116 protein-coding genes and 1 tRNA gene (2 of these 117 only partly in view) are annotated in these 111200 nt (G+C 65.4%); 68 read left to right on the top strand and 49 right to left on the bottom strand.

Features of this window, described 5'->3' with window-relative positions; all coding sequences use genetic code 11:
* The 27 genes from BDW41_RS05420 to gyrA all read left to right on the top strand — a co-directional run.
* Positions 1-200, top strand: the 3' end of a protein-coding gene (locus BDW41_RS05420; RefSeq protein WP_074550954.1) for an NADH-quinone oxidoreductase subunit B. Its footprint begins 358 nt before the window's first position; only the last 200 of its 558 coding nucleotides appear in the window; its start codon lies off the left edge, out of view; it ends in the stop codon at positions 198-200.
* A gap of 18 nt (positions 201-218) precedes the next feature.
* The gene (locus tag BDW41_RS05415; protein WP_074550958.1) at positions 219-947 is read left to right on the top strand and encodes an NADH-quinone oxidoreductase subunit C; all 729 of its coding nucleotides are present in this window, start codon (positions 219-221) and stop codon (positions 945-947) included.
* Between the two features lie 2 nt (positions 948-949).
* Entirely contained in the window at positions 950-2206 is a 1257-nt protein-coding gene (locus BDW41_RS05410; protein WP_074550960.1) for an NADH-quinone oxidoreductase subunit D, read from the top strand.
* Positions 2207-2224: 18 nt separating this feature from the next.
* A complete protein-coding gene (nuoE, locus tag BDW41_RS05405; protein WP_074550962.1) occupies positions 2225-2752 on the top strand; it encodes an NADH-quinone oxidoreductase subunit NuoE in 528 nt (175 codons plus the stop codon).
* Between the two features lie 12 nt (positions 2753-2764).
* The gene (gene nuoF / locus BDW41_RS05400; RefSeq protein ID WP_074550965.1) at positions 2765-4075 is read left to right on the top strand and encodes an NADH-quinone oxidoreductase subunit NuoF; all 1311 of its coding nucleotides are present in this window, start codon (positions 2765-2767) and stop codon (positions 4073-4075) included.
* On the top strand, positions 4072-6393 hold the full coding sequence (nuoG, locus tag BDW41_RS05395; protein WP_074550967.1) for an NADH-quinone oxidoreductase subunit NuoG: 2322 nt from the start codon (positions 4072-4074) through the stop codon (positions 6391-6393). Before nuoF ends, nuoG begins: the two co-directional genes overlap by 4 nt.
* A 4-nt stretch (positions 6394-6397) precedes the next feature.
* A complete protein-coding gene (gene nuoH, locus BDW41_RS05390) occupies positions 6398-7426 on the top strand; it encodes an NADH-quinone oxidoreductase subunit NuoH (RefSeq protein ID WP_074550968.1) in 1029 nt (342 codons plus the stop codon).
* An 8-nt stretch (positions 7427-7434) separates the two neighbouring features.
* Positions 7435-7926 carry an NADH-quinone oxidoreductase subunit NuoI gene (nuoI, locus tag BDW41_RS05385; RefSeq protein WP_074550970.1) on the top strand — a complete coding sequence of 164 codons (492 nt, stop codon included), beginning with the start codon at positions 7435-7437 and terminating at the stop codon, positions 7924-7926.
* Between the two features lie 12 nt (positions 7927-7938).
* Positions 7939-8598: an NADH-quinone oxidoreductase subunit J gene (locus BDW41_RS05380; protein ID WP_074550971.1), complete on the top strand. Its 660-nt coding sequence runs from the start codon at positions 7939-7941 to the stop codon at positions 8596-8598.
* Positions 8595-8900, top strand: a complete 306-nt coding sequence (gene nuoK / locus BDW41_RS05375) for an NADH-quinone oxidoreductase subunit NuoK (RefSeq protein ID WP_074550973.1) — start codon at positions 8595-8597, stop codon at positions 8898-8900. The genes BDW41_RS05380 and nuoK overlap by 4 nt, the downstream gene beginning before the upstream one ends.
* 4 nt (positions 8901-8904) lie before the next feature.
* Positions 8905-10995 (top strand): NADH-quinone oxidoreductase subunit L, encoded by a 2091-nt coding sequence (nuoL, locus tag BDW41_RS05370; protein ID WP_074550975.1) that lies wholly within the window; start codon positions 8905-8907, stop codon positions 10993-10995.
* 13 nt (positions 10996-11008) lie between these two features.
* Positions 11009-12517, top strand: coding sequence for an NADH-quinone oxidoreductase subunit M (locus BDW41_RS05365; RefSeq protein ID WP_074550977.1), 1509 nt, complete (start codon positions 11009-11011; stop codon positions 12515-12517).
* A gap of 12 nt (positions 12518-12529) precedes the next feature.
* Positions 12530-13969 (top strand): NADH-quinone oxidoreductase subunit NuoN, encoded by a 1440-nt coding sequence (gene nuoN / locus BDW41_RS05360; protein WP_074550979.1) that lies wholly within the window; start codon positions 12530-12532, stop codon positions 13967-13969.
* A 114-nt stretch (positions 13970-14083) separates the two neighbouring features.
* Positions 14084-14160: transfer RNA gene (locus BDW41_RS05355), tRNA-Met, on the top strand.
* Positions 14161-14378: 218 nt separating this feature from the next.
* The gene (gene rimP, locus BDW41_RS05350) at positions 14379-14894 is read left to right on the top strand and encodes a ribosome maturation factor RimP (protein ID WP_074550980.1); all 516 of its coding nucleotides are present in this window, start codon (positions 14379-14381) and stop codon (positions 14892-14894) included.
* 48 nt (positions 14895-14942) lie between these two features.
* Positions 14943-16448: a transcription termination factor NusA gene (gene nusA / locus BDW41_RS05345; protein WP_074550982.1), complete on the top strand. Its 1506-nt coding sequence runs from the start codon at positions 14943-14945 to the stop codon at positions 16446-16448.
* 127 nt (positions 16449-16575) lie between these two features.
* Positions 16576-19392, top strand: a complete 2817-nt coding sequence (infB, locus tag BDW41_RS05340; protein ID WP_074550984.1) for a translation initiation factor IF-2 — start codon at positions 16576-16578, stop codon at positions 19390-19392.
* A gap of 197 nt (positions 19393-19589) precedes the next feature.
* On the top strand, positions 19590-19985 hold the full coding sequence (rbfA, locus tag BDW41_RS05335; protein WP_074550986.1) for a 30S ribosome-binding factor RbfA: 396 nt from the start codon (positions 19590-19592) through the stop codon (positions 19983-19985).
* A 59-nt stretch (positions 19986-20044) separates the two neighbouring features.
* Positions 20045-21013 carry a tRNA pseudouridine(55) synthase TruB gene (gene truB, locus BDW41_RS05330; protein ID WP_074550988.1) on the top strand — a complete coding sequence of 323 codons (969 nt, stop codon included), beginning with the start codon at positions 20045-20047 and terminating at the stop codon, positions 21011-21013.
* Between the two features lie 138 nt (positions 21014-21151).
* The gene (gene rpsO, locus BDW41_RS05325) at positions 21152-21421 is read left to right on the top strand and encodes a 30S ribosomal protein S15 (protein WP_074550990.1); all 270 of its coding nucleotides are present in this window, start codon (positions 21152-21154) and stop codon (positions 21419-21421) included.
* Between the two features lie 83 nt (positions 21422-21504).
* Positions 21505-23610 carry a polyribonucleotide nucleotidyltransferase gene (pnp, locus tag BDW41_RS05320; protein WP_074550991.1) on the top strand — a complete coding sequence of 702 codons (2106 nt, stop codon included), beginning with the start codon at positions 21505-21507 and terminating at the stop codon, positions 23608-23610.
* A 181-nt stretch (positions 23611-23791) separates the two neighbouring features.
* Positions 23792-24856: a poly(R)-hydroxyalkanoic acid synthase subunit PhaE gene (locus tag BDW41_RS05315; protein ID WP_074550993.1), complete on the top strand. Its 1065-nt coding sequence runs from the start codon at positions 23792-23794 to the stop codon at positions 24854-24856.
* Positions 24857-24865: 9 nt separating this feature from the next.
* Positions 24866-25933 carry a class III poly(R)-hydroxyalkanoic acid synthase subunit PhaC gene (phaC, locus tag BDW41_RS05310; protein ID WP_074550995.1) on the top strand — a complete coding sequence of 356 codons (1068 nt, stop codon included), beginning with the start codon at positions 24866-24868 and terminating at the stop codon, positions 25931-25933.
* A gap of 23 nt (positions 25934-25956) precedes the next feature.
* Positions 25957-26142 (top strand): PspC domain-containing protein, encoded by a 186-nt coding sequence (locus BDW41_RS05305; RefSeq protein ID WP_074550997.1) that lies wholly within the window; start codon positions 25957-25959, stop codon positions 26140-26142.
* Positions 26143-26206: 64 nt separating this feature from the next.
* Positions 26207-27220 carry an S-methyl-5-thioribose-1-phosphate isomerase gene (gene mtnA, locus BDW41_RS05300; RefSeq protein WP_074550999.1) on the top strand — a complete coding sequence of 338 codons (1014 nt, stop codon included), beginning with the start codon at positions 26207-26209 and terminating at the stop codon, positions 27218-27220.
* Positions 27217-27627 (top strand): GtrA family protein, encoded by a 411-nt coding sequence (locus tag BDW41_RS05295; protein ID WP_074551001.1) that lies wholly within the window; start codon positions 27217-27219, stop codon positions 27625-27627. The genes mtnA and BDW41_RS05295 overlap by 4 nt, the downstream gene beginning before the upstream one ends.
* A gap of 140 nt (positions 27628-27767) precedes the next feature.
* The gene (gene gyrA / locus BDW41_RS05290) at positions 27768-30368 is read left to right on the top strand and encodes a DNA gyrase subunit A (protein WP_074551003.1); all 2601 of its coding nucleotides are present in this window, start codon (positions 27768-27770) and stop codon (positions 30366-30368) included.
* 58 nt (positions 30369-30426) lie between these two features.
* Here the strand turns inward: gyrA and BDW41_RS05285 are convergent, their stop codons facing one another.
* The 3 genes from BDW41_RS05285 to BDW41_RS05275 all read right to left on the bottom strand — a co-directional run bounded on the left by BDW41_RS05285 (position 30427) and on the right by BDW41_RS05275 (position 33484).
* Positions 30427-30807, bottom strand: a complete 381-nt coding sequence (locus tag BDW41_RS05285; protein WP_074551005.1) for a DUF427 domain-containing protein — start codon at positions 30805-30807, stop codon at positions 30427-30429.
* Positions 30808-30886: 79 nt separating this feature from the next.
* Positions 30887-32902, bottom strand: a complete 2016-nt coding sequence (locus tag BDW41_RS05280; RefSeq protein WP_083337746.1) for an amidohydrolase family protein — start codon at positions 32900-32902, stop codon at positions 30887-30889.
* A 99-nt stretch (positions 32903-33001) separates the two neighbouring features.
* The gene (locus BDW41_RS05275; protein WP_074551007.1) at positions 33002-33484 is read right to left on the bottom strand and encodes a peroxiredoxin; all 483 of its coding nucleotides are present in this window, start codon (positions 33482-33484) and stop codon (positions 33002-33004) included.
* A 223-nt stretch (positions 33485-33707) separates the two neighbouring features.
* Between BDW41_RS05275 and BDW41_RS05270 the strand changes: the two genes are divergently transcribed.
* Positions 33708-34616: a DnaJ C-terminal domain-containing protein gene (locus BDW41_RS05270; RefSeq protein ID WP_074551008.1), complete on the top strand. Its 909-nt coding sequence runs from the start codon at positions 33708-33710 to the stop codon at positions 34614-34616.
* Positions 34617-34685: 69 nt separating this feature from the next.
* Here BDW41_RS05270 and pilH read toward each other — a convergent pair whose 3' ends face one another.
* The 9 genes from pilH to BDW41_RS05225 all read right to left on the bottom strand — a co-directional run bounded on the left by pilH (position 34686) and on the right by BDW41_RS05225 (position 45510).
* The gene (gene pilH, locus BDW41_RS05265) at positions 34686-35051 is read right to left on the bottom strand and encodes a twitching motility response regulator PilH (protein WP_074551010.1); all 366 of its coding nucleotides are present in this window, start codon (positions 35049-35051) and stop codon (positions 34686-34688) included.
* 72 nt (positions 35052-35123) lie between these two features.
* A complete protein-coding gene (locus BDW41_RS05260; RefSeq protein ID WP_074551012.1) occupies positions 35124-36134 on the bottom strand; it encodes an oxidoreductase in 1011 nt (336 codons plus the stop codon).
* 35 nt (positions 36135-36169) lie between these two features.
* A complete protein-coding gene (locus BDW41_RS05255) occupies positions 36170-36760 on the bottom strand; it encodes a TIGR00730 family Rossman fold protein (protein WP_074551014.1) in 591 nt (196 codons plus the stop codon).
* A gap of 218 nt (positions 36761-36978) precedes the next feature.
* Positions 36979-38403, bottom strand: a complete 1425-nt coding sequence (gene lpdA / locus BDW41_RS05250; RefSeq protein ID WP_074551016.1) for a dihydrolipoyl dehydrogenase — start codon at positions 38401-38403, stop codon at positions 36979-36981.
* Positions 38404-38537: 134 nt separating this feature from the next.
* A complete protein-coding gene (odhB, locus tag BDW41_RS05245) occupies positions 38538-39743 on the bottom strand; it encodes a 2-oxoglutarate dehydrogenase complex dihydrolipoyllysine-residue succinyltransferase (RefSeq protein ID WP_074551018.1) in 1206 nt (401 codons plus the stop codon).
* A gap of 147 nt (positions 39744-39890) precedes the next feature.
* Entirely contained in the window at positions 39891-42737 is a 2847-nt protein-coding gene (locus tag BDW41_RS05240; RefSeq protein ID WP_074551020.1) for a 2-oxoglutarate dehydrogenase E1 component, read from the bottom strand.
* A 258-nt stretch (positions 42738-42995) separates the two neighbouring features.
* Positions 42996-43526 (bottom strand): hypothetical protein, encoded by a 531-nt coding sequence (locus BDW41_RS05235; RefSeq protein ID WP_233496775.1) that lies wholly within the window; start codon positions 43524-43526, stop codon positions 42996-42998.
* Entirely contained in the window at positions 43523-44716 is a 1194-nt protein-coding gene (locus BDW41_RS05230) for a cupin domain-containing protein (protein WP_074551022.1), read from the bottom strand. The genes BDW41_RS05235 and BDW41_RS05230 overlap by 4 nt, the downstream gene beginning before the upstream one ends.
* A 44-nt stretch (positions 44717-44760) precedes the next feature.
* The gene (locus BDW41_RS05225) at positions 44761-45510 is read right to left on the bottom strand and encodes a sulfite exporter TauE/SafE family protein (RefSeq protein ID WP_074551024.1); all 750 of its coding nucleotides are present in this window, start codon (positions 45508-45510) and stop codon (positions 44761-44763) included.
* A gap of 158 nt (positions 45511-45668) precedes the next feature.
* Between BDW41_RS05225 and BDW41_RS05220 the strand changes: the two genes are divergently transcribed.
* The 4 genes from BDW41_RS05220 (at position 45669) to BDW41_RS05205 (ending at position 51722) form a co-directional block, all read left to right on the top strand.
* Entirely contained in the window at positions 45669-47471 is a 1803-nt protein-coding gene (locus BDW41_RS05220; protein WP_074551026.1) for an assimilatory sulfite reductase (NADPH) flavoprotein subunit, read from the top strand.
* A gap of 1 nt (position 47472) precedes the next feature.
* Positions 47473-49167, top strand: coding sequence for an assimilatory sulfite reductase (NADPH) hemoprotein subunit (cysI, locus tag BDW41_RS05215; RefSeq protein WP_074551028.1), 1695 nt, complete (start codon positions 47473-47475; stop codon positions 49165-49167).
* On the top strand, positions 49164-49886 hold the full coding sequence (locus BDW41_RS05210; RefSeq protein ID WP_074551030.1) for a phosphoadenylyl-sulfate reductase: 723 nt from the start codon (positions 49164-49166) through the stop codon (positions 49884-49886). Before cysI ends, BDW41_RS05210 begins: the two co-directional genes overlap by 4 nt.
* A 69-nt stretch (positions 49887-49955) precedes the next feature.
* Positions 49956-51722: a bifunctional sulfate adenylyltransferase/adenylylsulfate kinase gene (locus BDW41_RS05205; protein ID WP_074551032.1), complete on the top strand. Its 1767-nt coding sequence runs from the start codon at positions 49956-49958 to the stop codon at positions 51720-51722.
* 472 nt (positions 51723-52194) lie between these two features.
* Here BDW41_RS05205 and BDW41_RS05200 read toward each other — a convergent pair whose 3' ends face one another.
* A complete protein-coding gene (locus BDW41_RS05200) occupies positions 52195-53214 on the bottom strand; it encodes a LysR substrate-binding domain-containing protein (protein ID WP_074551034.1) in 1020 nt (339 codons plus the stop codon).
* Positions 53215-53548: 334 nt separating this feature from the next.
* Here BDW41_RS05200 and cysG point away from each other — a divergent pair, with 334 nt between their 5' ends.
* Both cysG and cysK read left to right on the top strand, forming a co-directional pair.
* Positions 53549-54982 (top strand): siroheme synthase CysG, encoded by a 1434-nt coding sequence (cysG, locus tag BDW41_RS05195; RefSeq protein ID WP_074551036.1) that lies wholly within the window; start codon positions 53549-53551, stop codon positions 54980-54982.
* A 73-nt stretch (positions 54983-55055) separates the two neighbouring features.
* Positions 55056-55997, top strand: a complete 942-nt coding sequence (cysK, locus tag BDW41_RS05190; protein ID WP_074551038.1) for a cysteine synthase A — start codon at positions 55056-55058, stop codon at positions 55995-55997.
* Between the two features lie 217 nt (positions 55998-56214).
* On the opposite strand, the gene BDW41_RS05185 is transcribed toward cysK, so the two are convergent.
* The gene (locus BDW41_RS05185; protein ID WP_074551040.1) at positions 56215-56583 is read right to left on the bottom strand and encodes a helix-turn-helix domain-containing protein; all 369 of its coding nucleotides are present in this window, start codon (positions 56581-56583) and stop codon (positions 56215-56217) included.
* A gap of 160 nt (positions 56584-56743) precedes the next feature.
* Between BDW41_RS05185 and gstA the strand changes: the two genes are divergently transcribed.
* A complete protein-coding gene (gene gstA, locus BDW41_RS05180) occupies positions 56744-57358 on the top strand; it encodes a glutathione transferase GstA (RefSeq protein ID WP_074551042.1) in 615 nt (204 codons plus the stop codon).
* A gap of 190 nt (positions 57359-57548) precedes the next feature.
* Here the strand turns inward: gstA and purB are convergent, their stop codons facing one another.
* Positions 57549-58916: an adenylosuccinate lyase gene (purB, locus tag BDW41_RS05175; protein ID WP_074551044.1), complete on the bottom strand. Its 1368-nt coding sequence runs from the start codon at positions 58914-58916 to the stop codon at positions 57549-57551.
* Between the two features lie 365 nt (positions 58917-59281).
* Between purB and BDW41_RS05170 the strand changes: the two genes are divergently transcribed.
* Positions 59282-60679 (top strand): class II fumarate hydratase, encoded by a 1398-nt coding sequence (locus BDW41_RS05170; RefSeq protein WP_074551046.1) that lies wholly within the window; start codon positions 59282-59284, stop codon positions 60677-60679.
* Between the two features lie 39 nt (positions 60680-60718).
* On the opposite strand, the gene BDW41_RS05165 is transcribed toward BDW41_RS05170, so the two are convergent.
* The 6 genes from BDW41_RS05165 to BDW41_RS05140 form a co-directional block, all read right to left on the bottom strand.
* Positions 60719-61282 (bottom strand): DUF2884 family protein, encoded by a 564-nt coding sequence (locus tag BDW41_RS05165; protein WP_074551048.1) that lies wholly within the window; start codon positions 61280-61282, stop codon positions 60719-60721.
* Between the two features lie 216 nt (positions 61283-61498).
* Positions 61499-62209, bottom strand: coding sequence for a hypothetical protein (locus BDW41_RS05160; RefSeq protein ID WP_074551050.1), 711 nt, complete (start codon positions 62207-62209; stop codon positions 61499-61501).
* A gap of 32 nt (positions 62210-62241) precedes the next feature.
* Entirely contained in the window at positions 62242-63207 is a 966-nt protein-coding gene (locus BDW41_RS05155; RefSeq protein WP_074551052.1) for a hypothetical protein, read from the bottom strand.
* Entirely contained in the window at positions 63204-64061 is an 858-nt protein-coding gene (locus tag BDW41_RS05150; RefSeq protein WP_074551054.1) for an ABC transporter ATP-binding protein, read from the bottom strand. Before BDW41_RS05150 ends, BDW41_RS05155 begins: the two co-directional genes overlap by 4 nt.
* Positions 64058-64444 carry a GntR family transcriptional regulator gene (locus BDW41_RS05145; protein WP_074551056.1) on the bottom strand — a complete coding sequence of 129 codons (387 nt, stop codon included), beginning with the start codon at positions 64442-64444 and terminating at the stop codon, positions 64058-64060. Before BDW41_RS05145 ends, BDW41_RS05150 begins: the two co-directional genes overlap by 4 nt.
* A gap of 4 nt (positions 64445-64448) precedes the next feature.
* Positions 64449-64772: a hypothetical protein gene (locus tag BDW41_RS05140; RefSeq protein ID WP_074551058.1), complete on the bottom strand. Its 324-nt coding sequence runs from the start codon at positions 64770-64772 to the stop codon at positions 64449-64451.
* A gap of 286 nt (positions 64773-65058) precedes the next feature.
* Between BDW41_RS05140 and BDW41_RS05135 the strand changes: the two genes are divergently transcribed.
* The 10 genes from BDW41_RS05135 to BDW41_RS05090 all read left to right on the top strand — a co-directional run bounded on the left by BDW41_RS05135 (position 65059) and on the right by BDW41_RS05090 (position 80632).
* The gene (locus BDW41_RS05135; RefSeq protein ID WP_074551105.1) at positions 65059-65844 is read left to right on the top strand and encodes an SDR family oxidoreductase; all 786 of its coding nucleotides are present in this window, start codon (positions 65059-65061) and stop codon (positions 65842-65844) included.
* 414 nt (positions 65845-66258) lie between these two features.
* Entirely contained in the window at positions 66259-68529 is a 2271-nt protein-coding gene (gene bcsB / locus BDW41_RS05130) for a cellulose biosynthesis cyclic di-GMP-binding regulatory protein BcsB (protein ID WP_074551060.1), read from the top strand.
* 3 nt (positions 68530-68532) lie between these two features.
* On the top strand, positions 68533-69702 hold the full coding sequence (gene bcsZ / locus BDW41_RS05125) for a cellulose synthase complex periplasmic endoglucanase BcsZ (protein ID WP_074551062.1): 1170 nt from the start codon (positions 68533-68535) through the stop codon (positions 69700-69702).
* Positions 69684-73484 carry a cellulose synthase subunit BcsC-related outer membrane protein gene (locus BDW41_RS05120; RefSeq protein WP_074551064.1) on the top strand — a complete coding sequence of 1267 codons (3801 nt, stop codon included), beginning with the start codon at positions 69684-69686 and terminating at the stop codon, positions 73482-73484. Before bcsZ ends, BDW41_RS05120 begins: the two co-directional genes overlap by 19 nt.
* A 29-nt stretch (positions 73485-73513) precedes the next feature.
* Positions 73514-75274 carry a cellulose biosynthesis protein BcsE gene (gene bcsE, locus BDW41_RS05115; RefSeq protein WP_074551066.1) on the top strand — a complete coding sequence of 587 codons (1761 nt, stop codon included), beginning with the start codon at positions 73514-73516 and terminating at the stop codon, positions 75272-75274.
* A gap of 7 nt (positions 75275-75281) precedes the next feature.
* Positions 75282-75482 (top strand): hypothetical protein, encoded by a 201-nt coding sequence (locus BDW41_RS05110; protein WP_074551067.1) that lies wholly within the window; start codon positions 75282-75284, stop codon positions 75480-75482.
* Positions 75479-76276 carry a cellulose biosynthesis protein BcsQ gene (gene bcsQ / locus BDW41_RS05105; RefSeq protein WP_074551069.1) on the top strand — a complete coding sequence of 266 codons (798 nt, stop codon included), beginning with the start codon at positions 75479-75481 and terminating at the stop codon, positions 76274-76276. The genes BDW41_RS05110 and bcsQ overlap by 4 nt, the downstream gene beginning before the upstream one ends.
* A complete protein-coding gene (gene bcsA / locus BDW41_RS05100) occupies positions 76273-78840 on the top strand; it encodes a UDP-forming cellulose synthase catalytic subunit (protein WP_074551071.1) in 2568 nt (855 codons plus the stop codon). Before bcsQ ends, bcsA begins: the two co-directional genes overlap by 4 nt.
* Positions 78841-78851: 11 nt before the next feature.
* Positions 78852-80441, top strand: a complete 1590-nt coding sequence (gene bcsG, locus BDW41_RS05095; RefSeq protein WP_074551073.1) for a cellulose biosynthesis protein BcsG — start codon at positions 78852-78854, stop codon at positions 80439-80441.
* Entirely contained in the window at positions 80438-80632 is a 195-nt protein-coding gene (locus BDW41_RS05090; RefSeq protein ID WP_074551075.1) for a hypothetical protein, read from the top strand. Before bcsG ends, BDW41_RS05090 begins: the two co-directional genes overlap by 4 nt.
* Positions 80633-80636: 4 nt before the next feature.
* On the opposite strand, the gene BDW41_RS05085 is transcribed toward BDW41_RS05090, so the two are convergent.
* Positions 80637-82388, bottom strand: coding sequence for a GGDEF domain-containing protein (locus BDW41_RS05085; protein ID WP_074551077.1), 1752 nt, complete (start codon positions 82386-82388; stop codon positions 80637-80639).
* 359 nt (positions 82389-82747) lie between these two features.
* On the opposite strand from BDW41_RS05085, the gene BDW41_RS05080 reads away from it, so the two are divergent.
* Positions 82748-83044, top strand: coding sequence for a hypothetical protein (locus BDW41_RS05080; RefSeq protein WP_074551079.1), 297 nt, complete (start codon positions 82748-82750; stop codon positions 83042-83044).
* A gap of 9 nt (positions 83045-83053) precedes the next feature.
* Here the strand turns inward: BDW41_RS05080 and BDW41_RS05075 are convergent, their stop codons facing one another.
* Both BDW41_RS05075 and BDW41_RS05070 read right to left on the bottom strand, forming a co-directional pair.
* Positions 83054-83821 (bottom strand): hypothetical protein, encoded by a 768-nt coding sequence (locus BDW41_RS05075; RefSeq protein ID WP_074551081.1) that lies wholly within the window; start codon positions 83819-83821, stop codon positions 83054-83056.
* A gap of 139 nt (positions 83822-83960) precedes the next feature.
* Complete coding sequence (locus tag BDW41_RS05070; protein ID WP_074551082.1) at positions 83961-85526, bottom strand: ATP-binding protein; 1566 nt, start codon at positions 85524-85526, stop codon at positions 83961-83963.
* Positions 85527-86383: 857 nt separating this feature from the next.
* Here BDW41_RS05070 and BDW41_RS23350 point away from each other — a divergent pair.
* On the top strand, positions 86384-86560 hold the full coding sequence (locus BDW41_RS23350) for a hypothetical protein (protein ID WP_158536980.1): 177 nt from the start codon (positions 86384-86386) through the stop codon (positions 86558-86560).
* 147 nt (positions 86561-86707) lie between these two features.
* Here BDW41_RS23350 and BDW41_RS05065 read toward each other — a convergent pair whose 3' ends face one another.
* From BDW41_RS05065 to BDW41_RS05035, 6 genes are all read right to left on the bottom strand, one after another.
* Positions 86708-87100, bottom strand: a complete 393-nt coding sequence (locus BDW41_RS05065) for a hypothetical protein (protein WP_146217310.1) — start codon at positions 87098-87100, stop codon at positions 86708-86710.
* A 441-nt stretch (positions 87101-87541) separates the two neighbouring features.
* Entirely contained in the window at positions 87542-88105 is a 564-nt protein-coding gene (locus BDW41_RS05055) for a recombinase family protein (RefSeq protein ID WP_074546944.1), read from the bottom strand.
* A gap of 523 nt (positions 88106-88628) precedes the next feature.
* Positions 88629-88856 carry a hypothetical protein gene (locus BDW41_RS05050; protein ID WP_074546943.1) on the bottom strand — a complete coding sequence of 76 codons (228 nt, stop codon included), beginning with the start codon at positions 88854-88856 and terminating at the stop codon, positions 88629-88631.
* Positions 88853-90034 carry a DUF3596 domain-containing protein gene (locus tag BDW41_RS05045; protein WP_074546942.1) on the bottom strand — a complete coding sequence of 394 codons (1182 nt, stop codon included), beginning with the start codon at positions 90032-90034 and terminating at the stop codon, positions 88853-88855. Before BDW41_RS05045 ends, BDW41_RS05050 begins: the two co-directional genes overlap by 4 nt.
* A complete protein-coding gene (locus BDW41_RS05040) occupies positions 89986-90195 on the bottom strand; it encodes a hypothetical protein (RefSeq protein ID WP_074546941.1) in 210 nt (69 codons plus the stop codon). Before BDW41_RS05040 ends, BDW41_RS05045 begins: the two co-directional genes overlap by 49 nt.
* The gene (locus tag BDW41_RS05035) at positions 90192-90899 is read right to left on the bottom strand and encodes a hypothetical protein (protein WP_074546940.1); all 708 of its coding nucleotides are present in this window, start codon (positions 90897-90899) and stop codon (positions 90192-90194) included. Before BDW41_RS05035 ends, BDW41_RS05040 begins: the two co-directional genes overlap by 4 nt.
* Positions 90900-90942: 43 nt before the next feature.
* Between BDW41_RS05035 and BDW41_RS05030 the strand changes: the two genes are divergently transcribed.
* A complete protein-coding gene (locus BDW41_RS05030; RefSeq protein ID WP_074546939.1) occupies positions 90943-91134 on the top strand; it encodes a hypothetical protein in 192 nt (63 codons plus the stop codon).
* Between the two features lie 61 nt (positions 91135-91195).
* Complete coding sequence (locus BDW41_RS05025; RefSeq protein ID WP_074546938.1) at positions 91196-91435, top strand: hypothetical protein; 240 nt, start codon at positions 91196-91198, stop codon at positions 91433-91435.
* Between the two features lie 2 nt (positions 91436-91437).
* On the opposite strand, the gene BDW41_RS05020 is transcribed toward BDW41_RS05025, so the two are convergent.
* The 17 genes from BDW41_RS05020 to BDW41_RS22950 form a co-directional block, all read right to left on the bottom strand.
* On the bottom strand, positions 91438-92820 hold the full coding sequence (locus BDW41_RS05020) for a DNA cytosine methyltransferase (RefSeq protein ID WP_074546937.1): 1383 nt from the start codon (positions 92818-92820) through the stop codon (positions 91438-91440).
* Entirely contained in the window at positions 92813-93088 is a 276-nt protein-coding gene (locus tag BDW41_RS23345) for a hypothetical protein (protein WP_074546936.1), read from the bottom strand. Before BDW41_RS23345 ends, BDW41_RS05020 begins: the two co-directional genes overlap by 8 nt.
* Positions 93085-93621: a Lar family restriction alleviation protein gene (locus tag BDW41_RS05010; RefSeq protein WP_074546935.1), complete on the bottom strand. Its 537-nt coding sequence runs from the start codon at positions 93619-93621 to the stop codon at positions 93085-93087. Before BDW41_RS05010 ends, BDW41_RS23345 begins: the two co-directional genes overlap by 4 nt.
* The gene (locus tag BDW41_RS05005; protein WP_074546934.1) at positions 93618-93815 is read right to left on the bottom strand and encodes a hypothetical protein; all 198 of its coding nucleotides are present in this window, start codon (positions 93813-93815) and stop codon (positions 93618-93620) included. Before BDW41_RS05005 ends, BDW41_RS05010 begins: the two co-directional genes overlap by 4 nt.
* Positions 93808-94038, bottom strand: coding sequence for a hypothetical protein (locus BDW41_RS05000; protein ID WP_074546933.1), 231 nt, complete (start codon positions 94036-94038; stop codon positions 93808-93810). Before BDW41_RS05000 ends, BDW41_RS05005 begins: the two co-directional genes overlap by 8 nt.
* Positions 94038-94280: a hypothetical protein gene (locus BDW41_RS04995; protein ID WP_074546932.1), complete on the bottom strand. Its 243-nt coding sequence runs from the start codon at positions 94278-94280 to the stop codon at positions 94038-94040. The genes BDW41_RS05000 and BDW41_RS04995 overlap by 1 nt, the downstream gene beginning before the upstream one ends.
* On the bottom strand, positions 94277-94690 hold the full coding sequence (locus BDW41_RS04990; protein ID WP_074546931.1) for a hypothetical protein: 414 nt from the start codon (positions 94688-94690) through the stop codon (positions 94277-94279). Before BDW41_RS04990 ends, BDW41_RS04995 begins: the two co-directional genes overlap by 4 nt.
* Positions 94691-94858: 168 nt before the next feature.
* Positions 94859-95044 carry a hypothetical protein gene (locus BDW41_RS04985; RefSeq protein WP_074546930.1) on the bottom strand — a complete coding sequence of 62 codons (186 nt, stop codon included), beginning with the start codon at positions 95042-95044 and terminating at the stop codon, positions 94859-94861.
* Between the two features lie 173 nt (positions 95045-95217).
* Complete coding sequence (locus BDW41_RS04980; RefSeq protein ID WP_074546929.1) at positions 95218-96033, bottom strand: DUF2303 family protein; 816 nt, start codon at positions 96031-96033, stop codon at positions 95218-95220.
* A 6-nt stretch (positions 96034-96039) separates the two neighbouring features.
* Complete coding sequence (locus BDW41_RS04975) at positions 96040-96378, bottom strand: hypothetical protein (protein ID WP_074546928.1); 339 nt, start codon at positions 96376-96378, stop codon at positions 96040-96042.
* 58 nt (positions 96379-96436) lie between these two features.
* Entirely contained in the window at positions 96437-96706 is a 270-nt protein-coding gene (locus BDW41_RS04970) for a hypothetical protein (RefSeq protein WP_074546927.1), read from the bottom strand.
* Entirely contained in the window at positions 96706-97059 is a 354-nt protein-coding gene (locus tag BDW41_RS04965; protein WP_074546926.1) for a hypothetical protein, read from the bottom strand. Before BDW41_RS04965 ends, BDW41_RS04970 begins: the two co-directional genes overlap by 1 nt.
* The gene (locus BDW41_RS23340) at positions 97056-97232 is read right to left on the bottom strand and encodes a hypothetical protein (protein WP_158536979.1); all 177 of its coding nucleotides are present in this window, start codon (positions 97230-97232) and stop codon (positions 97056-97058) included. Before BDW41_RS23340 ends, BDW41_RS04965 begins: the two co-directional genes overlap by 4 nt.
* Positions 97229-97432: a hypothetical protein gene (locus BDW41_RS04960; protein ID WP_074546925.1), complete on the bottom strand. Its 204-nt coding sequence runs from the start codon at positions 97430-97432 to the stop codon at positions 97229-97231. Before BDW41_RS04960 ends, BDW41_RS23340 begins: the two co-directional genes overlap by 4 nt.
* A complete protein-coding gene (locus BDW41_RS04955) occupies positions 97429-97731 on the bottom strand; it encodes a hypothetical protein (protein ID WP_146217308.1) in 303 nt (100 codons plus the stop codon). The genes BDW41_RS04960 and BDW41_RS04955 overlap by 4 nt, the downstream gene beginning before the upstream one ends.
* The gene (locus BDW41_RS04950; RefSeq protein WP_074546923.1) at positions 97728-98060 is read right to left on the bottom strand and encodes a hypothetical protein; all 333 of its coding nucleotides are present in this window, start codon (positions 98058-98060) and stop codon (positions 97728-97730) included. Before BDW41_RS04950 ends, BDW41_RS04955 begins: the two co-directional genes overlap by 4 nt.
* Positions 98057-98251, bottom strand: coding sequence for a hypothetical protein (locus BDW41_RS22950; RefSeq protein WP_146217307.1), 195 nt, complete (start codon positions 98249-98251; stop codon positions 98057-98059). The genes BDW41_RS04950 and BDW41_RS22950 overlap by 4 nt, the downstream gene beginning before the upstream one ends.
* 195 nt (positions 98252-98446) lie before the next feature.
* Between BDW41_RS22950 and BDW41_RS04945 the strand changes: the two genes are divergently transcribed.
* Entirely contained in the window at positions 98447-98887 is a 441-nt protein-coding gene (locus BDW41_RS04945; RefSeq protein WP_110301531.1) for a hypothetical protein, read from the top strand.
* Between the two features lie 2 nt (positions 98888-98889).
* Here BDW41_RS04945 and BDW41_RS04940 read toward each other — a convergent pair whose 3' ends face one another.
* Positions 98890-100506 carry an MASE1 domain-containing protein gene (locus BDW41_RS04940; protein ID WP_074546922.1) on the bottom strand — a complete coding sequence of 539 codons (1617 nt, stop codon included), beginning with the start codon at positions 100504-100506 and terminating at the stop codon, positions 98890-98892.
* A gap of 38 nt (positions 100507-100544) precedes the next feature.
* Positions 100545-101231: a LexA family transcriptional regulator gene (locus tag BDW41_RS04935; RefSeq protein WP_074546921.1), complete on the bottom strand. Its 687-nt coding sequence runs from the start codon at positions 101229-101231 to the stop codon at positions 100545-100547.
* A gap of 86 nt (positions 101232-101317) precedes the next feature.
* On the opposite strand from BDW41_RS04935, the gene BDW41_RS04930 reads away from it, so the two are divergent.
* The 17 genes from BDW41_RS04930 to BDW41_RS04850 form a co-directional block, all read left to right on the top strand.
* Positions 101318-101527 carry a helix-turn-helix transcriptional regulator gene (locus tag BDW41_RS04930; protein ID WP_146217306.1) on the top strand — a complete coding sequence of 70 codons (210 nt, stop codon included), beginning with the start codon at positions 101318-101320 and terminating at the stop codon, positions 101525-101527.
* Positions 101528-101749: 222 nt separating this feature from the next.
* Positions 101750-102565 carry a helix-turn-helix domain-containing protein gene (locus BDW41_RS04920; protein ID WP_074546918.1) on the top strand — a complete coding sequence of 272 codons (816 nt, stop codon included), beginning with the start codon at positions 101750-101752 and terminating at the stop codon, positions 102563-102565.
* Complete coding sequence (locus BDW41_RS04915; RefSeq protein ID WP_074546917.1) at positions 102501-103331, top strand: ATP-binding protein; 831 nt, start codon at positions 102501-102503, stop codon at positions 103329-103331. The genes BDW41_RS04920 and BDW41_RS04915 overlap by 65 nt, the downstream gene beginning before the upstream one ends.
* Positions 103325-103825 carry a hypothetical protein gene (locus BDW41_RS04910; RefSeq protein WP_074546916.1) on the top strand — a complete coding sequence of 167 codons (501 nt, stop codon included), beginning with the start codon at positions 103325-103327 and terminating at the stop codon, positions 103823-103825. The genes BDW41_RS04915 and BDW41_RS04910 overlap by 7 nt, the downstream gene beginning before the upstream one ends.
* On the top strand, positions 103815-104066 hold the full coding sequence (locus BDW41_RS22945) for a hypothetical protein (RefSeq protein ID WP_146217305.1): 252 nt from the start codon (positions 103815-103817) through the stop codon (positions 104064-104066). The genes BDW41_RS04910 and BDW41_RS22945 overlap by 11 nt, the downstream gene beginning before the upstream one ends.
* The gene (locus tag BDW41_RS23335; RefSeq protein WP_074546915.1) at positions 104059-104526 is read left to right on the top strand and encodes a hypothetical protein; all 468 of its coding nucleotides are present in this window, start codon (positions 104059-104061) and stop codon (positions 104524-104526) included. The genes BDW41_RS22945 and BDW41_RS23335 overlap by 8 nt, the downstream gene beginning before the upstream one ends.
* Complete coding sequence (locus BDW41_RS23330; RefSeq protein ID WP_074546914.1) at positions 104523-104987, top strand: Ref family recombination enhancement nuclease; 465 nt, start codon at positions 104523-104525, stop codon at positions 104985-104987. The genes BDW41_RS23335 and BDW41_RS23330 overlap by 4 nt, the downstream gene beginning before the upstream one ends.
* Entirely contained in the window at positions 104972-105190 is a 219-nt protein-coding gene (locus BDW41_RS22940) for a hypothetical protein (RefSeq protein ID WP_146217304.1), read from the top strand. Before BDW41_RS23330 ends, BDW41_RS22940 begins: the two co-directional genes overlap by 16 nt.
* Positions 105174-105656, top strand: coding sequence for a hypothetical protein (locus tag BDW41_RS04895; protein ID WP_146217303.1), 483 nt, complete (start codon positions 105174-105176; stop codon positions 105654-105656). Before BDW41_RS22940 ends, BDW41_RS04895 begins: the two co-directional genes overlap by 17 nt.
* The gene (locus BDW41_RS04890) at positions 105653-105922 is read left to right on the top strand and encodes a hypothetical protein (RefSeq protein ID WP_074546911.1); all 270 of its coding nucleotides are present in this window, start codon (positions 105653-105655) and stop codon (positions 105920-105922) included. The genes BDW41_RS04895 and BDW41_RS04890 overlap by 4 nt, the downstream gene beginning before the upstream one ends.
* Positions 105923-106015: 93 nt before the next feature.
* Positions 106016-106489, top strand: a complete 474-nt coding sequence (locus tag BDW41_RS04885; protein ID WP_074546910.1) for a glucosaminidase domain-containing protein — start codon at positions 106016-106018, stop codon at positions 106487-106489.
* Entirely contained in the window at positions 106489-106695 is a 207-nt protein-coding gene (locus tag BDW41_RS04880) for a hypothetical protein (RefSeq protein WP_074546909.1), read from the top strand. Before BDW41_RS04885 ends, BDW41_RS04880 begins: the two co-directional genes overlap by 1 nt.
* Positions 106692-107225, top strand: coding sequence for a hypothetical protein (locus BDW41_RS04875; RefSeq protein ID WP_074546908.1), 534 nt, complete (start codon positions 106692-106694; stop codon positions 107223-107225). The genes BDW41_RS04880 and BDW41_RS04875 overlap by 4 nt, the downstream gene beginning before the upstream one ends.
* Before the next feature lie 445 nt (positions 107226-107670).
* Positions 107671-108156, top strand: a complete 486-nt coding sequence (locus BDW41_RS04865; protein ID WP_199535276.1) for a hypothetical protein — start codon at positions 107671-107673, stop codon at positions 108154-108156.
* A complete protein-coding gene (locus BDW41_RS04860) occupies positions 108098-109834 on the top strand; it encodes a terminase TerL endonuclease subunit (protein WP_074546905.1) in 1737 nt (578 codons plus the stop codon). The genes BDW41_RS04865 and BDW41_RS04860 overlap by 59 nt, the downstream gene beginning before the upstream one ends.
* A complete protein-coding gene (locus tag BDW41_RS04855; RefSeq protein WP_074546904.1) occupies positions 109831-110010 on the top strand; it encodes a hypothetical protein in 180 nt (59 codons plus the stop codon). Before BDW41_RS04860 ends, BDW41_RS04855 begins: the two co-directional genes overlap by 4 nt.
* Positions 110010-111200: the 5' portion of a phage portal protein gene (locus BDW41_RS04850; protein WP_074546903.1), read on the top strand. The gene runs 378 nt beyond the window's last position; 1191 of the gene's 1569 nt are visible here — the first part of the coding sequence; the start codon lies at positions 110010-110012; its stop codon lies off the right edge, out of view. The genes BDW41_RS04855 and BDW41_RS04850 overlap by 1 nt, the downstream gene beginning before the upstream one ends.

The following is a 111200-nucleotide window of genomic DNA, read 5'->3' as shown; positions in this document are numbered from 1 at the left end:
AGTGGGTGATCTCCATGGGTAGCTGCGCCAACGGCGGCGGCTACTACCACTACTCGTACTCGGTGGTGCGCGGTTGCGACCGCATCGTGCCGGTGGACATCTACGTGCCGGGCTGCCCGCCGACGGCCGAAGCGCTGATCCACGGCATCCTGCAGTTGCAGAAGAAGATCCGCCGCACCAACACCATCGCGCGTTCCTGAGAAAGGCGCAGCTGAGCCATGACTGATACCCCGATCAACTCGCTGGCCGAGCGTCTCGCCGCGCGATTCGGCGACACGCTGAAGATCAGCGCCGTCCGCAACGAAGTCACCGCCGAAGTGGCCGCCGCCGACCTGCTCGCGGTGGCCACCGCGCTGCGTGACGAAGCCCCGTTCCGTTTCGGCGTGCCCATCGACGTCTGCGGCGTCGACTACATGAGCTACGGCCAGACCGAGTGGGACACCGAAACCGTCTCCGGCACCGGCTTTTCGCGCGGCGTGGAAGGCGAGGCCGTGGGCCGCTTCGCGTGGTCCGACCGTCCGCGCGCCGATGCGCTGCCGAACCGTTTCGCCTCCGTCGTGCACCTGCTGTCGCTGGAGAACAACCAGCGCCTGCGCCTGCGCACCTTCTGCGAGGACGACACGCTGCCCGTGGTGCCGTCGCTCACCGGCATCTGGCCGGGCGTGAACTGGTTCGAGCGCGAGTCGTTCGACCTGTACGGCATCATTTACGAAGGCCACCCGGACCTGCGCCGCATCCTCACCGACTACGGCTTCGTGGGCCACCCGTTCCGCAAGGACTTCCCGCTGATCGGCAACGTCGAGGTTCGCTACGACCCCGAGCAGAAGCGCGTGGTGTACGAACCCGTGTCGATCGAACCGCGCGTGCTCGTGCCGCGCGTCATCCGTGACGACGCCGACCTGCTGCAGGCCAAGGCCGAGGCGGCCGACAACTGGCGGAACAATTAATCATGGCGCAAGAGATCCGCAACTACACCATGAACTTCGGCCCGCAGCATCCCGCTGCGCACGGCGTGCTGCGCCTGGTGCTGGAGATGGACGGCGAAACCGTCGTCCGCGCCGATCCGCACGTGGGCCTGCTCCACCGCGGCACGGAAAAGCTGGCCGAGTCCAAGCCGTTCAACCAGTCCATCGGCTACATGGATCGCCTCGACTACGTGTCGATGATGTGCAACGAGCACGCCTACGTGCGCGCCATCGAAACCCTGCTGGGTATCGAGGTGCCGGAGCGTGCGCAGTACATCCGCACCATGTTCGACGAGATCACCCGCATCCTGAACCACCTCATGTGGGTCGGTTCCAATGCGCTCGACCTGGGTGCGATGGCGGTGTTCCTGTACGCGTTCCGTGAGCGCGAGGAACTGATGGACGTCTACGAGGCGGTGTCGGGCGCGCGCATGCACGCCACCTACTACCGTCCGGGCGGCGTCTACCGCGACCTGCCGGACCACATGTCGCAGTACCGCGAGTCGCCCTGGCACAAGGGCAAGGACTTGAAGCGCCTCAACAGCTGGCGCGAAGGCTCCATGCTCGACTACCTGGAAGCGTTCACCAACGACTTCCCGACCAAGGTGGACGAGTACGAGGAACTGCTCACCAACAACCGCATCTGGAAGCAGCGTACCGTCGGCATCGGCGTCATTCCGCCGGAAAAGGCCCAGGCCTGGGGCATGACGGGCGTGATGCTGCGCGGCTCGGGCATTGCCTGGGATCTGCGCAAGAAGCAGCCGTACGCCAAGTACGCCGAGATGGATTTCGACATCCCGGTGGGCGTGGGCGGCGACTGCTACGACCGTTACCTGGTGCGCGTCGAGGAGATGCGCCAGTCCAACCGCATCATCAAGCAGTGCGTGCAGTGGCTGAAGGCCAACCCCGGCCCGGTCATCGTGCAGAACTACAAGGTCGCTCCGCCTCATCGTGAAAACATGAAGGAGGACATGGAAGCGCTGATCCACCACTTCAAGCTGTTCACCGAAGGCTACGGCGTGCCGGCAGGCGAGACGTATGCCGCGGTGGAAGCGCCGAAGGGCGAGTTCGGCTGCTACCTCGTGTCCGATGGCGCGAACAAGCCGTTCCGCGTGCACCTGCGCGCGCCGGGTTTTGCCCATCTGTCGTCGATGGACGCCATCGTGCGTGGCCACATGCTGGCCGACGTGGTGGCGATGATCGGTACCTATGACCTCGTGTTCGGCGAAGTCGATCGCTGAGCCCGGAGGAAAGCACACATGAAAGCCACCGGAAATTACGAGCAGGTCAAGAACGTCGACCCGCTCGTCCTACTCACCGAACACACTCGTCATCACATCGAGGAGTGGGTTGCCCGTTTTCCGCCGGACCGCAAGCGCTCGGCGCTGATCCAGTCGCTGTTCGCCGCGCAGGAGCAGAACCAGGGCTTCCTCACCGACGAACTGATCGTCGCGGTTGCCAAGTACCTCGAGCTGCCCGCCGTGTGGGCCTACGAGGTCGCCACCTTCTACTCGATGCTCGAGACCAAGCCGGTGGGCCGCAACAACGTCGCCATCTGTACCAACATCTCCTGCTGGCTCAACGGCGCGGAAGATCTGGTCAAGCACTGCGAGCAGAAGCTGGGCATCAAGCTTGGCGAAAGCACCGCCGATGGCCGCGTGTACCTCAAGCGCGAAGAAGAATGCATCGCCGCCTGCGCCAGCGCGCCGGCGATGACCGTCAATGGTCACTACCACGAGCGTCTGTCGATCCAGAAGATCGACGAGATCCTCGACGGTCTCAAGTAAGGGCAGGGCGACATGGCTTACGGACCCGCACCCAAAGAACATCAGGTCGTCTACACCACGCTGCATTTCGACAAGCCGTGGGCGATGGACAGCTACACCCAGGTCGGTGGTTATGAAGCGTGGAAGAAGATCCTCGCCGAGAAGCCCGACCCGAACGCGCTGATCGAAGAGATCAAGAAGTCGAACCTGCGCGGCCGCGGCGGCGCGGGCTTCCCGACCGGCCTGAAGTGGTCCTTCATGCCCAAGGGCGACATGCAGAAGTACATCCTCTGCAACTCCGACGAGTCGGAGCCGGGCACCTGCAAGGACCGCGACATCCTGCGCTTCAACCCGCATGCAGTGATCGAGGGCATGGCGATCGCGTGCTATTGCACGGGTTCCACCGTCGCCTACAACTACCTGCGTGGCGAGTTCCATCACGAGCCGTTCGAGCACTTCGAAGAGGCGCTGAAGGAAGCGTACGCTGCCGGCCTGCTGGGCAAGAACATCCAGGGCACCGGCATCAACGTCGACATCTATGGCGCGCTCGGCGCCGGCGCCTACATCTGCGGCGAGGAAACCGCGCTGATGGAATCGCTGGAAGGCAAGAAGGGCCAGCCGCGCTTCAAGCCGCCGTTCCCGGCCAACTTCGGCCTGTACGGCAAGCCCAGCACCATCAACAACACCGAAACCTACGCCTCGGTGCCGGCCATCCTGCGCAAAGGGGCGGACTGGTTCCTGGCGCAGAGCAAGACCAAGAACGGTGGCCCGAAGATCTTCTCGGTCTCCGGTTGCGTGCAGAAGGGCGGCAACTTCGAGGTGCCGCTGGGCACCACCTTCGACGAACTGCTGGAAATGGCCGGCGGCCTGCGTCCGGGCCGCACGCTGAAGGGTGCGATCCCGGGCGGCGTGTCCATGCCGGTGCTGCGCGCGGAGCAGCTCAAGGGCCTGCCGTTCGACTACGACACCCTGCGCGACCTCAAGACGGGCCTGGGCTCGGGCGCCATCGTGGTGCTCGACGACACCGTCTGCACGGTCCGCTTCACCCGCCGCATTTCGCAGTTCTTTCACAAGGAAAGCTGCGGCCAGTGCACGCCGTGCCGCGAAGGCACCGGCTGGATGCACCGCGTGCTGGACCGCATCGTTGCCGGCCAAGGCACGATGGACGACCTGCACCGCCTCAAGGCCATTGCCGGCCAGATCGAAGGCCACACCATCTGCGCGTTCGGCGAAGCCGCCGCGTGGCCGGTGCAGGGCTTCCTGCGCCAGTTCTGGGATGAATTCGAGTACTACATCGTCAATGGTCGCTCCATTGTCGACGACAAGCTTGGAGCCGCCGCATGAGTGCGCAGCCCGCTGCACCCAATCTTGACCTGGTGAACATCGAGGTCGATGGCAAGCCCACGCAGATCCGCAAGGGCGCCATGATCATCGAGGCGGCCGACGCCATCGGCATCGCCATCCCGCGTTTCTGCTATCACCGCAAGCTGCCCATCGCCGCCAACTGCCGCATGTGCCTGGTGGAAGTGGAAATGGGCGGTAAGCCCATGCCCAAGCCTCAGCCGGCCTGCGCCACCCCGGTGGCCGAAGGCATGAAGGTGAAGACCCGTACCGACGTCGCCTTGAAGTATCAGAAGGACGTCATGGAGTTCCTGCTGATCAACCACCCGCTGGATTGCCCGATCTGCGATCAGGGCGGCGAGTGCGAACTGCAGGACGTCGCGCTGGGCTATGGCCGCAGCGTGTCACGCTACACCGAGCGCAAGCGCACCATCGCGGACGAGAACCTCGGCCCGCTGGTCGCCACCGAGATGACGCGTTGCATCCAGTGCACGCGCTGCGTGCGCTTCACCAGCGAAATCGCTGGCACCTACGAGCTCGGCGGCATGAGCCGCGGCGACAACCTGCAGATCGGCACCTATATCGGCAAGACCATCGAGACGGAACTGTCGGGCAACATCATCGACGTCTGCCCGGTGGGCGCGCTGACCAACAAGCCGTTCCAGTTCCAGGCCCGCGCCTGGGAGCTGGTGGCCAAGGCGTCCGTCGCCTACCACGATGCGCTGGGCTCCAACCTGTGGCTGCATACGCGCCGCGGCGAGGTGCTGCGCACGGTGCCGCGCGACAACGAAACCATCAACGAGTGCTGGCTCTCGGACCGTGACCGCTACAGCCACCAGGGTCTGTACGCGGCCGACCGCGTGCACGCGCCCCAGGTCAAGCGCAACGGCCAGTGGGTCACCACCACGTGGGACGACGCCCTGGGCGCCGCCGCCGAAACGCTGAAGGCCGTGCCGGGCAGCGAACTGGGCGTGCTGGTGCATCCGGCCACCACCAATGAGGAAGGCGACCTGCTGGTCCGTCTTGCCCGCGGCCTCGGCAGCGCGCATGTCGACCATCGCGTGCGCCAGCTCGACTTTGCCGACAACGCCGTGGCCAAGCCGTTCGGCAAGCCGGTGGCGGAGCTGGACAAGGTCAAGGCCGCGCTGCTGGTCGGCTCCGACCTGCGCCACGAAATGCCGCTGGTCAACCACCGCATCCATCAGGCGGTGAAGAAGGGCGCCAAGGTCTACGCCGTCAATCCGGCGAGCTTCAACTTCAACTATCATCTGACCGGCGAAGCCATCGTGGCGCCGCAGGCGCTGGTCGATGCGCTGCTGGCGCTGGCCAAGGCCGCCGTCGAAGCGGGCGCCGCCGCTCCCGCCGCGCTGGCCGATGCGATCAACGGCGCGTCGACCGACCAGGGCGACAAGGACGCGATTGCCCAGCTCAAGAGCGGCAGCGCGGTGGTCATCCTCGGCGAAGCCGCCGTCACGCATCCGCAGGCTTCGTGGCTGCGCGCGGTCGCGCAGTTCATCGCGCAGGCAACGGGCGCTGGCTACAACGAACTGCCGGTGGGCGCGAATGCCGTGGGCCTGGGCCGTGTCGGCGTGCTGCCGGGCAACGGCGGCCTCGATGCGCAGGCCATGCTGGCCCAGCCGCGCAAGGGCTACGTGCTGTACGGCGTGGAGCCGCAGGACGTGGCCGACGGCGCGGCTTTCCTCAAGGCAACCAAGGGCGCCCAGAAGGTGGTCGCGTTCTCCGCCTACGCCAGCGATGCGCTGCGTGAGGTGGCCGACGTGATCCTGCCGATCGGCCTGCTGCCGGAAATCGACGGCACGCTGGTCAATGTCGACGGCCTGTCGCAGAGCGTAGCCGCCGGTGCGAAGGCGTCGGGCGACGCGCGTCCGGGCTGGAAGGTGCTGCGCGCGCTTGGCGGCATCCTGAAGGTGGCCGGCTTCGAGTTCGATGACCTGGCCGGCCTGCGCGAAGGCATCAGCGAGCGCGGCAGCCAGCCGCGTGCCGAGCTGGCCTCACGCCCGGCAGCGGGCGGCCTCAGCCGCCTCGCCACCTGGCCGATTTACCGCACCGATGCCGTGCTCCGCCGCGCCACCGCGCTCAGCAAGCACCCGCTCAACCGTGCGCCGGCCGTCCGCATCAACGCGGACGAAGCCAAGCGCCAGGGCCTGGGCGAGGGCGATGCCGTGCGTGTCGCCGACGCGGTGCTGCCGCTGGTGATCGACGTGACCGTGCCCGATGGCGCGGCATGGATCGAAGCCGCGCACGAAGACACTGTCACGCTGCCGCCGTATGGCGCAGCCCTCACCCTGAGCAAGGCGTAAGCACATGGGCGAACAGCTAATCAACCAGGTTCTCTGGCCCGTCCTGGGCATCCTGGCCATCGTCCTGCCGCTGGTGGTCACCGTGGCGCTGTACGTGTGGTGGGAGCGCAAGGTGCTCGGCTGGATGCACGTGCGCATGGGACCCAACAAGGTCGGTCCCTTCGGTCTTCTGCAGGCCTTCGCGGACGTCACCAAGCTGCTGCTGAAGGAAGTGATCCTGCCGACCAGCGCGAACAAGGCCCTGTATTACATGGCGCCCTTGATCGCCCTGATCCCGGCGCTGGCGGCCTGGGCGGTGATCCCGTTCAACGACAAGCTGGTGCTGGCCAACGTCAACGCGGGCCTGCTGTACCTGCTGGCGATGACCTCGCTGGGCGTGTACGGCATTATCCTCGCCGGCTGGGCCTCCAACTCGCGCTATGCGTTGCTGGGTGCCATGCGCTCCGCCGCGCAGGTGATCTCGTACGAACTGGCCATGGGCCTGTGCCTGGTCTGCGTGCTGGTGCTGGCCGGTTCGCTGAACCTCACCGACATCGTGCATGCCCAGGCCGGTTCGAAGGGCGTCTTCGAGTGGTTCATGTGGCCGTTGCTGCCGGTCTTCGTCATCTACTTCATCTCGGGCGTGGCCGAAACCAACCGCGCGCCGTTCGACGTGGCGGAAGGCGAGTCGGAAATCGTCGCCGGCTTCCACGTGGAATATTCGGGCTCGGCGTTCGCGCTGTTCTTCCTGGCCGAATACGCCAACATGATCCTGGTCAGCTTCCTGGCCTCGATCCTGTTCCTGGGCGGCTGGCTGTCGCCGTTCCCCGCCTCGTGGGGTTTCCTCGGCACGGACAGCGTGTTCTGGCTGTTCGCCAAGGTGTTCGTGTTTGCCTTCCTGTTCCTGTGGTTCCGCGCCAGCTTCCCGCGTTACCGCTATGACCAGATCATGCGTCTGGGCTGGAAGGTGTTCATTCCCATCACCATCGTCTGGGTCCTCGTCGCCGGCTGCATGAAGTATTTCGGCTGGGTCACCGTCGGCACGGGAGGCTGAAGAAAACCATGTCCCGCGTTACTCACTATTTCAAGAGCCTGCTGCTCATCGAGCTGTTCAAGGGCTTGGGCCTGACCATGCGATACATGTTCAGCCCGAAGTACACGATGCGCTACCCGATGGAGCACATCCCCAAGTCCAACCGCTTCCGCGGCCTGCATGCGCTGCGCCGCTACGCCAACGGCGAGGAGCGCTGCATCGCGTGCAAGCTGTGCGAGGCGGTGTGCCCGGCCCTGGCCATCACCATCGACTCGGCCCCGCGTGAAAGCGACGGCCAGCGCCGCACCACGCGCTACGACATCGACCTGTTCAAGTGCATCTTCTGCGGTTTCTGCGAGGAGAGCTGCCCGGTCGACTCGATCGTCGAGACGCACATCCACGAGTACCACTTCGAGCAGCGTGGCGAGAACGTGGTGACCAAGCCGCAGCTGCTCGCCATCGGCGATCGCTTCGAAGCCGAAATCGCGGCCAACCGCGCTCAAGACGCCGCGTATCGCTGAGGACGGGACATCATGATCGATCCGAATATGTTCCAACTCGTGTGTTTCTATGCCTTCGCGGCCGTCACCGTGGTGGCCGCGCTGGGCGTGATCACGCTGCGCAACTCGGTGCATGCCGTGCTCTCGCTGGTGCTGACCTTCTTCAGCACCGCCTGCATCTGGCTGCTGGCCGAGGCCGAGTTCCTCGCCATCGCCCTCATCGTGGTCTACGTGGGCGCGGTGATGGTGCTGTTCCTGTTCGTAGTGATGATGCTGGACATCAAGCAGGAGCAGGTGAGAGAAGGCTTCATCAAGTACCTGCCGGTCGGCATCATCGTGGCCCTGGTCATGCTGGGCGAAATGCTCGGCCTCATCGGCGTGCGCGCCATGCACGAGACGGTGATGGGCGCCAACCCGGCCACCTTGGATGGCGTGCCGGTGTCCAACACCGCATGGCTGGGCCAGGCGCTCTACACCCAGTTCCTGCTGCCGTTCGAAATCGCTGCGCTGATCCTCACGGTGGGCGTGGTCGCGGCAGTCGTGCTGACCCTGCGCCAGCGCAGCGGCGTGCGTCACCAGCAGGCTTCGCAGCAGGTCCGCGTCAATGCGCGTGACCGCGTACGCGTGGTGAAGATGGCGGCGGAAGTTCCCGTCGCGCCGCAGCCGGCACCGGGCAAGGAGACCACCCCATGATCACGCTTTCGCACTTCATCGTGCTCGGCGCGGTGCTGTTCTGCATCGCCCTGGCCAGTCTCTTCATCAACCGCAAGAACGTCATCGTGCTGTTGATGTCGATCGAGCTGATGCTGCTGGCGGTGAACATCAACTTCGTCGCGTTCTCGCGTTTCAACAACGACGTGGCGGGGCAGGTGTTCGTGTTCTTCATCCTTACCGTGGCCGCGGCGGAAACCGCCATCGGCCTGGCGATCCTGGTCCTGCTGTTCCGTAACCGCAGCACCATCAACGTCGCCGAAATCGACAGCATGAAGGGCTGACCCCGTGGAACTTTCTACCTCCATCCTGCTGACCATCGCCCTCGCGCCGCTCGTCGGATGCGTGCTGGCGGGTTTCTTTGGCCGCTTCATCGGCCGGGCCGGCGCCCACACCGCGACCATCCTTGGCGTGGCGGTGGCCTGCGGCCTGTCGTTCTACGTGCTGTACCAGATCACCGCGGGCGGTGCGCCGGTCTACAACCAGAACATCTACACCTGGTTCGACATCGGCCACTACAGCGCCCACGTCGGCTTCATGATCGATCGCCTGACCGCCATGATGATGGTGGTGGTGACCTTCGTGTCGCTGCTGGTGCACGTCTACACCATCGGCTACATGGCCGATGACCCGGGCTACCAGCGCTTCTTCAGCTACATCTCGCTGTTCACCTTCTCGATGTTGATGCTCGTGATGAGCAACAACTTCATGCAGCTGTTCTTCGGCTGGGAAGCGGTGGGCCTGGTGTCGTACCTGCTGATCGGCTTCTGGTACAAGCGCCCCACGGCGATCTTCGCCAACCTCAAGGCCTTCCTGGTCAACCGCGTGGGTGACTTCGGCTTCCTGCTGGGCATCGCCGGCGTGCTGTACTTCCTCAACACGCTGGACTACGCCACGGCCTTCGCCGCCGCGTCGACCCTGGTGGGCAAGACGCTGCAGATCACGCAGAACACGCATTGGGATGCCGCCACGGTCATCTGCATCTGCCTGTTCGTCGGCGCGATGGGCAAGTCCGCCCAGGTGCCGCTGCATGTGTGGCTGCCGGATTCGATGGAAGGCCCGACCCCGATCTCGGCGCTGATCCACGCTGCGACCATGGTGACCGCCGGCATCTTCATGGTGGCCCGCATGTCGCCGATCTTCGAACTGTCGGAGACCGCGCTCAGCTTCGTGATGATCATCGGCGCCACCGGCGCGCTGTTCACCGGCCTGATCGGCATCGTGCAGAACGACATCAAGCGCGTCGTCGCGTACTCCACGCTGTCGCAGCTGGGCTACATGACGGTAGCGCTGGGTGTGTCGGCCTATGCCGGCGCCGTGTTCCACCTGATGACCCACGCCTTCTTCAAGGCGCTGCTGTTCCTGGGCGCGGGCTCGGTGATCATCGCCATGCACCATGAGCAGGACATGCGCTACATGGGCGGCCTGCGCAAGTACATGCCGATCACCTGGATCACCATGTGGATCGGTTCGCTGGCGCTGTGCGGCGTGCCGTTCTTCGCGGGCTTCTATTCGAAGGACGCCATCATCGAAGCCGTGGGCGAGTCGCATCGCCTGGGCGCCAGCTACGCGTACTTCTGCGTGATGGCCGGCGCCTTCGTCACCGCGCTGTACACCTTCCGCCAGATGTACCTGACCTTCCACGGCAAGGAGCGCTTCGTGGTGGTGCACGATCATGGCCACGGTCATGGTCACGGTCACGACGATTACGCGCATGCCGGTCACGACGCGCACGACGAACATCATCACGTCTCGCACAAGGACGACCACGGCCATCACGAGCCGGGCATCATGCACGATACGCCGAAGGAGTCGCCGTGGGTGGTGACGCTGCCGCTGATCCTGCTGGCGATCCCGTCCATCATCGTGGGTGCGCTGGCGGTGAAGCCGATGCTGTTCGGCGAGTGGTTCGGTTCGGCCATCCACGTCAACGAAGCGAACAACGTGCTCGGCGAGCTGGGCAAAGAGTTCCACGACTGGGCGTCCGCCGGCCTGCATGGCTTCACGCAGCTGCCGTTCTTCCTGGTGCTGGCGGCGTTCGCCATCCAGACCTACATCTACCTGTTCAACCCGTCCGTGGCCGATCGCATCAAGAGTGCGCTGAAGCCGATCTACAACGTGCTCAACCACAAGTACTGGTTTGACGCGGTGTACTACATCGTCTTTGCCCGTGGCGGCATGGCGCTGGGTCGTGTCCTGTGGAAGGGCGGCGATGCGGCGGTGATCGACGGTGTGCTGATCAATGGTTCGGCGAGTCTGGTGGACCGCATCGCGGGTGGCGTGCGTCGCCTGCAGTCCGGTTACCTCTATCACTATGCCTTCGCGATGATTCTCGGCCTTATCCTGCTGCTCGGCGGGTATTGGCTGGTCGGGCAATAAGGGAACCTGCTCCATGTTCAATCATTTGCTCAGCCTGCTGATCTGGCTCCCCATCCTGGGCGCCATCCCCGTGCTGCTCGCCGGCTCCGGTCGTCCCAATGCGGCGCGCTGGATCTCGCTGCTGGTGGCCATCGCAACGTTCGTGGCCAGCCTTGGCCTGCTGTCGCAGTTCAACGCGGCCGACAGCGCCAAGCAACTGCTCGAGAACCACGTGTGGATCGCCTCGCTCGGGGTGAACTATAGCCTTGGCGTCGACGGCATCTCCGTCGCGCTGATCCTGCTCACCACCTTCGTCGGCATCCTGGTGATCGTCGGCGCCTGGGAGGTCATTCAGACCAATCCGCACCAGTACATGGCCGCCATGCTGGTGCTCGAGGGCCTGATGATCGGCGTGTTCTGCGCCACCGACGCGTTGCTGTTCTACGTGTTCTTCGAGGCCATGCTGATCCCGATGTTCATCCTCATCGGTGTCTGGGGTGGTCCGCGTCGCGTGTACGCCACGCTGAAGTTCTTCATCTACACGTTCTTCGGCTCCATCTTCATGCTGGTGGGCCTGATCTACCTGTACCTGCAGGCGCACACCTTCGACCTGGCGACGCTGGCGAGCCTGCCGCTGTCGATGAAGGAGCAGACCTGGCTGTTCTTCGCCTTCCTCATCGCCTTCGCGGTGAAGGTGCCGATGGTGCCGGTGCACACCTGGCTGCCGGACGCCCACGTGGAAGCGCCCACCGGCGGTTCGGTGGTGCTGGCCGCAGTGATGCTGAAGATCGGCGGCTACGGTTTCCTGCGTTTCTCGCTGCCCATCACGCCGGATGCTGCCGACGCGTATGCGTGGGTGGTGATCGGCCTCAGCCTGGTGGCGGTGGTCTACATCGGCTACATCGCGCTGGTGCAGGAGGACATGAAGAAGCTGGTGGCGTACTCGTCCGTCGCCCACATGGGCTTCGTGACCCTGGGCATCTTCATCGCCTTCATGCTGGTGCGCGGCACCAACAACCTGGATGCCGCGAAGCTGGGCATGCAGGGCGCGATGGTGCAGATGATTTCGCACGGCTTCGTGTCGGGCGCGATGTTCTCGTGCATCGGCGTGATGTACGACCGACTGCACACCCGCCAGATCAAGGATTACGGTGGCGTCATCAACGTAATGCCGTGGTTCGGCTTCTTCTACGTGCTGTTCGCCATGGCCAACAGTGGCCTGCCGGGTACCAGCGGTTTCGTGGGCGAGTTCCAGGTGATCCTGGCCAGCTTCCAGGCCAATCCGTGGATCGCGTTCTTCGCCGCCTTCACCCTGATCATCGGCGCGGCCTACACGCTGTACATGGTCAAGCGCGTGCTGTGGGGCGACATCACCAACCCGCACGTGGCGGAGATGAAGGACATCAATGGCCGCGAGTGGTTCGTTCTGGGTGCCTTCGCCGCGGCCGTGCTGGCCCTGGGCGTCTGGCCGCAGCCGCTGATCCACCTGATGGACGCTTCGGTGTCGCAGCTGGTCACGCAGCTTGGCAATCACAAGATCTAAGCAGGACCGATCATGCCGAATCTCAATGACATTCTGATCCTGTTGCCGGAGTTCTATCTGGTGGCGGCGGCGTGCTTGCTGCTGTTGCTGGATGCCTTCATGAAGCCCGAGCAGCGCCCGATGCTGCACTGGCTGTCCATCGCCGTGCTGCTGGTGGCCATCTACCTGGTGGTCGCCGGCCAGCCGAGCCAGCCCGTGACCGCCTTCAGCGGCATGTTCATCCGCGACGGGGTGTCGGAGATCCTCAAGGTCTTCGCGCTGCTGAGCACGGTGCTGGTGTTCGTCTACGCCAAGCCCTACCTGCAGGACCGCAAGCTGTTCGTGGGCGAGTTCTACACGCTGACCATCTTCGCGGTGATCGGCATCATGCTGCTGGTATCGGCCGGCAACCTGATCACGGTGTACCTGGGTCTGGAACTGCTGACGCTGTCGTCGTACGCGCTGGTCGCACTGAACCGTGATTCGCGTCTGTCCTCCGAAGCGGCCATCAAGTACTTCGTGCTCGGCGCGCTGGCCTCGGGCATGCTGCTGTACGGCATGTCGATGGTGTACGGCGCCACCCAGACGCTGGACCTGGCCCACCTGCACATGGCCGCCACCCACACGAACATGCCGCACCTGCTGGTGTTCGGCCTGATCTTCATGATCGTGGGCATTGGCTTCAAGCTGGGCGCCGCGCCGTTCCACATGTGGATTCCGGACGTGTACCAGGGCTCGCCGACGGCGGTGACCATCTTCATCGGCTCCGCGCCGAAGCTGGCCGCGTTCGGCATGGCCTATCGCCTGCTGGCCTCCGGCTTGGGCGACCTGGCCAACCACTGGCAGCTCATGCTGGCCTGCCTGGCCGTGCTGTCGCTGGCCATCGGCAACATCGTCGCCCTGGTGCAGAGCAACCTGAAGCGCCTGCTGGCCTATTCGACCATCTCGCACATGGGTTACCTGCTGGTGGGCCTGGTCAACGCCGGCCCCGAGGGTTACGCCGCCGCGCTGTTCTACGCCATCAGCTACGCGCTGACCGGCGCCGCCGCCTTCGGCATCATCCTGGCCCTGGCCCGTGCCGGTTTCGAGTGCGAAGAGATCGACGATCTCAAGGGCCTGAACCAGCGCTCGCCGTGGGCTGCGTTCCTGATGATGCTGGTGATGTTCTCGCTGGCCGGCGTGCCGCCGCTGTTCGGCTTCTTCGGCAAGCTGCTGGTGTTCCAGGCCGCGATCAACGCCGGCTTCCTGTGGCTGGCCATCGTGGGCGCCGTGTTCGCCATCATCGGCCTCTACTACTACCTGCGCGTGGTCAAGGTGATGTACTTCGACAAGCCGGTCGAGGGCGCCGAAGTGCATCTGCAGAAGGACGCCTCGGTGCGCCTGGTGCTGTCGTTGAACGTGCTGGCGCTGCTGGTGCTCGGCATCGTCTGGGGCCCGCTGTTCGGCTGGTGCCGGAGCGTTTTCGTCGGTTGAAAAAGCATCGTGACGACCTCATGTCGTCACGATGTCTTGTCAGTGAATGTGAAATTATTTTCGGGAAAAGGCTTGCAAGAATTCGGCCATCTCGCTAATATTTCCGGACTCTGATGCGGGGTGGAGCAGTCTGGCAGCTCGTCGGGCTCATAACCCGAAGGTCGTAGGTTCGAATCCTACCCCCGCTACCAGATCTTTCTTAGAACAAGAAAGCCTCCTCGTGAGGCTTTTTTGTTGGGCGCAAGGAAGCGTCGCACGTATGTCACAGGTGGCTTCGATGCTGCCGGTGGGGTGCCCCGGAAGAGTCTGGATGGGTCGGGACATCGGCGAGTGCGCTCTTTTCAAGAGCAGGGAATGGGCCGCTTGAGCCCATTTTTTGTTTCTGGCGACCGGTAACGATAGGCGAATCATGGATACGCAGGCATTGGCTCAACGCTTTACGGAAGTTCTGGCCGATCTGGGGCTGGAATGCATCGGCGTGGAGTTCACCCCGTCGCAGGGGCAGAGTACCCTGCGCGTCTACCTCGACACCGAGGGCCGCGAGGTCAATCTGGACGACTGCGAAGCGGCGAGTCGCGAACTGTCGGCCATGCTGGACGTGGAAGACCCGATTCCGGGGCACTACGTGCTGGAAGTTTCCTCGCCGGGCATCGACCGCCCGCTGTTCACCGCGGCGCAGTTCGCCAAGGTGACGGGCGGGGAAGTGAAGATTCTGCTGAAGGCGCCGCTGGAAGGGCGCCGTCGCCTGCGCGGCAAGGTGGTGTCGGTGAACGGCGAGCGGATTTCGCTGGAAGCCGAAGGCAAGACCTTCGAGTTCGACCACGACGCGGTGGAAAGCGCGCGCGTGGTGCCCGACTGGGTGGCGCTCGGTTACGTGCCGCAGCCCAAGCCGGGCAAGAAGCCGGGCAAGAAGGCCACGAAGTAAATCAATCGAAACCGATGGGACGCCGGTGGCGTCTACGGAGTTGCTGCAATGAGCAAAGAACTTTTGCTGGTGGTTGACGCGGTTGCCAACGAAAAGGGCGTGCCGCGCGAAGTGATTTTCCAGGCCATGGAAGCGGCGCTCGCGTCCGCGGCCAAGAAGCGCTATCCGGACGAAGATCCGGATATCCGCGTGGTCATCGACCGTCACAGCGGCGACTACGAGACCTTCCGCCGTTGGGAAATCATCGCCGATGACGGCGAGATGGAATCGCCGTTCCACCAGATCCGTCTGATGGATGCCGTCGACGAGCGCGAAGGCGCCGAGGTCGGCGAATACATCGAGACGCAGATCGAAAACGCCGAATTCGGCCGCATCGCCGCGCAGGCCGCCAAGCAGGTGATCGTGCAGCGCGTGCGCGAAGCCGAGCGCATGCAGGTGGTGGATGCCTTCCGCGAGCGCGTGGGCGAGCTGGTCACCGGCATCGTCAAGCGCGTCGAGCGCGGCAACGTCTACCTGGACCTGGGCAGCAACGCCGAGGCTTTCATCCCGCGCGACAAGACCATTCCGCGCGAGTCGGCCCGCGTTGGCGACCGCGTCCGCGGCTACCTCTACGAAGTGCGCTCGGAAGCCCGCGGCCCGCAGCTGTTCGTGTCGCGCGCCGCGCCGGAGTTCATGATCGAGCTGTTCAAGCTCGAAGTGCCGGAAGTCGGCCAGGGCCTGGTGGAGATCAAGGGCTGCGCCCGCGACCCGGGTGACCGCGCCAAGATCGCCGTGGTCGCGCACGATTCGCGCACCGATCCCATCGGCGCCTGCATCGGCATGCGCGGTTCGCGCGTGCAGGCCGTGTCCAACGAGCTCAACGGCGAGCGCGTGGACATCATCCTGTGGCACGAGAACCAGGCCCAATACGTCATCAACGCCATGGCGCCGGCGGAAGTGCAGTCCATCATCATGGACGAAGAGAAGCACTCCATGGACATCGCCGTGGCCGAGGACAAGCTGTCCCAGGCCATCGGCCGCGGCGGCCAGAACGTGCGCCTCGCCAGCAAGCTCACCGGCTGGCAGCTCAACGTAATGACGCAGGACCAGGTCGCCGCCAAGAGCGAGGCCGAGCAGGAGGCCGCCCGCCAGCTGTTCATGGACAAGCTGGAAGTGGACCAGGAGATCGCCAGCATCCTCGTGCAGGAAGGCTTCTCCAGCGTCGAGGAAATCGCCTATGTGCCCAGCGCCGAGCTGCTGGCCGTGGAAGGCTTCGACGAAGACATCGTCGAGGAGCTCCGCGCCCGCGCCCGCGACGCGCTGCTGACCGAGGCGCTGGCAGTGGAAGAGAGCATCGACGAGCACCAGCCGTCCGAAGAGCTCCTGCACCTGCCGGGGATGGACGAGGCGACGGCGTTCGCGCTGGCCTCGCGTGAAGTTGTCTCGGTGGACGATCTGGCCGACCTCGCGGTTGACGACCTGATCGACATCGAGGGTATGGACGAGGAGCGTGCCGCAGCGCTGATCATGGCTGCGCGAGCACCGATGATCGCGCGCCTGGAGAAGGGCGGCTAACCGCGGGCGGCCGCGCCCTGGATGGGCGCGCCGAGGAAGGCCGGAAGGCCTTCCGCCACGGATGGTGGTGGCCGTGCAGGCAAGGCCGCACGGACGATAAGCGCGGGAACGGCGGAGAAAGAACACGATGTCCGGTGAAACGATCAAACAACTTGCCCAGAGCATGAAGGTGCCCGTCGACAGGCTGCTGACGCAGCTGAGTCAGGCTGGCATGTCCTTTTCGGACCCTGAGCAGATCATCAGCAGTACCGAAAAGATGAAGCTGTTGGGCTTCCTGCGTCGCAGCCATGGCAAGGACGCACCGGCCGAGGGCGAAACCGCGTCCCCGCGCCAGATCACGCTCAAGCGCAGCACGCGCGGCGAGCTGAAGCTGTCCACACCGGGTGGCCGCGGCGCCGCGGGCGGCGCCAAGACGGTCAACGTCGAAGTGCGCACCAAGCGCACCTACGTCAAGCGCAGCGTCATCGCCGAAGAAGCCGGCAGCGACGTCGAGCGCGAAGAGGCCGTGCGCAAGCTGCAGGAGTCGCAGGCCCAGCGCGATCACGAGGAAAACGAGCGCCTGGAGGCCGATCGCCGCCGCCAGGAAGAAGCCCAGCAGCGCGCGGAAGAAGTCCAGCGCCAGCGCGAGGCCGAAGAAGAACAGCGTCGCCAGCAGGCCGAGGCTGAAGCTGCTGCGCACGCCAAGGAGCAGCAGGAGCGCCAGGCTGCCGCCGAGGCCGCCGCTGCCGCTCGCCAGGAGTCCGCTCCGGCTCCGGCCGCGCCGGTCGCCGCCGAGCCTGCGGAGAAGCCGGCACCGGCCGAACCCGCTCCGGTGCAGCGAATCGATCACAGCTCGCTCGGCATGATCGTGCCGCGCATCCATGAGCCGCGTCGCCGCGAGAAGAAGGTGGTGGTGGCCGCTCCGGCCCCGGCGCCCGCACCGGCGCCTGCCCCCGCTCCGGCGGCCGCCAGCGCGCCTGGCGCCAGCAACAAGACCCGCTATGCGCGTGAGCGCGAGGAAGGCCCCGGCGGCAAGCGTTTTGCCGCAGGCGAGCTGCACCTGAGCGATGCCGATCGCGCACGCCGTTCCAGCAACAACAAGCGCGGCGGCAAGCCGGGCCGGGGCGCAGGCCGCGACATGGGCCGCTCCAGCGCGCAGGCTGCCAGCGGTCCGCATGGCTTCACCCGTCCGACGGCCGCCGTCGTGCGCGAAGTCGTGGTGGGCGACAACAATGTGGTCGCCGATCTTGCCAACAAGATGGCGGTCAAGGGTTCGGAAGTGGTCAAGGCCCTCTTCAAGATGGGCGTGATGGCCACCATCAACCAGACCATCGACCATGACACCGCCGTGCTGGTGGTGGAAGAGCTCGGCCACAAGGCCGTGGCCGCGAGCGAGAACAACGCAGAAGCCGCGCTGGCTGCCCACACGCAGAACGCGGAGCTGGAAGGCGAGAAGAAGCCGCGTCCGCCGGTGGTCACCATCATGGGCCACGTCGACCACGGCAAGACCTCCACGCTGGACTACATCCGCCGCACCAAGGTCGCCTCGGGCGAAGCCGGCGGCATCACCCAGCACATCGGTGCGTACCACGTGGAAACGCCCAAGGGCGTCATCACGTTCCTGGACACTCCGGGCCACGCTGCATTCACGTCGATGCGCGCGCGCGGTGCGCAGTCCACCGACATCGTGGTGCTGGTGGTGGCCGCCGATGACGGCGTCATGCCGCAGACGGCCGAAGCCGTGCAGCATGCGCGCGCCGCCAAGGTGCCGCTGATCGTGGCGCTCAACAAGATGGACAAGTCGGACGCCAATCCCGACCACGTCAAGCAGGGCCTCGGCAACCTGGAAGTGATTCCGGAAGAGTGGGGCGGCGACACGCCGTTCGTGCCGATTTCCGCCAAGACCGGCATGGGCATCGACGACCTGCTCGACGCCATCCTGGTCCAGGCCGAAGTGATGGAGCTGACCGCGGTCGAAGACGGCCCGGCATCCGGCGTGGTGATCGAGTCCAGCCTGGACCGCGGTCGCGGTCCGGTGGCCACCGTGCTGGTGCAGCAGGGCACGCTCAAGCGCGGCGACTTCGTCGTCTGCGGTATCGAGTATGGCCGCATGCGCGCGCTGATCGACGAGAACGGCAAGACCGTGCAGGAGGCGGGTCCGTCGATTCCGGTGCAGGTGCTGGGTCTGTCCGGCGTGCCGGAATCCGGCGACGACTTCGTGGTCGTGGCCGACGAGCGCCTGGCCCGCGAAGTGGCGGCCGAGCGTCAGCTCAAGCGCCGCGAAACGCGCATGGTCAGCAAGGCCAACCGCCTCGAGGACATCATGGCCCAGATGGGTCAGGGTGCCGAGCAGCAGACGCTCAACATCCTGGTCAAGGCCGATGTGCAGGGTTCGGTGCAGGCGCTGCGCGAGTCGCTCAGCCAGATCGGCAACGAAAACGTGAAGGTCAACGTGATCGCGGCCGGCGTCGGTGGCATCACCGAGTCCGACGCCACCCTGGCCGCCGCCTCCAAGGCGCTGGTCATCGGCTTCAACGTTCGTGCCGATGCCTCGGCGCGCAAGGTGATCGATACCTCGGGCCTGGATGTTCGTTACTTCTCGATCATCTATGACGTGATCGACCAGGTGAAGCAGGCGGCTTCGGGCCTGCTGGGCAAGGAAGTGCGCGAAGAGATCATCGGCGTGGCGCAGGTCCGCGAAGTCTTCCGCAGCTCCAAGTTCGGCGCGGTGGCCGGTTGCATGGTCATCGAAGGCACGGTCAAGCGCAGCAAGCCGATCCGCGTGCTCCGCGACAACACTGTGGTGTTCCAGGGCGAACTGGAATCGCTGCGTCGCTTCAAGGACCTGGTCGACGAAGTGCGCAACGGCATGGAATGCGGTATCGCCGTGAAGCAGTACAACGACGTCAAGGTCGGCGACCAGATCGAGTGCTTCGAGCGTATCGAGGTGGCCCGCACGCTGTAATGGTGACCGGCCCGTGGATCGGGCCGTCACTCCAGCGGTGGTTTTATCGGCGGGCGGTGTGGATACCCACATCGCTCGCTTTGTTTTCGGGACCAGCCACGCCGGTCGGCTGGATTCTCATTGAAAAGTGCGTCCATGGATGGACGCTTTTTGACTCTCGCGTTCAGGGACGAACGCCGCATCCTGAGGAGAGCGTCATGCCTTCACGCGATTTCAAGCGTACCGACCGCGTCGGCGCCGAGCTGCGCCGCGAACTGGGCCTCTTGGTCCATGCCGCCGTGCGCGATCACGGCCTGCCGTCGGTGAGCGTGTCCGATGTGGAGGTGACCCGCGACCTGGACTGGGCCACGGTATGGGTGACGGCGCTGCAGCCGGAGCGCTCGGCCGAGGCCGTGAAGGCGCTCAAGGAGCTGGCGGTGGAGTTCCGCCGCGAACTGTCGCGCTCCATGCGCCTGCGCCGCGTGCCGGAGCTGCGCTTCAAGTACGATGACTCGGTCGACAAGGGCGAGCGCATCGAAACGCTGCTCCGCCAGGACAGCGCGCGTAGCCCTGCGCCATCCAGCGACGCGGATGAAGACGGCGCCGACGACTGAGGCGATCGCAAGGAGAAGGCCGCCGTTGCCCAGGCAGGGCAGCGGGCCTGCATGACCTCATGAGCAAGAAGAAAAGCCGTATCCGTTTTCGCGACCTGCACGGCATCGTATTGCTGGACAAGCCGCTGGGGCTGAGCTCCAACGCCGCCTTGCAGGTGGTTCGCAAAGGTATTTTCAGGGCGGAGAAGGGCGGCCACACCGGAGCGCTCGATCCGCTGGCCACCGGCTTGCTGCCGCTGTGTTTTGGCGAGGCGACCAAGCTGGCAGGCATGCTGCTGGGCTCCCGCAAGGCCTATCTGGCCGAATGCAGGCTGGGCGCCACCACCAGCACGGCCGACCTGGAAGGCGAGATCGTGCTGGAGCGCCCGGTGCCGGTGCTCTCCGATGCCGCCATCGAGGCCGCGCTCGCCAGGCTGCGCGGACGCATCACCCAGGTGCCTCCCGCCTATTCGGCCATCAAGCAGGATGGCGAGCCGCTTTACCTCAAGGCGCGGCGCGGAGAGGCGGTGGACGTGCCCGCGCGCGAGGTCGAGGTGTATCGGCTCGACCTGCTCTCCCGCACGGACGACCGCCTGACCCTGTACGTGGAGTGCGGCTCAGGCACCTACGTGCGCAGCCTGGCCGTGGACCTGGGCGAGGACCTGGGGTGCGGCGCCCATCTGACGGCCTTGCGCCGCCTGTGGGTGGAACCGTTCAGGGAGCCGGCCATGGTGACGGTCGAACAGCTGGAAGCCGCGGCGGCGCAGGGCGACGAGGCCCTGCTGGCGCTTTTGCTGCCCGTGTCGGCGGGCTTGGCCGGGCTGCCGGTGCTGCGGCTGGACGCGGCGCAGAGCCTGGCGGTCTCACAGGGCCAGCAGATTCCCATCGACCCCGCCCTGAACGGGCAGGTGGCCGTGTTCGCGGATGACGGCCGCCTGCAGATTCTGGGCGAGGCCGTCGGCGGGAAACTGCATATCGTGCGGGGGTTCAACCTGCCGCCGGCCACCACGGGGCCGAAAAATGGCCCCGAGCATGCCAGCGGACCATGACGGTCTTGTTGTCATACGGCTCTGGTCGCTACAATACGGAGCTTGTTCCAGACTTTTCATTCATCTAGGCGAAGCTTGCGCAACGTCATCGCGTGACGTTGCGCAAGCTTCGCACCCGTTTTTTTAGGAAGAGATCACATGTCCCTTACCGCAGAACAGACCGGCAAGATCATCGCTGACTTCGGCCGCGTGCCGAACGACACCGGTTCGCCGGAAGTCCAGGTCGCCCTGCTGTCCGCCCGCATCGACCACCTCACCGACCACTTCAAGTCGCACAAGCAGGATCACCATTCCCGTCGCGGCCTGCTGAAGCTGGTCAACCAGCGCAAGCGCCTGCTTGCCTACCTGAAGGATCGTGACCTGGCCCGTTACCAGGGCCTCATCGAGCGCCTCGGCCTCCGTCGCTAAGCATTGATGTTTGCGTTCATCCGTGAACGCGAAAGTCAAAAAGCGGCCATCCATGGCCGCACTTTCACATTCAGGAAAAGACAGTGGCGAAAGTAACCAAGTCATTCCAGTTCGGTAATCACGAAGTCACACTGGAGACGGGCGAAATCGCCCGCCAGGCTTCCGGTGCCGTCATGGTCAGCATGGGCGGCACGGTGGTGCTGGTCACCGTGGTGGCCGCTGCCAAGGCGAAGGAAGGTCAGGACTTCTTCCCGCTTACGGTCGACTATGTCGAGAAGTTCTACTCCGCCGGCCGCATCCCGGGCGGTTTCTTCAAGCGCGAAGGCCGCCCGACCGAGAAGGAGACGCTCACCTCGCGTCTGATCGATCGTCCGGTGCGTCCGCTGTTCCCGGAAGAGTTCAAGAACGAAGTGCAGGTCATCGCGCAGGTCGTCTCGCTGAACCCGGAAATCGACGGTGACATCCCGGCCATGCTGGGCGCCTCCGCCGCGCTGAGCCTCGCCGGCATCCCGTTCAAGGGCCCGATCGGCGCCGCCCGCGTCGGTTACGCCAACGGCAAGTACCTGCTCAACCCGACCGCCACCGAGCTGAAGACCTCGGAGCTGGACCTGGTCGTCGCCGGCACGGCCAACGCCGTGCTGATGGTGGAGTCCGAAGCCAAGCTGCTGTCCGAGGAAGTGATGCTCGGCGCCGTGGTGTTCGGCCACCAGCAGATGCAGACCGCCATCCGCGCCATCGCCGAGCTGGCCACCCAGGCCGCCCGTCCGTCCATGGCCTGGCAGGCGCCGGCCCGCAACGAGTCGCTCGTCGCCGCCCTGAAGGGCGCCGTGGGCGACCAGCTCGAGACCGCCTTCCAGGTGCGCGACAAGCTGCAGCGCCGTGACGCCATCGCCGCCATCAAGGCCGACGTGCTGGCCTCGCTGGCCGCCGACGCCGAAGCCAAGGGCTGGGACAAGGCCGAACTCGCGAAGGAATTCGCCGAGCTCGAGTACCGCACCATGCGCGACGGCGTGCTGAAGACCAAGGTCCGCATCGACGGCCGCAACCTGGACGACATCCGCCCGATCACCGTCCGCGTCGGCGTACTGCCGCGCACCCACGGTTCGGCGCTGTTCACCCGCGGCGAAACCCAGGCGCTGGTCGTGACCACGCTGGGCACCACCCGCGATGCGCAGATCATCGACGCGCCGGAAGGCGAGTCGAAGGACGCCTTCCTGTTCCACTACAACTTCCCGCCGTTCTCGGTGGGCGAGGCTGGCCGCTTCGGCGCGCCGAAGCGTCGCGAAATCGGCCATGGCCGTCTCGCCAAGCGCGGCGTGCAGGCCGTCAAGCCGACCATCGAAGAGTTCCCGTACGTGGTGCGCGTGGTCTCGGAAATCACCGAGTCCAACGGTTCCTCGTCGATGGCTTCGGTGTGCGGTTCGTCGCTCGCCATGATGGACGCCGGCATCCCGCTGAAGGCGCCGGTGGCCGGTATCGCCATGGGCCTGGTGAAGGAAGGCGACGACTTCGTCGTGCTGTCCGACATCCTGGGTGACGAAGACCACCTCGGCGACATGGACTTCAAGGTGGCCGGTAGCGCCGATGGCATCTCCGCGCTGCAGATGGACATCAAGATCGACGGCATCACCGAAGAGATCATGAAGGTGGCGCTGGAACAGGCCAAGCGTGGCCGCCTGCACATCCTCGGCGAAATGGCCAAGGTGATCAGCACCGCGCGCACCGAGATGAGCGAGTACGCCCCGCGCCTGCTCACCATCAAGATCCACCCGGACAAGATCCGCGAAGTGATCGGCAAGGGCGGCGCCACCATCCGCTCGATCACCGAAGAGACCGGCACCACCATCGACATCAGCGACGACGGCACGGTCGTGATCGCCTCGGTCAACCGCCTGGCGGCTGACGAAGCGAAGAAGCGCATCGAGCAGATCGTCTCCGACGTCGAGCCGGGCCGCATCTACGAGGGCAAGGTCGCCAAGCTGATGGACTTCGGCGCGTTCGTGACCATCATGCCGGGCAAGGACGGCCTGGTGCACGTCTCGCAGATTTCCAGCGAGCGCGTGGAGAAGGTCTCCGACAAGCTGAAGGAAGGCGACATCGTCAAGGTCAAGGTGCTGGAAGTGGACAAGCAGGGCCGTATCCGCCTGTCCATGAAGGCCGTGGCCGAGGACGAAGGCGCCAGCGCCTGAGTCGTCTAACCGCGACGTACTGACAAAAGCCCGGCGAAAGCTGGGCTTTTGTTTTTGCGCATGAGCGGCAGCTGATGCTGCGTTGCAATACGACGCTTTGTTCGTGGCGGACTAATACGCTTTTTGCGTCTCCCGCAAGATGCTTTTGCTACGATGCCCGGAGTATGAAGAGGACGCGGGCATGGCTGAGCAGGCGAATGATTTTCTGAAGGAATACCAGGCGATGGCGCAGCAATCATGGGATGCCTGGACCCGTTACCTGCAACAGCATGGCACCGCGTCGGGCCCCTTCGGGGGCAGCGCCTCTTCGTTCGGTTCGTCGGCCACCGGCGATGACCTGATGGCGCGCAGCATGGCGGCCCTCAAGGGCTACAGCGAGTGGCTGCAGGGCGCCGCGAGCAGCGGCCTGGGACAGGGGCCGGCCGACTGGCAGCAGTCGCTGCAGAACCTGTTCTCCTCGCTGGGCGGACAGCCTTTCGCCCAGGCCTTCGCGAGCATCGACAGCGAGGCCGCAAAAAGTTTCGGGCAGCTGTGGCAGTCCTGGTTCCAGGCCTATGCGACGGGTGCGCCGGGCGCGAAGTTCGATGTCGAGCACTTCGCCGCCTTCGGTTACACGCGGGAACGCCAGCGCCTGCAGCAGGCGCTCGCCGCCGCCATGCAGAGCTATACGGAGTGGGCCGGCAAATACCAGTCGCTCATCCAGCGCGCCAACACCGAGGGCTTCGAGCGCTTGCAGGCCAAGCTCGCCGAGCTGACTGACTCGTCCAGGCAGATCGAATCGCTGAAGGCGCTTTACGACCTGTGGGTGGATGCGGCGGAAGAGGCCTACGGGCAAATCGCCCTGTCGGAAGAATTCCGCCACGCCTACGGCGAAATGGTGAATGCCCAGGGCCGTGTGCGCCAGTTGCAACAGCAGCAGTTGGACGCGCTGTGCCGGGACATGGGCCTGCCCACGCGCAGCGAAGTCACCGCGCTGGGCAAGCGCGTGCACGAACTGCGTCGCGAGGTGCGTGAGCAGGGCGGCGCGCAGGACAACGATGAAGTCGCCGCCTTGCGCGCGGAAGTGGCGGCGCTCAAGCGCCAGCTCGCCGGCAAGCCGGAGACGGCCAAACCCGTCGAAAAGAAGCCGCCCGCCCGGGGCGGCAAGCGCGCGGCCGGCGAGGCCATCGACATCGGTCGCACCAAGAAGGCGGCCTCCGCGGTCGCCGCACGCAAGTCCGTCGCGCGCGGCGTCAAGCGCAAGTAAGGAGTTCTCATGTATCCACCGCTTCGTCTCGATCCCGCCGCGCTGATGGGCGAGATCTCCGCTTTCCAGCGCAAGCTGACGGCGGGCATGGACAACCTCAAGCACCAGCTCGAACCGGAGTATGCGAATACGCCGCGCGAGCTGGTGTATCGCGAGGACAAGCTCTCGGTCTGGCGCATGAAGGGGCAGGGCAAGCCGACGGCGAAAACGCCGACGCTGATCGTCTATGCACTAGTCAACACCGTGTGGATGACGGACCTGCAGGAAGACCGCTCCATGGTGCGCAACCTGCTCGAGCAGGGCGAGGACATCTTTCTGCTCGACTGGGGTTATCCCGACGCCGCCGATCGCTGGCTCACGCTGGACGATTACATCAACGGTTACCTCGACCGTTGCGTGGATGCCGTGCGCAAGGCGGCCGGCGTCGATGCGGTGAACCTGCTGGGCATCTGCCAGGGCGGCACGTTCTCGCTCTGCTATACGGCCACCCATGGCGAGAAGGTCAGGAACCTCATCACCATGGTGACGCCGGTGGATTTCCAGACGCCGGACAACATGCTGTCGAGCTGGTCGCAGCAGATGAATGTCGACCTGTTCGTCGACACCATGGGCAATATTCCCGCCGAGCTGCTCAACTGGGTCTACCTCACGCTCAAGCCGGTTCGCCTGAACCAGCAGAAGTACGTGGGCCTGGTCGATATCCTCGACAACCCGAAGGAACTGCAGAACTTCCTGCGCATGGAGCGCTGGATCTTCGACTCGCCCGACCAGGCGGGCGAAGCCTTCCGCGAGTTCATCAAGGAGTTCTACCAGCAGAACAAGCTGATCAAGGGCGAGCTGATCATCGGCGGCAAGCCGGTGGACCTGGGCATGATCACGCACCCGGTGCTGAACATCTTCGCCGAGCAGGATCACCTGGTTCCGCCCGATGCGTCGCGCGCGCTGGGGCGCCATGTCGGCACCACCGATTACACGCAGCTGGCCTTCAAGGGCGGGCACATCGGCATCTACGTGTCGAGCCGCGCCCAGCGCGAAGTGCCGCCGGCTATCCATCAGTGGCTCAGTACGAGAGACTGAGCCACCCACAGCAGGGCAGGGACATGGAAAAACGTCTGCATCGGTCGCTCACGGACAGGAAGATCGCCGGCGTCTGCGGCGGTGTCGCCGAATACCTTGGATGGGATCCCACCCTGGTGCGCCTGCTGTGGGTCATCCTTACCCTGCTGGGCGGTTCGGGCGTGCTGATCTACATCGTGCTGTGGATCGTGATGCCCGAAGGCGCCTGACCTTTCCGGCGCGCGTGGCTTCACGCCGCCGATTCCGTTTTCAACGCATACCAAAGTTGTTCCTATGGATTACGACCGTTACGACCGCATCCGTGCCGTACAGTGGCAGGGCGACCACCTCCGCCTGCTCGACCAGCGCCTGCTGCCGCAGGAAGAGCGCTGGATCGACTGCGCCAACGCCGCGCAGGTGACGCAGGCCATCAAGGATCTCGCCGTCCGCGGCGCGCCGGCCATCGGCATCGCCGCCGCCTGGGGCGTGGTGCTGGCCGCGAAGCAGGGCGAGGCGCTGGAACCGGCACTGGCCATGCTGCGCGCCGCGCGTCCTACGGCGGTCAACCTGATGTGGGCGCTGGACCGCATGAAGGCGCGTATCGCCGCCGGCGCCGACGCCGCGGCGCTCGAGCGCGAAGCGCAGGCGATCCAGGACGAGGACCTTGCCGCCAATCGCCATATGGGCGAATTGGGCGCCTCGCTCATCGCCCCACATTCGGGCGTGCTGACCCACTGCAACACCGGCTCGCTGGCGACGTCCGGCTTCGGCACGGCGCTGGGCGTGATTCGCGCGGGCGTGGCCGGCGGCCGCATCGAGCGCGTGTATGCCGGCGAGACGCGTCCGTGGCAGCAGGGTGCGCGCCTGACCATGTGGGAGCTGGTGCGCGACGGCATTCCCGCCAAGCTCATCGCCGACTCGGCCGCCTCGCACCTCATGCGTTCGGGCGAGGTGCAGTGGGTGATCGTCGGTGCGGATCGCATCGCGGCCAACGGCGACACTGCCAACAAGATCGGCACCTATCAGCTCGCCATCGCGGCGCGCCACCACGGCGTGAAGTTCATGGTGGTGGCGCCGTCGTCCACCGTCGACATGGCGACGGCCTCGGGCGCGGACATCGAGATCGAGCTGCGCGATGCGGCCGAACTGTTGGCCGTGGCCGGCCGCCGTACCGTGGTGGAAGGCGCGGAAGCGTGGAATCCCGTGTTCGACGTGACGCCGGCCGAGCTGATCGACGCCATCGTCACCGAGCGCGGCATCATCGAGCATCCGACCACGCAGGCCATGCAAGCCCTGTTTGGTTCATGAAGCTTTCGAAGCAATTCTTTCTTTTCATGATCGGTGGCGTCATCGGCTTCGTGGTCGATGCCGGCATTGCGCAGGCGCTGGTCACCTGGGGCGGCTGGAGTGCGTACTACTCGCGCCTCCTTTCCATTCCGGTGGCCGCCACCGCCACGTGGCTGTGGAACCGCCGGCAGACCTTCGCCAGCCATGAAAGTGGGCGCAGCCTGTTCTCCGAATGGCTGCACTGGATGGCGCTGATGGGCGTGGGCGCCCTGGTCAACTACGGCACCTACGCCGTGCTGTTGATGGTGTTTCCGCTGCTGCATCGCTGGCCGGCCATCGCCACCGCCGGGGGTTCTCTCGTCGCCGCGGTGTTCAATTTTTCGACAGCCCGCCTGATGCTTTTCAAGGGCGCCAAAACGTCCGCATAACCCATTGATTGATATGGTGAAAATACTGTGAATCCCACGCTGGACGTGGTACACTTCACAGGTTGTCTCCAGGCTGCCCGCGCCTACGTTCCAGGGGGAGCGCGCAGGGGCCGTTTTTCTTAGATCAGGGAAGCCGATTGATGGCAGAACTCGCCAAAGAAGTCATTCGCGTCAACATCGAAGACGAGATGCGCCAGAGCTACCTCGATTACGCCATGAGCGTGATCGTGGGACGCGCCCTTCCGGATGTCCGCGATGGCTTGAAGCCCGTGCATCGCCGCGTTCTGTTCGCCATGAACGAACTGGGCAATGCATGGAACAAGCCCTACAAGAAATCGGCCCGCGTGGTCGGTGACGTCATCGGTAAATACCACCCGCACGGCGATTCCTCGGTCTATGACGCCATCGTGCGCATGGCCCAGCCGTTCTCGCTGCGTTACATGCTGGTCGATGGCCAGGGCAACTTCGGTTCGGTCGACGGCGACAACGCCGCGGCCATGCGTTACACCGAGGTGCGCATGTCGCGCCTCACGCACGAGCTGCTGGCCGACATCGACAAGGAAACCGTCGACTTCGGCCCCAACTACGACGAAAGCGAACACGAGCCGCTGGTGCTGCCGACCCGCGTGCCGGCCCTGCTGATCAACGGCTCGGCGGGCATCGCGGTGGGCATGGCGACCAACGTGCCGCCGCACAACCTCAACGAGGTCATCGCCGCGACCATCGCGCTGATCGACGATCCCTCGCTGTCGATCGACGACCTGATGCGCCACATCCCCGGTCCGGATTTCCCGACCGCGGGCATCATCAACGGTTCGTCCGGCATCATCGAGGCGTATCGCACGGGCCGCGGCCGCATCCTGGTGCGCGCGCGCACCGAGATCGAAACCGAGTCCAACGGCCGCGAGACGATCATCGTCCACGAGCTGCCGTACCAGGTGAACAAGGCTCGCCTGATCGAGAAGATCGCCGAGCTGGTCAAGGAAAAGAAGCTCGAGGGCATCAGCGAGCTGCGCGACGAGTCCGACAAGGACGGCATGCGCATGGTCATCGAGATCCGTCGCGACGCGATGGCCGACGTGGTGCTCAACAACCTGTTCCAGCAGACCCAGCTGCAGGTGACCTTCGGCATCAACATGGTCGCCCTGCTGGACGGCCAGCCGCGCCTGTTGAACCTCAAGGAAATCCTCGAGGCCTTCATCCGTCACCGCCGCGAAGTGGTGACGCGCCGTACCATCTTCGAACTGCGCAAGGCACGCGCCCGCGCGCACATCCTGGAGGGCCTCACGGTCGCGCTCGCCAACATCGACGAGATGATCGAGCTGATCCGCACCTCGGCCTCGCCGCAGGAAGCGCGCGAGCGCATGCTGGCGCGCAAGTGGCAGCCGGGCATGGTGTCCGCGCTGCTGGAAGCGACCGGTGCCGAAGCCTCGCGTCCGGAAGACATGGATCCGCGCGACGGCCTCAAGGCCGACGGCTACCAGCTCTCCGAGGTGCAGGCGCAGGAAATCCTCGCGATGCGCCTGCATCGCCTCACCGGCCTGGAGCAGGAGAAGCTGTCGGAGGAGTACCGCCAGGTGCTCGACACCATCCGCGGCCTGATCCAGATCCTGGAAGATCCCGCGCGCCTGCTCTCCGTGATCCGTGGCGAGCTGGAGGCGGTAAAGGAAGAATTCGGCGACGAGCGTCGCACCGAAATCCAGCACTCGCAGGAAGACCTCAACGTCCTCGACCTGATCGCGCCGGAAGACGTGGTGGTCACGCTGTCGCACACCGGTTACGTGAAGCGCCAGCCGGCCAGCACGTATCGCGCGCAACGCCGCGGCGGCAAGGGCCGCTCGGCTTCGGCGTTGAAGGACGAGGATTTCGTCGAGCAGCTGTGGGTGGTGAACACGCACGACACGCTGCTCACTTTCACCAGCACCGGCCGCGTGTACTGGCTCAACGTGTACCAGATGCCGGAGTCGGGCCCCAACTCGCGCGGCAAGCCGATGGTCAACCTGTTGCCGCTGGGCGAGGGCGAGAAGGTGCAGGCGGTGCTGCCGGTGCGCGAGTACACCGAAGACAAGTTCGTGTTCTTCGCCACCAAGCAGGGCACGGTGAAGAAGACGCCGCTGACCGAATTCGCCTTCCAATTGCAGAAGGGCAAGATCGCCATCAACCTCGACGAGGGCGATGCACTGGTCAACGTGGCGCTGACCGATGGCAACAGCGACGTGCTGCTGTTCGCCTCCAACGGCAAGACGGTGCGCTTCGACGAATCCGAAGTCCGCTCGATGGGCCGTACCGCCACCGGCGTGCGCGGCATGAAGCTCGCCGACGATGCGGAAGTGGTCTCGCTGATCGTGGCGGCCGAGGGCGACATCCTCACCGCGACGGAGCGTGGCTATGGCAAGCGCACCCAGCTTGACGAGTTCCCGAAGAAGGGGCGCGGCACGCAGGGCGTCATCGGCATCCAGTGTTCCGAGCGTAATGGTGCGCTGGTCGCCGCGACGCAGGTCACCGAAGCCCACGAGATGATGCTCATCTCCGACCAGGGCACGCTGGTGCGCACGCGCGTGGCGGAAGTTTCGCAGCTGGGCCGCAACACGCAGGGTGTGACGCTGATCCGCCTGCCGGCCGACGAGAAGCTGGTGAGCGTGGTGCGCCTGGATGCCGAAGCCGAGAACGGCGAAGGCGAGGGCGAAGGTGAAGAGGGGCCGATCGATGCGGCGCCGGAAACACCCGCCGACGGCGAGTGATCACCTGCCTGTAGTACGAGGAAGCCCGGCTCACGCCGGGCTTCTTTTTTGCCCCGCGTCAGCCGGGCGTGACCTCGATGGCGTCGACGCGCGTGGCGTAGAAGGCGAGATGATCCTTGATGCCGGCGACGGCCTCGTACGGATGCTCATACGTCCATACCGCATTCGTGCCGCGCTCGCCCAATGAGGGGATGCTGTAGTACGAGCAGTCACCCTTGTACGGACAATACGTATGGTGCTCCGTGCGTTCGAGCCGTGACATGTCCACGTCCTCGCGCGGTATGTAGTGCACGACTGGGTAGGACGCCTCCTGCAGGTTCAGTGCCGCGCGCGTGTCGGCGAGAATGCTTCCCGCTGCGCGAACGACGATGCGGTCGGTACTTGGCGTCACCGTGATGGGGTGATCTGGCCCGGGTATCCGTTGTTCCCTTGCGTTCATGGCGATGGTTTCCGTTGATGTGTGCACTGCCGTGGACGCTACGCCATGCCGTGGCAAGGAACAGTGCAGGGAGCGCCCCTCATGGCGTGAAACCCACGGATTCCCACAGCGGCGCAGGCTCATAGACGGCGCCGCCGGCGATGGTCCTGACGACCTTGCGGGTGTTGCGGATATCGGCGAGTGGATCGCCGTCGAGCAGCACCATGTCGGCGCGCTTGCCCACGACGATGGTGCCCAGTTCCCTGTCCATCCCCATGAAGCGCGCCGGCACGCTGGTCGCGGCCTGCAGCGCTTCCATCGGCGTGAAACCGGCCTGCACGTAGATCTCCAGCTCACGGTGCAGGGAATGGCCGGGAATGGCCTGGTCAGTGCCCGCCACGATCGCCAGGCCCTGCCGATGCAGCTCGCGCAGCACAGCGAACATGTCCTTGTAGTACTCGCTGCTGCGCGCGGCGCGCGCGGGGGGAACACCGGGACTATCCAGCGCTGTCGCCAGCGACGGCGGCAGATGCGTCACGCCGGGCTCGATGCTGGACAACGGCGTTGTATCGGGATGCATCCAGATTTCGTACAGCGCGATGGTGTCGTCAAACACCGTGTGGTGCTGCTTGTAGAGCGCAAACTCACGGCTCGCCTTGGCGTCATGCAGGTCCAGCGGCGGCAGCGGCTTGTCGGGTTGCACGTCCATGAAGCCGCGCGTGACGAAGTCGATGTGGTTGATGCTGTCGTAACCTGCTTCGACGACCTGCGGCGCCGTCATGCCGAAGGGCACGTGGCCGGTCACCGTCATGCCCAGCCGGTGGGCTTCGGCGGTGATCACGGGCACCAGTTCGGGCTTCATGCTGCTGTAGATCTTGATCTGCCGCGCGCCGACTTGTTTGTAGCGCCGCACGACGGCGACGGCTTCGGCCGGCGTGTCCGCCGTGACGGCGCCCAGCGTCTTCGCGCCCGTACCGTCCACCAGGCCGGCGATGAGAATGCGCGGGCCGATGCCGTGCCCCTGATCCAGCGCATCGCGCACCGAGGTGATGAAGTCGAACTCGTTGCCGCAGTCGCGCACCGTGGTGACGCCCGAGGCGAGATACACGGGGCCCCATTCCACCTGCTCGTAGTGGGCATGCATGTCCCACAGCCCGGGAATAAGGTACTTGCCGGAACCGTCGAGCACGCTGTAGCCCGACAGCGTGAGGGGCGCCTCCTTCTGGTCGGGCAGGATGCGCGTGATGATGCCGTTTTCCACGAACACCGTGGCGTCTCGCCGGGGCGCGGCGCCCGTGCCATCGATCAGGGTGACATGCGTGATCGCCAGCCGTTTCGCGGCCGGCTGGCGCGCCTTGGCGCCCAGGCGCGCGAGCGAGGCCAGGCTGTCGTTGGCGGCGCGCTGGATGAACGCGCCGAGAGCCGCTTCGTACGATTGGCGGACGGCTTCGAAGTGATCCTCTTCCGCATCGCGCGTGACCAGCGCGACGAGCTTGCCTTCATCGTCCATCCACAGCGTTTCCGTGCCCCAGGCCAGGCCGCTCACTTCGTAGCCATGCACCATCGTGGCGTGGCCCGAGACATTGAGCTTGAGATCGGTCGTCGGTGCGATACGGATGGGTTCGCCGGGCGGCGCGTCGATGCGCGCGGGCTTGCCCTTGGCCATCCAGTAGCGCATCAGCATCTGCTGCATGGCGACCGGCGAATAGCCGTCCATCAGAAAGGTGTGGTCGTTCGCCGCGAAGCGCTGCTGCTCCTTGCCGCGCGCAAGCTGCACTTGTTGCTGCGTGGCGTCGAGAGTGAACGCGTCGTGCAGCTCGGCAAAGCGGGCGGATTTTCCCTCCACCTTCAACGACAACGGATGGGCCTCGTCCTTGGCCTGGTAGACCGTCTTCAACGGCACGGCGGTGCCGCGGTCGGTGAACTGGAAGTCCGAGGTGAGCGTCAGCTGGCCGGCGTCGCGATGGATCGTGTAGCGCTCCTCGCCAATCGCGCGCGCGAACTTGTGCAGGACGAACACGCCTTGCTCGTCGGCTGGCGCAGCCTGCGCGTGAACGGCCTGAACCAGGAGCAGGCAGGCGAGAAGGCCAAGACGTCGGTAAGTCGCGGGTTGCATCAAGAACTCCACAGCATGGACAGCGGCTGGAGCATGACAACGTGCAGCGAACGAATGACGCGGGATGATGCGCCTCCACGCATCATCCCGTCAGTGCCATCAGCTGGGGATCTGTTCCAGCATGGCTTCGGCGGTCGACACGCGGAACTCGCCTGGCGCTTCGACGTGCAATTGCTTCACCACGCCATTGTCGGCGTACAGGGCGAAGCGCCTGGCGCGCAGGCCCATGCCGTAGCTGCTGCCGTCCAGTTCCAGCCCCAGGGCCCTGGTGAAGTTGCCGTTGCCGTCGGCCAGCATCAGCAGTTCGGGCGGCACGTTCTGCGAGGCGGCCCAGGCCTGCATGACGTAGGCGTCGTTCACCGCCAGGCACATCACGTCCACGCCACGCTCGCGGAACTGGGCGAACTGCTGCACATAGCCCGGCAGATGCCGGTTGGAACAGGTGGGGGTGAAGGCGCCGGGCACCGCGAACAGCACGACCTTCCGCCCGGCAAACAGCGGCCCGGTCCGGACCTGTTCGATGCCGTTGCCGACGGCGCGGATGTCGACATCGGGCAGGGTGTCGCCGACCTTAATGCTCATGGAAGTCGTGCCTGTGTGCTGGGGAATGAAGCATGCTAGCGCCGGCGGGGGCGTGTTGTCGCCTTGAATCACGCGGTTTTCGCACCCATCTGGCTGACCATAGAGAGGGTGGCAGGGCACTGCCACGCATTACCCATGAGTCGGGCGAACTTTGCCGGCTGGCTGGCGGGGCATCATGATGTCCGCCGTGCCTGAGCGGGGCGGGGATTGCCGGGGAGCGGTTGTGGAATTCAAAGACTATTACGACATTCTTGGCGTCAAGCCGGAGGCCAGCGAAGCGGAGATCAAATCCGCCTACCGCAAGCTGGCCAAGAAATACCATCCGGACCGCAACAAAGAGGCGGGCGCGGAAGAGAAATTCAAGGCGATCAACGAAGCCAACGAAGTGCTTCGCGACGCCGAAAAGCGCCGGGCCTACGATGAGCTCCGCGCCGGCGGCTACCGCGGCGGCGAGCAGTTCCGGCCACCGCCGGGCTGGGGCCAGAGCCATGGCTTCGATTTCGGCGGCGATGGCGGCGGCGATTTCAGCGACTTCTTCGAAAGCCTGTTCGGACGCGGCGCCGCGCCGGGCCACGGCCATCGCGGCGCACCCCGCGCACGCCGTGGCGGCGACGTGCATGCGCACGTGCAGATCGACCTGCAGACGGCGTTCGATGGCGGCAAGACCCGCCTGGCGCTGCAGGACGGCAGCGGCGGCGAGCGCGTGCTGGAGGTAAAGATTCCGGCAGGCATCCAGCCGGGGCAGGTGATCCGTCTGGCCGGGCAGGGCCACGCCGGTTCGGGCGGTGCGCCCAACGGCGACCTGCTGCTGGAGGTGGGCATCCGCGACGATGCGCGTTTCCGCCTGGACGGCCGCAATGTGCTGCACGTGCTGCCCATCGCGCCGTGGGAAGCCGCCCTGGGAGCCACCGTGCCGGTGCCCACGCTGGCAGGCACGGTGGACCTGCGCATTCCGGCGGGCTCGCAGTCCGGCCGCAAGCTGCGCTTGAAGGGGCGCGGGTTGCCGGGGGCGCATCCGGGCGATCAGCTGGTGGAGCTGTCCATCCGCGCGCCGCTGGCGGATACGGATGCCCAGAAGAAGGCATACGAAGCCCTGCGCGAGCAGTTCGCCGATTACGACCCCCGTCGTTGAGCGCATCCATCCGTGCAACGAAAAACGGCGCCGAAGGGCGCCGTTTTTTGTCGGGAAGCGGCCGTGCCCTCAGGCCGGCAGCAATTCCTTCAGCGTGGTGACCAGTTCCTCTTCGCGGATCGGCTTGGTGACGTAGGCCCTCGCACCCTGGCGCAGGCCCCACACCTTGTCGGTTTCCTGGTCCTTGGTGGTCACCAGCACCACCGGGATGTGCTGTGTGTCCGGATCCTTGCTGATGGTGCGGGTGGCCTGGAAGCCGTTGAGGTTCGGCATGACCACGTCCATCAGGATCAGGTCGGGGCGTTCGCGCCTCGCCGCTTCGACACCGGCAGCGCCATCCTCGGCCGTCAGCGCCTCATGCCCGAGCTTTTCGACGATGCGCTTGATGCCCAACAGCTGCGACGGCGAATCGTCGACGATCAGGATGCGTGCCATAAGGTGGAGTTCCCCTTGTTGTTTCGTTGGATTCTATGACGCTGCCGCGATGCTTCCAAGTTGAGCGAACGCTCAGCTTGCGCCGTCCACGCGTACCAAGGTACGGCCAAACGATTCACCCGCCAACATCCGCGAAAACACATCGGGCAGTTGCTCCAGGGTGACTTCGCGCGTGGCGATGCGCTCAAGATGTTGCGGCTTCCAGTCGCCGGAGAGACGCTCCCACACCCGGTCGCGGATGTCCCTGGCGGTGCCGGCGGAGGCGATGCCCAGCAGGCTGGCGCCGCGGATGATGAAGGGCATCACCGTGGTTTCCAGCTGGATGCCGCCCGCATTGCCGCAAATGGCGACGTTGCCATAGGGGGCGATCAGCGGCAGCAGGCCGGCGAGCATGCTGCCGCCGACGTTGTCCAGCGCGCCGCCGAAGCGGGCGGAATCCATCGGCTTGCCGCTGAAGGCGAGCTGGTGGCGATCGATGCATTCGGCCGCGCCGAGGTCGCGCAGGAAGTCGAAATGCGATGCCTTGCCGCTGATGGCGTGTACGGCGTAGCCGGCGCGCGTGAAGATGTCGATGGCCAGCATGCCCACGCCACCGGTGGCGCCGGTGACGGCAATCGGGCCCAGGGCTGGCGTCTGGCGATTGTCTTCCATGCGCAGCAGCGCCAGCGCGGCCGTAAAGCCGGCCGTACCGATGATCATGCTCTCGCGCAGGCTCAGCCCCTTGGGCAGGCGGATGGTCCATGCCGAAGGCAGGCGGACGTACTGGCCATAGCCGCCGTCGCGCGTCTCGGACAGCCCGCTACCCGTGCACAGCACGGCATCGCCTTCCTTGAAGGCCGGATCGGTGGAGGCCACCACGGTGCCGGCCACATCGATGCCGCCGTTGAGCGGGTACTGGCGAAGGATCTTGCCCTTGCCGGTGCCGGCCAGGGCGTCCTTGTAGTTGACGGACGAATAGGCGACCTGCACCAGCACTTCGCCGGGGCTCAACGCGTCCGCGCCGATGGTTTCCAGGCTACCGCGATAACCGGCGGCATCGTTGTGGATGCGGAAAGCGCGAAAGGCGCTGGAGGAACTGCTCATGGCCCATCCTTTCTCGTGGTGCGCGAAACGGTGACTCAGGCTTCGACGCTGCTGCGGTCGATCCATTTGGGCACGTGAACGCCCTGGTACTGCTCCATCCAGTCGAACAGCTGCTGCATGTCCTGACCGAACCATACACTGTCGCGTTGCTCGGGGCGCACGAAGCGTTCGGCCACCATGTGATCCATCATCGCGCGCAACTGCGCGTAATAGCCGCGCACATCGAGGAAGCCGCAGGGATAGCGGTGCAGGCCCAGCTGCGCCCAGGTGAGCATCTCGAACATTTCGTCCATCGTGCCGAAGCCGCCCGGCAAGGCCACGAAGGCATCCGACAGTTCGAACATGCGCGTCTTGCGCTGATGCATGGTTTCCACCACCACCAGCTCGGTCAGGCCGGCATGGGCCACTTCAAGATCCACCAGCTGGCGCGGAATCACGCCGATGACCTTGCCGCCGGCCGCGAGCACGGCGTCGGCCACCGTGCCCATCAGGCCGACCTTGCCGCCGCCATACACCAGCGCGATGCCACGGCGTGCCATTTCCGTGCCGAAGGCGCGGGCCTGTTCAACATATTCGGGATGACTGCCGCTGCTGGAGCCGCAGTAGACGCAAAGGGCGGTAGGCATGGGAGAGCGAGGAAATAGGGAAGAGGAGTGAGAAGTGAGAGTAGAGCGGGAGGCCCCGTATTGTCGGGGAACCGTTAGGCGTTTCTACAACAAACAGGCCCGCTCATGTTGCCATGAGCGGGCCTGTCCGAAGCCGGCGAGCGGGGAGGAGCTTCACTGAAACGGGAACGCCACGCGGCCGCTCTCGCTTCTCGCTCCTCTCCACTCACTCCTGGCTCTTAATTGCCCTTGTGGATGGCGCGCTTGTCCACCGACAGGGCGGCCTCGTGCACGGCTTCCGACAGCGTCGGGTGCGCGTGGACGATGCGGGCCAGGTCTTCGGAGGAGCCCTTGAACTCCATCGCGACCACGCACTCGGCGATCAGCTCGGACACGCCCGGGCCGACCATGTGCACGCCCAGGATGCGGTCGGTTTCCGCATGGGCGAGCATCTTCACCTGGCCGATGGCTTCGTTCATGGCCACGGCGCGGCCGATGGCGGCGAACGGGAAGGTGCCCACCTTGTAGGGGATGCCTTCTTCCTTGAGCTGCTTCTCGGTCTTGCCCGCCCAGGCGATTTCCGGCTCGGTGTAGATCACCCACGGCACGGTGTCGAGGTTGATGTGGCCCGCCTTGCCGGCGATCCACTCGGCCACGGCCACGCCTTCCTCGGAACCCTTGTGCGCCAGCATCGGGCCGCGCACGGCGTCGCCGATGGCCCACACGCCGTTCACGCCGGTGTGGTTGTGTTCGTCCACCACGATGCGGCCGCGCTCGTCCAGCTTCACGCCGGTGTCGTCGGCCAGCAGGCCGTCGGTGTAGGCGCGGCGGCCCACGGCGACGAGCAGCTTGTCGACCACCAGGTCATGGGCGCCGTCCTTGTCCTCGTAGGTCAGGGCGACTTCGTTGCCCTTCACCTCGGCCTTGGTCAGCTTGGCGCCGAGCTTGATGTTCAGGCCCAGCTTGGCGAATTCCTTGGCGGCGATCTTGGCGATGTCCGCGTCGGCCACGCTGAGGAAATCCGGCAGCGCTTCGAGCACGGTCACGTCCGAGCCCAGGCGCTTCCACACGCTGCCCAGTTCCAGGCCGATCACGCCGGCGCCGATCACGCCCAGGCGCTTGGGCACTTCGGTGAAGTCCAGCGCGCCGGCGTTGTCGACGATGAACTTGTTGTCGAACTTGGCGAACGGCAGCTCGATCGGCACCGAGCCCGAGGCGAGGATCACGTTGGTGGCGCTGATGGTCTGCTTGGAGCCGTCGTTGCCGGTGATCTCCACTTCATTGTTCTTGAGCAGCTTGCCCTTGCCGAAGAACGGCGTGACCTTGTTGGCCTTGAACAGCTGGCCGATGCCGCCGGTGAACTGCTTGACGATCTTGTCCTTGCGGCCGATGAAGGTGCCGAGGTCGACCTTGGCGCCTTCCACCGTGATGCCGTGCACCGGCAGGTTGTGCGCGATGTTGTAGTACTGCTTGGACGAATCCAGCAGCGCCTTGGACGGGATGCAACCCACGTTGAGGCAGGTGCCGCCAAGCGCCTGCTTGCCGTCCTTGCCGACGAAGGCGTCGACGCAGGCGGTCTTCAGGCCCAGCTGCGCGGCGCGGATCGCGGCCACATAGCCGGCGGGGCCGGCGCCGATGACGATGACGTCGAATTTTTCGCTCATGGTTGTTCCTTGCTATGCGACGCGCCAGGGGAGTGCGTCGCAGGTAAAGCGGGAGATGTGTGCGGCGAGCGTGGATTCAATGCCACGGCTCGCCGCCAGAGCTTCGTTACCTATTTGGTATTTGAGCGGGGCGCTCAAATACCGAGCAACATGCGCTGCGGATTCTCCAGCTGGTTCTTGATGTCGACCAGGAACAGCACCGCGTCCTTGCCGTCGATGATGCGGTGGTCGTAGGACAGCGCCAGGTACATCATCGGCGCGGCGATCACCTGGCCGTTCTCCACGATGGCGCGCTCCTTGATGGCGTGCATGCCCAGAATGGCGCTCTGCGGCGGATTCACGATCGGGGTCGACAGCAGCGAGCCGAAGGTGCCGCCGTTGGTGATGGTGAAGGTGCCGCCCTGCAGGTCGTCCAGGCCCAGCTTGCCGTCACGCGCCTTCTTGGCGTAGTCGACGATGCCGCGCTCGACGTCGGCGAAGCTCAGGTCCTGCACGTCGCGCAGCACCGGCGTCACCAGGCCCTTGTCGGTGGACACGGCGATGGAGATGTCCTGGTAGCCGTGATAGATGATGTCGTTGCCGTCCACCGAGGCGTTGACGATCGGGTGGCGCTTCAGCGCTTCGGCGGCGGCCTTCACGAAGAAGCTCATGAAGCCCAGCTTCACGCCGTTGGCCTTCTCGAACGACTCGCCCAGCGCCTTGCGCATCTTCACCACTTCGGCCAGGTTCACTTCGTTGAACGAGGTGAGCATGGCGATGGAGTTCTTCGACTGCATCAGGCGCTCGGCGATGCGGGCGCGCATGCGGGTCATCGGCACGCGCTCTTCCGGACGCGAACCCGGCGTCGGCTTGACGGCCGGCGCAGCGGCGGCCGGGGCGGCGCCACCCTTGCCGTAGTTGACCAGGTCTTCCTTGGTCACGCGGCCATCGCGGCCGGTGCCGGCCACCTTGGAGGCGTCGATGTTCTGCTCGGTAGCCACGCGCAGGCCGGCCGGCGACAGGTCGGCATTGCCTGCCTTGGCGGCAGCCGGAGCGGCCGGGGCGGCTGCGGCCGGAGCCGGGGCGGCAGCGGCGGGAGCGGCCGCCGGGGCGGAGGCGACGGCGCCTTCCTCGATCACCGCGATGACCTGCTGGCTGGTCACGGTGTCGCCGGACTGGAACTTGATTTCCTTCAGCACGCCGTCCACCGGGGAGGGCACTTCGAGCACGACCTTGTCGGTTTCGAGGTCGACCAGGTTTTCGTCGCGCTTGACCGCTTCACCGGCCTTCTTGTGCCAGGTGGCGATGGTGGCGTCGGAAACGGATTCGGGCAGGACGGGAACTTTGACTTCGATGGACATGGAGTTTCCTTGAGTTAGTGCGCTCATCCTTGAACGCTAAGATCAAAAAGCGGCTATCCCTAGCCGCACTTCTCAAAATTCGGTGCGTTCATCCCTGAGCGCTAAAGTCAAAAAGCGGCCATCCATGGCCGCACTATTCAATGAAATTTACTCGGCCGAGTGATCGGTGCCGATCGGTGCGACCAGGGCCTGCTCGACCAGCGCCGCCTGTTCCGCGACGTGGGTGTTCAGGTGACCAGCCGCCGGTGCCGGCGAACGCGCGCGGCCGGCGTACGACAGGCTCTGCTTGCTGCCGATGCAAGCCTGCAGGTGGTGGCGGATCTGGAACCACGCGCCCTGGTTCATCGGCTCTTCCTGGCACCAGATCACTTCCTTGGCGGAAGGATACTTTTCCAGTTCGGCCGTGACCTGCGGACGCGGGAACGGATAGAGCTGCTCCACGCGCACGATGGCGATGTCGTTGATACCGCGCTTCTCGGCTTCTTCCAGCAGGTCGTAGTAGACCTTGCCCGAGCACAGCACCACGCGCTTGACCTTCTTGGCGGCCAGGTCGCGATGCTCCGGAATCACCAGCTGGAAGCTGCCGGTGGCCAGCTCGTCCAACGTGGAGACGGCCAGCTTGTGACGCAGCAGCGACTTGGGCGTCATCACCACCAGCGGCTTGCGCGTTGGGCGCACCATCTGGCGGCGGATCATGTGGAACGCCTGGGCCGGCGTGGTGGGCACGCAGACCTGCATGTTGTCCAGCGCGCACAGCTGCAGGAAGCGCTCCAGGCGGGCGGAGGAGTGCTCCGGGCCCTGGCCTTCGTAACCGTGGGGCAGGAACAGCGCCAGGCCGCACAGGCGGTTCCACTTGGCCTCGCCCGAGCTGATGAACTGGTCGATCACCACCTGCGCGCCGTTGGCGAAGTCGCCGAACTGGCCTTCCCAGATGTGCAGGGTGTAGGGGTCGGTGGTGGCGTGGCCGTATTCGAACGCCATGACCGCTTCTTCGCTGAGCAGCGAGTCGATCACTTCCACATCGGCGCCGGCGCGCACGTCGGCCAGCGGCATGTAGGTGTAGCCGGTCTTCTGGTCATGCAGCACGGCATGGCGATGGAAGAACGTGCCGCGGCCCACGTCCTGGCCGACCAGGCGCAGGTTGTAGTTCTCGTCGATGAGCGAGGCGTAGGCCAGGTTTTCGGCGAAGCCCCAGTCGCCCGGCAGTTCGCCTGCGGCCATCTTGGCGCGGTCTTCGTAGATCTTGGCCACGCGCGACTGCAGCGTCATGTCCTTGGGCACCACCAGGATCTGGTTGGCCAGTTCGACCAGGCGCTGCTTGGAGTAGCCCGTGTGGGTGTCGTTGGTCAGCTTGCCGCCGATGAACTTGTCCCAGTCGACCTCGATGTCCTTGATGAGCGCTGTGGTCAGCTCGGTCATCGGCTCGCCTGCTTCCAGGCGGCTGCGGTACTCGTCGAACATCTTCTGCGCGTCGCCGTCGGCGATCACGCCCTGCTTGACCAGCTCCTGCGCGTACAGGTCGCGGGTGGTCGGGCGCTTGCGGATGATCTGGTACATCACCGGCTGCGTGGCCGAAGGTTCATCAGCCTCGTTGTGGCCGTGGCGGCGGTAGCACACCAGGTCGATCACCACGTCCTTGCGGAACTGCTTGCGGAAGTCGTAGGCGAGGCGGGTGGCCTGGATCACCGCTTCCGGGTCATCGCCGTTCACGTGGAACACCGGCGCGTTGACCATCTTGGCCAGGTCGGTGCAGTACAGCGTGGAGCGGGTGTCCTGCGGGTTGGAGGTGGTGAAGCCCACCTGGTTGTTCACCACGATGTGCAGGCTGCCGCCGATCTTGAAGCCGCGGGCCTGGGACATGTTGAACAGTTCCATGTTCACGCCCTGGCCGGCCAGCGCCGAGTCGCCGTGCACGATCACGGCCATCGACTGCTTGCGCTCGGTGTCGCGGCGGCGGATCTGGCGCGAGTGCACCGAACCGGCCACCACCGGGTTGACGATTTCCAGGTGCGAGGGGTTGAACGCCAGCGCCACGTGGGTGCCGCCGTTCGGCGTCTTGACGTCGGCGGAGAAGCCCATGTGGTACTTCACGTCGCCCGAGTGGGCCGGGTCATCCGGGTGGTCCCACTTGCCCTCGAACTCGTTGAACAGGGTGCGCGGCGGCTTGCCCAGGATGTTGACCAGCATGTTGAGGCGGCCGCGGTGGGCCATGCCGATCACCACTTCCTTGATGCCGTTGTCGCCCGCGGCGCGGACCACGTCGTCCACCATCGGGATCAGGCTGTCGCCGCCTTCCAGCGAGAAGCGCTTCTGGCCGACGTACTTGGTGTGCAGGTAGCGCTCCAGGCCCTCGGCGGCGGTGAGCTCGGCGAGGACGCGCTTCTTGCCCGCGGCGTCGAGGCCGGCGCTGCCGTTGGCCTGTTCCAGGCGGGTGTAGATCCAGTTGCGCTGCTCATGGTTGCTGATGTGCATGAACTCGACGCCGAGGGTGTTGGTGTACACCTTCTTCAGTCGAGCCAGCAGGTCGCGCAGCTTCATGCGCTGGCCGCCACCGGCGAAGTTGCCGCAGTCGAACTCGGTATCCAGGTCGGCGTCGGACAGGCCGTGGAACGAGGGTTCCAGGTCCGGAGCCGGCAGCTTCTCGGCCAGGCCGAGCGGGTCGAGGTTCGAGGCCAGGTGGCCGCGCGAACGGTAGGCGGTAAGGATGCGCAGCACGCCGGCCTGCTTGCGGGCGTGGGCGTCGTCGACCGGGCCCGCGGCGGCGGCTGCACCGTTGCGGCGCTGCTTTTGCGCGGCCTCTATACGCGCAATGGCCGCAGAGTGGGGCACGTCCCCCGACTCGCGGCCTTTGAAAGTCTCGAAATATTTGCTCCAGGTGGCGTCGACTGACGAAGGATCCGCCAACCACGATTCATAGAGCTGTTCAACGTAATCGGCGTTGCCGCCGGCGAGTTGGGAGGATTCGAAAAACTCGCGGATCAGATTAGTGCTCACGTCACCACCGGTGAGGAAGGGAGGCTTGCAGCGCTCCGGCCGGGGTTGGCCGGATGGCTGGGAAAAATCCCGTTAATTATAGCCTTGGGCTGCTGCGACGCGGCAACCCAGAAGACGCATTTCAGATGGGGTCGGCGGACGATATTTCGAGTTTTCGGGTACCGACCATCGTCGTAGGGCGTGGATTTCCACGTTGAAACAGCAGGGTTCGCGCGGGCCCGTCGTCGCTGTAGCAGGCCGACGGCCGTTCAGCTGCGGCTAGAGATCGAGCGGCTGCCACGCGGTGGCTCGGGCGCTGCGTTCCCACACTTCGTTGAAGTGCTGCAGCAGGGGCGCCTGCGCGGCGCGGTCGGCCGGCGAGGCGCGGCCGGTCGCGCGGCGGGCATCGGGCTGGAACAGGTAGCCGCCCTGGTCGGTGAGCAGGTAGGCCGAGGCATAGGCCAGGTCCAGTTCCTCCTGGGGCATGCGCACCAGCACCGTGCTGGGCAGGCGCTGGGCCAGGGCCACCAGGCGGTGGCCCTCGCGCAAGGCGTCGGCGGGCGCATGCAGGATCAGGCGGATCTCCGCGCCACGGCCCGAGGTGGCCAGGCGCCGGAGCTCGGCCAGTTCGGCCGGGCTGCCATAGACATCGTCGGACAGCGCGGGCTGGTAGATGGCGATGCGTCGGCGGGCTTCCGTCAGCAGTTGAAGCCTTGCGGCGGACAGTTCGACGCGGTCACCGGCGGGCAGGGACGGGCGCGCCGGCTCGTGGCCGGCATCCGTCATATCTGCGCCGGCGCCCTCGCTCATCGGCGGCGCGGCTTGTGGGCAACCAGGTGGCCGTCGTTGACCAGGGCGAGCAGCACGGCCAGCTCGGCGTCCTCGACCGATGTGCCCGGGACCAGCTCGCTCGAGGCCGACAGCCGCTCGGCCAGCTCCGCGCTGGCCGGATAGGCGTGGCCGTTGACGAACAGGGTGGCGCCCCGCTTGCCGCGACCCCAGGCCATGCGTGCCCAGGGATGGCGCAGCAGGTGGGCGCCGCCGTCCAGTTGCTTGCGCAGCGCCGCCTCGGTGAGTTCCTTCTCCGGCGGCACGGGCGCCTGCGCGTTGCGGTAGCGGGTGATGAAGCGGCCGAACCAGTCGGTGAGCGTGGCGTCGTCCAGCGCCGCCGCAAAGGGAAGCGCCTGGCGCAGGCGGGCCAGCGCGGCACGGTCGATTTCGCCGGCGGCCTTGGCCGGGGTGAGGTCCGGATCCGTGTAGCGCAGCTCATCGGGCAGGCGCTCGGCGAGGTAGTCGGCCAGGTCGCCGGTCAGCTCCGCCTGGGAAGGCGCGCGCATGCCCACCGAAATGGTCAGGCAGGGGCCGCCGAAGGCAATGCCGTCATGCGGCACGCCGGGTGGCAGGTAGAGCATGTCGCCGGGTTCGAGCATCCACTCGTGGTCGGGCTCGAACACCTTCAGCTGCTTGAGTTCGACGTCCGGGCGGAAATCCTTCGGCGCGTCGGGGTTGGTGTCGATGGCCCAGTGGCGCTGGCCCAGGCCCTGCAGCAGGAACACGTCGTACTGGTCCACGTGCGGGCCCACGCCGCCGCCCGGTTCGGCGTACGAAATCATGATGTCGTCCAGGCGCCAGCTGGGCAGGAAGCGGAAGTCCTCCAGCAGGGCGGCCACGTCCGTGTCCCACTTGTCCACGTCCTGCACCAGCAGGGTCCAGTTCCTGTCGGGCGTGCTGGCGAAATCCTTCTCGGTGAGCGGCCCGCTCTTCACCTTCCAGCGGTCGCGGGCCTCGTCGTGGACGATCAGGCGCGACAGCGCCGTTTCTTCCATGGCCAGGCCGGCCAGGTCGTTCGGCTCGATGGGCGAGACGAAATCCGGGAAGGCCTGGCGGATCAGCAGCGGACGCTTCTGCCAGTAATCGCGCAGGAACTGGGCGGGGCTCATGCCCAGCGGCTGCCTGGCGCTGCCGCGGACTTCGATGGGGAGGGCGGATGCTTTGGTCATCGCGACATTCTAAGCGAAGGCGATGACGGCCCTGTTGACCGCTGTCAGTGCGTGAGAAAGCTGTGCGCGATGTTGTTGACGCCGATGGCCAGCACGGCCAGGGCGGCCAGAACGGTCGCCGCCCGCGGCGGCATCCGGCGCGCCAGCACCGCACTGAGCGGAGCGGCCAGCACGCCGCCCACGATCAAGCCGGCCACGGAGGCGCCGTGCGGTATGCCCACATGCACGAAGAAACTGATGCTGGCCACCGCGCTCACCACGCACTTGGCCAGGTGCACCGTGCCGATGACCATGCGGGGACGCACCCCGCGCCCGACCAGCGTCGTCACCGTCAACGCGCTCCAGCCGCCACCGGCCACGGCGTCGGCGAAGCCGGCGACCAGGCCAAGGGGCCGGCTGATGGACGGGGTGTCGTCATGCAGATGCTGGCGGCGCAGCGGGCGGAACAGCAGGAACAGGCCCATGCCGATCAAATAGGGTGTGAGCGCCAGCTTCATCCAGACCGCCGGCACATGGCTCACCACGTAGGCGCCGATCGTGGCGCCGATGGCGCCCGGGATCACCAGCGCCCAGAACAGGCGCTTGAGCACATTGCCCGCCATCACGTGGCTCACGCCGGAGGCGCCGCAGGTCAGCGTTTCGGCGTAGTGCACGCTGGCGCTGGCCATGGCGGGCGGTAGGCCCAAAGCGAGCAGCAGGGCCGCCGAGGTCACGCCATAGGCCATGCCCAGCGCACCGTCGACGAGCTGGGCCAGCGCGCCGATGGCGGCCGAGACAAGGAAATCCGTGGGCATGAACCTGAACGTGGCGAAGTCCGGGCCAGTGTACGTGGCGACCGGCCTCCATGGGAAATAAGCCCCCGGACATAACGTTATGCCAACACTTCCTTTCACATGACAAACAGTGATGACTACTTTGGCCATTCAGAAGTCTGGACGTCCAAAGGTGGACAGTGAACGCGGTCGTCGCAACGCAAACCGGGCTGGCCTCCCTCGATGGCGACAAGCTGTCCGCACTGGAACGACTGGCGGCCGGGCTCGGCCCCGCCGAGCTCTACTGGATCGCCGCATGGAGCGCGGCGCGCGCCGAACAGGTGCAGCGCGGCGTGGGGCCCGTGCCCGTCGCCAAGCCGGGTAGCGACAGGCTCACCATTCTCTACGGCAGCCAGACCGGGCAGGCCAAGCGCCTGGCGACGCAGCTGAGCGCGCGCGCCGAAGCGGCGGGACTCGCCGTGCGGCTGGTGCGGGCCGACAGCTATCCCCAGCGCGACCTTGCCAAGGAAACGCATCTCGTCGTGGTGATAAGCACCCAGGGCGACGCCGAGCCGCCGGACGAAGCGCGTGGGCTGGTCGAGTTCATCCTCGGCAAGCGCGCGCCGAAGCTGCCCGGCCTGCAGTACGCCGTGCTGGGGTTGGGCGATTCGAGCTATCCGCAGTTCTGCGCCATTGGCCGGCAGCTCGATGCGCGTTTCGCGGAACTGGGTGCATCGCGCTTCGCGCCGCTGGGCGAAGCGGACGTGGATATCGATGCCGTCGCCACGCCATGGAGCGAACGCACGCTGGAAACGGCCCGGCAGGTGCTGGGCGCGACGCCGCCCGCACCGCGCGTCGCCAACTTGCAGCCGGTGCCGTCGCGCGTGCGCCACACTCGCGAGCACCCATATGCCGCCGCCGTGCTCGACAACCAGGCCATCGTGGCCCGCGATGCGGGGCGCGACGTTCGCCATGTCGAACTGTCGCTGGAAGGTTCGGGCCTGAGTTACGAACCCGGCGACGCCATCGGCATCTGGCCGGAAAACCCGCCCGCGCTGGTCGACCAGTGGCTGGACCTGCTCAAGCTCGACGCCGACCAACCCGTCCATCATGGCGGCAGGGAACTGCCTCTCCGCCGCTGGCTGTCGCACGAACGCGAACTCACACGCCTGAGCCGTCCGCTGATCGCCGCGGTGGCTGACGCCAGTGGCGACGAGAAACTGGCCGGCCTGCTGCGGCCCGACCGCTCGGCCAGCCTTGCCGCGTTGCTGGCGGACGATCAACCGATCGACCTGTGGCGTCGCCATCCCGCCGAATGGTCGGCCGACGAACTGGTGGCCGCGCTGCGTCCGCAGACGCCGCGCCTGTATTCGATCGCCTCCAGCCAGAAAGCCGTCGGCGACGAAGTGCACCTCACGGTTGCGGTGGTGGATTACCAAGCTTACGGCGAGCGCCACTGGGGCGCCGCGTCCTCGTTCATCGCGGCAGCGGGTGACGATCGGCGCGTGCCGGTATTCATCGAGGAGAACGAGCGCTTCCGCCTGCCGAAAGACAGCGCCCGCGACGTCATCATGATCGGCCCCGGCACCGGCGTGGCGCCGTTTCGCGCCTTCGTGCAGGAGCGCCGCGAAACCGGCGCAAGTGGACGCAACTGGCTGTTCTTCGGCAACCGCCATTTCACCCGCGATTTCCTCTATCAGATCGAATGGCAGGCGGCGCTGCGCGACGGCTCGCTCGACCGGCTGGACCTGGCTTTCTCGCGAGATGGCGACGCCAAGGTCTACGTGCAGCAGCGCATCCGCGAACAAGGCCGCGAGCTGTACGCGTGGTTGCAGGAGGGCGCGCATCTCTATGTATGCGGCGACGCCAACCACATGGCCAAGGACGTGCACGCCGCGCTGATCGACGTGGCGGTGACGCACGGCGGCCAGTCACAAGAACAGGCCAGGGAATGGCTGTCCGACCTTCTGCAGCAGGGCCGCTACGCCCGCGATGTGTACTGACATGACGCCACCGCTTTCCGATTTCGAACGCATCAAGGACGCCAGCCGTCAGCTGCGTGGCACCATCGCCGAAGGCCTGCGCGATCCGGTGACCAACGCCATCAGCGACGACGACAACAAGCTGCTCAAGTTCCACGGCAGCTACCAGCAGGACGACCGCGACCTGCGCGAAGAGCGTCGCAAGCAGAAACTGGAGCCGGCGTACTCCTTCATGTTGCGCGCGCGCCTGCCCTCCGGCGTGGTGACGCCCACGCAATGGCTGGTGTTCGATCGTCTCGCCCGCGAGCACGCCAACGGCACGCTGCGCATCACCACGCGGCAGACGTTCCAGTGGCACGGCATCATCAAGCAGCGCCTCAAGCCCACCATCGCCGCCATCCACGACGCACTGGCGACCACCATCGCCGCCTGCGGCGACGTGGTACGCAACGTGGTGAGCACGCCCAATCCGGTGGAGTCTTCCGCGCATGAGTTGGCCTACGCGTGGGCTACCCGTTTGTCGGAAGAGCTGTCGCCGCGCACGCGGGCCTATCACGAGATCTGGCTGGACGGCGAGCCGCTGGTCGGCGAGCCAAAAGACGAAGAGCCGCTGTACGGCCGCACCTATCTGCCGCGCAAGTTCAAGATCGGCCTGGCGATTCCACCGCTCAACGACATCGACGTGTTCGCGCAGGACTTGGGCCTGATCGCCATCATCGAGCGGGGCGAACTGCAAGGCTTCAACGTGGCCATCGGCGGCGGCATGGGCGCGACGCACGGTGACCCCAGTACCTATCCACGGCTGGCCAGCGTGATCGGCTTCGTGGCGCCCGAACGCCTGCTGGCCGTGGCAGAAACCATCGTGGCCGTGCAACGCGACTGGGGCAACCGCAGCGAACGCAAGCATGCACGCCTGAAGTACACGCTCGATCATCGCGGCCTGGATGCCTTCAAGGCCGAACTGGAACAGCGGCTCGGTTTTGCACTGGAGCCCGAACGCGCATTCCATTTCGATCACAACGGCGACCGCTACGGCTGGACCGAAGGCAGCGACGGCCGCTGGCATCTCACCCTGCAGATCGAATCCGGCCGCCTTGCCGACGTGGGCGAGCGGCGCTGGCTCAGCGGGCTGCGCGAGCTGGCGAAGGTGCACGACGGCGATTTCCGTCTGACCTGCAACCAGAACGTGATCATCGCGAACGTGGCCGCCGAGCAGCGCGCCCGCATCGACGCCATCGTGGCGGCGCATGGACTCGACGGCTATCGCACCGACAGCGGCATCCGCCGTCACGCCGTCGCCTGCGTGGCGCTGCCGACCTGCGGGCTCGCCATGGCGGAAAGCGAGCGCTACTTGCCTGCCTTGCTGCCCAGGCTGGAAACCTTGCTGGACGCGCATGGCTTGCGCGATGCGCCGATCCTGCTGCGTCTCTCCGGCTGCCCCAACGGCTGCTCGCGTCCCTATCTGGCGGAAATCGCGCTGGTGGGCCGTGGCCCAGGCCGCTACGACCTGCGCCTGGGCGCGGACTTCCGCGGTCAACGGCTCAACCAGGTATATCGGGAAAACGTGGACGAGCCTGCGATCATCGAGGCGCTCTCGCCCTTGTTCGCGCGCTATGCGGCAGAACGGGAAGAAGGCGAAGGGTTCGGCGATTTCCTGGTGCGCGTCGGCGTCGTCAGTGTGAACACAAGAAGGATTGCAGCGGAGGTCGTGGCATGAACCAGGCGCTGCTCGAGGATGCGCAGCATGACGCCCGGGCGCTGGACGAACTCAATGACTGGCTGGGCACGCTGGAGGCCGAGCAACGGGTGCTCTGGACACTGGCCCATGCGCCCGGGACCCATGTGCTTTCGTCCAGCTTCGGCGCACAGGCCGCGGTATCGCTGCACCTGTTGACGCGCCAGCGGCCCGATCTGCCCGTGGTGCTGATCGATACCGGCTACCTGTTTCCCGAGACCTATCGCTTCATCGACGAGTTGCGGCAGCGCCTGTCGCTGAACCTGAAAGTGTTCAGCGCCGCCGAAAGTCCCGCCTGGCTGGAAGCAAGGGAAGGGCGCCTGTGGGAGCGTGGCGTGGCGGGCATCGACCGCTACAACCAGCTGCGCAAGGTGGAGCCCATGCAGCGCGCGTTGCGGGAACTTGGCGCCGGCTCATGGTTTGCCGGTCTGCGTCGCAGCCAGGCGCGCACGCGCGCCACCATTCCGTTCGCGGAGCGCCGCGATGGGCGCTGGAAATTCCACCCCATCGCCGACTGGAACGACCGCGACGTGGGCATGTATCTGCGCAAGTACGGGCTGCCGTACCACCCGCTGTGGGACCAGGGCTACATCTCCATCGGCGATGTGCACACCACGCACCGCTGGGAGCCCGGCACGGATGTCGACGCCACCCGTTTCTTCGGCCTGAAGCGCGAATGCGGACTTCACGGCCTGGTTTGACCGAACACCACAAGAACCGATCCGGCGCATGACGCCGGTTGCCGCCCCGACCGAACAAAGACCCACACCATGAGCCAGAGCGCGCTTGCCCAATCCGACGTTGCCGCCTTCCACGAAGAAACACCTGCGCTGATCCCGCCGCATGGCGGTGTGCTGAAAGAGTTGTACCTGCCGGCCGAAGAAGCGGCCGCGCTCAAGCAGCGCAGCGCCGGCCTGCCGGGCGTGGACCTGGATACGCGGCAACTGTGCGACCTGGAGTTGCTGCTCAACGGCGCGTTCTCGCCGCTGGAGGGCTTCCTCACCCAGCGCGACTACGAGCGCGTGGTGGAGGACTATCGCCTGGCCGACGGCACGCTGTGGCCCATCCCCATCACGCTGGACGTGAGCGAGGCGTTCGCCGAACGGCTTGCACCAGGCAGCGAAGTGGCCTTGCGCGACAGCCAGGGCGTACCGCTGGCCGTGCTGGAAGTGCAGGACATCTACCGTCCGGATCGCACGCATGAAGCGCTGAAGGTATTCGGCACTACCGACTGCGCGCATCCGGGCGTGGCGGAACTGTTGGAGCGCTATCGCCCCGTCAATCTCGGCGGCCGCGTGCGCGGCATCCAGGCACCCTCGCACTACGACTTCGCCGCGTTGCGCGACACGCCGCGCAGCCTGCGCGAGTGGTTCCAGGCGCACGGCTGGCATCGCATCGTCGCGTTCCAGACACGCAACCCGATGCATCGCGCACACCGCGAGCTGACCCTGCGTGCGGCGCAACAGGTCGGTGCGAAGCTGCTGGTGCAGCCGTCGGTGGGACGCACCAAGCCCGGCGACATCGACCACTACACGCGCGTGCGCTGCTACCAGGCCTTGCTGCCGCAGTATCCGGCGAACAGCGCCCACCTTTCGCTGCTGCCGCTCGCCATGCGCATGGGCGGTCCGCGCGAGGCGCTGTGGCACGCGATCATCCGCAAGAACTACGGCGCCAGCCATTTCATCGTGGGCCGTGACCACGCCGGCCCGGGCAACGACTCCAACGGCAAGCCGTTCTACGGTCCTTTTGATGCGCAGCATCTGCTGGAACAGCATCAGGATGAACTGGGCATCCGCATCGTGCCGTTCCCGGCCATGGTCTACGTCGCCAACCGCGATACCTACCTGCCGTCCAACGAAGTGCTGCCGGATGACGAAGTACGCGACATCTCGGGCACGCAGCTGCGTCGGCATCTGCACGAAGGCAGCGAGATCCCGGCGTGGTTCTCGTTCCCCGAGGTGGTGAAGATCCTGCGCGAACGCCACCCGGCCCAGGCGAACCGCGGCTTCGCGCTGTTCTTCACCGGCTTGTCCGGCGCCGGCAAATCGACCATTGCGCAGGCAGTGGTGGCCCAGTTGCTGGAGCGCACCAGCCGCGCCGTGACCGTGCTGGACGGTGACGAAGTGCGCAAGCACCTGTCGCGCGGGCTCGGCTTTTCCCGCGAGGACCGCAGCGCCAACGTGACGCGCATCGGCTACGTCGCCAGCGAGATCGTGCGACACGGCGGCATTGCCGTATGCGCACCGATCGCACCCTATGCGGATGCGCGCGCCGAGGCGCGGGCCCTGGTCGAGGCGCACGGCGATTTCATCGAGATCCATGTGGCGACTTCGCTGGAGGTATGCGAGGCCAGGGACCGCAAGGGGCTTTATGCGCAGGCGCGTGCCGGCGCGATCGCGCACTTCACCGGGATCAGTGATCCGTATGAGGAGCCGGTACGGCCCGAGTTGCGGATCGATGGGAATGCCGCGGATCCGCTGGTGCTGGCGGCGGATATCGTTTCGCTGCTGGAGCAACGGGGGTTGCTTCAGGGGTGAGTGGGGAGGCGCGGCTGCGGACAGCATGGAACGCTGACCGGAGTGGTGCTTGGTTGCCTGATGTTTTTGAAAGCGGCCGGAGGGCCGCTTTTCTTTGTCTTGGCGCGGGTTGGGGCAGGGACCATTCTTGCCCCACCGCATCAATAGAACCGTCATCCCGGCGTAGGCCGGGATCCAGTGACTTTGCATTCGGTTGTCGCCAAGAAGCGATTGGCACTTTCGAACGCTTCCGCACCCGCGCTGCTCATGTGTACCACGCAGTGGCCAATTACGTCGCGACAACCGAGCGCAAAGTCACTGGATTCCTGCCTTCGCAGGAATGACGGCTAAAGAATGAAGCGGTGAGGCGAGCATCCACCCCTCGTCATCCCAATGCGCCGACCCTCTCCTTGCTCCTCAAAGCTACAGCCATCCATGGGTGCTCCCGAGTGACACGAAGGGCTAAGGGAGACAATCCAAAAGCTAACGAACGCTACTGCGCCTCCACCACCGGCTCCGCCACCTTCAGCGGCACCTGCCGCTCGCGCCAGTGCGGCACGCCCGGCCACTGCGACGTTCCCGTACCACCGGACGTCAACGCGCGACTCACCGCACGTCGCTCCAGATGCGGCGCAAACACACCGATGAAGTCCAGCGCGTATTCGCGCAGCACGCTTTCCCGGCGCAGCACGATCCAGGTGGTGCAGGCGGCGAACAGGTTGTCGGCGCCCAGTTCTCGCAGGTCGGTGTCGTGCTGGGGCTGGTAGGCCATCTCGGCCAGCACGCCAATGCCCAGGCCTTCGCGCACGTAGGTCTTGATCAGGTCGGCGTCGCTGGCGGTCATCACGATCTGCGGGTCGAGGCCGGCGCTCTGGAACGCGCGGATCAACGACGACTCCGGCTTCAGCGAGGAGTCGTAGCTGATCAGCGGATGCGCGGCGAGCTGTTCCAGCGTGGGCGGCTGTTTCTGGCGCGCGAGCGGGTGATTCTTCGGCACCACCACGGTGCGGTTCCAGCGATAGGCGGGCAGGGCGATGCCGTTCGGCGGCGGCGCCCCGGCCGCAGTGCTGACGATGGCCAGGTCCACCTGGCCGCCGTCGAGCAGCGACATCACGTCCGAATCGCTGACCGGCTGCAGGTGAACGCTCACCTGCGGATAGCTGCGGCTCAGCGCCGCCACGGCGGACGGCAGCGCGAAGCGCGCCTGCGTGTGGGTGGTGGCGATGCGCAGCGTGCCGCGCGATTCGTTGCGCAGGTTGGCGGCGATGGAGCGGATGTTGGCCGCTTCGGCCAGGATGATGCGCGCGCGCTCCAGCACGTGCGTGCCTGCATGCGTGATCGCGTGCAGGCTGCGTCCCTTGCGGTGGAACAGCTGGAAGCCGAGTTCGTCCTCGAGCTGGCGCAGCAGTTTGCTCAGGCCCGGCTGGGTGGCATGCACCCGTTCGGCGGCCAGGGTGATGTTCAGGCCGGCATCAGCGATGGCGACGAGATAGCGAAGTTGCGTCAGCGTCATGGTTCGGGTTCCACAGGCAATCGAGGGATGGGTGGCTCGGAGTCGCGCTGCGGATACATCGCGCAGGCCTGCACGCCGGCGCCTTGCTTTTGCAGGCGTTGGGGGCGGTGCGCGGCAGGTGGCGATGGAAGTCCATGGAATACCGTAACGGCGGTGAATCAATTAGACGTCTATACAGCTGTTGTTGCGATGCGTCAACCGTTGGCGGGGCCGGCCGGCGCGGGTGGCTTATAACGACCCGGCATATCGGGCCGCCCAGAAATCATTTGTGCAGGCGCCTTTGCCTGCCTAGCGTGGAAGGTCAACCGCACCATCTCACGGAGCCCGAGGCTGGATGAAGCTCTACCCGCTGTTCGCCGATCTCTCCGGCCGCCAGGTACTGGTGGTGGGCGGCGGCGTGGTCGGGGAGCGCAAAGCCGCTTCGTTGCTGGAAGCCGGCGCGCGGGTCGCGGTGGGGGCGCCCGACCTCACCCCCGCGCTGCTCGGCTGGGCGGGTGAGGGGCGCGTGCAATGGTTGCGCGGCACGTTCGACGAGGCGTGGCTGGATGGCGCTTGGCTGGTCATGGCCGCCACGGCGGATGCCGCCTTGCATCAGCGCATCGCCGCACTGGCGCAAGCGCGGCGCCTTTTCGTCAACGTCGTGGATGACGCGGAGCAATCGAGTTTTCACGTGCCCGCCGTGATCGATCGTGACCCCGTCACCATCGCCATTTCCAGCGGCGGCCATGCGCCCATGCTCGCGCGGCTGCTGCGCGAACGCCTGGAAGTGCTGATCGATCCGGTGGTGGGTTCCCTCGCCACCTTGCTGGCGCGGATGCGCCAGCGCATTCGCGCGCAGGTGCCCGATCTTGCCTTGCGTCGTCGCTTCTACGAGCGCCTGTTGAACGGTCCGGTGCAGAGCCTGTTGCGCCGCGGGCAGTGGGCATTGGCGGAGGCCTCGACCGAGCGCTTGCTCGATGCCACGGAAGCAAAGGCCACCGGCTCGGTGGTGCTCGTGGGCGCCGGCCCGGGTGATCCTGGCTTGCTTACCTTGCGCGGCCTGCGTGCGTTGAACGAGGCGGATGTGATCCTGCACGACCGCCTGGTGAGCGTGGAGGTGCTGGCGCTGGCGCGCCGCGATGCCGAGCGCATCGAGGTGGCCAAGCAGGCGGGCAACCATCACACCACGCAGGCCCAGATCCACGCGCTGATGCTGCAACATGCCGCCGCCGGGCGGCGGGTAGTGCGCCTGAAGGGTGGTGATCCCTTCGTGTTCGGCCGTGGTGGCGAGGAGCTGGAATTCCTGCGCAGCCATGGCATTCCCTTTGAGGTCGTGCCCGGCATCACCGCCGCGCTGGCCTGCGCGGCCTATGCCGGCGTACCGCTGACGCATCGCGAGCATGCGCAATCGGTGCGGCTGGTGACCGCGCATTGCCGCAACTCCATCGACACGCTGGATTGGCAGGCGCTGGCGCAGGAGCGGCAGACGCTGGCGGTCTACATGGGAACAGGCGAGCTGCCGGTGATCCAGCAGCAACTGCTAGCACATGGCCGCGCCGCCGGCACGCCGTTCGCGCTGGTCGAGAACGGCTCCCGCCCGGAGCAGCGGGTGGTGACCGGCACGCTGGCCGATATGGTCGAACAGGCCACCTTGCACGATGTGCGGTCGCCGGCGCTACTGATCATCGGTGAGGTGGCCAGCCTGGCCTCGACGCTGTCATGGTTCGGCAGCCGTCCCGTTGGCATGCTTGCTGTTGCCCCGCCGGTGTCGAAGGCGGTCGCGGCTTGACGCTACCTTGCCCCCGGCGGGCGCACCATCGCTTTCCTTAGTCTCTATCCACGCCGAGTTCCGGAGCCTTTCCATGATCTACGACAGCATTCTCGACACCATCGGCAACACGCCCATCGTGCGCATCCATCGCCTGGCGCCGAAGCACGTGACGCTGTATGCCAAGGTGGAGGCGTTCAATCCGGCCGGCTCGGTCAAGGACCGCCTGGCGTACGCCATCATCATCGACGCCGAGCAGCGCGGCGTGCTCAAGCCCGGCCAGACCGTGGTGGAGGCCACCTCGGGCAACACCGGCGTGGCGCTGGCGGCGGTGTGTGCGGCGCGCGGCTATCCCTTCGTGGCGGTGATGACGGAAACCTTTTCTATCGAGCGCCGCAAGCTGATGCGCGCCTACGGTGCCAAGGTGGTGCTGACGCCCGCGGCCGAACGCGGCAGCGGCATGGTGCGCAAGGCGAAGGAACTGGCCGAGAAGCACGGCGGGTTCCTCGCCAGCCAGTTCGAGAACCCCGCCAACCCCGCCTATCACCGCAATACGACGGCGCCGGAAATCCTGCGCGATTTCGCCGGCAAGCGCCTCGATTACTTCGTCACCGGCTGGGGCACGGGCGGCACGCTCACCGGCGTGGGCGAGGTGCTGAAAGTGGCGCGCCCGGAAGTGAAGATCATCGCCAGCGAACCGGCTGGCGCGGCGCTGCTGTCCGGCAAGGAATGGCAGCCGCACAAGATCCAGGGCTGGACGCCGGACTTCGTGCCCGCCGTGCTCAATCGCGGCGTGGCGGATGAAATCCTGCCCATCGACGACGTGGTGGCGCGCGATACCTCGCGGGAGCTGGCGCAGAAGGAAGGCATCTTCGTCGGCATTTCGGCGGGCGCCACGCTGGCGGCCGCGCTGCAGGTGGCGAAGGACGCGCCGCAGGGTTCCGTGCTGCTGGCGATGCTGCCGGATACGGGCGAGCGTTATCTGTCGACGTTCCTGTTCGAGGGCGTCAATGAAGGGTCCGACGAGGTGGAGTGACGCCTCGGTTGTCTTCTCCCTCTCCCCGGAGGGGCACGCGGGGAGCAGCCATGGATGGCTGCGGCTTTGAGGAGCGAGGAGAGGGTTGGGGTGAGCCCCGAGGGGTAAAGGTTGGGTGCTCGCCTTATCGTTCAATCAAGGCATCGTCCCAGTGCACGCCGGGGCATCGTTTTGCCAATGGCCGGTTCTTGAGCAAGTGCAGCCCTCGCGCATCCACTCACCGCCCACTGCTGCGCCGACTCGCCTCCCACTCCTCCAGCAACTTCCTCCCCACGCCCGCCAACGCATCAATCGCCGGCAACAACTCGCGCCCCAGCGGCGTCAGCGAGTATTCGGCCGAGGGCGGCGAGGTATCGAGCACGCGGCGCGTCACCAGCCCGCGCGATTCCAGCTCGCGCAGCCGCGCACTCAGCACGCGTGCCGAAATGCGCGGTATGTCGTGGCGCAGTTCGCCGAAGCGGCGCGGCTCGCCGCTCAGTTGCCAGATCACGTTGGGCGCCCAGGCGCCGCGCAGCAAGCCGAGTACTTCGCTGAGCGGGCAGCCGGGCAGCGGGGCGACTTTGCTTTTGCGCAGGGGCAGGCCCATGGCGGCGATCCTGTGATGCGATTCCGGTATCCCGGCGGTTACCGCATTTTAGGGGTTACGTGCGGTTAGGTGGTATCCAGCAGTAACCATGGTGGCCTATCATCGGTGCCCTGCGCGAGCCCGGGTCGCGCCGACCCCGTCCCTCATGGAGAGAACCATCATGAAGCTCTATTACGCCGCGGGTGCCTGCTCGCTGTCGCCGCACATCGTCGCCCTGGAAGCGGGCATTCCGGTGGAACTGGAGAAGGTCGACACCAAGGCCAAGCGCACCGCCGATGGCGAGGACTACTGGCAGATCAACCCCAAGGGCTACGTGCCGGCGCTGAAGCTGGACAACGGCGAACTGCTGACGGAAGGCCCCACCATCGTGCAGTACCTGGCCGATCTGAAGCCCGAAAGCGGGCTCGCCCCCGCCAACGGCACCACGGCGCGCTATCGCCTGCAGGAGGTGCTGGGCTACATCAACTCCGAGCTGCACAAGACCTACTCGCCGCTGTTCAGGGCGGAAACGCCGGATACGGTGCGCGAAGAGCGCAAGGCCTATCTGCACAAGCGCTATGCCTTGCTCGACCAGCACCTGGCCAAGCACGAGTGGCTGGTCGGCGAGCACTTCACGGCCGCGGATGCCTACCTCTTCACCGTCACCAACTGGGCGCAGCACGTGAACTTCGACCTGTCGGATCTCCCGGCGATCCAGGCATTCCAGGCGCGCGTGGCGGCGCGGCCGAGCGTGCAGGCGGCGCTGAAGGCGGAAGGGCTGTTGAAGGCGGCGTGATCCACGCACACCGTTGAACGACGAGCCCGGTCATCAGGCCGGGTTTCGTCTATCAGCAACAGAGCATCGCCTGGTACTGCGTGTTCGGCACATCGTTCCTGCATTGCCTTTCGACAGCAGCCAGGCAGCCTTTGATGACTTCGCCGGTGCCGGTGACGCCATCGTCGTCCTGCTTGTTACACCGAGAGGCTCAGATGTCCTTGGCCAGCGGTTCGGCGAGGCCGATGTAACCGCCCGGCGTCAGCTCGAGCAGGCGCTGCTTGGCATCGGCCGGCAGATCCAGGCCGGTGATGAAGGCGCGCATGGAATCCTTGGTGATGCCCTGGCCGCGCGTGAGCGCCTTGAGCTGCTCGTACGGCTCCGGCAGGCCGTAGCGGCGCATCACCGTCTGCACGGCTTCGGCCAGCACTTCCCAGCTGTGGTCCAGGTCGTCGGCGAGGCGGTCGGCGTTCACCGTGAGCTTGCCCAGGCCCTTCTTCAGCGATTCCAGCGCCACCAGGGTGTGACCGAACGCCGTGCCCAGCGCGCGCAGCACGGTGGAGTCGGTCAGGTCGCGCTGCCAGCGGCTGATCGGCAGCTTCTCGGCGAAGTGGCCGAGCAGGGCGTTGGCGAGGCCGAAATTGCCTTCGGCGTTTTCGAAATCGATCGGGTTGACCTTGTGCGGCATGGTCGAGGAGCCGACTTCGCCGGCCTTCAGCGCCTGCTTGAAGTAGCCCAGCGAGATGTAGCCCCAGATGTCGCGCGCCAGGTCGATCAGGATGATATTGGCACGACGCACGACGTCGCAGTACTCGGCCACGCCGTCATGCGGCTCGATCTGCGTGGTGTACGGGTTGTAGTCCAGCCCCAGGCTTTCCACGAAGCGCTGGGAGAAACCGCGCCAGTCCAGTTCCGGATAGGTGATGGCATGCGCGTTGTAGTTGCCCACTGCGCCATTGATCTTGCCCGGGATTTCCACCGCGGCCAGCTGCTTGCGCTGGCGCTCCAGGCGCGCCACCACGTTGGCCAGTTCCTTGCCCAGCGTGCTGGGCGACGCGGTCTGGCCGTGCGTGCGCGAAAGCATCGGCAGGCCGGCGTTGGTGTGGGCGAGCTCGCGCAACTTGGCGATGATGCCGTCGAAGGCCGGCAGCAGCACCTGGTCGCGCGCGTCGCGCAGCATAAGCGCGTAGGAGAGGTTGTTGATGTCTTCGCTGGTGCAGGCGAAATGCACGAATTCCTTCGCCTGCGCGAGGGACGCGTCGTTGCCGATGCGTTCCTTGATGAAGTACTCCACCGCTTTCACGTCGTGATTGGTGGTGGCCTCGATGGTCTTGATGCGCGCACCGTCGTCCACGCTGAAGTCCGCCGAGATGCCCTTGAGCTTCGCCACCTGGTCGGCGCTGAACGCCGGCAGCTCGACGATGCCCTTGTCCGCGGCCAGCGCCAGCAGCCATTCGATTTCCACGTGCACGCGGCGGTGCATGAGTCCGAACTCGCTGAAGATCGGGCGCAGCGTTTCGACCTTGCTGGCGTAACGGCCGTCCAGCGGCGACAGGGCGGTCAGGGCATGGGAGGACATGGAGGGGCGTTCCGGAGACGGGAAAGGGGGGATTTTACAACAGGGGCGGGGAGGGCGGATTTGTGGGTGGTTGGCGGCGCTGAGGGCTCTTGCTCCCTCTCCCCTTTGGGGAGAGGGCTGGGGTGAGGGGCGGGTGCTCGCCTCACGGTTTCATTGATGCTGTTATCTCTTTGATTGCTCTCCCGGCGTCGGTCGACGACACAAGCGGTGAGGCTAGATTGGCCCCTCACCCCAACCCTCTCCCCAGCGGGGAGAGGGAGCAAAGGGCAAAGCGGAGAGGGAGTAATGGCGCATCGCCCCCTTGGCGGCGCACTAACGCGCCCCGACCTAGTATCCCGACATCCCACTCGAGGAATCGCAAGGACATGAGCCCGTTCCGCATCGAACACGACAGCATGGGTGAACTCAAAGTGCCGTCCAAAGCCCTCTATGGCGCCCAGACGCAGCGCGCCGTCGACAACTTCCCCATCTCGGGCATGCATATGCCGCGCGACTTCATCCGCGCGCTGGGCCTGATCAAGGCGGCCGCGGCGGATGCCAATGTCCTGCTGGGGCATTTGAAGAAGAACCAGGCGCACGCGATCCGCAAGGCGGCGTTGGCAGTGGCCGAGGGCGAGTACGACGACCAGTTCCCCATCGACGTGTTCCAGACCGGTTCGGGCACCAGCACCAACATGAATGCCAACGAGGTGATCGCCCACTTGGCCAGCCGTGGCGGCGGCAAGGTGCACCCGAACGATCACGTCAATTATGGACAGAGTTCCAACGACGTGATCCCCACGGCCATCCACGTCAGCGCCACGCTCACTGCCAGCGAGCAGCTGCTGCCGGCGCTCAAGCATCTGAAACGAGCCATCGAGCGCCGGGCGCGGGAGCTGCGCAACGTGCCCAAGACCGGCCGCACGCATCTGATGGATGCGATGCCGGTCACTTTCGGCCAGGAGCTTTCCGGCTGGGCCGCGCAGATCGGTTCCGCCATCGAGCGCATCGAGGACAGCCTGAAGCGCATGCGCCGCCTGCCCTTGGGCGGCACGGCGGTGGGCACCGGCATCAATGCCGATCCCAAGTTTGGCGCGGCGGTGGCGCGTGAACTGAAGAAGCTGACGGGCGTGCGTTTCGACTCGGCGGAGAACTTTTTCGAAGGCATGGCCGGGCAGGACGCGGCGGTGGAACTGTCAGGCCAGCTCAAGGCGCTTGCCGTGGCCTTGATGAAGATCGCCAACGACCTGCGCTGGATGAACTCCGGGCCGCTCGCCGGCCTGGGCGAGATCGAACTGCCGGCCTTGCAGCCGGGCTCGTCGATCATGCCGGGCAAGGTCAATCCGGTGATTCCCGAGGCCACTGCCATGGTCGCCGCGCAGGTGATCGGCAACGATGCCGCCATCACCATCGCCGGCCAGTCCGGCAATTTCCAGCTCAACGTGATGCTGCCGTTGATCGCGCACAACCTGCTGCAGTCGATCGGCATCCTGTCCAATGTCAGCGTGTTGCTGGCGGACAAGGCCATCGCCGGATTCAAGGTGAACACGGCGCGCGTCAAGGAGGCGCTGGACAAGAACCCGATCCTGGTCACCGCGCTGAACCCGGTGATCGGCTACGAGAAGGGCGCGGCGACGGCCAAGCAGGCCTACAAGGAGAAGCGCCCGATCATGGACGTGGCGCTGGAAACCACCGGCCTGTCGAAGAGCGAGCTGCAGAAGCTGCTCGATCCGATGACGCTGACGCGCGGCGGCATTCACGGCGGGGGCGGTGGCGGCGGTTGAGCCGCCTCTTCGCGCCCTGCGGCGGGCGTGGCTGCGCCGTCAGTGCTTGCCGCTGCTGCGGCACTTGTCGATGCCTTGCTGGGTCACCGCCTGGCCGTAGGGCTTGAAGGCGTCCAGCTGGACGGCCAGTTCGTCCTGCGCGGATTTCATCTCGGCCAGGTCGTCGCAGATCTTCGCGGCGGCCTGTTGCACGTCCTGCGCGGCGGCATCCATCTTCTGGCGGCTTTCCTCGGTGCTCTCGGCGCCGGTCATCTTGCCCGCCGCCATGCTGAGCGCCTTGGTCGCCGTGTCCGCGCCGGCCTTGCCGGTGGCGACGGCGTCGTCGTGCATCTTCCTGCCGGCGGCGCTGTAGCGCTGCAGCAGCGCGCGTTGCGCATCGTTCACGGTGACGTTCTGGCCGTCGATGGCGAACTGTCCCTGCGGATCCACCGTGGCGTTGGGCACGCCGGGCGCCCGGACGGTGATGACGCCGTCATGCATCGAGATGCGGTGGTTGATGATGTCGGTGTTGCCGCCAAAGACCTGAAGATCGTCGCCCGACCCGCTGCACGCGGCGGTCAACGTGGCCAAGGCAAGTACGCAGGGGATGTAGCGGAAAGACATGGCGGTGGTCCTGGGCGGTAGGGGCGCGGCGGAAGCGGCTTCGCCGGTGACGCTCCGATTGTAGCCACGCCCGAGCGTGTCCCGCCTGTTCCTATGGTCATGGCAAAGCCGCTTGGCAAGCCTGTCCGCCCGCCTTCCGCTTCCATGCGGAGAGACGGGCGGCCGGCTTGTTTTCGCGACTACAGCAAGCGTCCCTGCATCGCCCGGTGGATCGGATCAGTTCGAGAACACCGCGACGCCGGGCTTGCCGTTCTCGTCCTTGCTCCTGGCGCAGTCATCAACGTCCTTCTGCGTCATCGTCGCGTAGGGCTGGAACGCGGGCATGCCGGCGGCCAGCTTCTGCTGCGAGGCGAGCAGGGCGGGCATGCGCTTGCACAGCTGCATGGCCGCCGCCTCGATCTTGTCGGTCTGCGGCTTGATGCTGGCTTCGATGTCCTTGTCGCTCTTGCCGGTGAGCGCGCCGACAATCGCCGTCCTGGCCATGTCGACGCCCATGTCGGCGCTGCTCGCGCCGATGTCCATGCCGGCCTCGGCGATGCCGACGATCTGCTGGCGGTAATCCAGCAGCAGGGCGTGCTGCTCGGGCGTAGCCTCGACCGTCTTGCCAGCCACCACGAAGTCGCCCTGCGGCGTGATCACCGCCTTCGGGCGACTGTCGTTCTCATCGTGCACGGGCTTGCTGGCGCGGTTGTAGGTGACGCCCCGCACATCGATGTCCTGGGTCAGCAGCTCCTGCTTGGCCTGGGCGATGCCCTTCTGGATTTGCGCGCCGATGACCGACGGCGAGGTCTGCTTCTGCACTTCCTTGGCCGCCTGCGTCAGGTCGCTGCTGGCGTGGTTGTCCTGGTCCGACTGGTTGCTGCATGCGGTCAGCGGCAGCAGCAGGGTCAGTGCCAGGATGCTGGCGGTGATGGCGTTGGTCTTCATGGCGTATCTCCCCTTATGAATGCGTCGGCGCATCAGCTGTCGTCGCGGACCCGGCGTAGCCACACGGCGCCAGCGACCAGCACGGTGCCGCCCAGTACGCCGATCCACAGGCTGGGCGAGGCGAGCAGGTGGTAGGCGTTGCCGATCAGCTGCGAGCTGTCGGCCAGCCTGCCGCCGTTGGTCATCGCGTCGAAGTGCAGGTCCGGCTCGCCCCAGTACAGGAAGGAGTTGGGGAACACGCTGCCCAGCAGTCGCGCCAGCACACGGGACCAGCCGGCGGCGAAGTGCGTGCTGAACAGTCCGACCACGCTGAACCACCACACCAGCACGTTGGCGATCGCCGGGATCAGGATGGCCCACAGGAAGGGCTTGGATCGCGCCCAGGCCGAGCACAGCAACAGCCAGCCGATGGAAGGCAGCGCCCACAATGCCGACAGCGGGATCAGGCTCACCGCGGTGACGGTCATGCGCAGCAGATGCGTCTGCATCAGCACTTGCCACGGGTTGACGCCATGGATGGCCATCGCGATCAGCAGGATCACCAGCTGCACCAGCGCGGTGAGCAGCCCCACCACCAGCGCGATGACAGGCGCGATGACGCCGGCGGACACCACTTTGGACAGCACCGTGCTGGCATTGGACAGCGGCAGGGATTTCCAGAACAGCACGCTGCGGTCGCGGCGGTCGTCGTACAGGGCGCCAAGGCAGTAGAACAGCACCACGAAGCCGCACACGATCAACACCAGCATCACGGAGAAGGCGATGAACCCGTCGAGCACCTCGCCCACGTGCTGCGAGTGCCCGGCCGCGGCCTGGGCGAACATGTCGCCCATCTCGTTGCCGTCCATCGAAAACCCGTGGCGGGCCATGCCGAGCGCCCAGACCAGCCCGATCAGGAAGAACAGCAGGTAGATGCCGCCGGTGATCACCGGCGCCCACAGGAAGCCGCCGCGGTGTTCCCAGAATTCGCGCTTGAGCAGCCAGTAGAAGGTTTTCATGCGTAGGTTCCCTTCATGGTGGCGACGAACAGGTCGCTGACGGTCGGACGGCGCACTTCGCCCATGCTTTCCAGCGTGGCGCGGTCGGCGCCGTCGAACAGGAAGATGCTCTTGCCGAACACCTGCCGCTCATCCAGCGGCTTCATGCTGCGCGCGGCGGCGGCCTTGTCGGCGCTCACCATCACCTCGGCGAATCGTTCGCCCACGGTATCCATGTCGGTGTCCAGCACGATCTTGCCGTCGCGGATGAACATCAGGTCGGTAAGGATGTGCTCGATCTCCTCCACCTGGTGCGTGGTGACGATGATCGTCTTGTTCTCGTCGAAGTAATCCTCCAGCAGGCTCTGGTAGAACTGCTTGCGATAGAGGATGTCCAGGCCCAGCGTGGGCTCGTCCAGCACCAGCAGGCGCGCGTCGATGGCCATGACCAGGGCCAGGTGCAGTTGCACGATCATGCCCTTGGACATCTGCTTCACGCGCTGGTTGGGCGTGAGCTTGGTGCGGGCCAGGAAGGCCTCGCACTTGGCGCGGTTGAAGCGCGGATGCACGTTGGCCACGAAATCGATGGCCTCGCGCACCCGGATCCAGCGCGGCAGCACCGCCACGTCGGCGATGAAGCACACCTGTTCCATCAGCTTGTCGCGCTGGCTGCGCGGGTCCAGGCCCAGCACGTTCAGCTCGCCCTTGAAATCCGTGAGGCCCAGGATGGCCTTCAGCGCGGTGGTCTTGCCGGCGCCGTTGGGGCCGATCAGGCCCACGATGCGGCCGGACTCGATGCGGAAGCTCACGTCGTTCAGCGCCAGCGCATTCTTGTAGGCCTTGGTCAGGCCGTTGGCCCTCACCACCGCATTCATGATTGGCTCCCTTCCGGGCCGGCCGGGCTGTCCGGCGCCTCGCGCAACAGGGTCTTCAGGTCCAACCCGAGGCGCTGCAGCCTGGCGTAGAGCGCGGGCCATTCTTCGCGAAGGAAGCGCTCGCGCTCGGACTTGAGCAGTGCCTCCCTGGCTCCATCGATGACGAACATGCCCAACCCCCTCCTTTTTTCCACCAGTTGATCATCGACCAGTTCCTGGTACGCCTTGGATACGGTGAGCGGATTGATCTGGAAATCCGCAGCAACCTGGCGCACTGACGGCAGCGGGTCGCCCTCGTTCAAGGCGCCGTCCAGAATCATCGCCACCACGCGCTCGCGGAGCTGGCGATAAATCGGGACGCTGTCGTTCCAGGTAATGGTCATACGGTTATTCCTTGCTGATGCGGCCGAACTTGTTGCTGCCAAACGAATAGTAGGGCATGGCCAGCTCGCTCCCGAGCACCGCCTTGGACGCGGCGACCGGCGACAGCAGCGGCGAGACGGTCACGGTGGACATGCCTGCGTCGGCCAGCAGGGCGGCGGCGCGCATGTCTTCAGCCGTGGGGCGGACCTCCACCGGAGCCAGGTCGATGACCTTGACGCCGTTGATCTCGCTGACCGGGAGACTCTTGACGTTGGAGTGGATGGCGGCCAAACCGACCGTAGTGAACAGGGCGGCGGCGGTCAGTGCTAGCAGGTTATTCGCTTTCATGGCGGGTCTCCTTTAGTGACCTCGTGGACCGGTGTTGTAGTGAACTATAACACCATAATCGAAGCCGTCAATGGGTAAGCTCGAAATTCGCAACATGACTGATGGCCTATAAGGCTGAACGAGATCCGGGACAGGCCTGGGCCCGGAAAGCGGCGCCTATGGTCGGCACAAGGGCAGGGCGCGGGCAGGGCCGCCCATCAGCCATCGCGGGTGACAGGCATCACCTCACGCCGGCTCGCCGGTGCGCGTGATTCAATGGCGCATCGATGCGCAGAAGGACGTTTCCATGGACACAGGACTGGCCGGGCATGTCGTGGTCGTCACCGGAGCCAGCAAGGGCATCGGCCTGGCCTGTGCGATGGCCTTCGCGCGCGAAGACGCCAGGGTGGTCGGCGTGTCGCGCAACCTGGCGCATCTGCACGCCGCGCAGCATGACCTTGAGCGCGAAGGCTTGCGCATGGACGTTGCCGCGGCCGACCTGCGCGAAAGCGTGGCCGCGCAGATGGTGGCCGAATACATCGAGAACGAATTCGGGCCCATCGACGTGCTGGTGAACTGCGCCGGCGCCGCGCGTCGCACGCCGGTGGCCGAGCTGCACGCGGATGCATTGCACGACACCATGCAGGCGAAGTACTTCACCTATATGCACATGATCGATCCGGTGATCCGGCGCATGGCCGCGCGCGGCAAGGGCAGCATCGTCAACGTGGTCGGGCAGGGCGGACGACAGGCCAACCCGCTGCATATCGGCGGCGGTGCGGCGAACGCCGCGCTGATGCTCGCCTCGGTGGGCTACGCCAATGCGTATGCAGCCAGGGGCGTGCGGGTGAACGTGATCAATCCCGGCATCACGCGCACCGGACGCGTGCAGGAAGGGCTGGACGCCGCCTCGCGGGCGAGCGGCCGTTCCACCGACGAACTGCTGGCCGAGCAGTTGGCGGACATTCCCCTGGGGCGCATGGCCGAGCCGCACGAGATCGCGAATGTGGCCGTGTTCCTCGCTTCGCCACTGGCCAGTTATGTCACGGGCGCGGTCATTCCCATGGATGGCGGCAAGGCCAGCGTGATCTGAGTCCATCGCGCGGACGTCGCAGTTCTTTGCGCCGCGCGTGCGCGCCAGTCTTTGCCGGAAATGCATAGGACTGCGCTATTCACGTTCCTTTTATGCCGATTTCTTTAATCGTTTCCCGCGAGCGACGACGTTTGTTGCGCTGACATCCGAAGCGCCCTTGCGTGCGTTTCATGCACAGCCATCAACTTCGCCATGCCTCCGTCGATGCACGATGTGTCGGCAAGGACGCGGGGAGAGTCTTCGTTAGAAGGGGTGCGAACGTGGAGGTGCCGCCGTGGCGCGTGATGCGACAGCGTTGCGCCAGCGGTTTCCGCGGATCGTGCGGCTTGGATGGGCAAAGGTTGGGAACGCACACAGGTTTGCCTCGCAGGCCGGCCCGGAGATGGCGTTCCGACGCGACCCAAGGATCATGCCATGCGGCCATTACGCCACGTTCGATGGGGTTTACTGCTGGTGGGATGCTGGGTGGCGTGCGTCGCGCATGCGCTGGCTGCCGCCGAGGTCGCACGCCAGCCTGCCTCCGCGGCATCGACGGCGCCGCCGCAGGAATCCGCCGCGCCCACCTTGCCGGCCGGCGTGGCACGCGAGCTGACGCTCAAGCAGATGGGCGTTTACGGCCCCATCAAGTTGCGTGGACAGGATCCGAACGGCACCTTGAACGTCGCGGTGCGCAACGACGAAGTGGTGACCGGCGCGAAGCTGCACCTGGTCTATACCTATTCGCCGTCGCTGATCTATGCGCTGTCGCACCTGAAGGTGTTCCTCAACGGTGAAGTGATCGCCACGCTGCCGATGGACAAGGAAGCGGCTGGGCAGACCGTTACGCGCGACGTCGATCTGGATCCGCACCTGTTCACCGACTTCAACCGCATCGGCGTGCAGATGATCGCGCACTACACGCTCGACCATTGCGAAGACCCGTACCACTCCTCGCTGTGGACCGACATCAGCCCCGACACCTCGCTGACCCTGACCACCTCGCACATCGGCCTGCCCAACAGCCTGGCGCTGCTGCCCGCGCCGTTCTTCGACCGCCGCGACAACCGCACGCTGGTGGTGCCCTTCGTGCTGCCCGCGCATGCCGACCTGCCCACCTTGCGCGCGGCGGGCGTGGTGTCGTCCTGGTTCGGTGCGCTGGCCGGCTGGCGCGGCGCACGTTTCCCGGTGGTGCAGACGCCGCCACCCAATGCGCACGCCATCGCCTTCGCGCTGCCCAACGCCATGCCCGATGGCGTGAAGCTCGATGAGATCAAGGGGCCCACCGTCATCGTCATGGCCAACCCCGCCAGCCCGCCGGAATCCGGCCGCAAGCTGCTGGTGCTGGCGGGACGCGATGCGAAGGAGCTGCAGGAAGCGGCCAACGCGCTGGTGCTTGGGCAGGTGGGCATGTCGGGCGACCAGGCCATCGTGAAGTCGGTGGATCTGGGGCCGGAGCGCCGCCCGTACGACGCGCCCAACTGGGCGCCGGTGGATCGGCCCGTCACGTTCAAGGAACTGGTGACCGATCCCGCGCAGCTGGAAGCGAGCGGCTTCAATCCGCCGCCGATCCGCGTGGACATGCGCCTGCCGCCCGACCTGTTCGCCTGGGCGCGCCACAGCGTTCCGCTCAACGTGCGCTACCGCTATACCGCGCCTTCCAACTACAACGACTCGGTACTCAACATCGGCGTGAACGACCAGCTGCTGCGTTCGGTGCGGCTGCGTCCGGCGGACCCGTCCGGCGTCGAGCGCCAGTTCAACGTGCCTCTGCTGTCCGGATCGGAAGCGCGCGGTGCGGAAGAAATCCGCGTGCCCGTGCTGCGCATCGGCGCCACCAACCAGTTCCAGTTCCAGTTCCACATGGATTCGCAGAAGACCGGCCTGTGCGCTGCCGCGGCAACGGACAGCACACGCGCGGCGGTCGATCCGGATTCCAGCGTCGACTTCAGCCAGTTCGTGCATTACACGGCCATGCCTAACCTGGCGTTCTTCGCGACCAGCGGTTTTCCGTTCACGCGCATGGCGGACCTTGCCGACACCGCCGTGGTGATGCCCGATACGCCCGACGCGCACGAAACCGAAACCATGCTTGCCATGCTCGGCCAGTTGGGACGCTGGAGCGGCCTGCCGGCCCTGCGCGTGTCGCTGGTGCCCGCCAGCGCGGTGGACGCCATGCACAATCGCGACCTGCTCGTCATCGGCACCGGCACCGCCGGCGAGTTGATGGCGAAGTGGGGCAAGGGCCTGCCCATGCTGATCGAGCGCAGCGAAAACGACCTCGCCCTGCGCGAGCCGAGCGATCGCGGCCGGGTCAGCGGCGCGACGGGGCGTGCCGCGCTGAGCGTCAACGGACCCACCGCGGCCTTCGTGGCGTTCCAGTCGCCGTACACCAAGGGCAGGAGCGTGGTGGCCTTGGCCGCCAATGCGTCCGATCGCCTGGGCGACCTGCTCGACGTGCTCGGCGACGACGCCAAGGTCGGCGAGGTACGCGGCGATCTCACCGTGGTGCGGCAGAAGATCGTCGTGGGCCTTACCGTGGGCAACACCTATTACGTGGGCCACCTGCCGTGGTACGCGTGGCTGTGGGTGCATATCTCCAGGTATCCGGCGTTGATGGCCATCGCCGGCATTCTTGCGGGCCTGTTCGTGGCCTTGACGGTGTTCTGGGCGCTCGGCCGGCTTGCCGCGCATCGACTCGAAAGGTGAGCCATGCGACGCATCGGTATGCCACTGTTGCACGCGCTGCTGCTCGCCGCCGCGATGTTCGCCTCCGGTAGCGCGATGGCGGCGTCGTGCGCGTGGCCCGACTGGGAGCATTTCAAGCAGAACACCGTGAGCGCGGATGGCCGCGTGATCGATGCGAGCACGCCGGAGCAGGCCACCGTGTCCGAAGGACAGTCGTATGCGCTGTTCTTCGCCCTCATCGCCAATGACCGCGCGACCTTCGACCGCCTGCTCAACTGGACGCAGAACAACCTGGCGCAAGGCGACCTGACCAAACACCTGCCGGCGTGGCAGTGGGGCCGTCACGAAACGAAGGCGGGCGACAAGGCGACCTGGGGCGTGCTCGACAGCAACGCCGCATCGGATGCGGACATCTGGATCGCCTACACGCTGCTCGAAGCGGGCCGCCTGTGGCACGAGCGCAGCTACACGGCGCTGGGCACCGTGCTTGCGCGCACCATCGTGGCGCAGGAAACCGCAGTAGTGCCGGGCCTTGGCCGCACCGTGCTGCCCGGCCCGATGGGCTTTCATCCGCACGACGACGTGTGGCGGCTCAACCCCAGCTACGTGCCGCCGCAGGTGATGCGGCGCATGGCGTCCGCGCTGCCGGAACAACCCGAATGGAAGGCCATGCTGGACAGCTCCGCCCGGCTGGTCACCGACACCGCGCCACACGGCTATTCGCCGGACTGGGTGCTCTACCAGCGCGGCAAGGGCTTTGGCCCCGACCCGGCCACCAAGGCGGAGAGCGCGTACAACGCCATTCGCGTCTATCTGTGGGTAGGCATGCTCGCCACGGATGCGCCGGCGCGTTCGTCCATGCTGGACGTGTTCAAGCCGCTGGCCGATTACGTCGCCGCGCACGGCGCGCCACCGGAACGCGTGGACACCCAGAGCGGCGCGGTGATCGGTAGCAACCAGGGCAACGCGGGTTTCTCGACGGCGGTGGCGCCGTATCTCGACGCGCTGGGGCGCCACGATCTGGCGCAGGCACAGGTGCAGCGCGCGCGCACGCTCGCCGGACAATCTCCCCTGGGTTACTACAGCCAGGTGCTGACGTTGTTCGGCCTTGGCTATCTGGATGGCCTGTATCGCTTCGATGCGGACGGTGCCGTCGTTCCCGCGTGGATGTCGACGTGTCCCGCGCGGCACTGAGCGGTCTCTTCGCACCCGCCATCGTGCTGCTGATGGCCGGCGGCATGGTGCCCGCCGTCGTTGTCGCGCAGGCGGGTAGCAGCGCGCCTAGTCCGCAGATGAAGCAATTGCTCGATTCGGCGCGCGTGTGGCTGGCCAAGAATCGCCCCGACATGGCGCGCGGCATCGTGGAGAAAGCCCTGCTGGCCGATCCCTCGCAGCCCGATGCGCTGGGTTTGATGGGGCAGATCGAGCTGGTGTCGAACCGTCCCACCGAGGCGGGCAAGATCCTGGAGCAGTTGCAGCAGCGCTATCCCGATCATCCCGCCACTCTGGCGCTGGCGGACCAGTACCGGCTCGCCACGCGCGACAAGACGGCGCTGGCCGAGGCGCGCCTGGATGCGCGCACCGGCAAGGCCGACGAAGCGTGGCGCAAGATGCAGGCGCTGTTTCCGCGAGGCGCGCCCGGCGGTGCCTACGCCGCGGATTACTACCGCGCGATGGCTTCCGCGGGCCAACGCGACCGCGCCTTGAACGAACTGCGCGAGCGCGTGCGCCAGAACCCCGACGATCTTGGCCTCGCGCTGGTTCTGGCCGACATGCTCACCGACCGCGGAAATACGCGCCTGGAAGGCCTGGACATCATCTATCGCATCTACCAGCGGCCGGATGCCAACAGACCGCAAGCGCTGGAGCTGTGGCGGCGCGCGCTCAACAGCGCGGGCGCCGACGATCCGGCGTACTACGTGTGGTATCAGCGCTACCTCAAGGAAGCGCCCGACGACGCCAGCGCCAAGGCCGCGCTCGCCGCGCTGGCGAAGAAGGGCGGCGCCAGCTACGTGCCGCCGCCCAAGGGCGCGGCGGCGAGCGCATCGTCGCCTTCCGGTTCATCGTCGGCGCCATCGCCTACCGCGCGGCAGGGCGCCGCGCTGGGCGAGCAAGGCCTGGCGAAGCTGCGCGAGGGCCATCACGACGAGGCGTATGCGCTGTTCGCGCGCGCGCTGAAACTCGATCCCGACAACGCCGGCAAATGGCGCAGCCTGATGGCAACAGCCAGATTCTGGGGCACGCTGGCGAAGGCACGCGCAGCCAATGACCAGGGGCAGCCGCAGCAAGGCGAAGCACTGGCGCGCGACGCGCTGCGCCAGCAGCCGAATCAGGCCGACGCCAGGAAAGTGCTGGCCGCCTCGCTGATGGCGCAGAGCAAGTGGCCGGAAGCCGAGGCCATCCTGCGTCCCATGGTTCAGGCGAAGCCACCGGACATCGACGCGCTGGAGATGCTCGCCAAGCTGTTGATCGCCACGCATCGCACCGACGAGCTGACGCCGTTGATCGCGCAGGCCGAGCAGCAAACCAAGGGCTCCGGCGATGCCTTGGTGAAACTGCGCGCGCAACTGCTGTCCATCGAAGCGGACCAGCTGATCGCGGAAGGCAAGAGCGGCGCGGCGGTGCTTCGGCTGGAAGACGCGGTGATCCTCACGCCGCAGGACGCCTGGTTGCGCTACACGCTGGCGCGCCAGTATCGCGGCCTGGGCCTGCCCAAGCTCGGGCGCGCAGTGATGCAGGACGGCCTGCGCGATTCGGCCTCGCCGGACATGCGCTACGCCACCGCGCTCTATCTCAACTCGCTGGACGACATCGACGCGGCCAGCAGCGTGCTGGCGCAGGTGTCGGAAAGCCAGCGCACGCAGGGCATGCGCGAACTCGCAGCCAACCTCAAGGCGCAGCGCGACCTGCGCGAAGCGCAACAACTGCTGGCGCAGGGGCGTCGGCAGGAAGCCGGTGCGCTGCTGGATCGCATCGCGCTCGACGTGCGCGACGATCCGCAGATGCTGGCCAGCGTGGGGCGCGAATGGATCGCGCTGGGCGAGCCCGACAAGGGCCTGAAGCGGGTGCGCGACTGGCTCGATGCGCATCCGGACGATCCGGCCATGGGCGTGCGCCTGCGTTACGGCGAGCTGCTGGCCTCGGCGAATCGCGACGATGAACTGCCCAGTTGGATCGCCGACGCGCGCGCGCGTCCCGGTGTCACGGCCGAACAGCAGGCGCAGTTCGACGATCAGCGGCTGCGCCTGTCGCTGCGCACCGCCGGGCGTCAGATCGATGCCGGCGATCTGGCCGGCGCCGAACGCACGCTGGATGCGGTGCCCGCGTCGGGAAAAAAGGACAAACGCTGGCTGCTGGCGCAAGCGGACCTGCGCGAGGCGCAACGTGACTATCGCGGCGCCGAGGCATCGGCGCGCGAAGTGCTGGTCGATCATCCCGGCGATGCGGATGCGCGGCTCACCATCGCGCGGATGGAAGAGCGCATGGGGCATCGCCAGGCCGCGCAGGACATCATCGATCAGGTCTTGGCCGATACCCCGCCCGACGACGTGGATACGCGCCTGGCCATCGCGCGTCGCTACACCGCCATCGGCCGCAATACGCAAGCGCGGGATGTGGTCGATCCGTTGCGTCAGCAGTATCCGGACCGTTCCGACGTCACCCTGCAGGCCGGTCGCGTGGCGCAATCGCAGGGGCATTACAACGATGCCGCGCAGCTCTACCGCAGCGCGCTGACGCAGGAGCAGGGCGAGGGCGAAACGCCAAGTCCCGTCGATGGCCTTACCTCGGCGCAGCGCGCCTTGCAGGGCTTGGACGATCGTCGGCAGGGACAGGTGGCCACGGCGGTGATCCAGTCCAACGAATCGGGCAGCAGCGGCATGTCGCGGCTGGACGCCACGGAAATACCGGTCTACCTGCGCATTCCGGACGGCTATGTCGGGCACTATTTTTTCCACGCCGACACCGTGCTGCTTGACGCGGGCACCTTGCCGGCCGACCGCTTCGACCCGGCCTACAAGTTCGGCAAGATCGCCGCGCTAGGCAACGATGGCCTGCGGCCGGTGGATCAGACCGACAAGGGCGTGGCGCTGGCGGCAGGCTACGAGTTCAACGGCGCGAGCAATGCGTGGCGTGCCGACATCGGCGCCTCGCCGGTGGGCTTCACGGTCAGCAACGTGCTCGGCGGCTTCCTCTACCGGCACGACTTCTACGATTCATCGTTGTCCGTGGACTCATCGCGCCGTCCCATTACCAGCAGCCTGGTGTCCTACGCGGGCGCGCGCGATCCGGCGACTGGCGAAAGCTGGGGCGGCGTGGTGCGCAGCGGCGTCACCGTGCGCGGCGCGAAGGACGTGGGAATCACCACGCTGTTCGCCTCGCTGGGTTATGGCGTGCTCACCGGCGAGAACACCCGCACCAACCGCGAGTTCAAGGTGCGCACCGGCATCGACTGGCCGGTGTACGTCGGCACCGACCAGCGCTTTTCCAGCGGCCTGGTGCTCAACTACTGGCATTACGCGAACAACCAGCACTTCTACACCTTCGGCAACGGCGGCTACTACAGCCCGGGCAAGTACGTGTCGGTGTCCATTCCGCTGGACTGGACCGGCCGCTACCGGCGCTGGTCGTGGGAACTGGAAGCGTCCTTGGGCAACTCCTGGACACGCGAGGACGAGGCGCCGTACTTCCCCACGCGTGCCGACCTGCAGGCGCAGGCGATGGCGCGCATGGCGGCGGCGGACCTGGGCTCGCCGTATTTCGGCACCGGCACCGGCGGCGGCTTCAGCTACACCGTCGCCGCCGCGCTGGAATACCGGCTCACCTCGCACTGGGTCATCGGCACGCGCTTCAAGCTCGACCGTTCACGCGATTACGCGCCCAACCTTGGCACGATCTACCTGCGCTACTTCTTCGACCAGCAGCGGCTGCCGGTGCCATTCCCACCCAATCCGGTCAAACCGTACTCCGCGTACTGACCGGTGAACCGAACCCTGGGACGAGAGCCGTGACGAACCTTCCTCCAGCCGCCTCCGACGCCAGCGACCGCAGCTCGCCGCGCGCGCGCCTGCGCCTGAACCAGTCACTGGCCATCGAAGGCCTGCCGCCGTCTCTGTCCGCGCTGGCGACGGGATGCGTGTACGCGGTGTACGCCAGTCGTTCGCCGGCACGCGACGCGCTGTTCTGGAGAACCGCGGCCACCGCCTTGCTCACTCCGGTAACGGTGCTCTCCACGCGCACGGCCGACGACATCGCGCAGGCCTTGCGCCAGCACGGCACGGACATCGACCAGCCGGGCGCGGTGCACCCCAAGTCCAACGTCTGCTCGCTGCGCCTGCCGCCGAACCGCGATGGCTGCGACGTGCTGATGGAATCGCTGCAGGCGCTGTCCGCCCAATGTGCGGCGCCGTCCAGCCCGATCCTGATCGAGGGCGTGGCGGCGTGCTTCGCCTGGCAGGATCGCGCCGCGCTGATCCGCCAGGGCGCGGCGCTGGCCGGCTGGTGCGCGCAGACGCGCCACACGGTGTTGCTGGTCATGCTGCCGCCGCTGGTAGAGCAGAGCGGCGATTTCCGGCCGCTGACCGATTTCCAGATCCAGTTCGCCGGCGCCGCGCAGCTGGTGCACGTGCAGGGCGAGTTCCGCTGGGAGGTGGCTTTCTGGCGGGACAATCGCGGCGCCTTGTCGGCGACGGAATCCATTCCGCTGCGCTTCTCCGGCAGCGGCCATCGCCTGGTGGCGGTGATGGATGCCGACCGCGAGCGCGGCGAAGGCATCGGCATGCTCGCGCCCGACGAGGCCGTGGTGATGGTGTCGCACGATGCGGTGGCGCGCGAGCGCGTGGTGCCCAAGGCGTGGCAGGTGCTGGCGGACAACGAGGCGCTGGTGTCGGCGGCAAGCCGTGCGGTGGCCGCCACGGTGATCCTGCACTACGGCATCGACGTCAGCCTGGCGACGCTGGCCAAGCAGGTGAACTTCCTGCGCCGGCAGTGCGGCAAGGCACTGAAGATCCTTATTCGCGAGGACAACGTCAGCATTCGCTACGAACTGCTCATGCTCACCCTGGGCGCCAACGCGATCATTCCGCGCAGCATGCCTTTGGCGCAGGTGGAGATCGCGGTCGATGGCGTGCAGGGGCAGCTGTTCTCGCGTCCCGTGCCGGACGACTACCGCGCGGCGCTGTCCGCGGCGATGCGCGATTCCACCACCGGTTACGTGCCCGCGCATCGCTTCATCGCGCTGGTGCGCGAGGCGATCGAGCGCAGCCGTCCGATCCGTTTGCCGAATGTCTTGCTGCGCCTGCCGCTGGAACACGACGTGGCGGCCATCGATGCGCTCAACGCCTGCCGTATCCGCCGCACCGGCGACCTGTGCACCGCCAGCGGCGACAGCGTGTACGTGTTCTTCTTCGCCTGCCACGTGGACGAGGCCGGCAAGGCGATGGAACGGGTATTCGTGCGGCCGCTTTCGGACCTGTTCCGGGGCGAGCTGCGTTGCGGCGACCGCGAAACCATCCAGTCCGCGCTCGACGCGCTGGAAGAAGATATCGCCGAGCTCCCGCCGCCCGATTACACCGGGTTGGTCGAGCCGGCCAAACCGGTGCAGACCGGCCTGGCGGAAGTGCAGGAGAAGGAAGCCGCGCCCGAGCCCGCCAGCGAGCACAAGCCTGTGCTGCCCATGCTGGGCGCCACGGATGCCGCGGCCATCACGCCGGCCACCGCACGCGCGCCGGCGCGCCCGGCGTCGCTACCCTTGAAGGCGCGGGGGTAGGGCGGCCATGAGCATCTTCCTGGGCTACTTCATCTGGGGACTCGTGCTTGCCGCGCCTTTGGCGTGGCTGTGGTGGCGGTTCCGCGTGGGCTACTGGCTGCGGCGTTCGCGCGCGCTGTTCCGTCGGCGCAAGATCCAGTTGCCGTCGCAGCTGGAGCCGCTGGTGATTCGCGGAAAGCGCCAGGGCGCGGCGGGGAGAAAGGCATGAAGACGATTGCCGTCGTCTCTCCCGTCGGTGGCGCGGGGCGCACCACGCTCACCGTCGCGCTGGCCGGCCTGCTGATGGCACGCAAGCACGCGGCGCTGGCGGTGGAATGCGATCCGCGCAACGTGTTCACTTTCTACTGCGGCCTGCGCACGCCGGCGCGCCGTGGGCTGGTGTCGCACGTGGTGTCGCCCACCGACGACTGGAGCGATGCCGCGCTGGAAACCGACGACGGCGTGCTGTGGCTGCCCTGGGGCGGCGCCAGGGGCGACGGGCGCGGGCCGGACGCCGAGACGGCTGCGGCCATCGCCGCGGTGTTGCACGAGCAGCCGACGTGGTTGCGCGATCTGCTGGCGCGGATCGATCTGCCGGGGCATGGCGTGGCCTTGGTCGATACGCCGGCCTGGCCGTCCGTGCATGCCTCGCAGGCCATCGCCGCTGCCGATCTAGTGCTGGTGGTGCTTCCGCCGCAACCGCTGGCCTGCGCCACGCTGCCGCGCCTGCGCAGCGAGCTGAAGGCGCTGGGCAAGGAAACCGTGTACGTGGCCAACGCGGCCTCGCCGGCATCGCAGTTGCACACCGACATCCTCACGCTGCTGCGCGACGCGCTGGGCGCCGAGCTTTCCGTGTATCGCGTGCATGCCGACACCGGCATTCCCGAGGCGCTCGCCCGCAACGAGAACTTCGTGCAGGCCGCGCCGCATTCCCAGGCCGCGCATGATCTGCAGGGTCTGGCGTCGTGGCTGTCGAACTGGATTCACGCCGCCCACCAACCGGCCGCGGGAGCGAAGGCATGAGCCGGCCGGCGTTCGCCTCCATGCGGTCGCGCCTGCGCAGCGCGATGGCGCGGGAGATGGATATCGACGCGGATGCCGGGCGTGGCATGTGGGCCTTGCGGCTGATATTCCGCGCGCCGCGCGCGGGGCAGCGCGACTGGCCGGCGATAGCGTCCGAACGCCTGGGCCGCCATCTGCGCGACGAACTGGGCATGGAGCCAGACGAAAGCGCGGGTGCATGGCTGTGGCGCCTGTTCTTCCGCCCGCGCCGTCGTCGCGTGCGGCTCGCGGCCAACCTGCGCAGCGCCCGGCACTACCGTGGCGCGCGCCGCGGCTCGATGCTGCTGGGTCGCATCGGCCAGTGGCTGGCGCCCGTGCAGGGCGTCGTGGGGCGAGCAGGGCGCGCGGTGTCCTCGCGCCTGCCGACAGTGCCGTGGGCGCGCGTGGGCCAGCGCGTGGACGAGTGGTCGTCCGGGTTGGATCGCGTGCCCTACCTCAAGCAGGTGATCCTGCTGCTCGCCTTCGTGGTGGCCGTCGCGTTCTGGACCACACCGCTGGCCATCGCCGACCAGTTCCGACTGTTCGTGCTGGTATGCGCGGTGATGATCATCGCGCGGCGCATTCCCGGGCGCTGGCCGACCATGCTGATGGTGTCGCTGTCGATCCTGATGACCGGGCGCTACATGTGGTGGCGCATCACCCAGACGCTCAACTTCGCCACGCCCGTCGAGGCGATCTTCGGCTACCTGCTGTTCGCCGCGGAAATCTACACCTGGATCGTGCTATTCTTCGGCTACATCCAGACCGCGTGGCCGCTGAACCGCCAGCCCAAGCCGCTGCCCGAAGACACCGACAGCTGGCCCACGGTGGACGTCTATATCCCCACCTACAATGAGCCGCTGACGGTGGTGAGCCCGGCGGTGCTGGCGGCCAAGAGCATGGACTGGCCGGCCGACAAGCTGCGTGTCTACCTGCTGGACGACGGCAGCCGCGAGGAGTTCGCGCGCTTCGCCGACGCGGTGGGCGTGGGCTACCTCACGCGCGAGGAACACCGCTACGCCAAGGCCGGCAACATCAATCACGCGCTGGCCCTGACCAGCGGCGAGTTCGTCGCCATCTTCGATTGCGACCACATTCCCACGCGCTCGTTCCTGCAGACCACGATGGGCGAGTTCATCGCCGACCCCCAGTGCGCGATGGTGCAGACGCCGCATCATTTCTTCTCGCCCGATCCGTTCGAGCGCAATTTCGACACGTTCCTGCGCATTCCCAACGAGGGCAGCCTGTTCTACGGGCTGATCCAGGACGGCAACGACTTCTGGAACGCCACCTTCTTCTGCGGTTCGTGCGCGGTGATCCGCCGCGCGCCGCTGATGGAAGTGGGCGGCATCGCGGTGGAAACGGTCACGGAGGACGCACACACCTCGCTCAAGATCCATCGGCGCGGCTATCGCACGGCCTACCTGCGCATCGTGCAGGCGGCGGGGCTTGCCACGGAAAGCCTGTCCGGCCACATCGGCCAGCGCATCCGCTGGGCGCGCGGCATGGCGCAGATCTTCCGCCTCGACAACCCGTGGCTGAAGAAGGGCCTCACGTTCTTCCAGCGCATTTGCTACAGCAATGCGATGCTGCATTTCTTCTACGGCATTCCGCGCCTGATCTTTCTTTCCATGCCGTGCGCCTTCCTGTTCTTCGGGCTGCACGTGTTCGGCGCGGATGCGATCTCGGTGATGGCGTATGTGTTCCCGTACCTGTTCATTTCCGGGCTGGCCAACTCGCGCATCCAGGGCCAGTACCGCCATTCGTTCTGGGCCGAGGTCTACGAATCGGTGCTGGCGTGGTACACCGTGCTGCCCACGACCATCGCCTTCATCAACCCCAAGAAGGGCAAGTTCAACGTCACGGCCAAGGGTGGCCTGATCGAGGACGAATACCTGGACTGGTCCACGTCCAAGCCCTACGTGTGGCTGCTGGCGGTGAATCTTGCCGGGCTGGTGGCCGGCGTCGTGCGCATCTTCACCGTGCAGCGCGACGAGCCGGTCACGGTGCTGATGAACATGGTGTGGTCGCTGTTCAACGTCGCCATGCTCGGCGCCGCGGTAGGCGTGGCCAAGGAGGCGAGGCAGGTGCGCGTATCGCACCACGTGCCGCTGCACGTGCCGGCGACCCTGGTGCTGGCCGACGGCAAGACCATCGCCTGCCGCACGGAAAACTATTCCACCGGCGGCCTGGGCATCGTGCTCCCTGAAGCATTGCCGCTGGAGCGCGGCGCGCCGCTGGGCGTGGCGCTGTCGCGCGGCGACATCGACTACTACTTCCCCGCCGTGGTGGCGCGCAACAGCGGCAACCGCCTGGGCCTGAAGTTCGAGGAGTGGTCGTACGAGAAGGAAACCCAGCTGATCCAGTGCACCTTTGGCCGCGCCGATGCCTGGGTGCGCTGGGAAGAGGAACTGGTTCCCGATGCGCCGCTGCACAGCTTCGTGGAGGTGATCGAGATGGGCTATCAGGGCGTGCTGCGACTTTTCGATGCCTGCCTGGACGCCGCGGAAGCCGTGTTCGTGCGGCACCCGCGACGCTCGGAGTGACGGGGTAACGCATGGGATTCTGGAACCTCTATTTCATCGCCAAGCTTGGCCTGTTCGCCAGGGGCAGCATCCAGCCGGTCTGGTGGCTCAACGTGCTGTTCGCGCTGGCGCTGCTGGTGCCCCTGCGCCAGCGCTGGCAGCGCGTGGCGCGGCAGGTGGCGGCGGTGCTGGCCGGCGCGGCCTTGCTCTATCACGAATCGAACCTGCCGCCGTTCGGCTATGTGCTCCGGCAGATTCCCGCGCTGGCGACGTTCTCGCCCAGCTACATGCTGGAACTGGCGCGCCGCGTGTTCACGCCGGCGATGGTCTATGTGCCGCTGCTGGTCATCGTGGTCTATGCCATCGTCAATCGGTGGGTGCGCGTCACCACGTTTGTGCTGCTGGCGCTGATCGTCTTTCCGCTGTGGCAGGGCATGGGCACGCTGATCGCCAAGTCCGGCCAGGGCCAGAACGTTGCGGCCGCCAACCCGCGCGCCGATGCAGAGGCGGCCAATGCCGGCGCCAGCGGCGCCACGGGCAGCTACGACGAGCAACTGGCCGCGTTCCACCACGCTGAGCAGGCGCGTCGGATGGCGTTCTTTCCGGCGGACAAGGACCCGGAGGCGGCGTTCGACATCATCGTCATCCACATCTGCTCGCTGTCGTGGGATGACCTGGACGTGGTGAACATGCGCGACAACGCGCTGTTCGGCAAATTCGACTACGTGTTCAAGAACTTCAGCAGCGCGGCCAGCTACAGCGGCCCGGCGGCGATACGCCTGCTGCGCGCGTCGTGCGGACAGGAGCCGCACCAGGGCCTGTACAGCGCGGCGCCGCAGGAATGCCACGTGTTCGCGGACCTTGCCGCCGCCGGTTACGACGTGCAGTTCATGATGAACCACAACGGCCGCTTCGACGATTTCATCGGCACCATCCAGCGCGAGATCGGCCGCGCCGGCATCCAGCCGCAATCCACCGATGGCTTGCCGCCCTTCATGCGCGAATTCGACGGCTCCCAGCTGGTCAACGATTACGACGCGCTCGCACGCTGGTATCAAGGCGTTGCCGCCAAGGGCGGCGGGCCGGTGGCGCTCTACTACAACACGGTGACCATGCACGACGGCAACCGCCTGCCCAACAACAACATGACCAGCCTGCAGTCCTATCCCGTGCGGCTGACGCGGTTGCTGGGCGACATCGACCGGCTGACCGAGGTGATCGAGCACTCAGGCCGCAAGGCCGTGATCGTGTTCGTGCCCGAACACGGCGCGGCGTTGCGCGGCGACGCGGGGCAGATATCCGGCCTGCGCGAAATCCCCACGCCACGCATCATCAACGTGCCGGTGGGCGTCAAGCTCGTCGGCCTGCCCGCCGCCAAGGCTGCGCCGGGGCATGCCGTTTCCATCGACACGCCCACCAGCTACCTGGCCCTGGCGCAGCTGATGTCCAACCTAGTGGCCAACAGCCCGTTCAAGCCGAACGGGCCCGCACTGGACCAATACGCGCACGACCTGCCGCAGACGCGCCTGGTCGGCGAGAACGAGAACACCGTGACACTGGGCACCACCAGCGGCTACGTGATCCACACGCCCGAAGGCGTCTGGATGGAGGGCAAGCCATGACCGCGCCACGCGATGCGGACGAACGGATGCTTCCCAACGACATCGAAACCTATGCGCGCCACGTTGAAGGCATCGACCCCGCGCGCTATTTCGATAGCCAGTTGAAGGCGGTGCGCGACGCGGCACGCAAGCGCTGGCCGCTGCTGGCCGGCGTGCTGTATCCAGACGACGCGACGCCCGAGCGCCCGTGATGCTTCACGCGACCTCGGTTTCGACGCGATCGCGGCCGTTCTGCTTGGCGCGGTAGAGCAGGGCATCGGCTTCCCGCAACAACTGCTCGACGTCGATGGCGGTGCCCTGGTCGCGTAGCGCGAAAGCCACGCCGATGCTGATGGTGAAGCCGAACGTCTGGCCGTCGAGGGTAAGAACCTTTTCATCGTGCAGGCGCAGCCGCAGCCGCTCGGCCAGGGCCTGGCCCTCCTGCGCGGCCTGCACGCGCGACAACACCACGAACTCCTCGCCGCCGAAGCGGGCGACGATGTCGTCAGAGCGCATCGTTTCGCGGCAGACATTGGCCAGCATCACCAGCGCCTTGTCGCCGTTATCGTGCCCGTAGGTGTCGTTGACGCGCTTGAAGTGGTCGATGTCGATCATCATCACCGCCACCACCGGGTCATGGCTGCGCTTGTCGGCCAGCAGCACGCGCGTGCGGGTTTCAAAGGCGCGCCGGTTGAGCAGGCCGGTCAAGGCGTCGGTTTCGGCCATGACGCGCAGCTCGCCGATCATGCGCTTGCGTTCCTTCTCCAGTTTCAGGCGCCGCGTGCCGTTCTCCTTGAGCACAATGAGCGCGCTGAAAAGCTCCTGCACCTCGCTGCTGTAGCGTTTTCGGGGCAGCACGGCCGACAGGTTGCCGGAGGCAATCGCCAGGATGAAACGCCGTGCCTCCGCCACCGGCTGGATGATACGTTCGCGGAATCGCCAGATCAGGAACATCAGCATGCCCGTGAGCACCGCGGCGAAGATGCCGCTGGCGATCAGGTAGACGACGTGCTGACGCAGGCTTTCGTCGATGGTCTTGCCCGCCAGGGCCATGGCGTCATCGCGGAAGGTGTTGATCGGTGCGATCAGTGGTCCATAGCGTTCCGCCAGCTGCAGCGGCGATTCGCTCACGCCACCGGAGCGGGCCGCGTCCTGCCGCACCTGGTCCAGAAAGATCAGCGCTTCGCCGAAATAGACCTTGTCGAGCCTGTCGTAATCGGCCTGCAGGCTGGGCGGCAGGATCCGCACGCTGGGCAGCAACAGCAGGCGGAGCTGTTCGATCTTGCCCAGGGTGCGGGCGATGTCGAAGGCTTCCTGGTCGGTCAGCGCGCGCCGGGAAATCACGGCGGGACCAAACTGCGACACGATCATGCCTGCCTGCTCCCGCAGCAGCCCGGACAGGCGCGCGACCAGCAGGTAGCTCTGCACGTCGGCGTTCTGGCGGATCACGCCCACGGCATCGATCTCCGCGATGGACGACAGCCTCGGGATGGCATCGGATAGATGGCCAAACGCTTCCAGTACCTGAGCGTCCGTTCCGGTGTGGTGGTGCATGGCGTCCAGTTCCCGGCGCGCCAGCGCGATCTGGTCGTAAGCCTGCTCCCAGGTGGGCAACAACATGGCGCAATGACTGCAATCGGGATCGCGCAGCGCGGCGCCCAGCTCGGCCATGCGTGCGTCGGTGCTCTCGCGGGCGGTCTTCAACGCCACCAGCCATTCCGCGGGCGTCGGCTCGTCCAGCACGATTACTGCGTAGGCGGGTCGGCGTTCGGCAGACACGTCCGCCATGGCGTGCAGCGCCGCTTGCAGCGCGGTGAACTCCTTCTTCGCTTCGTGGGCGTCTCGGTAGCCTTGCCATTGCAGGCCGAACAGGGAAAGCACCAGACCCACCACCACCAGGTACAGCTCGGTGACGACGTAGCGGAAACGCTGCTGGATCGATTTGCCCGGCGGCAGGGTGGCTGGCATGTACGCGCGTTGTCCCCGATCAGCGGCTGGCCCTGGGGAAAGGACAATCGCAGCGCCGTCTCCATGCGGCTCGGAATCGGCGCCACCGAACGACGCGCGCCGCCCCGGCATGCCTTGCCCCCCGTTTGATGCGCACAGTCTCTGCGGCGATCTGTGATGGGTTTGTGGTGGAGCAGGGCGGAGCCTGGCCTTCATGGCAACGGTGGGTCGTCATTCGCCATCCCCGCGCCATATCCGCACGCTAGCCTCTACGACGACCCAGGATTTGCCCTCAAGGCACACCCACCCTCACCGTCATCCCTGCTTTCGCAAGGATGACGGTGACGAACACCGCATGCGGCCAACCGTGGAATCCACCCATGAACCCCCAAGCCGACAGCACCCCGCCGTTACTGCGCTGGAACGGCACGACCCCGCTCCTGATGTCCCTCGTGGTGATCGGGATGATCGTGGCCGACCTTGTCCGCCATGGCCTCCACGCGCCCCGCCACGACGAAGGCACTGCGGACCATATCTCCATCCTGCTGATGTTCGGCCAGATTCCGATCATGGCCAGCTTTGCGCTGGCCGGCAGGCACGAATGGCGCCGGGTGCGGCCCGTGCTGACCTTGCAGGTGGCGCTGTGGGGGCTGACCTATGCCTTGTCCCTGCTGTGAAGCATGCCATCAGCCATGGGGCAGCGATGCGCGCAGTGCCTGCAGATTCTGCGGGGCGACGCGGATAAGCCCGCCACGCGGACTGTCGATGTCCGCAATGAGCATGAAGGACACCGCCACCACCATCGGCAGCACCAGCAGCAGCCCGCGTTCCGATGGCGGTTTGCGCGAGCCCATGCCCACCAGCAAGTTGCTGCCCAGCGCCACCACCATCATCAGCAGCCAGGCGGCGACCGGAATCCGATTCCACCAGGCGGCCTGCGTATAGCCTTCCGAATTGAGCACGTCGTTCATGCCGGCCACCACCAGGGCGGTGATGGGCGTGGGCTGCTGGCTGGCAGGCGCGGCCATGGCCGACCACAGGCTGGCCTGCAGCGCGTTCTTGCGCGCGGTGATGGCGGGCAGCTCGCTGCGGTCTGTGGTCTGGTAGAAGGCGATGCGCTGGTCCAGGTAGTTGATCAGCAGAGGACGCAGCTTGATCGCGTCTTCCGGTGGCAGCAGGTCAAGCCGCACGTACTCCGTGCCGATGGCGTTGGCCTCCGCTTCCTCGTAATTCTTGCGCTGGTCGTAGCGGCTGATCGCCATGGAAAAACTGAAGCCGATGATCAGCCCCAGCAGCGTGAGCGTGGCGCCCTGGACTACGGTGAAGGTATCCACCCACGCATCCTTGTCCCGCACGCGCCGGCGAACCCACCACGAGCCGATGCGCTCGGCGATCCACATGCCGGCCAGCGACAGGACAAACACCACCAGCGGGTGATTGAGCGTGAAACTCATGCAAACTCCCTCTTGGAAAGATCATCGACAGCGCCAGCCGCGCGCCACAGTGGGCACCGTCTCGCGAAGCGAAAGTGAAGGCGGCTTGGTGCTTCGTAGCCCGGATGAAGCCAACGGCGGAATCCAGGATCGCACGCCCTCAGGACGGCATCTGCAACGGCAGGCACACGCACAGTTGAGTGCCTTCCCCCAACGCCGAGCGCAACCGGCAACTGCCGCCCAGCAGTCTGGCGCGCTCACTGATGCTCATCAGGCCCAACCCTTGCCAGCCGCCCGACTGCGCGTCGAAGCCGCGTCCGTCGTCCGTGATGGTCAGTTCCACCTGGTCGCCGGCGATGGTCAGCGCAACGTCGATACGCTTGGCGTGGGCATGCTTCAACGCATTTCTCAGCGCTTCCTGGGTGACGCGGTAAAGGCAGAGCGTGACCTCGCAAGGCAAGCCGTCCGGTTCTTCAGGTATGTGGAGTGCAATCGTTGGCCCGCTGCGATGACGATGCGTGCGGCACAGCTCGCCCAGCGCCAATGCCAGGCCCGTGTGCTCGAGCGTGCTGGGATGAAGGCCGTGCGAAAGCGCGCGAACGTCGCCCGAAAGCGCGATCAGTTCGTTCTGCAGTTGCGTCACGTCGTGGCGATGGTGCTCCTCGACCTTCTGGCGCAGCGAACTGAGGTGCATGGAAGCCAGCGCCAGCCGCTGGTTGATATCGTCATGCAGGTCGCGTGCGACGCGCGCGCGTTCCTGTTCCTGCGCCACGATAAGACGTCCCGCCAGGTGTTGCGCCTCGCTGCTGCTGGCGAACAGCGCGTTGCGCACGGTACGCCGCTGTTCCACCAGCGCCGCAAAGAGCAGCGACACCACCGACATGCCCAGCATCCACAGCTGCACGGTGAGCGTGCTCGATTGCGCATCGCCCTGCAGGAAAGGGCCGTGCCCCGAAAGGCTGAGCTGCATGGCGATGGCGCCCAGCGCCATGTTGACCGCACTCACGCCAGGAATCTGCGCGCATAGAGCCACGTAGATCAGCAGCGGAGCAGGGGCGATCAGCAGGATGGCCCGCAGCGTGTCGATATTCCCCAGCAGGCCCCAGGCCACCCAGAGCAGGACCAGTATCAGCGCCGTGACCAGCCATACGCGCATGCCCGGCATATCTCGGCGCAGGGCCGACGCAGGGTTGCTCAGGCTAAGCACCGCCGGCGTGAGCAACACGAAGCCCAAGCCCATCGCCAGCGCCATATGCCACCACTGCTTGTGCAGCCAGGGGATGGTGGGCAGTAGGGTGTTCAGCCACAGCGCCATGCCGGTGGTCGTCAGCGGAAGCAGCACCGCCGCCACCAGCAGGAACCACCACAGGCGCGGAAAATCGTCGATCGACTGGTCGCCGCGAAAGCGCTCCAGCAGCAGCGCCGTCCCATAGAGCAACAACACGCACCCCAGGTAAGCCAACGCCATGCCCGGCAACGGATAACCCCGGGCCACGATGAAGCTCATCATGGCCGCCCACCAGCCCACTCCATAGGCCGGCCAATACCGGCGGGCCGACAGCATCAGCACGGGAAGCGCCATGGGCCCCGTCAGCAGGATCATCTGCAGATCCCCCCGGTGATTCCACAGGGCAAACGTCAGCCCATGCGTCACGAGGGTAGCCACGTACATGCCGGCAGCCCGCGCAAGCTGCTGCAGACCCACCTTCGCCAAGCCTTCGCCCATGCCCACCCCAACGCAGCGACGATGGCGAGAAGCTACAACGAAGCGACCCGGTATTTGTAGTCGTCGCCCGCTAATGAACGCGGCATCCATCGAGACGACAGACTCGCACCTCAAACCATGCTAGGCCCGACACCGTAGAGCCCGTAGCCCGGATGAAGCCAACGGCGTAATCCGGGACCACGCAACGCATCGACACGCCGCACTCCATCCAGACGCCGCACACACCCTTCGCTTCAGAGCAATCCGATTGATGTGGTCAGGGCAGGGAGATGACACTGCACCCGTCAGATCCGCTGTATGCACAAACAAAGTTACGACGAGATGTCGTTAACGTGCTGCGGTTGCCCCCCTTGCAAAAAGTCTTGGCTTCTCACGTTTCCAAGACGCCGTCCGCCGAATCCGACAAACCGGCCCCGCCTTGTGCGGGGCCTTTTTTTGCGCGCACTGACCGTGCGGCGTAAGCCCGGCCATCCTTCGTGTGTGCATATCGGTTTCGTCGCCATGCAGCCTGCACGGACACGCCGTAGGCGCTCGCCCCATGCGCGTCGAGCGCTCGCCCGACGTGCCTCTTTGCTGGGCTTGGGCGTACTCTGTCTGCGTCACCCGCGCCGTCGTTCAGGGCTACGCGGGTGACCACGGCAGTTGATGCCGTGAGTCGCGAGCCGCCGGTGCAGCAACACCGACGACCCGCTAACCAAAACCAACCTGAGGAGTTGATCTTGGCTACCCACGATCATAAGGCAGGGCTACGCCCGTCGTTACCTCGCGACGGCAGCCAAGCGCCTTCACCGCACGACCCGAACCTTCCCGGGTTTGTTCCGACACCCCCGTATGACCCGCAAACCACGGCGCTCCGCGTGCTCACGTACCTGCGTGATCGCCTGGAACAGCGTGAATGGCTGGTCATCACGGGCATGCCGGGCGAACCCATCGAGTCGTTGACGAGTGAAGTGTCGGCGGCGCTCGATATTGCCGTGCACTGCATCGAGCTATCCGCCGGCGCGCCATTCCAACGGTGCGCCGTAGCCGCTTAAACCCCGTCCGTTGATCGTCCCGTGGCGCATCGGCTCACGGGTCGATGCGCCACACCTCAGGGCGATCACGGGCGGGGCTAAGGCATCCCTTACACGCAACGACGCGAACCCTGCGTCGGTGTTTCCCTGTGCCTGACAGGAAAATCACTAAATCTGTCCTCTTTCCTCGACCAGCCGGTCGATGGTGCAGATCATCTTCGCGTCATCGCGGCCGTCGCTATCGATCAGCATCACCCGGAGCTCTTGCTTGCCTGGCGCAGCCCGTGGCTCTTCTATCCAGACGGCCTGGAATGTTCGATAGCCGGTGTAGGAGCCATGCGTATCCTTGGTGCTCAACTCTCCGCATATATTGGCCATGCCCTTGATGACCTTGCCACGGTAAATATTGCGGAACTGTGCGCTTTGCGGGTCCGGGGTCCAGCTGCGCAGAGCCACGCGAAGCCTGCCTTCCAACTCTCGGCCCGACGGCGGCCCGCCGTGGCAGGCCGCAAGAAGCAGACCAGCGAGCGTGATCAAAGTCCTTTTTATCGATGGCTTCACGTGGATGATCTCGTATGGCTGCGCAGTTGGATCGCCTTGTTTCTGGCGAGCTTCAACGGCGTTTTGGAGTTGTGCGAAATGGCGTGGCTTGTAGATATGAAAAAACTACCCGGCCACTTTTCAGTGACGAGATGTGGCTCGCCATCAAACTAATTGCCCCCATCCTCTTTGCTGTCGGGCTTGCGAGGGTGGATTGTTCGAGCGCCCGAAGGGGATTGCCATAGCTTGCAGATCACCATGCCGATGCCGACCTCCGCGGCCACGTCGTTGTAATCCTCAGGATGCGCACGCCACTCGTTCCGCACTATCGCGGCGACTTCGCCACCGGATGTTCCTGTGGGAGCCCAACAGGTCCTCTGCTTGTCAACGGTGCGCGCGAGGTTGAAACCCCTGTACGCGCCGACGATGAAGTAAGTGCTGGGCTTTTCGTCCAGCGCCGGTTCAGGCTGGCTCTCGTAGAACACGGTAGACCGTGGCAACGCCAACATTGAAGCGTTCGGCCAACTGCGCTACTGAGAACTTTTCCTCTTGTCGTAGGGTACGAATGCGCACGCACTGATCCTCGGTCAGCGCACGTTTCCGCCCAAAGGCCACGCCTTTCTGCTTGGCTTTGGCGATTCCATCCGCCTGCCTCTCCGCTCGAATGTCGTTCTCGAATTCAGCAAAACTGGCGAGCAGAGAAAACATGAGTTTCCCCTCAGGGGTGCTGGTGTCGATCGATTGATCAAGCACCCTCAAGACGACGCCCTTTCTCCTTAGCAGTTCAGCAATTTTGGCCAAGTCCAGTACGGAGCGAGCCATACGGTCCAGCCGGGATATGACCAAGGTATCGCCATCCCGAAGGAACTGGAGGCATGCCTGAAGCTCAGGGCGGTTATCGGCTTGCTTACCAGATCGCTTTTCAGAATAGATACGGGTGCAGCCGACTCCCTTCAGCTTGTCCAACTGGACATCCAGAGATTGGCCGACGCTGCTGACTCGGGCGTACCCCACGATCTCGCTCATTATCAAATCTCCTAGATGATTTGATATTATCATTCTGATAGGAGTTTTGATAGATGTTCCGAACCCTACCGCAACGTATACATTTCGAGAAATATTTCGGAGAAGGCGAGGGCTGGCTTATAAGAGGTGGGTTCTTTCAAGCCGAGTTTCTCGGCACCATCCTTGGGTGTGCTGTCCAGCGTCTAGAGCCCCTGGTTTGTCGAACTGTCTTTGGCTCTCATGGGATTCAACTTCGAGGTTCGACGATGCAGAGGCTGCCCGTTACGGTCTAGAAATTGGATTGGCAAGGAGGGAGGGTAGGTTGTTGCCCCCGATCTTGCCCCCAGTTGCCCCCGGCTTTCAAGGAATCTCTTGGGACGGTTGCGGACAAAGAAAAAGGCCGGAACCCTTGGTGTTGCTTGGGATTCCGGCCTTCTTGGAACGTCCGTGGACGTTGAGTTGGTGGAGGTGGCGGGAGTCGAACCCGCGCTCTTTGGGACATACCAAGGGCTAGCGCTGGTGCGCTGACCAGAAACTGACCGTTTCAGTCCTCGAAAGCAACCGCACCGCTGCCAGCGGCGGCAAGGTCCTCCAGATCGCTCGCACTGGCCGCGCCCATACCCGTGATGGTGAGTCGCGCCCCGCCGTTCTTCGCAGTGGCGGCCAAAGAATGGAGCGAAGTCATTCGCAGCTGTCGTCCGTCGATTTTGAGGCTTCCGCCTCGGAACAGAATTGCTGCCATTTGGTCGTGGCTGAGGGTGCTGAGGCTCATGCTTTCTTCCTTGTTAGGGTGGTTGACGGAGTATCCGATGCGGACGCCCAAAGGGATGCGACCTTCTGCCCGGCATCCGGCGCCACCGATGGTATCCAGCGACCATACGTTCGAACAATCATGGTCCAGTCCTTATGGCCCATCAGCGAGGCGACCCATACTGGGTTCTCTCCTGCGCTGAGGAGCGTCGAGGCGAACGTGTGGCGCATCTGGTAGGGGTAGCGGTAGCGCACGCCTGCGCGCCGCAGCGCTGGGTGCCAGGCGGTCTTTCGTATCGGCCCATCGTGGAGCCATGGCTCGCCAGTGCGTGGATTTGTAAAGACCTCTTCGCCGGCGGTCTGGGTGTGCTGGCGCTGGTCGCGCAAAGCCTGAAGGGCCGGCTCCAGGAGCGTCATGGTGCGGCGACCCGCCTTTGTCTTCGGCGCTTTAACCTTCTTGCGGACCTTGGCTCTCCGCACGCTGATGGTGCCGTGCACCAGGTCGACGTCCTCCCAACGAAGGGCGATCAGTTCGCTCGTGCGCAGTCCGGTCCAGAATCCGAACTGGAATAGGTTGCGGATCTGGCCTTCGCTCGCATCGAGGATGGCCGCAACCTCAGCGGGCGTGAAGGGATCGACGTCGTCGGATTCCTTCGGAGGCTCGATCTTGCGCGGCGTCCATCCGATGAAGGGATTGGCGGTGATCTGCTCGTCCTCCATGGCTTGGGCGAACAGGCCGCGCATGGGGAGAAGCAGATTGCGGATCCTCTTCAGTCCGCAGGTCTGCGCCGACACCCACTCTTTGAGGTCGCCGCGCGTCAGCTCGGTGAGGCGCTTGGCACCGAAGGCGGGCACCCATACCCGTTGGATGGCGAGGTCGTAGTCCCGGTATGTGGTGTGCTCAATCTGGCTCTTCATGCCGGCCAGCCAAGATTCCAGCGCCTTCTCGATGGTCAGGGCCGCGCCAGGCAGTCGGCTGAGCGTGACGGCGCGTTTGCTGTCCGGGAAGAACTTGGCATAGTCGAAGGACCCTCGTGCGATCTCCGCTTCGACCTGGGCTTTCAGGTTGGCTGCGAACTTGAGGTTCGCACCCGTGGGCGGGAGCTTCAGGCGCTCGCGACAGCGGGCCCCCTTGTAGTAGAAGTCGATTTCTATGCTGCGCTGCGTTGCAGCGCGGACACCTGCTGACCGGCGACCCATTTCTCGTATCCCTCGATGTCGATGAGCACGCGCCCATCCGGCGACTTAATCCAGACGATACCTTCCAACCATACACCGTTCTTGATCTTCATGCGGATGGCGTTCTCGGTATAGCCCGATTCCTTGGAAAACTTGCTGATAGTGACGTGGCGGAGCGTCATGCTGCCTTCCTCTCCTGCTCAATGCGTCGGAACTCGATGGCCCAGACCCACGGGTTGGCGTCCCAGCTGCCGGCGCCGTTGATCGAATCCCACAAGAGCTGGAAGGCCCGAACGGGGTGCTGCGCGAGCGAGGCGCCTGGCACGCCGAAAGCCGTGTGCGATGGCGTGCTCATGTCCACGATGCCTTCTGCAAGAGCGCCTGCGCGGTCGATGGCCTGCAGTCTCTCCACGCGCACGCCGGTCACCTCCAGGGTGATGCGGCTGGCGCGATGAGGCATCGTCGCAGGCGACCGCCATGGCCGCTGCTGGAATTGCATGGGGCCTTTTGATGGCTGTCCAGTAAGGTCATGGATGGTGGTCGGTCGCGCATTCCATCGCCTGGAGCTATCAGCCTGGTAGGCATAGCCGTACCGGACCTCGCCGTAACCGTTCTTCACTTCGCCGCTGGCGATCGGCTTGAAGGTCTCGCGCACCCACAGCCGGTCGCCTGGCTGTCCATAGGGGCAGCGAAATCCATGGGTCATTTCCTCGCTTCCGGCAATGCGCCATTCACCCGCGTTTACAAACGGCATGGCTTGGCTGAAGTGAGGATTTCTGCCGGGAAGCCATGGGATGTGCTTCACGATCCGCCGCGTCACCGTCTTGCGCCCTTCGAGCACAGCGCGGACCATGGGGCCACTGAAGATGATGGGTCGTTCACGCATGGCTGTCCCCACTCGTCGTGAGTTTCAACTTGGAAGGTTTGTTGTGCGCCTGACCGCTGCGAAGGTGGAACTGCCGAAGGTGGACGGCTGGGTCGGGACCTGGGCCATCTACCAGGCGCCGCTGGACCTTGGCTCGATGCCGCTGCGATACGGCGACACCGACCTGCAGAAGACCGAAGACCTGGCCATTGGCATGGCGCGCACGGTGGCAAGCCTGGTGGCGCGTTCCCTGTAGCTTGCGCACCGCGGCGCCCAGGCCGAACATGGGGCCATTCATCAGGATGGGAGTGTCACGCATGTCGTTCCCCATGCCGGTTGGTCATTTGTGGGTATCTACAGTCACGCTTCCCGTGTCCCGAGAGAGCGAAGAGTGGTACGGGCGATGGTTCATCTACGATGTGCGCCCGGACTTGGAAAAGAACGCCGAGATAAGGCCTCTGCTCGAGGGAATCACGGCGAACTTTCCCGATGAGCATCAAGCCGACAAGGCAGCCAAGCTCGATGGACGGCGCCAAGCTCTGGCCATGCAAGGCTGACATCACGCCGCCTCCATGACGCTGTTCAGGGTTAGGGCAGCGGTGATACGCAGCCCTATCCATCGAATGACGTTGGTGGCCATGCTGTTGCCGAGGGCCTTGTAGCGCGGTCCGTCAGCGGCGGGCTTACCGCGCACCTCGATCAGGGTGTAGTCGTCAGGGAAGCCCTGCAGGCGTTCGCACTCGCGCGGAGTGAGGCGGCGCACGCCCGAACTATCGGCTATGCCGTTATGGCGCCTCGACCCGTTATTGGCATCGAGCGTTGCGTGGGTGTCCTGAACACGCATTCCCGATTGGCTACTTTGGAATGCGACGGCAATCTGGCCTCCGGCGTTCGGATGGCTACCTTGATGACCCATGGCGCGAAGCGTTGGGGCCAGATTGCCGGCGTCGGCGCCATAGTCTTTGCACGAGAAAGCCACCAGCATGCCGGCTTCTGCATCCTGTTGGGTTGCACTACCCGCTGCCTTTCCGCTCGCCTGCAGCGTGCCGCTCACCAGAGGGACATCGTCATAGCTGTAGCCACCGTTCGCCCGGCCACCACCGGCAAGCGTCCCAGCAATCAGGTTGTCGCTTCCGTCGCCCCTGGGACTGCTGTGGCCATGGTGACCAGCGCTTGCTGTAAGGCTGGCGGCAGTGCCTTGCCCCTCTTGGCGGCGCGGCGCAGAATCCCGGCGCATGCGGTCCCACTCAAGAAGTACCGTTGCGGGATCGAACCCGTCTCGAGCACTTGCGACAACGAACACACGGCGGCGTCGTTGGGCCAGTCCGAAATATTGGGCGTCCAAGGTCCGCCAAGCGATTGCGCGGCGGGGTCCATAAACAGCACCAACGTTTGCCCACGCCGGGACGTGTTCCTTCCGCTCCTTGTCCCACTTCCAGTATCGACTGGACTTGCCGACGGCCGGCCGTTCGACTGGTGGTTCCAGAGCACCATCGGAGCCGGCAAGCCCAGCCAGAAAGCACCCGAAGGCATTGTCTTTCGTGCTGAGGACTCCGGGGACGTTTTCCCACCAGATGACGGCTGCAGGATTTCCTGCAGCGGTTCGAACATCGTCAATTGCATTCGCCAGCTCCACGTATCGCAGTGTCAGGTTGCCGCGCTCGTCGGCCAGGGAGTTGCGGGTGCCGGCCACGCTGAACGCCTGGCAGGGCGTACCGCCGACCAGCACGTCGGGGGCACGGACGTCGCCCTTGAGCACGCGCAAGGCGATGGTGGTCATGTCACCAAGGTTCGGAACAGCAGGGTAGTGGTGAGCGAGCACGCTGCACGGGAATGGCTCAATCTCAGCGAACCAGTCCGCGCGCCAGCCCTCGGGCTCCATGGCCACCGTCACGGCCTCGATGCCGCTGCACACTGACCCGTAGGTGATCGGCTCACCCATTGGCGGCCTCCGTGGATTTGGCGATGGCGGTTGAGGCGAGAATCTGATCGCGCTTGCCGTGCAGCTCATCGATCCAGAGAAAGACGTCTGCGTACTCTGGGCCGACGGTCTCGACAGCGCTTTTATGCGCGTTGGCCATGCGCACGAGAGCAGCCCAGTGCTTTTCCCGTGCCGCATCGTATTCAAGCTGTGCAGCCGACTCTGCCTCGCGCGCGGCGTTCCATTCTTTGGCTGCGGCCATAGCGCCAGGTCGATCAAACATGCTCATGACTCAGCCTCCCCGCGCTGGGCGGATAGGGCGGCTATCGCGCTGTCATGCTTTGCACGGCGCGATGCCTTGAACGCATCGGCATCCAGGTTGGGGAGGTATTCGCGTGCGGCGATGACTTCGCAGTCGAGCAGGTAGTTGTAGCGAGCCGCATCCCTCGCATCCTCCCCAGCCTCTTGGGCGCGGGGCGGGTGGGTGTAGAGGGGCGTATGATGCGACTGGATCGCCTTGATGAAGCGGTCGCGCGTTTCCCTGTCACTGAATCCGAGCGTCACGAACCCTTCGTTCTTGTGGCGCGTGTCGATAGAGAAGGGAACAGGCAGCCGAACCGCAGCTCCGTCCTCGGCCTGCGCGCGAGTGTTCCAGGCGGATGTAACCTGCTGGCGAGCGTCATCGCCGAGGAAGTAATGCTGCCGAGAGCCGCATCCGCACTTCGAGCAGCCGACGGCCGCGAAACGACCGTCGACGTCTTCGGCTTCGATGATGTTGGCTTGGCCACCGCAGAACGGGCAGGCCTTCAGCTGGTCGTTCATCCCTCGAACTCCGGCAGGGCGTCCAGTTCGGCGAGCGTCATGAGCGGAAAGGTGAGAGTGACGGTCTCGCTGTCCTCGATGTCGTCCTCATGGGGAAGCACGCTGTCGAGCAGGGTATGAAGTTCGGCGAGCGGCCCAACGATGTAGGTGCCGTCGGTTTCGATCCTCACGCAGCGGATTCGCTGGTCAGTCATTGCTGCTCTCCTTCAGTCGCGCCACACGTTGCTTGGCCTCTTCAAGCCGGATCTCGGTTTCGGCCGACGCGAAGGCGTGGCGCAGGAAGTCCACGGTCTCGGAATCCTCCATCGGCAGATCGAGGTGCTTTGCAACGATTCGGAGCGCCTCGTCGGTGGAAGCCGTAGCCAAGCCGTTGAGTCGGTAGGCAGTTGGAATCATCGATAGAGCAAGCCTTCCCATCACTCCCCCTTGTCCTTTCTGTCAGCCTTCCTGAGAAGGCGCTGTCGGTGGTTCTCGGTACCGGTGAGGGCGTCTTCCAGCTCGCGGATGGCGCGATCGATGGAAGAGGCGTCCTTAGGGCGCAGGCCTGCCGCTTTGGCCTCCAGCTGCGCCTGGCGCGCATGGCGCAGGGCTCCATCGATCGCGGCACCGCAACGGGTGCTGGCGCGTGCTCGCTGGCAGAGGTAGAGGATGTCGGTCATGCGACGCGCTTCCAGGCGAAGTCCGGCGCCGCGTCCAGAAGCCACAGGTGGCGCATGTTGGCGACGTTGACGACGTGCTGTTCCGGCGGGAAGACCTCGACGGCCCAGTAGCCGCCGAAACCGCACTCAGCCTTCACGCGCATGAGTTCGTCCCAGGTGATGTTCTCGTCCCAGCGATCGCCCATGGTGGTGGAGCGGTTGACGCTGAGTCGTAGGCCGTTCGGCTCGCGATAGAGCTGCGCCAAGAACGTGCGCGAGCGCCACGCATATTCGAGCCCAGGCGGTAGCTTTTTCGGCCAGTTCGCCAGGTCGATGGCGGTCATGGTCACTGGCTGCTTCGCATTGTCCGCCTGCAGCTGCTTGATCGCTGCGCGGCGCTGCTGGCGGTTGAGTGAGGTGAGCAGTCCCATGGCCTGGCCTTGTTCCTTTGCCGGCGTTGCCGGCTCATTCGTACAAAGAAGCCCGCTGGAGGGATTCGAACCGCACGTTTTCCAAGGCCAATGAACCTTGGCGCCTACACCGGCAGGCTCTGCAGCGGGCTTCTTTGTGCCCTGTGCTACTCCACAGGGCGGGGAGGCTTACGCAGCGTGCAGGGCCGATTCACCCCACCAGTCCTGCGTGGCACGGCCGTCGCCGGCCTTGTAGCGGATGAAGTAGTGGTTCTCGGACTTGCTGTACTCGGCGCGGCCGATCACGTCTCCGCTTTCGCCGCTCTCGGTGATCGTGACGCGCTGGTCGAGGTTGAACTTGAACTCGCGATCCATGTGGATGCTCCGGTTGGTTGAAAGGTGCGGGTTACGTGTCCCGCGTCGATACGTTCTCCTCCGCTCCCCGGATCAAGTTGCCGGTTTTGCTTTGGCGCAGAGCGACCGTCTCTCCTCGGTGTGTGGCTGGCCGGATATCCCGCCGGCGTCGGCTGCCCAGCGTGGGCGATTCGTTACTTGCCGAGTTCGAAGGCGCCGATGGCCAGCGTGGCCGACGGTCCCAGCTGCTCCACCAGCACGCTCTTGAACTCGCGCGCGATCTGTTCGAGCTGCTGCTCCTTCCGGAGCCAGCGCAGGGTGAGGGCCGGCTTGTCGCCGCCCGTGAGCACGGACAGCTTCAGCGAGAAGCTGCGCGAGGTCAGCCCGTCATACGGCTCGGTCGCCAGCCGGAACCCGACCGGCAGCACATCGGCACCCGAGGCCTCGACCTCTTCCAGCGCGCTGCGGCTGGCGCTGAAGTCCTGTGTGGTGTGCGTGGCTTCGCTCTTCGTGCTGATCTTCAGCTTGCGCACAGCGGCGATCGCGCGGGTCAGGGACGCATTGCCTTCGGTGAAGTCGGCGACCAGCACATCGTTCCAGTCCTCGATCCAGTCGATGAGACCAGCCTGGTCGAAGCGGCGGCCCGCCGCTTCCTGAAGTGCCTTGTAGGCGGCGGTGGGCTGCAGCCCGAGCGTTGCCGTCCAGTCGCCATGGCCCGGCGCTGTCTCCGAACCCAGGTTGAAGAACACCTTGGCAGTCATGCCCTGGACGTTCACGAAGCCCGGGACGGCCTTGTCGCCGGCGACCCCCTTCACGTAGGCGCAGAAGTCAGCCATCACGTTGGTGGTCATCTGGCCGCGGAAGCGATGGCGACCAGGCTGGAGGTGCTCCAGCGACTTCACTTCCTGGTCGCCGTCAACGATGACCGCGCGCGGTAGGTTGGTTGCCGATAGCAGGCGCTTGCCCGCGGCTTCGACGGCCGTGTTCTGGATCAGTTCGATGTTTTCCATGGCGGCTTATTCCTTCGCCGGTGCGTCGGAACCCTTGAACAGCGGCTCCTGCTTTTCGGGGAGCGCGCTCAGCGTGCCGCCGACGCCGACATATACGGGCGTCTCGGTGCTGTTCTCTTCGGTGACCTTGCCGTTCGGTGTCGGCTTGATCATCTTGATGGCGTGCTTGATGTGCACCTGGTTGCTGGTGCCGATCTGCTTCAGGTCGAAGGTCAAGATGACCTTGCCCGGTTTGTTGGTGGTGACGGCGCCGAGTGCCACATCAGCGAGGCCGCGTGCGACCTTGTTGAGGAACACGCCGGCGTCGAGTTCACCGAACAGGTCGAACAGCTTTTCCTGTTTCATGGGTTACTCCGACGAGGAAAGGAACGCGGCGTCGCCGCGCGACTGCAAAACGGATGGATCAGGATTCGTCGCTGGTGGCGAGCGGCTTGGGCAGCGTGAGCGAACCAAGGTCGACAGGCCTGCGCCGGAACCAGCGGAACGTCGCCATGCTTTCGACGCGGCGCAGCGCGAGGCGTGCCGTAGACCCGTGGTCGTCGACGATGGGCGCGTGCTTGTAGCGCACCGGTGTACCCTTGGGGTGCTTCCCCTTCCGGCGGTAGGTGTCGCGGTTGGCGTAGTAGAGCAACGCCTGGCGCATGACTTCGATCTGGCGCTTACGTCCAAACATCAGGAGGCTTCCCCTTGTGGAATGTCGGTATGGAAGAGAACGGCATCTCCTGGCACCTGCATAACGCCGGTCTCGATGACAGCCATTGCGGGCGCTACCGGTGCAGGGTCCGGCGCAATGCGGATGCCCTTGTTTTCGAGCTTGTTCAGCACGGCGTCGCGGCGGTTTTGGAGGGCGTGCCGGAGCTCAGCCTCGGTAAGCCGGTATTCGGTAATGCCGTCGTCCGGAACCAGGTTTTCGTCCAGGTGGGCAATATCCGAATCGATCAGATAGAGCTGGTCGAACAGCGCGCGCACTTCGTCGAAAGCTGCACGGCCGCGAATGGTCGCGGCGACCGTCATGGGTACGCTCATGCCATCTGCTCCATGGAAAGGGAGCTGGCCACGGCATCACCGCAAGGGGGTGACGGCTCCGCCGCGGCCAGCGAAAGGGGAACGATGCGAAGGAGGCTGCACAGGTCGAAGGCGAGGGCGATCTTCTCGGCGTCGGTGCAGTCGAGTTCGGCCAGGTCGCAGAGGCCGCTCATGCTTCACCGCCTTGAACCTTCGGCGCGCGCTTTCCGCGAATGGCCGCCTTGGCCGCTGCCAAGACGTTCTCGTATGCCATTTCAATGGCTTCCTCGCCTTGGAGCCCATACTGGCGCTCCGCGTTTCGACGAAGCTTGTCCGGGGACTGAAATGCGGCGATGCGCTTGAGCGCATTGAAGTACGCCAGCTCGTTGCTCACTCGACACCCCCTGCGTGCTTGAGGAGCGCTTCGAGGTCGCGCGCGATCTCCAGCGGTTCGTTTGAACCGTCGTCTTCGTACTTGGCGGCTTCGTCGCGCAGGAACGGGATCGTCCGTCCGGCGACTTCGACCAACGCGGCGACTGCATCGCGCATCTCGTCGTGCTTGCGCAGAACGACCGCGACTTGCTCGATGCGGGTTAACTTATGGATGACCGTCAGTTCCAACGATTTCGCCAGGACCGCGCGCTCGTTGTCGATCTGATCGAGCGCCATCTCCATCGTTGTAATGGTGCTCATGCTCGCACCTCCGAAGAGGGGCCGGCGACAGCAGGAGCGGGACAGGGAGGGAGTACCCCCGCCGCCGCCGGCTTGAGGGGTAAAGGCATGCCAGTGAAGCGCGAGATCTGCTCGGGTTCGTCGCCGACCAGGTCGAAGGCGGTATCGCCGACCCACAGCACAGGCATGCTGTTGCTCCAGTCGAGGCGAAGGCGTTCGCTGGCGGCGAACACGGCCGCGAAATGGCAGTCAAGCAGGTGGAGGCTGACCGTCCACGTCTGCGCGGACTTGAAGATGATGAGCTGGCGCGGCATGCCGACGCTGGCTGGAAGCTGGAGGCGCCCGTTCATAGCAGCCCCGCCATGCGACCGACCCACACCAGCAGGGCACCGGCCCAGCCCAGGCAGAACACGAGCGCCTTGAAGGTCGGGCTCGGGCCCAGATGCACGACGCTTTTGCTCTTGCGGCGTGTGTTCGTGCGCAGAACACCGGTGGCCGGCTTTGTACGCTCGACTGGTGCTCGAAGAAGTGCGACGTTCATGCATACCCCCGTTTGCAGGTGTATGCAACTATGCATAGAAATGCACAGCTATGCAAGCATGCATGATGCAAATGCGGATGAAATTGCTTGCGCCGGGTTAAGTGTTCAGTTTGCGTTCATGAAATTGGCGACGCAAAGTGTTCCAGTTGCCGCGCGGCATTCGGCTTTGCTGTACCCCTTCAGAAGGAGCGGAATATGGTTTTCAAGAAGTTGCTTTGCATCGCACTGATGGCCGTCGTGGCGATGACCGCGGCGGGCGCGGTAGTGGCACAGACCGCGGCGCCGGCGACCGGCATGGGCCAGGCGTGGCCGAACGCGCAGGACGTCAGCCAGAGCCCGAGCTGGCACGTGTACGTGTTCTCGCTCAACGGGCTGAAGTACGTCCAGGTGAACGACCTCAACGGCGTGGTGCGCGGCGGTGTGGCTGCGGCGCCCGGCGTCGTGATCCCGCTGCCGCTTGGCACCGGAGAGGTGCAGGCCGCATCGGCGGCGCCGACGACCGGAACGGTGGTCTATTCGGATGCGAATACGCTGGTGACCGCTTCGCCCCAAGGCCTGACGGCCACGCCAATGGCTGCGTCGGCGGCGAGCGGATGCACCAGCGTTCCCGACTGCGGCAAGATCAACGCGCAGTAAGTTCAGCAGTTGACGGCGTATTTGTCCTGATCACGAATGCGCGGTAGTAGCACCGAAACATGTGACCGGCCGTGGATGTTGTCGATGTCCACGGCCGGATCATCGAACAGCACCATGGTCATCCTCTCGGCCTCGATGTTGTACCTGGCTTGACCTGAGAAGCTCTCGGCAAGCATGCAGATGCCTTCTATACCGAGGCCCGTGCTCTGCATTGGCGTGGCAGGGCGCCCCTTTCCCTTCACCGAGATATACGAGCGCACAGTCAGGGCGGCATAGGCCCGGCCATTCTGCGACCTGCCGGTGCGCACGCGGAGCATGATTCTTTCCGGCGTGCGGGAATTGAGGATCAACGAGACACTCTCGTACGCCAGTCGGTAGATGGACATCTGGAGCTGGCGCGAGAGCTTGCTCGTGTTCTCCGGGATGTGATGGTCGTACGCCACATCAGCGTGGAGCAGCGCGTTATGGATGGGCCCAGAGGCGATGGCCGGACCCATGCCGTACACGTCCAATAGGTCAGGGTGGAACACTTCCTGCAGCAGGCGCAGGTCGGTACGGATGAAGGACATCAGGCGCCAGTATTCGGCCGTCATGTCCGCGCGATCGCCACCGTTCGCCACCTTGATCTCCGTCTCGTGCATGTAGTTGCGGATGGCCTCGATGATCGAGGCGCTATAGCGGAACTGGCTCTCCACGGACGAGGTGAGGCGGCGCACCATCTTGTTGAGCTTGATCTCTCGCTCGATCGCAATGGCGTCGCGAACCTTCTGGATGCTGATGTACGCGCCAATGATCAGCGCGCCAGCGGTGGCCACGGCGGCGACGTCCTGGATGGCAAGCAGATCATGTTCCAGGTCGGTCCGCTGGGTCAGGTGGACGGCGGCACTGCAGGCTAGGCCGGCGACGGCGGCTCCGGGCCAGCCACGCAAGATCGGCATCACTATGAGGGGCGCGAACAAGAGGCAGCGACCCACGGTAAGCCAGTCGCCATGGATGTGGCGCAGGGCGATAAGGCCACAGAGCAGATAGATCGCGGCGGCGCCGAACGGCCAGCCATACGTGGCGCTGGAAATATATCTGCGTTCGATCCACCAGCGCGCCACGGCGCGCACGAATGGCGCGACGGTGATGATGCCCAGGAAAGCACCCGTCAGGTACATGAGGTAGAGGGTGGGAAGGGGATAGCCCACTTCCTTTTCCGACACGCCCATAGCGAGCACGGAGATTAGGCTGATGGCCGCGCTGCATAGCGCGCCGGCGAACGCTGCCCCGAGGAACGCTCCCATATGGCCTGGGCGGCTCAGATCCATGTCGGGGATCTTGCGGCGCAGAAACGTCACCGGCGCCCAGCCGCCGAAGAACGGGAAGAACGTGCCAACTACAACCCAAAGGCGGGACAGGTGACTGGAGAAGTCGTCGTCCGTCGCCCATTTCAGGATCGCCGCCCATTCACCGGCCAGAAGCACAGGCCATAGGCGGCGAGGGAGCAGCATCAGCGCTGCGAAACGCAGGCCAATGGCTAGATTGAAGTCGAGCGGAGTGACAGTACGAAGCCCCCAGAACAAGAAACCGTATGCACAACCGAGCCCGGCAAACAGGCCAATCTCCTTAAAACGCATACGCCCTTCCGAATCCCCTCCGCTCATCGCAGCGCGCGCTAAAAGCGCTTTGTGCTCAGCGAGGCGAAAACTTTCCCTATGATCACAAGACCTTTGAGCTGATCCCCCTCAACCGGAATCGAGTTCAACGACGGCCTTGTCCCCGTGAATCTAAGGCTGTTCTCACCAAGCACCTGGCCGTGCTTGATATGAGGCACATTGAAGTACGTGAAGGCATAAACGCCCTCGGTCTCGACAGTCTGCACCGACGTGTCGATGAAAACCGTATCGCCTTTTTCGATCTCTCCCTGCATGGAGTCATCGATGGCGAACGCATACCGAACGTTCTTCGCTGGCGCGTCCGTCTGGAGCGAAAGCCAGGCTCGCGACACCATGACGTTCTGAGCCATGCCAATGGGGCTAAGTCGAGACGCAGAGCCTCGAGGAAACTCCGTGGCTGCGAGGATTCGAACGCCAGGACCGGTCGCCTGAGAATCGGTATCGGCCGAGCTCGGCAATACTTCACCGCCCTCGGCGAACAGGTCGACGTATTTCAAATCGTGGGAACTGACATGGAGGCACACGGCCAGAGCCTCGACAGTGTCGTCGCGCGCAAAGCGCGTGCCGCCGGGGGCCATGATCCTGTTAAGCGTGCTTTGGGAAATGCCAGCCTCAAGCGCCACCGCGTTCTGCGATGTCTTTCTGGCGGCGATGAAGTTCCTCAGATTCGATTGCAGATAGCTCATACCCCCCATGTTCATGCAAATTTGCACGAAGCGGGTATGCAAAAAACGCTTGACGAGTTATGCAAGTGTGCATAGATTCGCAGTCTATGGACCAGCTCAACGAATTGCAAGTAGCAGTGAAGGCCCTCCGGGAAGCCGGCTGGACTGAGCTCCAGATCGCCAACGAGGTCGGGTGCAACCAGAGCACGATCAACCGCGTGAAGGCTGGAAAACACGCGGTTAGCTACAACACCGGCGTTGCCATCCTGCAGCTGGTCGGCACGCCACCGCCCACGGCCAGGGCGGAGGCGTCCTGAAATGGGTACCTGCGAGCTATCGCTCGACGACGCGGTCAGGAGCATCAGGAACTATGCCGTGGACCACGGCATGACGCCACAGCAGGCAAAGGATTGCTTCCTTGCCGGCGTGCACGCTTCGCTCATCTTCGGCGGCGGCAAGGTGGTTGAAAGCACGGGTTGGCAGTCGGTTGGTACCGAGGGCTGCGGCCAACGTGCAGTCCCGGGGAGGGGTGAGCCCCGGTGAGCAACACGCTCCTGAACGCCGCATGGAAGGCGCAGCTGTCCGCCGCCGAGAAGTTCGTGCTGGTGGCGCTGGCCGACTTCGCCGACGAAGCGCGCGAGTGCTTTCCGTCCATTCCCATGCTCATGGAGCGGTGCTCGATGAGCGACCGCGGCGTGCAGAAACAGCTGGTGGCATTGATCGCCCACGGGTACCTCGAACGGGACTTCCGGAAGGGTAGATCGACCATCTACCGCATCACCGACCCCCGAACGTGGTTCACCCCGAACGACGTTCACCCCGAACATGGTTCACCCCAGCCCCGAACCACGTTCACCCCCGAACGTGGTTCACCCCCGAACGACGTTCACCCCACCCCCGAACCGGGTTCGGGGACCCCCGAACCACGTTCCCCCATAACCATCACTTATCCCTCAAGTAACCCCCACTCCCATCCAAGCGCGATCGCGAGCACGCCCGACACGGTGCCCGAGGTGAAGGCGCACGTGCTGGCTGCCAAAGCGCTGATCGCCGCCGGCATCCCGGCCGCCCGGATGGACCTGTCCCATCCCGACCTGCTCGAGCTGTCGGCGCTGCACCCGGTCGAGGTCTTCGCCAAGGCCGGCGCGCTGGCGGTGCACCGGAAGAAGCCGCACCTGGCCTACGCCCTGAGCATCGTTCGCAACGGCGCCGATGACGCCCAGCGTGAAGCCCCCGGCACGACCAACACAGCCATCCCTCCCGTCAATGCCTCCTTCAAGGACCAGGACTATGTCGGAACTCCAGTCGAACACCTTCCCGCCGAATTCCGAGAAGCCGCTGCCGGCGTCGGGTGAGCAGTTCGTGATGCGCGAGTGCGAGCACCACGGCCCGTACCAGTCGCGCCTGATCGATGCCCCGTTCGACATGGGCAAGATCGAAACGGGCTGCCAGCTGTGCATCCGCGAATCGCACGCCAAGTCCGAGCAGTTCCGGGAGCGCTCACAGCATCGCCTGCGCAGCGAGAAGCTGAAGGGTCTGATCACCGCGGCGGCCATCCCGGCGAAGTACGCGGACGCCTCGATCGACGCCTATCGAACCGAATTCCAGGGCGAGCATTACGCCAGGCGCATCTGCGAAACCTACCTGAAGACCTGGGCGACCCAGCGCATGAAAGGGGGCTCGCTCGTGTTCTGCGGCAAGCCCGGCACCGGCAAGACGCACCTGGCGTGCGCCATCGGCAACGACGTGATGGCCAGCCACGGCGGTACGGTCGTGTACGGCACCGTGCCGCAGATCGTCGGGCTGGTGCGTGAATCGTTCCGCGACGGCTCGGCCAAGAGCGAGCGCCAGGTCATCAAGGACCTGCTCGACCCCGATCTGCTGATCCTGGACGAGATCGGCGCGCAGAGCGGTTCGGACTACGAGCTGCGCACGCTGTTCGAAATCATCAACGGCCGCTACCAGGCCGGGCGCCCGATGCTGCTGGTGTCGAACCTGACGCCGGAGCAGATGGAGAAGACCCTGGGCGAGCGCGTCATGGACCGCTTCCGCGAGTGCGCCATCATCGTGCCGTTCAACTGGGCGAGCTTCCGCGGCCGGCGGCAGGGGGAGCTGTGCTGAGCACCGGTGAGCGGATCCTCCAGGCGCTGGAGCTGGGCGCCGCGACGATCGAGCAGCTGGCCACCATGTTGGCGGTCAGCTACTTCACCGTCTATTCGGCCATGACCAAGCTGGAGAGGGATGGGGCCGTATGCGTGACCAAGCTCGCGTCGCCGCGCCGCAGTGGTCGCAAGCAGAATCTCTATTCGCTCGGCACCGGCGAGCTGGTGTCGCTCGGCCCGGTGACCGACGCCAAGATGCCCGTGATGGCGCGCCTGCTCGGCGACGTCCTGGTTGAGCATGGGGAGGTGGCGCTCTTCATCAATGTGGACCTGACTGCCTCTATCGCCATGCAGACCGATAGCGGCTACGACCGCTCGTTGAAGGTCCATGGGCCGAGCCTGGTTGGTGTGTACCGCACCGGTCGCCTCAAGACCTTCGAACCGCGCCACGTGCTGGAAGACATCGGCGAGCGACTGGCAGAGCTGAAGCGCAGGGGTGCCCATGCGCCATAAGCGATTCCATTCAGATCGGACGAGCGCCAAGCCATACGGCCGCTACTCGTCGTTCTGCAGCAAGCACAACCGCTCGTTCCCGACCTGCGACTTCTGCCGCGAGTGCGAACGGGAGAAGTACCTGGCCGAGCAGGATAAGCCGGCGCCGGCCGCCTCGGAGCCATCCGCGGCGGAGAAGGCCCGCATGGAGCGCATCCGCGCGCTGGCTGACGCCATGGCTGGAGGTCCGAAGAATGGGTAACGGCCTGCGCTTCACCAGCGAAGCGGCGCTCCCTTCCCGCATGCGCGACCTGCTGGCCGCCCAGCGCGAGCGCGACGGTACCGCGCCCATCGTGATCGTCATCGAGGCGCGCACGCCCACCATGAACGTGTGGCAGCGCCTGCACTGGTCGCAGCGCCAGAAGCTCGGCCGGGAATTCGCCACCCTGATCGCGCTGGCATGCCAGCGCCGGCCAGCCACGCCGCTGGCCAAGTGCACCATCACCATCGAGCGCTACAGCCCCAAGAACCCCGACCGCGACGGCCGCTACGGCGGTGTGAAACCGGTGCTGGACGCGCTGCAGCCGCTCAGCAAGCGCCATCCCTATGGCCTCGGTTTCATCGAGGACGACAACGACGACTGCGTGACCGACCTGAAGGTGCTCCACGTGAAGAGCAGCCTGAAGCGGACGCGCATCACCATTACGCCAGTGCTCACATGAAGCAGACGCCTCTCAAGCGAAAGACACCGCTGCGCCATAGCAGCCCAAAGAAGGCCGTGACCATCAAGGCCAGCGTGCGCCGCCTCAAGCAGGGGCGCAGTACCGGTAGGCCTACCGCCGAGCAGGAGCGCCGGTTCGAACACATCAAGGCCATCGGTTGTATTGCCTGCCTCATGGATGGCATTCGGATTGTGCTGCCGACTGAAGTCCATCACCTCAACCAAGGCGGTTTTCATGGCGGAAAGCGCCGCGGCCATGACTTCACGATTGGCCTCTGCGGCTGGCACCACCAGGGTCATCCGCCATTCGCTGGAACGATTCAGCAGGCCGAGAAGTTCTTCGGGCCGAGCTACAAGCTGCAAAAGATGGCGTTTCGGGGGAAGTACGGCTCCGACGACGCGCTGCTGACCCTTCAGAACCAACTTATTGCCATTCGGGAGCTTGCATGCACATCAAACTAGGCGAAGAGACGAAGGCCTGGGCGCTGGTCGACCGCGATGGTCATGTGGCGCTGTCGGAGATTTGCCCAAGCTATGCGTCGGCCAAATCGCTGCGGGAGGCTGACCAGCTCCATCAGGCGCACCGTGGGCCGCTGGATCTGATCCCGGTGGCTATTCGCGTGGCGGACCGAGTTTTGGGAGAGGTCGATGGCAGCCAGCGCTGAGGCGGTTTGCGCGATCAACGAAACGGTACGGGGGAATGGCATGCGCAGGGCATCGACGCTTGAAGACCGCCTGGTCGAGTGGGGCAAAGAATATGGTGGCGGCCGGTATGGCGACATCGGCGGGAGCGGCTCGCCCCTGGCGTCGATGATGAAATGGCACGGTCGCGCACCGACGGGCCTGGGCCACGTGCCAGTCTGGACCGCTGCAGACGACGTCCAGGAGGCCGTGATGGCGCTGGCCAAGCAAGAACAGGGCTGGCTGCCAGCGCAGATCCTTCGCTGCGAATACCTGACGCCAGGCCAGCCAATGGAGTCCAAGCTCCAGAAACTGCGCCGCATCGGTGATAACGTTGGCCGCGTCAGGTACTACCAGCACCTGCGCACTGCGCGGATCCACGTCGCTGGCTGGCTCCGCATCCCGTTCTCGCCCGAGCTTGACCCCATCGAAATGGAATCGGAAGCATGAGCAATTCAGGGTGGCAGCCTATTGAAACCGCGCCGCGCGACGGTACCGAGATCATTGTTGGCTTCGACTGCGCAACCCAGTGGATCGTCCATATGGCCTTCTACCGGAGCGAGAGCGAGATCCGGGAAATGGAAGGAATTGGCGACTGGTCCATGGAAGACGTTGGCTGGTGGAGCTATACCCTGACGTCCGTGGGTCAGGAGCGACTTGATGGGTATCGCACACCGACGCATTGGATACCTTTGCCAAAAGTTCCTATTGTGTAATTACAAAACGCCTGAAAAACTGGCAGCGTAGAAGTTCGACCCCAAGCCAAAGCCTCGCCCTAATCGGCGGGGCTTTTTCGTTTTCGGTGGACCATGACTCCGACCTCCTTCATTGCTGCGATCAGCCCCGCGGCACGTAACGCTGCAGCTCGCTTCAAGGTTCCGGCGAGCGTTACCGTCGCCCAGGCCGCACTGGAGTCGGGCTGGGGTGCACATGCGCCTGGTCACAACCTGTTCGGCATCAAGGCTGATTCCGCGTGGAAGGGTGAAACCACCATCCAGGCCACGCACGAGTGGAACGGTCATCAGATGGTCGAGATCCAGGCCGCGTTTCGCGCCTATCCAGACTGGCAGGGAAGCATAGACGACCATGCTCTGTTCCTTGCGTCGAACCCGCGATACATGAGCGCATTCGCGTTCGCGGATGGCGCCAAGTTCGCGCTGGCAATCGCCAAAGCTGGCTACGCCACCGACCCGCAATACGCAGCGAAGCTGCAAAGCATCATGGCCGCCCACGGCCTCTATGCGCTGGACGAGCCAGCGCCAAGTGCCCAGGAGCGCGGTTGATGGATTTGCAGTCAGGGGGACTTGTCGGCGTCGCGCTGACGCTGGCCGCATGGCTTTATCGCCAGAGCCAGCGCTTGACGGCTGCCGAGGTACGAATTGAAGGGCAGCAGCGCGCTTTCGAGTCCCATCAGAAACAGGTGCTCGATTCGCTTCAGCGGATCGAGGACAAGATCGATCGCAAGGTCGACAAGAGGTTCGAACGGTGAAGCAGGTGACCATCGATCTGTTCAGCGCCATCCTGTCGAAGCTGACCGAGCGTACCTCGGTGGCTTCGTACCTCGTGTTGGTGCTGGCTGCGTTCGGCATCCGCGATCAGGTTGTTTCGCTGCAGATCGCGGGTCTCATCGCTGGCATTGCCGGCGTCGTGCTTTTCGTCATCAAGGACGCGACCGTTCAGCGGTTGCTGGTCCAGTCCAAACCCGCGCCTGTCGCGGAACAACCCGAGGTCAAACCCATGTCTCTGCTCAGCACCATCGCTGGCGACCTGTCGAAGGTATCGCCGGTTGTCTCCGCCGTGGTCAACGGCATCACCCTGGTGGAAGCCATTGCGCCGTCGCTGCCGGGTGCACAGAAGCTGCAATCCGTCATCGCGAACGTCAACGCAGCGGTGGGCCAGGTTGACGGCATCACCCAGGTCATCGAGGGCGTGCTCGCACAGCTCAAGTCGATCGGCGTTGTCAGTTCCAGCAGCAACCAGGTTGCCCAGCCGCAGCCGACAACGACTGTCGGACAGTAGTTCATGCCTCGCTCGCCGCGCACCCATCAGCCGTTCGATGCGCGGAAGCGTGTGTATCAACCCGTTGAACCGGAACGACGTCCATCTGCGAATGAACGTGGCTACGACTCACGGTGGCGGCGTGCACGTGATGGATGGCTCGCGCGGCATCCGCTCTGCGTGCGGTGTGAAGCGCATGACCGCGTCACACCTGCAACCGTTGTCGACCACATCAAGCCTCACCGCCTCAGCGCTGCGCTGGCAAGTGGTGATGCTGACCGCATTCACCGCGCGCGAGCGCTCTTCTGGGATTCGACCAACTGGCAGTCGCTCTGCAAGACGTGTCACGACTCTGCGAAGCAGGCCGAAGAGCGAGCAGCCGACCGGCAGGGCCGGGCGCGGCATGCGGCAATGCAGCAGGATGGCGAGGCGTATAGGGGGTAGGGGGGCAAATCCCTGACCTTGAGTGCCTCGCGACCGCTCGCCGCACCTGTTTTTTTGCACCGTCAATTCAGAAAAACGGTTTTTTGACCACATGGCGCGACCCCGCAAACCCCACAACCTGAAGGTGGTGGACGGGACGGTGCGCCCGGACCGCATCGAGCCATCGGGCATCGACTTGCCGCTGATCGAGCTGGCGCCGCTTCCGCCCGAATGGCTGCCCAACGCGCATGCGGTGCGCGAGTGGGAACGCCTGTCGACCATCTTGGCAGCCAACAAATTGCTGACCGAAGCCAGTCTCGGTCCGCTGGGTGTCCTGTGCGCGCTTCACGGGCAAATCGTCCAGCAGTACGCCGCGGGCATCGCTCCGACCGGCCACATGCTGGCGCAGTACCGGAACCTGGTGAATGACTTCGGCATGACCCCGGTGGCGCAAGGCAAGGTGAAACCGAGTGGCGAAACGAAAAAAGGCAACGCCTTCGCCTCCAACGGCAAGCGCCAAACCGGGTGATTACGTCGCCATAGCCATCGCGTATGCGAAAGAGGCTGTGGGGGACAAGAAGGGCAAGCGGTTTTGTAAGTGGATCCGCCTAGCTGCAAAGCGGTTCCTGTCGGATCTGGAGAGGGCGAAGAAACGGAAGCCTCCGTTCACCTTCTCCGAATGGCACGCCTGCGACCCGTGCGACTTCATCGAGAAGCTGCCGCACGTCGAAGGCAAATGGGATACCCCGACGATTCACCTGGAGCCATTCCAGGTGTTTTTTATTGTGCAGCTGTTCGGGTTTCGCAACTCGGACGGTACGCGTCGCTATTCGTCGGCCCTGCTGGCGGTGGCGCGCAAGAACGCGAAGTCCACGCTGGCGTCAGGCATCTTGCTGTACTGCCAGTGCTGCGAGGACGAGCCGGGGCCGCAGGTGATCTCAGCGGCCACCACCGGCGACCAGGCGCGCATCATCTTCAACGTTGCGAAGAAGATGGTTGAGAAGACGCCGGACCTGCAGGAGGCCTTTTCGGTCAAGGCATTCGCCAACGCGATCGCCTCATATGAAAACGGAGGCACGTTTAAACCGATCAACGCCAAGGCCAGCACGCAGGACGGTCTGAACCCATCCGCGACAGGCCTTGACGAGGTGCACGCGCACAAAACGAGCGAACTGCTTGACGTGCTGCAATCGGCCGCCGGCGCTCGGCGCAACCCTCTATGGCTCTACACGACCACCGAGGGCTACGAGACGCCGGGCCCGTGGCCGGAAATGCGCCGGTTCGCCCAGCAGGTGCTCGAGGGTGCGGTCGAAGCGGACCACTTCCTGGCGCTGATTTATGCGCTGGACGACGGCGATGACGACTTCGACCAGTCGGCCTACATCAAGGCCAATCCGCTGCTGGATGTCAGCGAGATCCTGCAGAGGGAGCTGAAGAAGGCGGCGATCGAGGCCAAGGCGATGCCCGGCCGCCTCGCCGAGTTCCGCATCAAGCGGCTGAACCGCCAGTCGGCCTCGGCCAGTGGCTGGATCGACTTGCCGCGATGGAAGAAAGGCGCCGGCGAAGTCGATCTTGGTGCGCTCGAGGGAAAGAAGTGCTGGGCGGCGCTCGACTTGGCCAGCACCACCGACTTGGCGTCATGGCGGCTCATCTGGGAGGTGGACGACCAGGTCTTCACGTGGGGCCGGCGCTGGGTGCCGGAGGCGGCGGTGGAGCGGCGCGCCATGCGCGGAACTGTTCCCTACGAGGCCTGGCGTGGCGCGGGGCTCATCGAAGCCACGCCGGGCGACGTGATCGACTACGAGGTGATCGAGCAGGTGATCCGCGAGGACGTGGCGCGGTTCAACCCTGAGCTGATCGCCTTCGACCGATGGAACGCCACGGACTTGGTGAATCGGCTGACCAAGGACGATTTCCCGATGATCGAGTTCGTGCAGGGGCCGAAATCGTTCCACCCGGCCATGCAGGAGCTGGAAAGGCTGTACCGGTCGAAGAAGCTGATCCATGGCGGCGACCCGGTGCTCCAGTGGTGCGCGGCCAACCTGGTCGTGCGCTACGACGCAAACATGAACATGGCGCCCGACAAGAAGCGGTCGCCCGAAAAGATCGACGACATGGTGGCCCTCCTGATGGCCATCGGCGTGTCGAAGGGGCCGGTGGACGAGCTGCCGGTCATTGGTTCCGACTACCAGATGCTCACCGTATGAACGCACTCGTTTTCAACACCTGCCTGCTGCTGGGCTGGCTGATGGTGCTCGTCGGCGCGTGCATGGCGTGCCTCTGGGCGGGTCTCGTGGCCGGCGGCGCGCTTCTTCTGGCGATGACGCTCTATTGGGCACGTCTCGCCGGCGTCTACTCGGCCAAGCCGCGGAGTGAGACCTGATGTTCCTGTCGAAGTACCGCGCCGACAGCTCGGACGATCGCTCCCCATGGGGTGATTTTTGGTTCGAGCCAGTTGGGCGCCGGACCGGGTCTGGCATCGCGGTGACCAATGATGGCGCGCTGCAGCTGGCCGCCGTGCTGGCGTGCGTGCGCGTGCTTGCCGAGTCCTTCGCGGTGCTGCCGCTGAAGGTCTACCAGAAGAAGAAGGGCGGCGCGCGGAAGCTGCTGGACAGCCACTGGCTCTACGACCTGATCGCGCGTCGCCCCAACCCATGGCAGACGCCGTTCGAGTGGCGCGAAATGATGATGGGCCACCTCGCGCTGCGGGGGAATGCCTACAACGAGATCGTCACCAACCGGCAGGGGAAGATCATCCAGCTGACGCCGCTCCACCCTGACCGCGTCAAGGTGGAGTTGATCCAGGGAAACACGGATTTCGACTATCGGTACCGGTACACCGACCGCTCCGGCACCGAACACGTGCTGACGCGCGGCGAGGTGTGGCACATCCGCGGCCTTTCCAGTGACGGGATCATGGGCCTTAGCCCGATCGCGCTTGCGCGGGAGACCATCGGCCTCGGCCTGGCGGCCCAGGCCTACGGCGCGCGCTTCTTCCAGAACGACGCCAAACCCGGCGGCGGCTGGATCGAATACCCGGGCACGTTCAAGGACAAGCAGGCGCGCGAAACCTTCCGCGAGTCGTACCAGGAGGCGCAGAGCGGCCTCAACCGCGGCAAGATCGCCGTCCTGGAATACGGCATGAAGTTCCACGAACTGGGGCTCAAGAACAATGACGCCCAGTTCCTCGAATCGAGGCAGTTCCAGGTGGGCGAGATTGCGCGCATCTTCCGCGTGCCACCGCACCTGATCGGCGATCTGAGCAAGGCCACCTTCTCGAACATCGAGCAGCAGTCGCTCGACTTCGTCATGCACACCATGACGCCGTGGGCTGAGCGCTGGGAATCGTCCATCGAGTTCAACTTCATCGGTGACGATGAGAGCGACATTGACCCCGAGTTCGATTTCAAGGCGCTGCTGCGCGGTGACCAGACCGCGCGCGGCAACTATTACCACTTCGGCATCACCGACGGCTGGCTGGTGCGCAACGAGGCGCGCGCGTTCGAAGGTCTCGAACCCATCGACGGGCTCGACGAGCCGCTGCGACCGCTCAACATGGTGGAAGAGTCCGAA

The sequence above is a fragment of the Dyella sp. AtDHG13 genome (genome assembly GCF_003201105.1).
Lineage (GTDB): Bacteria > Pseudomonadota > Gammaproteobacteria > Xanthomonadales > Rhodanobacteraceae > Dyella > Dyella jiangningensis_B.
Note: the sequence above shows the minus strand (reverse complement) of the source record. Positions and strands in the feature narration are given on the sequence as shown.

What these genes read in the sequence shown, in the direction of transcription:
- pilH (WP_074551010.1), bottom strand. Translation starts at nt 35,051, where the DNA reads ATGGCACGCATCCTGATCGTCGACGATTCGCCGTCGCAGCTGTTGGGC.
- BDW41_RS05070 (WP_074551082.1), bottom strand. Translation starts at nt 85,526, where the DNA reads ATGGGCGAAGGCTTGGCGAAGGTGGGTCTGCAGCAGCTTGCGCGGGCT.
- nuoN (WP_074550979.1), top strand. Translation starts at nt 12,530, where the DNA reads ATGCCGAATCTCAATGACATTCTGATCCTGTTGCCGGAGTTCTATCTG.
- bcsZ (WP_074551062.1), top strand. Translation starts at nt 68,533, where the DNA reads ATGCGACGCATCGGTATGCCACTGTTGCACGCGCTGCTGCTCGCCGCC.
- BDW41_RS05235 (WP_233496775.1), bottom strand. Translation starts at nt 43,526, where the DNA reads ATGAGCGAGGGCGCCGGCGCAGATATGACGGATGCCGGCCACGAGCCG.
- BDW41_RS05255 (WP_074551014.1), bottom strand. Translation starts at nt 36,760, where the DNA reads ATGCCTACCGCCCTTTGCGTCTACTGCGGCTCCAGCAGCGGCAGTCAT.
- bcsG (WP_074551073.1), top strand. Translation starts at nt 78,852, where the DNA reads ATGGGATTCTGGAACCTCTATTTCATCGCCAAGCTTGGCCTGTTCGCC.
- BDW41_RS05225 (WP_074551024.1), bottom strand. Translation starts at nt 45,510, where the DNA reads ATGCCCACGGATTTCCTTGTCTCGGCCGCCATCGGCGCGCTGGCCCAG.
- BDW41_RS05050 (WP_074546943.1), bottom strand. Translation starts at nt 88,856, where the DNA reads ATGAGCCTCAGCACCCTCAGCCACGACCAAATGGCAGCAATTCTGTTC.
- BDW41_RS05135 (WP_074551105.1), top strand. Translation starts at nt 65,059, where the DNA reads ATGGACACAGGACTGGCCGGGCATGTCGTGGTCGTCACCGGAGCCAGC.
- BDW41_RS05295 (WP_074551001.1), top strand. Translation starts at nt 27,217, where the DNA reads ATGAAGCTTTCGAAGCAATTCTTTCTTTTCATGATCGGTGGCGTCATC.
- nuoF (WP_074550965.1), top strand. Translation starts at nt 2,765, where the DNA reads ATGGCTTACGGACCCGCACCCAAAGAACATCAGGTCGTCTACACCACG.
- BDW41_RS05045 (WP_074546942.1), bottom strand. Translation starts at nt 90,034, where the DNA reads ATGGGTCGCCGGTCAGCAGGTGTCCGCGCTGCAACGCAGCGCAGCATA.
- BDW41_RS04915 (WP_074546917.1), top strand. Translation starts at nt 102,501, where the DNA reads ATGTCGGAACTCCAGTCGAACACCTTCCCGCCGAATTCCGAGAAGCCG.
- BDW41_RS04930 (WP_146217306.1), top strand. Translation starts at nt 101,318, where the DNA reads ATGGACCAGCTCAACGAATTGCAAGTAGCAGTGAAGGCCCTCCGGGAA.
- BDW41_RS05210 (WP_074551030.1), top strand. Translation starts at nt 49,164, where the DNA reads ATGAACCAGGCGCTGCTCGAGGATGCGCAGCATGACGCCCGGGCGCTG.
- BDW41_RS04975 (WP_074546928.1), bottom strand. Translation starts at nt 96,378, where the DNA reads ATGAAACAGGAAAAGCTGTTCGACCTGTTCGGTGAACTCGACGCCGGC.
- BDW41_RS05280 (WP_083337746.1), bottom strand. Translation starts at nt 32,902, where the DNA reads ATGCAACCCGCGACTTACCGACGTCTTGGCCTTCTCGCCTGCCTGCTC.
- rbfA (WP_074550986.1), top strand. Translation starts at nt 19,590, where the DNA reads ATGCCTTCACGCGATTTCAAGCGTACCGACCGCGTCGGCGCCGAGCTG.
- BDW41_RS05145 (WP_074551056.1), bottom strand. Translation starts at nt 64,444, where the DNA reads ATGACCATTACCTGGAACGACAGCGTCCCGATTTATCGCCAGCTCCGC.
- nuoG (WP_074550967.1), top strand. Translation starts at nt 4,072, where the DNA reads ATGAGTGCGCAGCCCGCTGCACCCAATCTTGACCTGGTGAACATCGAG.
- bcsQ (WP_074551069.1), top strand. Translation starts at nt 75,479, where the DNA reads ATGAAGACGATTGCCGTCGTCTCTCCCGTCGGTGGCGCGGGGCGCACC.
- rpsO (WP_074550990.1), top strand. Translation starts at nt 21,152, where the DNA reads ATGTCCCTTACCGCAGAACAGACCGGCAAGATCATCGCTGACTTCGGC.
- BDW41_RS05150 (WP_074551054.1), bottom strand. Translation starts at nt 64,061, where the DNA reads ATGAATGCGGTGGTGAGGGCCAACGGCCTGACCAAGGCCTACAAGAAT.
- BDW41_RS04950 (WP_074546923.1), bottom strand. Translation starts at nt 98,060, where the DNA reads ATGAACGGGCGCCTCCAGCTTCCAGCCAGCGTCGGCATGCCGCGCCAG.
- BDW41_RS04895 (WP_146217303.1), top strand. Translation starts at nt 105,174, where the DNA reads ATGGCAGCCAGCGCTGAGGCGGTTTGCGCGATCAACGAAACGGTACGG.
- BDW41_RS23340 (WP_158536979.1), bottom strand. Translation starts at nt 97,232, where the DNA reads ATGAGCGGCCTCTGCGACCTGGCCGAACTCGACTGCACCGACGCCGAG.
- purB (WP_074551044.1), bottom strand. Translation starts at nt 58,916, where the DNA reads ATGTCCTCCCATGCCCTGACCGCCCTGTCGCCGCTGGACGGCCGTTAC.
- BDW41_RS05305 (WP_074550997.1), top strand. Translation starts at nt 25,957, where the DNA reads ATGGAAAAACGTCTGCATCGGTCGCTCACGGACAGGAAGATCGCCGGC.
- BDW41_RS04955 (WP_146217308.1), bottom strand. Translation starts at nt 97,731, where the DNA reads ATGAGCACCATTACAACGATGGAGATGGCGCTCGATCAGATCGACAAC.
- BDW41_RS04980 (WP_074546929.1), bottom strand. Translation starts at nt 96,033, where the DNA reads ATGGAAAACATCGAACTGATCCAGAACACGGCCGTCGAAGCCGCGGGC.
- BDW41_RS05090 (WP_074551075.1), top strand. Translation starts at nt 80,438, where the DNA reads ATGACCGCGCCACGCGATGCGGACGAACGGATGCTTCCCAACGACATC.
- BDW41_RS05025 (WP_074546938.1), top strand. Translation starts at nt 91,196, where the DNA reads ATGTCGTTCCCCATGCCGGTTGGTCATTTGTGGGTATCTACAGTCACG.
- mtnA (WP_074550999.1), top strand. Translation starts at nt 26,207, where the DNA reads ATGGATTACGACCGTTACGACCGCATCCGTGCCGTACAGTGGCAGGGC.
- BDW41_RS05415 (WP_074550958.1), top strand. Translation starts at nt 219, where the DNA reads ATGACTGATACCCCGATCAACTCGCTGGCCGAGCGTCTCGCCGCGCGA.
- nuoI (WP_074550970.1), top strand. Translation starts at nt 7,435, where the DNA reads ATGTCCCGCGTTACTCACTATTTCAAGAGCCTGCTGCTCATCGAGCTG.
- BDW41_RS04855 (WP_074546904.1), top strand. Translation starts at nt 109,831, where the DNA reads ATGAACGCACTCGTTTTCAACACCTGCCTGCTGCTGGGCTGGCTGATG.
- BDW41_RS05005 (WP_074546934.1), bottom strand. Translation starts at nt 93,815, where the DNA reads ATGACTGACCAGCGAATCCGCTGCGTGAGGATCGAAACCGACGGCACC.
- BDW41_RS23345 (WP_074546936.1), bottom strand. Translation starts at nt 93,088, where the DNA reads ATGAGCATGTTTGATCGACCTGGCGCTATGGCCGCAGCCAAAGAATGG.
- BDW41_RS05020 (WP_074546937.1), bottom strand. Translation starts at nt 92,820, where the DNA reads ATGGGTGAGCCGATCACCTACGGGTCAGTGTGCAGCGGCATCGAGGCC.
- BDW41_RS05075 (WP_074551081.1), bottom strand. Translation starts at nt 83,821, where the DNA reads ATGAGTTTCACGCTCAATCACCCGCTGGTGGTGTTTGTCCTGTCGCTG.
- BDW41_RS05000 (WP_074546933.1), bottom strand. Translation starts at nt 94,038, where the DNA reads ATGGGAAGGCTTGCTCTATCGATGATTCCAACTGCCTACCGACTCAAC.
- BDW41_RS05080 (WP_074551079.1), top strand. Translation starts at nt 82,748, where the DNA reads ATGAACCCCCAAGCCGACAGCACCCCGCCGTTACTGCGCTGGAACGGC.
- BDW41_RS04945 (WP_110301531.1), top strand. Translation starts at nt 98,447, where the DNA reads ATGGTTTTCAAGAAGTTGCTTTGCATCGCACTGATGGCCGTCGTGGCG.
- BDW41_RS04940 (WP_074546922.1), bottom strand. Translation starts at nt 100,506, where the DNA reads ATGCGTTTTAAGGAGATTGGCCTGTTTGCCGGGCTCGGTTGTGCATAC.
- BDW41_RS23335 (WP_074546915.1), top strand. Translation starts at nt 104,059, where the DNA reads ATGGGTAACGGCCTGCGCTTCACCAGCGAAGCGGCGCTCCCTTCCCGC.
- phaC (WP_074550995.1), top strand. Translation starts at nt 24,866, where the DNA reads ATGTATCCACCGCTTCGTCTCGATCCCGCCGCGCTGATGGGCGAGATC.
- BDW41_RS04970 (WP_074546927.1), bottom strand. Translation starts at nt 96,706, where the DNA reads ATGTTTGGACGTAAGCGCCAGATCGAAGTCATGCGCCAGGCGTTGCTC.
- BDW41_RS05140 (WP_074551058.1), bottom strand. Translation starts at nt 64,772, where the DNA reads ATGAAAGCGAATAACCTGCTAGCACTGACCGCCGCCGCCCTGTTCACT.
- BDW41_RS05155 (WP_074551052.1), bottom strand. Translation starts at nt 63,207, where the DNA reads ATGAAAACCTTCTACTGGCTGCTCAAGCGCGAATTCTGGGAACACCGC.
- infB (WP_074550984.1), top strand. Translation starts at nt 16,576, where the DNA reads ATGTCCGGTGAAACGATCAAACAACTTGCCCAGAGCATGAAGGTGCCC.
- BDW41_RS05380 (WP_074550971.1), top strand. Translation starts at nt 7,939, where the DNA reads ATGATCGATCCGAATATGTTCCAACTCGTGTGTTTCTATGCCTTCGCG.
- BDW41_RS05110 (WP_074551067.1), top strand. Translation starts at nt 75,282, where the DNA reads ATGAGCATCTTCCTGGGCTACTTCATCTGGGGACTCGTGCTTGCCGCG.
- BDW41_RS04885 (WP_074546910.1), top strand. Translation starts at nt 106,016, where the DNA reads ATGACTCCGACCTCCTTCATTGCTGCGATCAGCCCCGCGGCACGTAAC.
- BDW41_RS05185 (WP_074551040.1), bottom strand. Translation starts at nt 56,583, where the DNA reads ATGGGCCTGCCCCTGCGCAAAAGCAAAGTCGCCCCGCTGCCCGGCTGC.
- BDW41_RS05085 (WP_074551077.1), bottom strand. Translation starts at nt 82,388, where the DNA reads ATGCCAGCCACCCTGCCGCCGGGCAAATCGATCCAGCAGCGTTTCCGC.
- BDW41_RS04935 (WP_074546921.1), bottom strand. Translation starts at nt 101,231, where the DNA reads ATGAGCTATCTGCAATCGAATCTGAGGAACTTCATCGCCGCCAGAAAG.
- BDW41_RS05010 (WP_074546935.1), bottom strand. Translation starts at nt 93,621, where the DNA reads ATGAACGACCAGCTGAAGGCCTGCCCGTTCTGCGGTGGCCAAGCCAAC.
- BDW41_RS04990 (WP_074546931.1), bottom strand. Translation starts at nt 94,690, where the DNA reads ATGGGACTGCTCACCTCACTCAACCGCCAGCAGCGCCGCGCAGCGATC.
- BDW41_RS05275 (WP_074551007.1), bottom strand. Translation starts at nt 33,484, where the DNA reads ATGAGCATTAAGGTCGGCGACACCCTGCCCGATGTCGACATCCGCGCC.
- cysK (WP_074551038.1), top strand. Translation starts at nt 55,056, where the DNA reads ATGATCTACGACAGCATTCTCGACACCATCGGCAACACGCCCATCGTG.
- BDW41_RS22950 (WP_146217307.1), bottom strand. Translation starts at nt 98,251, where the DNA reads ATGAACGTCGCACTTCTTCGAGCACCAGTCGAGCGTACAAAGCCGGCC.
- BDW41_RS22945 (WP_146217305.1), top strand. Translation starts at nt 103,815, where the DNA reads ATGCGCCATAAGCGATTCCATTCAGATCGGACGAGCGCCAAGCCATAC.
- BDW41_RS04890 (WP_074546911.1), top strand. Translation starts at nt 105,653, where the DNA reads ATGAGCAATTCAGGGTGGCAGCCTATTGAAACCGCGCCGCGCGACGGT.
- BDW41_RS05365 (WP_074550977.1), top strand. Translation starts at nt 11,009, where the DNA reads ATGTTCAATCATTTGCTCAGCCTGCTGATCTGGCTCCCCATCCTGGGC.
- BDW41_RS05205 (WP_074551032.1), top strand. Translation starts at nt 49,956, where the DNA reads ATGAGCCAGAGCGCGCTTGCCCAATCCGACGTTGCCGCCTTCCACGAA.
- BDW41_RS05055 (WP_074546944.1), bottom strand. Translation starts at nt 88,105, where the DNA reads ATGAGCGAGATCGTGGGGTACGCCCGAGTCAGCAGCGTCGGCCAATCT.
- BDW41_RS23330 (WP_074546914.1), top strand. Translation starts at nt 104,523, where the DNA reads ATGAAGCAGACGCCTCTCAAGCGAAAGACACCGCTGCGCCATAGCAGC.
- BDW41_RS05200 (WP_074551034.1), bottom strand. Translation starts at nt 53,214, where the DNA reads ATGACGCTGACGCAACTTCGCTATCTCGTCGCCATCGCTGATGCCGGC.
- gyrA (WP_074551003.1), top strand. Translation starts at nt 27,768, where the DNA reads ATGGCAGAACTCGCCAAAGAAGTCATTCGCGTCAACATCGAAGACGAG.
- nuoH (WP_074550968.1), top strand. Translation starts at nt 6,398, where the DNA reads ATGGGCGAACAGCTAATCAACCAGGTTCTCTGGCCCGTCCTGGGCATC.
- nusA (WP_074550982.1), top strand. Translation starts at nt 14,943, where the DNA reads ATGAGCAAAGAACTTTTGCTGGTGGTTGACGCGGTTGCCAACGAAAAG.
- BDW41_RS05410 (WP_074550960.1), top strand. Translation starts at nt 950, where the DNA reads ATGGCGCAAGAGATCCGCAACTACACCATGAACTTCGGCCCGCAGCAT.
- nuoK (WP_074550973.1), top strand. Translation starts at nt 8,595, where the DNA reads ATGATCACGCTTTCGCACTTCATCGTGCTCGGCGCGGTGCTGTTCTGC.
- BDW41_RS05040 (WP_074546941.1), bottom strand. Translation starts at nt 90,195, where the DNA reads ATGACGCTCCGCCACGTCACTATCAGCAAGTTTTCCAAGGAATCGGGC.
- BDW41_RS05160 (WP_074551050.1), bottom strand. Translation starts at nt 62,209, where the DNA reads ATGAAGACCAACGCCATCACCGCCAGCATCCTGGCACTGACCCTGCTG.
- BDW41_RS04965 (WP_074546926.1), bottom strand. Translation starts at nt 97,059, where the DNA reads ATGAGCGTACCCATGACGGTCGCCGCGACCATTCGCGGCCGTGCAGCT.
- nuoE (WP_074550962.1), top strand. Translation starts at nt 2,225, where the DNA reads ATGAAAGCCACCGGAAATTACGAGCAGGTCAAGAACGTCGACCCGCTC.
- lpdA (WP_074551016.1), bottom strand. Translation starts at nt 38,403, where the DNA reads ATGAGCGAAAAATTCGACGTCATCGTCATCGGCGCCGGCCCCGCCGGC.
- truB (WP_074550988.1), top strand. Translation starts at nt 20,045, where the DNA reads ATGAGCAAGAAGAAAAGCCGTATCCGTTTTCGCGACCTGCACGGCATC.
- BDW41_RS05165 (WP_074551048.1), bottom strand. Translation starts at nt 61,282, where the DNA reads ATGTCTTTCCGCTACATCCCCTGCGTACTTGCCTTGGCCACGTTGACC.
- BDW41_RS04985 (WP_074546930.1), bottom strand. Translation starts at nt 95,044, where the DNA reads ATGGATCGCGAGTTCAAGTTCAACCTCGACCAGCGCGTCACGATCACC.
- BDW41_RS05285 (WP_074551005.1), bottom strand. Translation starts at nt 30,807, where the DNA reads ATGAACGCAAGGGAACAACGGATACCCGGGCCAGATCACCCCATCACG.
- BDW41_RS05170 (WP_074551046.1), top strand. Translation starts at nt 59,282, where the DNA reads ATGAGCCCGTTCCGCATCGAACACGACAGCATGGGTGAACTCAAAGTG.
- odhB (WP_074551018.1), bottom strand. Translation starts at nt 39,743, where the DNA reads ATGTCCATCGAAGTCAAAGTTCCCGTCCTGCCCGAATCCGTTTCCGAC.
- gstA (WP_074551042.1), top strand. Translation starts at nt 56,744, where the DNA reads ATGAAGCTCTATTACGCCGCGGGTGCCTGCTCGCTGTCGCCGCACATC.
- BDW41_RS04995 (WP_074546932.1), bottom strand. Translation starts at nt 94,280, where the DNA reads ATGACCGACATCCTCTACCTCTGCCAGCGAGCACGCGCCAGCACCCGT.
- BDW41_RS05315 (WP_074550993.1), top strand. Translation starts at nt 23,792, where the DNA reads ATGGCTGAGCAGGCGAATGATTTTCTGAAGGAATACCAGGCGATGGCG.
- BDW41_RS05230 (WP_074551022.1), bottom strand. Translation starts at nt 44,716, where the DNA reads ATGACCAAAGCATCCGCCCTCCCCATCGAAGTCCGCGGCAGCGCCAGG.
- BDW41_RS05260 (WP_074551012.1), bottom strand. Translation starts at nt 36,134, where the DNA reads ATGAGCAGTTCCTCCAGCGCCTTTCGCGCTTTCCGCATCCACAACGAT.
- BDW41_RS22940 (WP_146217304.1), top strand. Translation starts at nt 104,972, where the DNA reads ATGCACATCAAACTAGGCGAAGAGACGAAGGCCTGGGCGCTGGTCGAC.
- cysG (WP_074551036.1), top strand. Translation starts at nt 53,549, where the DNA reads ATGAAGCTCTACCCGCTGTTCGCCGATCTCTCCGGCCGCCAGGTACTG.
- bcsB (WP_074551060.1), top strand. Translation starts at nt 66,259, where the DNA reads ATGCGGCCATTACGCCACGTTCGATGGGGTTTACTGCTGGTGGGATGC.
- cysI (WP_074551028.1), top strand. Translation starts at nt 47,473, where the DNA reads ATGACGCCACCGCTTTCCGATTTCGAACGCATCAAGGACGCCAGCCGT.
- BDW41_RS05035 (WP_074546940.1), bottom strand. Translation starts at nt 90,899, where the DNA reads ATGCGTGAACGACCCATCATCTTCAGTGGCCCCATGGTCCGCGCTGTG.
- bcsA (WP_074551071.1), top strand. Translation starts at nt 76,273, where the DNA reads ATGAGCCGGCCGGCGTTCGCCTCCATGCGGTCGCGCCTGCGCAGCGCG.
- rimP (WP_074550980.1), top strand. Translation starts at nt 14,379, where the DNA reads ATGGATACGCAGGCATTGGCTCAACGCTTTACGGAAGTTCTGGCCGAT.
- BDW41_RS04880 (WP_074546909.1), top strand. Translation starts at nt 106,489, where the DNA reads ATGGATTTGCAGTCAGGGGGACTTGTCGGCGTCGCGCTGACGCTGGCC.